The sequence below is a fragment of the Microbacterium sp. LMX7-1.2 genome (assembly GCF_040675935.1).
Lineage (GTDB): Bacteria > Actinomycetota > Actinomycetes > Actinomycetales > Microbacteriaceae > Microbacterium.
Genome location: NZ_JBEGIL010000001.1, coordinates 2,235,842 through 2,342,680, shown reverse-complemented (window position 1 = coordinate 2,342,680; position 106,839 = coordinate 2,235,842). Strand labels below are relative to the sequence as shown.

Here is a 106,839-nt window from a genome sequence, read left to right as displayed (position 1 = left end):
GGCATCAGCTCGACTGCCGGGGCAGGAAGACCTCGTCGAACGCGTCATCGACGGCCTTCCGGATCTCCTCGTACGGAGTTGCGACTCCGCTCTGAGAGAGCGCGCGCGCGACCGTGTCTCGCAGCTCGTTCACGGACTGCTCGACTGCGTTGGTGACGGCAGCCGTCTGACGCGCCTCGCTTTCGCGGAGCTTCTGCTCGAAGGCTTCGATGTCGGCGGACTTGGACGGATCAAGCGTCTTGATCGCCTCGAGGATCGCGGACTGGTTGTTGGCGATGGCCTGGAAGCCGTTCCAGTTGGTGCCGGGGAACCGACTCACCGCGTCGATCTGCGCCCGGGTTTCGCCGCGCAGCACGTTGATGATCGCCGCCGGGGTGTAGTAGGCCGACGCGGTGGGACCGCCTACGACCAGCGCCTCGTACATCTGGCGCTGCTGGTCATCGGTGAGAGACATGAGAAAACCGTCCTTCGGGGTAGATGCGCCGCCGCTGACGGCCGCGAGGTGTGTGGAGAGGAAGGGCACAGGGTCGACCTGGACGCCGTTGACGACGATCTCGAGGTGGTGGTGGACGCCCGACACGTTGCCGGTCTTGCCCATCGCGCCAAGATCCTGCCCTTCCGCGACGTCCTGGCCGACACGGACGGTCGGCGATCCGGTCACCATGTGCATGGATCTGCTGAGGAATCCGTCGTGCTGGATCCAGACCTGGACACCGCCACCCGCCCAGCCGGGCGGCGTGCCGACGACGACCACACGACCGGCCGCGACCGCGTGGATGCGGGAGTACCCGACAAAGTCGGTCCCTCGATGGAAGGTCGATGCGCCCGCGACAGGCGCGCGACGCGGGCCGAAGTGGCTGGTGATGGGAGGGAGCGTTTTCGTTCCGTTCGGTGAGAGCATCAGTTCTCCTCCTAGAGCGTGGCGAGCTTGGTCATGCTCAGCGCGCCGGAGCCCGCCGACTGTCCGCCCGTCTGCTTTTGAATGTCAACGATGAATCCCTCGGTGCCATCTGCGCGGAAGAGCGCCGTGCAAGCCATCCAGGGATCAGCGCTGATCGACGAGCCGCTCCGGGCGAGCAGGCCGGTCGCGGTGGTCGTACCCCGAATCTGCACGAACGTGGTGCCGGTGACGACGCCTCCGGGGTGAGCCTTCACGTGAAGGAGGTAGATACCCGCCTCTGGCGTGAGCTGCCCATTCGCCCCGTTGTAGGTGTAGGTGAAGGCGGGTTCGGTGTCCTTCGCGGTGTCCTCGGTGGGCACCTGGAAGAACGGCGTGCCATCCGTCATGCCGCCTCGCGCGAGCCCGAACGTGCGGAAGGAGACTTCCCGCTTCCACGATCCCGTCGTCTTCGTGCCTCGGTAGATGACCGGGCACCCGCGTGTGACGTCGAACCCGGCCAGCCCGTCCCGTCGATACGCGTAGTTCTCGAGGTAGGTCGTGGTTCCGACGATGCGGTTGCCCACCTCGGCGGCGTACTTTCCCACCTCGGTGGGGTCCACGCCCGTGTCGGGCGCCCCGATGTCCGTGAAGATCGGGCGCCCCGTCACAGAGTCGCGTTCGTCTACAGCCATTTTGTTACCTCGTCCCTGAGAGGCGCAGAGCGCCTGAGTATGCGTCGAGCGCGGTTCCGCGCCAGATGTTGTCGCCGCCGCCTGGAGCCGTCACGCCGATCCCGCGCCCTCCCGCGGCCACGTACTGACCGAAGGCAAGGGGAAGCCGCACCCATCCGGATCTGCCCCCTCGAGGGAGCGGAGTCAGGTCGGTGATGGTCGGCGCTCCCCCGGGGATCGCGGGGTGCGCGTGGACCCCGATGGAGCAGTTCCCGACCTCCTGCAGCAACGGCAGATAGATGTCGATGGCGGCGAGGTTCGCAGCACCGATGCCTTCCGGCACTCGGTTCTCGTAGACCCAGATGCCGCGGTTGTTGTTCGACGCTCGGGGGTCGTTGCTCCACCACGACGTTTGATAGCGACCGCTGTTCGCTGCGCGCACGACCACCTCGAAGGGGGTCGTGCCGCCGCCGCCGCCACCGGGTGATGTCGGGGTGTCGATACCGGTCACCTTGCCCTGGATGATGCCGGTCGCCCAGTTGATCTCGACCTGATCGTTGATCGCTGGGGTGTAGCCCGCTCGGTAGAACAGCGAGTAAGTCTCTCCGTCTACGGAGACGGTCGCGCGTGGGTTGCCGGTCGCGGTGATCCGCCCGAGGGGCGACAGTGGGCGCACCGGCCCGGAGACGGCCGGCGAGCCGTTCACCCAGTCGATGCGCACCGCCATGCCCACCACGGGCGGGTAGAACCCGACACACGGGATGGTCACGGTCGACGTGCCGATGTTCACCACGGCCATGCGGCCTTCCATGCGGACGAACACGCCCGTCTCCGTTCGCGCCGACGTGAGCTGCGCTGCCCGCAGGGCGACGTCTTCAGCGTCGGTCACGTCAGCTCCCGGTGAACCCGAAGGGTGATGTTCATGTACGCCGAATCGGACATCGACACCCGGCGGAGGCGTCCGACCAGGGGGCGCTTCCAGCCCTCGAGCTTGATCACGTCGCCGATCTCAACCAGAGGGTTGAGGTGGCACTGGATCTGCACGTCGTAGACCTGTGAGCCCGTCGACAGGTCGAGGATCGACTGGACCGCGGTGCGGGCCTGATCCTCGGTCTTCACCAGATCGTTGCTGTAGTAGGTCGTGTTGGGCTTGTAGTCACCCGTCACCGAGAGGTCGCCGCTCTTGACCTCGGCGACGACCCGGATCGGGTTCCCGTTCGCGTCCTCGAACGCGCCGACCACTTCGTTGTAGACCTCGTCCGTGTCGATCTCGTCGGCGACGTCGAGCACCGTTCCGAGTTCGCCCAGGCGGAGCGTGGCAACGGGCTCACCGACCGTGTCGGGGATGACCACCCACGCGCCGCGGCTGTTCACCACGGCCGAGCCACCCAGAATGCGCCCGATCTCGAGCACGGCGTCAAGGCGGCTTCCTCGGCGCGCCTCCCAGGTCTTCAGCGCAGGAATCGCCACGTCTGCCACGCCGTTTTGCTCCACAGGCATGCCCGTCAGTCGCCGGATCTCCGCGAACGCTGATGCGCCCGCCGCGGACTGCTCCGGAGCGCGGAAGCCCCAGCGCCGCGTGTCCTCGTCCAGCGACTCGAATCGCATGGCGACCCGGGAGGCGGACACAACTTCCTTGCCGCGAAACTCCACCGTTGAGTCGGATGTCGAGGGGACGCCGGTCGCACGGAACATTCCGAGAGACACTGACTCCTCGAAGTCGCCATCGCGGATGGTGAGCACGGGCTCAACTCGAGCGCGGAAGGGCGACAGCAGCCCTTTGGTGCCCACAGGCGATAGTGACTCGCCGTGCACGGACTCGTGCACAAGGACACCGGACCCCGACGAGCACACCTTGGCCCCGAGGTCCGACTCCAGTTGCCACGACTCGAAGCTCTCGCCCTCGAGCACACGCTCAGTGCCGTTGTAGACGTTCACCTTCAGTTCGCGCTCGAAGGTGCTGCTTAGAGTGGAGATCAGCTCCTGGCTTCCCTGTCTCATGCGGCCTCCCTCACCCAGCAGCACCTGCCAGGTCGTAGCGTCGATTGATGTCAGCTCTCGTCAGTCCGCCCGCGTTCAGCGCGGCACGCGTTGCGAAGAACGCGTTGAGGTCCGCTCGGGTGAGCAAGGGGACGAACAGGCCCGGGATCGGAGGCGCGACCTCGTCGCCCTCGATCTGATGCGAGATCTCGTTTCCCCCAAGCCGGCGATCGATCTCGATCTCGGGAGCAGAGAGCGCGGAGAGGTACAGCGGCTGCGGCACGCGCATGGCGCTCTCCTCGGAGCCCAACCGGATGCACAGCACCGGCGGCTTGCCGCGATCCCCACACATCGCCTGCACCGCATCCGCGTCGGCGTCGCTCGTGGTGCGCACGTCAAGCTGCAGCCCGACGATGCCCTGGCGGGGCTCGGAGAGCAGCACGCCGACTCTGCGCCCCTTCGGCCGCGACACGACGCCTGGCGTTGGCCGGACGATGCGCGGCGCCGACTCGGGGCCGAACTCGACCTTGATCGCGCCCTGCGGATCCAGCGGATTGTGCATCCACGACTTCCGCGAGGGCACGGTGGCGCTCGCTGTCGGTGTGAAGCCGAGCTGCTGACCGGCGGCATCGAACTGCATTGCCCGGTAGGACACGGGGCGATTGAACGGTGCTTCGAAGTCAATCCGCGAGAGCGTGCCTCCGGTGGGCGCGTTGACCGCACCTCGCAGCTCGCGCTCGATCCCATCCGAGAGCTGATAGACGGTCACGGTCGCCGTGCCCGCATCGAAAGAGGGGAAGAACACCTCCACGCGCGGGCACGGCTCTTCGTCGGTGTATACCGTGAGAACCGGAGCACTCATCAGATCCTCCGTCCGCTACGGGTCACGCGAGAGCGCGAGTCGTCGTACATGCTGATTCGCCCGTCCACGAGTCGCGCGAGCCCGTCGCCGCCGATCTCCAGCAGGCCGGTGATCGAAGCGCCCTCGATCGACAGCGGCGCCTGCTGCGGCTGAGTAAACCCGAGGCGGTTTCCCGCTTCGACCCAGACGCCGTAGTTCTCGTTTCGCTTGTCGGGCTTCGGTGAGATGTACGCCTCCCACGGGAGCGACTTCTCGGCGAACTTGTGGATCTCGGCCCCACCCCGGTAGATCCCGGAGTCGAGGTTCGACGCGATGCCGCCTCCAGCAAACGCGCGATAGCTGTAGAGGCCACCGGATTCGTTCGCCGAGACGGTGACGCTGCCGACCTTGAACGACTGGTTGCCGTCCACGTCCACATGCACCTTCACGCGCTTGCCGTTGTTCAGCGTGATGAACTGGTCGATTTTCGACTGAGCGGTGGCCGTGTCGAGCAGCACCGCGACTTCCTTCTCCGAAGGCATCTGGAAGAGCTGATCGGCGAGAGCGACGACCTGATCTCGGTTGTAGCCAGCACCCACGGCCGAGTCGATGAACGCCTGCTTTTGTGCGGCGAGGGTGTCGAGGTACTTCCTCGTCGACTCCTCAGCACTCATCGTCTTCTGGTCTTGCTCGAACTGCGCCGCGGCGGCGTCCTGAGCCGCGCGGGCCACGTCCGCCATCGCGGCGGCGTTCGCCGACCCTGCCACTGTGGCCTGATCCAACGATGTGCCGTTGTCCTCGGCTTGCTTCGCGAGGCCGTCGAGCGCCTCCAGCCACCGGGCATTCGCTGTGACGGCGTCCTGGGCTACGCCGTTCGCCTCATTGATCTTGTCGATGAGGGTCGTCAGCCCGTCCGCGAGCTCGTCGACCGCGCCGGACTGCTCGAGATACGCATCTGCTGCGGTCTGCGACGCATCGGCCGATGTCTCGTCGGCCGTCGCCTTCTGGTCAGCGAGTCGGATCGCTTCCTCGATGCTGGCGTTCTCGCCCTTCACCGCGTTGACGATGCTGTTGATGCGGCTCTCGGCCATCGTCGCGTCTCCGACGCCCCAGCCGTACTTGTCCATGAGGGACTGCGAATCCGAAGACTCGATCTCCTTCTGCAGCGCCTGCAGCTCGCGGAGTGCCGCCGCATTCCCGACCGCAGCATCCGTGACCGTTTCGAGCGCCACACCGAGCTTCTCGGCGGAGTCGTAAACCGAATCGCCGCCGAGATCGAACATCCCCCACAGCTTCTGGTTCGCAGAGAGGGCTTCCTTCGCCATCTCTCGCGTTGCGGCGGTTACCTTGTGCGAGCCCTCCGACAGCGTGTCGGCGTACGCCTCAGCCCGCGCCTGCGCCTCTGCTTGGGCGGATGCAACGGCACCCACCACGGCAATCAAAGCCGTTAGCGCCACAACCACGCCGCCGCCGATGAGTGCGAAGCCCTTCATCGACCACTGCAGGGTGTCGAAAGCCACCTTGAACTCAGCGAGCTTCGGCACTGCCAGGAACGCGGCACCGCCCGTCAGGGCGAGCGCGCCGGCCGCGAGGGTGAGCACACCGATGAGCCCCTGCACTGGGTCGGGAAGTTCGCCAACCCAGGATGCGAGGTTTCCGACCGCCTCCGCCGTAGCGCCCACGACCGGGAGGAAGACCTGTCCAAAATCGATCGCTGCGTCTCGCACGGCGTTGCCAGCGATCGCGATCTTGGATTCGACAGTCTCGTACCGCTTCGCCGCTTCCGCGGCCAGGGCGGTGTTCTCATCGAAAGCCTGGTTTCCATCCGCCATCGCCTGGGAGAACTGGTCCGCCGCAGCGGAGGAGCGGAGCAGCGCGTCGCGCATCCGTACCTCGGTGATGCCGAGATCGGCGAGAATGCCGATAGTCGACTTCCCCTGCGATTCCGCGTTGGCGAGCCCCTTCACGAACAGAGCGAGAGCTGCAGCCGGGTCAGCCTTCCACTTGGCGGCGAACTCCTGGGCCGATACTCCCGCGGTCTGCGAGAACATCTCGAGACGTTCGCCGCCCTCTTCTACCGAAGCGGCGATGTCGATCATGACCTTGGACATGGCCGATCCGCCGGCCTCCGCCTCGATGCCGACCGACGAAAGCGCGGTGGCGAGTCCGAGCACGTCACCTTCGCTCAGCCCGATCTGCTTTCCGGCGCCAGCGAGGCGCATCGACATCTCGAGGATCTCGGATTCCGTGGTCGCGTAGTTGTTGCCGAGCCCGACGAGGGCGGATCCGAGGTTGTCGACCTGATCCTGAGAGGTGCCCATGATGTTGGTGAAGCGGGCGAGCGCGGTCGCCGCGTCGTTGGCTGAGAGGTTCGTCGTCTCGCCGAGATCGATCATCGTCCGCGTGAAGGCAACTACGTTCGGTGTTTCGATGCCGAGCTGGCCCGCAGCTTCCGCGACGGCCGCGATCTCGTCGTGCGATGCTGGCAGCACGGACGTCAGCCCGCGCAGCCCTTCCTCCACGCGCGACAGTTCCTCGGGCGTGCCATCGACGGTCTTCGTGACGCCAGCCCACGCGGACTGCCAGTCCATCGCCGCCTTGACGGACAGCGCCGTCACGGCAGTGAGTGCGGCCCCCGTGAGGACAAGTCCCTGGCCTACACGTTCGAAAGCCTGCCTCTTCTGCTCGAGCTTCTCCTGCTCGGTGCCGACCGTGCGAGTGGCGCGCGCCGCGGCCAGCATGCCCTGCTCATAGTCGGAAACCTGCGCGAGCAGCTTGACCTTGATGACGCGTTCACCCACGCGGCCACCCCCAATGCTGGACGGCCGCTACACTCAGCGGCATGCGTACGAAATTGATCGCGCTCGTCGGCGCAGTTCTGCTGCTCGCCGGCTGCGCGCCGTCCCCCGATGCCGCGTTCATCGCGGCACTGAAGGACAAGGCTCCGAGCGTCCTGGAGAGCGGGTCCGAAGAGCAGGCGATCGAGTTGGCGCACCTGCTCTGCGAGAACATGGACGGCGGCGCGAGCGGTTACGACCAGGCCGACACGATGGTGGAAGCCGGATTTGATCTCGGCGAGTCCGGCACCTTCGTCATCGCCGCCGTCGACAACTACTGCCCGCAGCACGACGACAAGGTCCGCTAGACCTTCTTCAGCCGCCAGCGCAGCACGTCCATGACGGCATCCGGCCAGTCGCTCTTGTACTTCTCCTGAGCGTCGTGCAGCGCCTTCGCGGCGAAATCGGTCAGCGGCTCTTCCGCCTGGAACGCGTAGGCGTTCTTGGGATCGAGAGCTTCCGACATCCGGAAGCCGTGTGAGCCGCGGGGCTCGTTCTCGAGTCGTCGAGATGCGAGCAGTCGCGCCACCTCGCGGCGCGTGAATCGGGGCTCGGTGACCGACACGGACAGCACTTTGCCGTCCGCGTCGACCGTCACCGTTCTCGGCGACCAGCCGTGCAGCTCACGGATGGTGACGCCGAGTTCCCGGGCTAGGAGTGCCTCCTCCTCAGCGAGCCCGGTTAGGCTTTTCCCGCCTCCTCCACCAGCCTCTCCGGAGCGCGCTCGTGCGCATCCCAGATGGCGCTGGCGACATCCTTCCGGCCCGTGGAGGTGAGCGCGGTCCACACCTCCGGCCACTTCGAGAAGGTCTTGCCCTCGCCGTCAGTCCGGAGCATGTCGTCGATCTTGTCGCCGCTGACGAGTGCGACATGCGGATACGCAGCGATCACTGCGTCGATGTTGTAGCCGACGTTCAGATCGCGCCGCACGTTCGGCCGCGGCGGATGCAGCAGCGTCAGATCCTGCCAGTCCTCGCCCCTCATCGGCACGAACCGCACGCCGACCTGGCGGCGCGCGAGCGTCACGGGCACCAGCTCCGGCTCGGCGTCGTCGATCAGTCGGTTCGCCTCGGCGACCAGTTCATCCAGAAAGCTCATGTCCACTCCTCACCTGTCCTCACCGAGAGAGAAGCCGGGGCAGGGCCGGTGAGGGAGCCCTGCCCCGGTGGACATCACGCCGCGATTGCGACGTCTCGCTGCACCGGTCCGGTGATGAAGAGCTTCTGCACCTTCTGCAGCTCGGTGTTCGCGGTCGGGGCGACCTTGCGCTGGACACCGGCTCGGATCGGGAGGACGTCGACCTTCTGCGACGCCGCAGGGGCCGTCTCGTTCGGGACGCCGAGGCGGTGAACGATGTAGCCGAGCACGCCCTCCGTGAGCGACGTCTCCGCGGGCGACCCGAGCACGTACTGCACCTCGAGGGTGTCGGAGATGGTGCCGGGCAGCTCCAGGAGCTGCTTCAGCGTGTAGCGACCGGAGTTGATCACGTTCTCGGTCGTGGCGTGACGGAACCCGTCCGGCACAAGCGAGTACGTCAGCGCCTTCACGGTGCCAGCCGTCAGCTCGGCGGCGGTGGGGGCCGAGGGGTCCGCGATCGTCTGAACGAACAGGACGAGGCCGCGTCCATCGGACGCCTGGCCTGCGGGAACTTCTTCGAGCATGTTTCCTCCAGGATTGCCCCGTGCGGGGCGTCGGTCCCGGACAGCGCCCGGGCATGAAAAAGCCCCCGATTTGGCGGGGGCTGGGTCTACTTCTTCGTGCGCCGGGACGCTGAGCGCTTCGGCGGGGGCGAATCCTTCGGCGGATCCTCTGTCGCCGTCACATAGCGCGCTGGGCGCGCCTCATCGACGGGCGTCGGGTCCACAACCTCGTAGATGTCGGGGTACGCGTGGAGTTCGGCCTCCGCCACGTCGAATTCGTGCAGCGCGCCTTCGGCGGCTCGCACTCGGATGAATGCCATGTCACGCTCCCTGGTTCGATCGATAGGTGAAGTCGACATCGATGTACGGCAGGGGCGGACTTACCGTCTTATCCGGCGTCACGTCGCCCACCTCGTCGACCTTGAGCGGTTCGCACGACCTTCCGGGGACGGATGGCGTCCAGCCCGAGAGCTGGCCGATCACGGCATCCGCGACCTTGCGACACGCGTTCGCGTCCACGCCGACGCACCGAGCGACGACGCGGAGCGTCTGCCCCTCTTCCGGGCGGCGTGGGGCGGTGTAGCGCTTGTCGCCGACGTCGTCGGCGCCCAGGTCGTGCATAACCACGTAGGAAGCTCGGACAATCGTTCCGTCAGCGTTGAGTGGCGCGATCTCGTCATGGGCGACGAGATTCGGGCGCTCGCGCACCCGGGCGATCACCCTCGCGAAGTGCTCTGCGCGGTTCATGCCGAACCTCGCAATAGTGCAGACGCGGCGCCTCCGATGCTGTCGAGCTTCCCCTCGGCAAGAGACTGGCTCAGGGCGATCTCGATCCCCTTGTCCAGCTCCTCCTCCGCGAACGTTTCAGCTCGACGTCGCGAGCGGTCCGGCTTCGCGCCCACAGGCGTGCTCTCCGGGTCGTCGAAGATACCGGCAGAAGGCACGAGCCCGCCGCGCCCCGTCTTGCCGCCGTACCGCGCCAGATCCGGCCCGATCTCCGCTTCGATGACGCCTTGCCCGAACGCCCCGTACTCTTTCACGGTGTAGTCGATCGTGGAGGTGTATTGCGAGCCCAACGGGTTGCCCTTCGCGAGCTTGCGCCACTCCGCTTTCGTCCGGATTCCGGTCTGCTGCACTGCCTGTGCAGCCTTGTGCGGCATGATCTCCGAGGCAGCCGTCAGGTCACGCGCCAGCACGTCGAACTCGTCGATATCGCTCATTGCGTCTCCTCGATCACGAACCGGCGGGACGACGGGTTGGAGCGGAATCGCCGAGCGCCGATCGTGAACAGCGCGCCCACCATGTCGGGATCCGTGTCGGACGACAGGATCTCGACGCGGTCGCCGCGCCCCACGCTCGCCGAGCCGGCGATCGGCAGCTTGATCTTTCCGACCTGTTCGACGAAATGCTGATCTCCGGCGATGGCTTCCCGAGGCTCTACGGATCCGAAGTTCAGTCCGCACCTGCCCTCGTAGGAGGTGGCCGCGATGTCAGGGCCGTACTGCAGCAGCTCCTCGTCCCACTCTCCTCGCACGACGTCGGTAGCGCTTGTGATGCGGCACCGGTCGCGCATGTCAGCCTCAGCGGCCCGCTGCGCCCTGTTGAGGGCCGAACGCGAGATCGGCATCAGCCACCGCCGAAGCTGACGTTGTAGACGCCAGACAGGAACGCGGTCGTGCCACTCTCGGCTCCGGCGAGGAGGCGTCCGCGCTCCATCTCGCTGATGTAGAGCTGTCCGCTCGACACGGCCTGGTCGACCGTCTCCTGGTAGGTGTCCTCGCCGAGCTGACGGCGGGCATCCGGGTTCCGCAGAACCCGGATGACCATCGCCACCATGACGCGCGCCACCGACTCCTTGCGGAGCCGGGACGGGTCTTCATCGGCCAGCGCCATGCGGCGGACGACGCCGGGGATCTCATCCTGGATGATCCCCCAGGCGTCGTCCAGCCACTGGGTCGCGGCCGATCGCTCTTTCAGCTCTGCCGTCTCGACGAGTGGACGCTCGAACGCGCTCTCGAGCCGCTCGATGTCGGCTACTGGATTCGTCATGCGTCCCCCCTCGGGCTACTTGGCTTCGAGCGCCTCGACGGCCTCGATAAGCGCCTTGCGGCTGACCTTCTCGAGATCGAATCCGTGATCCGGCTTGATCTTGGTCAGGTACTCGAACCAGACGGCCTTCGAGCCCTGCACGGGGTGCGGGCGCTCTCCGGCATCGACGATGTTTCCGGCAGGCGGGGCTTCGGACTCGTCGACCTCGTCCTCTTCGCCCTCCAGCTCGTGGTCGTCAGGCTCGTGTCCATCAGGCTCGTGGCCTTCCAGCTTGTCGCCCCCCGGCTCGTCGCCATCAGGCCCGTGGCCCTCCGGCTCGGGCTGCGAGGCGTCGTGCTCGCCGGTCGGCGCGACGTGTCCCTCAGCTGGACGCGACGCCTCGTCGGGCTCGCTCGCTCGCAGCGGCTTGACCTTGTACCCACGCCGCTTGAAGAACTGGAATGCGGCCGAGTCGGTATCGACCTCGGCTCGCCCCTCGGAGAAGGTGACGCCAGCGATTCGCCGGCTCACCTTCCCGGGGGCTCGAACGATGACCTTGGTCATCAGGCCACCTTGACGCGGAACGCGCCAGCCGACTTCGTGGCCTTGATCGCGAGCCCGACCGGACCCATCTCGACCTCACCCGTCTTCACGGCACCCGAGGTGCTGAAGTCGGGGAGCCACTGCTGCAGCAGATCGCTGCCTGCGACGGAGGCGCCGTGGACGCCGTCGATGCCGAAGCGCACGCCGTAGAGCGAGGTGACACCGGTTGCGGCATCCGTCTCGATCACGTCGTCGTTCGATCCCGACTTCTTGCCGAGGTCCACGAACGGGATATCGCGGAAGGTCGAGACGACCTGTCCCCAGTCGTCCTTCGTGGTGTTGTAGAAGCCGATCAGGTCGGCGATGTACTCGAGCGCGGCCACGCCATCGGCGTTGCCGTAGATGACGTCGCAGCCGTCCATCGTGCGCAGCCACGCGGTGATCGCGCGCTTCGCTCCGAGGGCACCGGTCTTGTCGGTGATGTTGGAGAAGTCGTGCGGGGTCGTGCCCGTCGCGAAGCTCTCCGTGCTGGTTCCGGTCACGGCCGCGTCGATGCCGTCGAATCCGGGGCTGGCCTGATCGAACGGCGCTTCCACGCCGTTGATGAACTCGTCGACGAACCGCGCGACGCTCGACTTGATGAGCTGGTTCTGCTGGAACACGATCTCGTTCGTCTGCGCGTTGCCGAGGTTCGCCAGGACGCGGTCGACCTTGTAGGTGCCGCCGAGGGGCGACAGCGGGACGGTGAAGCGCTCGCGCTTCGCCTCGGTCGCGGTGTACTCCTGGTTCTGCGACCGGAACGCGGCTCCGCGCTCGGTCTTCACGCGGGTGTAGCCGTAGACGAGCGTCGCTCCGCCCGTGCCCGGGGACACGGTGTCATCGAAGGTGATCCGGTTGAGCACCTGGGCGCTCTGCTTGCGGAACTCGTCGATGATGTGGAAGTCGATGTCGTCCTGGGTGTTGACCTGGGCGTCTGCAAGGGTGATGGGCATGTGGTTTCCTCCGCTTACTTCTTGTTGACTGCGGCAGAGACGGCGTCAGCCAGGCTCTTGGCGCGGGTGGTCGGGACGGCGGCGCCGCCTCCGGTGATTCCGGCATCCTGAGCGGATGCCGTGGACGGTGCGCGCATCGCGATCACGGCAGCGACCTGCGCAGCGAGCACCTCATCCGTTGCGCCAGTGAGCAGCACGCGCTCGGCCTTGGTAATGCCGTGCTCGTTGGCGTAGCGGAGCTGAAGCGTTTCCGCGGCCTGTCCGTTGAGGGTCGCGAGGTTGGCGCGAAGCTCTCGCAGCTCCGCTTCCACGTCAGCGGGCACTGCCGGGACCGGGGGTGCAGCGGGAGCCGCGGGCGGGGCCGGAGGTGCCGCCGGGGCGGCAGGGGCAGCGGGCTCAGCGGGCGCGGGAGCCGCGGGCGCTGCCGGGGCGGCAGGGGCGGCAGGGGCGGCGGGTGCCGGGGTAGCGGGCGCTGCCGGGGCGGCAGGCGCGGCGGGCGGCGCGCTGCTTCCCGTGGCCTCGGGGCCGTTGAACATCAGAAACGGCGGCAGGCGAGTGAACATGGGCGTACTCCTTTGGTTTGACATGCGCCGTGTGGCGATGGTTTGGAAGTCAGAGGGTTCGGAGCGCCTCGGCGAGAGCGAGCCGACCGCCATTCGTCGCGGCGTAGCGCTGCTCCAACCGCCGCCAGATCCGCTCGTGGATGACGTCGGCGCGATCGTCGCTCAGTCCGAGCGCGTCCGCGAGGCTGGCGAGCTGCGCGCCTTCCGGGCGTGTGGTGTCGATCGCCGCGAGTTGGCGCTGCAGGGATGCCTCGAGCAGCTCGAGTCGTTCGGGGGTCAGCGGCAGGCCGCGAGAGTTCGCGGAGACATCCGCGCTATTGGGGCCGATCGATCGCGGAACGAATCCGTTTCGGCGGGCGTACTGCAGCCGGTAGGTCGCGTCGAATAGGCGCTGCTCGGCGGCGGTCATTGTGGCGCGGTCGAGCGGGTCGCGTTCCCCGGTGGCGCGGGCCTGCAGCACGCGGTCGCGTCGGCTACCGGCGACCACTGGCCTCGAGATCGGGGCGGCGAACTGCTCTGCCTGCTGGCGGATCTGCTGCTCGCCGACGATGTAGCCGTTCGAGCGCATCAGCTCGATCGCCTTCGTTCGGTTCGTCCCAGCCTCGGCGTATATGTCGTCGAGGGTCATCTTCGACGGCGTTCCGAACTTCCGCGCCGAACGGTCCGAGGTGAGCCCGCGAGTCTTGACGTTCGAAACTCGATAGATGTCGGCACCGTCGCGGATCGCCCGTGCGCTGCTCTTGCCCCACGCCGCGTCCTGCTCAGCCTCGCTCATGGCGTTGAACGCGGCGTACGGATCCGTCGTCAGGTCGCCCGCCATGTTCTCGGCTGCGGGGATGTGGCGGCAGTCGCAGAGCGGGTGCCGCTGAAATCCCTTGTTCCAGCGATACCAGCGGCCGGCGAGGATGATGCAGCGATGACAGCTCGGCGCATTCAGCATGCGTACGTATCCCGCGATGCCTGCGGACGTCAGTCCGGCCTGCACAGCGTTGCGGTCCGAGTCGGCGAGCAGCGATGGAATGGCCGTGTCGAGGAAGCGCCTCCCCTGCAGGAGAGCCGCGCTCGGAGCGAAGCCCGCGGCGACAGCCTGCTTGGAACGGATGACCGCGGTGCGCAGGACATTACCGACTGGTGCACCCCATCTGTTCGTTCCGGCGAACGCCGCCGCCGAGACGGATTCGAGGCGGCTGGCGTCCTGGCCGGTTTCGGCGAGGACTTGGGGCAGGTAGTCGATGCCGCCTCGAGCGGCCTGGTACTGCGCAGCCGTGACGGTCGCTGTCAGCGACTCACCTACGCGGTTCCAGCCCGAATCGAAGTCGGTTCCTACCTGCCCCCAGAGCGCTCTACTCGAGCGGATCGTCTCCGCCGCGATCTCCTGCTGCGAGCTGTAGTGCTCGACCGCTGCTGTTGGGAGCATCGGGGATGCCTCCCTTCACGAGACTGCGGAGATCCTGATCCAGCTCTTCTTCCGCCATCTGCATCCAGCGGTCGACCTTTGGCGCGTTCGCACCCGGGATCATCTCCCAGGCCGCGGCGCGCGGGAATCCGCTGGTGATGAGCTTCTGGATGCCATCGACGATCTGCGCGAAGCTCTTCACTTCGGTGTCGGCGTAGAGCATCTCCATGTCCGGATGCGGCTCGTCCCGGCCGGATGCGCGCGCAGCCAGGGTGAACAGCTCCACCATGCCTTCGTTCGCGTATCGCTTCAGCTCGCCCTGCAGGCTGGTGAGCGTGGACTCGGCTCCGGAGATTGCGTCGCCGGAGAGGTTCGCCATCCTGCTGAGCAGGTACTGCGGCGGCACCTGAGACGTCGCGAAGAACTGCGTCAGGAACTCGGTCAGCATCGTGACGTAGTTCGCCAGATTCGACTCCGGCATGTCGAAGACCTTCGTATCGTTCCCGTTGAACACGAGGAGACGATCGACGGCAGCGCGTCCGAAGTCGTTCAGCACCGGCACCTTGCGGCCGTCCGACGTGAGGTAGATCGATCCGTCCGCATTGCGCTTGTAGACGATCTGTCCGCCCTCGTCGCGCATGACGGGATCGAACCCGGTCACCACGCGCTGGCGGAACGCCGAGAACTGCATCGCCAGCAGCATGTTGAAGCGAATCGTGTTGATCGCATTCTGCTGCGGGATGAGCGGGTCGACAGGCGAGAAGATCTCGCCGTTCGCGTTCGGGCGGTAATCGAATGTGACGAATGGCACCTGCTTCATCTGGTGCGTGCCGTCCTTGCCGGTCGGCTCCCAACCCTCGCCGTTGCGCTCGAGCTGGAACCAGCTCTCGTCGTCGTAGACGTACGCGAGCCACTCACTGGCGCGGACCCCGGTCGGGACGATGAGCCCGTTCGGAGTCTTCGCTCGCTCGACGATCTTCACCGCGTACTCCGTGCGGAAGGGGTCTTCCGGGTCGGGGTGCAGGTAGACGTTCCGGACGGACTGTGGGCGGACGATCGGGCGCATGTGGTTGCGGATGTTCGGCCACACGGAGGCGATACCGCGACCGTGGGTCATCATCGACTCGTAGATGATCGTCTGGCGGGCTTCGAGGGCGTTGCTCGCCCAGACGTCGCGCCAGAGCCCGCGGTCGAAGTCCTGACCGTTCCCTGTCCGCAGCCCTTCGCACCGGAGGCGCTGGATCGGGGCGTAGACGGGCAGCGGCATCCAGTTGGCGATCGACTGCTCGCGCAGCGAGGCATGTTCGTCGCCGATGCCTTCGGGCGCCCAGGGCTTGTCCTGCTCGCCGCGCACGTACAGCTCGCGGCGCTTCATCTGCTTCGCGAGCTTCGATGAGCCGTTGAGTTCGGCCCACCCTACGGAGGCGCGGGCCTTCGCTGTGCTCAGATCCATGCGTCTCCCATCATGAGAAGGAATACATCGCCGTGCTGATCCCCTTGCTGGCGGGCTGAGCGCCCTCCGAGCGGGTGAACGCGAAGACAGCGAGCGTCATCGCGACCAGCGGTGAGATGTCGGTGGTGTCGCGGCGGTGCCAGAGCCATTCGCCGGCCTCGCCGGGAGTGCGCTTCTTACCCGCCTCGACTGCGTCGTTGAGGTAGACATCGTCGAGGTGGACGAACAGCCGTGGCGCGTCGGGGTCGTGCCTGCCGTGGTCGTCGACCGGCCCCATGATCAGCTCTTCGAAGAGCATGCAAGCCTGCACGTGCTCGGAGTAGCTGATCTTCGAGATGTCGATACTCTCGGCCTCGAAGCGCGGCACGAGCTTGCCCGCGCTGCCCTTCGGGTCCAGCACTACGTCGACCGGTCCCCATCGCTGGATGATGCCCTTGACGTAGTCGACGACCCATCCGGTTCCCGCGCCGCGCTTGATGACCTCACCCTGGAGCTTCGGTCCCGCCTGCCAGCGCCCGCCCTTCTTGATCGCCTGTCGCCCGACGAGGGCCACAGACGAGAGGGAGCCATCGAAGTTGACATCGATCGCGACAGCGACCGCGCCGCGGCGTAGGCGCCCGGGGACGCCGCCCCACATCATCGAGTCCTCGTCGGCGAGAGACGCCCAACGCTCGGCGTCGATGACGCGCGTTCCGGCAGACTCGTCGAGGATGCCCAGATGCTCGCGGCCGAACTTCGCATCGTTCGGGGTCGCAGCTCGCAGCTTCGCAAGCTTCGGGATGGTCACGCGGCCCGACTCGGTGGCGGGATTCGCGCCGCGCCACACCTCCGGGTCGTCGAAGTTCGCCTTGGGATCTGCGCTGTACTCGCGATATGCAAGACTCGGATCCTTCGGGCGGTCGTCCTCTCGGCGACCGCGCGCCATGATGCGGCGGAGCACGGCGGATCCGTCGAGCGCGGCCGAACTGGTGTAGACGATGAGCGGGTTCGCCACGGCCGTAAGCGTCGCCATAATCGCAGCGAGCGTCTCCTCCGGCAGATCGTAGGCTTCGTCGAGGATGATCAGGTCGGCGGTGAACCCGCGGCCCGAGCCCTTCGATCTCGCGAGGAAGCGGAGCCGGGCTCCGGACTCGAGTTCGATGCCCTCTTCGCCGTTCGCGGTGCGGATGCCGACGACACGCGAACCGCGGCGCTTGACCAGCGCGTACAGCTCGGGCGTGCCCTCCACCACGGTCTTGATGCGGAGGAATGCCTCCTGCGAGGTCTTGAACTCGTGCGCGGTGTGGATGACGAGGTTCGCATCGAAGAGGACGATGAACGCCAGCTCGATGCAGGCGAGCACGTCGCCCTTGCCGTTCTGGCGGGGCACGATGAGCGCGAACTCGAACGCCGCCCACTGGCCGTCTGCCGCGTAGGCGAGCGCATCCCGAATGGATTCCTTCTGCCATTCGTCGAGGAGGCGACCAGACAGCTCCCACAGCTCGATCGCTGCGTCGCCGGCCGTGCCGCTACTTCGCGGAACGCTTCGAACTCGAGGCGGGACGACCTTGCTTCGCGAAGGCTTCCTTGATGTTCGCGACATTCGAAGGCACCTCCCCCGCAGCCGGTTCGCTCTTCGCTCCCTCGAACGGGGCGAGAAGCTGGCGCAGCGCTGCGGCGTGCATCCGGGCTTCCTTCATGGGATCGTTGATCAGCACCTCAACCACGCCGTCATCCGTACGCGGGAGCTTGATCCGGAACCATGCATCTTCGTCGCCGTTGACCAGCTCATTCAGCTTCTCGAGCCGATCACTGATCCGGCATGCTTCGACGAGGTTTTGCACCTCGATCTCAGACAGCTTTCGGCCGGTCGCGATTGATTTGTACAGCCGGAGGCCGCGGGCTCCGAGGCCGTGTGGATTCGCTCGGGAGATCGCCATTCCGACCCCCTTTGAAAGATTTCCGGTGAGATGCGGGGAGAGAAAAGTCGACTCCCCGGCGGTCCTGGCTGAGAGGGGCGAAGGGGATGACCCCCACCCCGCTCAGTCAGCCGACCGATCATGCCTCCCAGGGCATGCGTTCACCATCGACGTGAGGTGCGTGACCTCACGCGTGAACCATCACCGAAGGAGCTGTTGCACCCAAGGTGCGTGAGTCTCAACCTCGAGCGGATGGCTACCGTGTCCGGTGTGGGGTGTGGGTCTAGGTGGTGCACCGAAGCGGACATCGGATTGACCTTGCCCTTGCTGTCTTTGTACGGCAGGGACTTGTCCACCCACCGCTTGCAGATGTGGCAGTGCGTCTCCTCTGCGATGACCCGCTCTCGCACCGCCCGCCACGCTGGCCCTGATCGGACACCAGCCATCAGCTCTCGGGCTGCTCGGCTGCAGCAGCGATGCGCGCCTGGATCTCCTCAGCGCGCTTCAGCCACTTGGCCCTGCCCTCCCGCATGCCGTCTATCCGGCGGGCGAGGTCGCGCCCCCTCACGGTACGGGCACGCCTCTTGACCCCCATACCCTCCCACTCCCTGATCTGCTCATCGAACTGGGCGATCAGCAGCAGGGCCGTGGTGAGCTGAGCCGAGAGTGGCCTCTCCTCGGTCCCGTTCACACCGACCTCCCGAACGCTCGGGCCACGATGCGCTGCGCGCCAGGCTCCGGGAGCGCGGGAGGTATCTCACGCGACGGTGCGCCGAGAAGGATCAGCACTGATCCGATCAGCAGCAGGATCAGCGCGCCCCTCATGAGCGCACCACCCTGCCGCCGCGAGATGCGAGCACGCCCTGCACGTCCTCGCGAAAGCGCCTCAAGGCGTCGGTGCTCACCCCATCCCCGTCGTAGAGCACGCGGTCGGCGTCATTGTCGATGAATACGACATCGGCCGACTGCCCGCGCATGCGGGAGCCGCGGGGTGTAGCGAAGCCGATGCGGCCACCACTCGGCAAGCGGACGCACTCAGCGCCGTTCGCCACTCGGATCTGCGCACCGAAGGCGTATGTCTCGTTCGGCTGGCGGAAGGACTCGACGGCATTCCGCATGGCGCGATGGTCAGGCACGACGATGAGGATCCGCTCCCCGACCATCGCGCTCATCAGCATGGCTGTTGCTGCGTACTCGTTCATGGTTGCCCCCATAACGACGACAGCCCGGCACTCTGGCCGGGCTGTCGTTCTCGTGTGATGTCAGAAGCGGTGGACGCCGGGACGACCTCCGTAGAGGAAGTCCTCCCAGATTCGACTCGGCAGCACGCGCGGGTTCGAGATGATCCCGCCCGTCGCGATACGCGGCTGGGGCTGCAGGTGCTCCTGCAGCACGCGCAGCTCCTCGTCGTCGAGCGGCACGAACACCTCGATGCCCGGCTGCTCGCCCTGCTCGTGCACGAACGCCCACGACTTCGCGCCCTTCAGCGGGAGTCGGCCGGCGCCTAGGTGGTCGAGGTGCTCGCGGCGCTCCTTGAGCTGCTGCTCCTCGCGCTTGCGCTGCGCCTCCCGGCGATTGTGCTCCTGGCGAGCGCGGTCCTCGTGGCGCAGACGTGCCAGCTCGGCACCCTGCCGGGCGTTGCTCATCTCCAGCGTGCGCTGCTCCCGCTTGAGCCGCGCGATCTCGTTCCCCAGTTCCTGCTTCGATGCCATCTTGGTTGCCCCTTCTGTTGGTGATGGTGGTTCAGTCCACGAACAGGTGCACCAGATCGTCGGCGTCGAGCACGACCACTCGATCCACCGTCGAATCCGGCACCTCGCCGCCGTAGAAGTCCTCGAGCGCACGCCTCTTCGCGTCACGTCCGACAGGGATGTGCTGCACTGCGACTCCCCTCAAAAGAGCGGGGGCACTTCTATACCGCGCCCCAGGCTCGCGGTGGTCCGGATATTCGCCCGTCCGTGCGGTGTATCGAGAGAGCGACGGGACTCGAACCCGCTCATCCGGCGTGGAAGGCCGGTGCTCCGCCTGTTGAGCTTCGCTCCCGTATCGTGGTGTCTCGCGCCACGAACTCGCGCCCCGCATTGTCGCTGCGTCCGGGGTTGCAGTCCGACCTCAGCCGGATGCCGCCTGAGTGCATATGTGCTGGATATGCACTCAGGCGGAATACTCAGAGCACGGTGAGGCTCTGGAGATCGAACCCGTCTCCGGTGATGTCGAAGACGAGAAGACCGGCGTTCGAATCGTCACCTTGGACGTTCCGGAACCAGTCCGAGCCGTTGTCCAGCGTCGGAGCCTGAAGCCACCACTTGGCGCGGCCCGTGCGGACGTTGCGTCCCGTGGGCTGCGCGGCGAAGTGGTGATAGTGGCCAGTGATCAGCACGTCCGCCTCGGCGACCGGCTGGCCCCCGTGCGTCTGCTTCGCCCACCAGTCGATCGCGCGGCCCGGCGTGAACTGGTTGCCGTGCACGAGGCCGAGCACCGTCCCGCCCACATCGAGGGCCATCGACTCGTCGTAGTCCCGCGGGAAGTTCCAGTGCGCGTTGAGCCCCGCCGCCTGAGCGAGCTTCGCCACCTGACGGTGAACGTGCAGGCCGAGATCGTCGGACGGGCGTCCCAGGTTTTGCTTGCCCGCGCGCCACGCCGTGTGGTTGCTCGGGACCGCCATCACCTCGACCGGGCCGTATCGCTGCATGAGCTTCACGAACTCGAACAGCTCTGTCGCGGCGAGATCCATCTGCTGCGCCAGGCTGAGATCGTTCGTGAACATCGGGTTGCCGCCGGACTCGAAGCCTTCGAAGAGGTCGCCCGCCTCGGCGAGCACCAGGCGCACCGGGCGGCGAGCCCGCAGCCGCTTCTCGAGCCGAGCGCGAGTGTCGGCCATCCGCTCGACGAGATCCGGGGTTCCGCCGCGCGAGCCGGTCTTACCCGCCTGGACATCCGAGAGCACCACGACCATCGTTCGATCGTTCTCGGCGGGAAGCAGGGGCCGGCGAGGCTTCAGGGCGGCAGCGGCGTAGAGCGCCGGGAGGTCGATCGCGTCGCTCTTGCGCCGGAACATCGCCCGGTACGAGTAGAGCTGCACGACGTCGCGCTGCCCGCCCTCGAGGCGCTTCGACTGCTGCCAGGTGGATGCCCGCACCGTGTCGCCGATGATCTCGAACGACTCAGGGTCAAGCTGGAACTTCTCGAAGACGTGAGTCCAGTCCGTCAACGGCTCCGTTGCACGGATGCCGTCGAACGTGCCACCATCCGGCTTGCCGTCTGCGCCGTAGTGGATGTCAGCGCTCTCGCGCGCTTCGTCCTGCGTTGCGGGCGGCTCCTCGAGCTGGTCGGCCAGGCTCATGCATCACCCCGCAGCTTGCGCTTCCGCCAGTCGCGGAACGCGCCCTCGCTGATGATCAGTCCGTTCTCGGCCACGACATCGACGAGCGCCGTCGTCTGCCATGCCGGGTTCCGCACCGCAGCGTCAAAGGCCTTCCGCTCGTCGTCTGCGAGCGCATCGCGCCAGACGTCGATGCGGCTACGGTAGCCAGTCCGCGCGGGGGCGGGCGGCGTCTTCAGTGCATCCTGCAGCGCCATGTCGGCACCTCCTTGAAATGACCCCGCCAGCCCATGCGCCAGTCGGTCGCGAGATCGCGTCGCCGGTTTCGGGCGGCACCCCGGCACGCTGACTCGCAGTCCGTGCTCATGAGCGCCGCGCTACTCGCGGTCGGTCCGATTCATTGCGCGCCTATAGTGAGGACGAGCGGCGGCGGGGAAGATGAGTGCGGCGGGGCCGGGGGCAACGACCCCGCCGGGCGCAACAGAAATGGCCCGGAGATCCGATGATCAATCCGAGCCATTTATCGCGCTAGCGCAAGCGTATCACACTTCGTGGACACATTTGACACTTTTCTGAATCAGCGGCTCCCGAGCGGCTCGACCGGGGCCGGGTAGAAGATCCAGGCGGTGAAACCGGACTGCTGCTGACGCGCGTTGAGGTGAATCGCTCGGCGAGAGACATCGAGGTACGTGCCCGTCATCCGCTCGAACTCCGGCTCCGCATTCACGAGCGCGGGCTCGGCCGGAACCCACTGCAGCTCGCCCTGATCGCTCAGCTCGTCGAGCAGCCGCATCGCGGGAGACACCTCGAGCGAGTAGACCTTGCCATCACTCTCAGGCTCTCCGAGGCCAGCGGCCTCAGCTTCCTTCAGAATCTCGTCACCGTACATGCGCTTCCTTCCTTGGTCGGCCGCGTCGCGACCGCATCCTCTTGTCCGCTTCGAGGAGGTCCGTCTCGCGAATCCGCCCGAGCGTGAATGTGATCTCGCCGCGCTCCTCCCATCTGCGGAGCGTCCTCTCGCTCTTTCCGATGCGAGTCGCGGCGCCGGTACGGTCGAAGATCGCCACCTACGCCGCGGCCTCCACGATCGCGTCGAGCTTGTCGGGCCGAAAGCCTGACCACGAGACTTCCTCGCTGGCGCCCGGCGGTGTGAACACGACGACAGGTGCCGCGAGGTGACCTAGCGCCTTCGCCGCGTCCAGGTTCGCTGGCTCAGTGAGATCCTTTGTGTCGAATTCGATCCCGCGCTCCCCCAGGTAGCGCTCGGTCGCGTCACACTGGACACAACCGGGTTTGCGGTAGACGGTAACCGTCACGCATTCTCCCTCTGCGCCGTCAGGCGCGTGATCTCGTCGCCGATGTACCAGCGAGCCTTCTCCAGATCCTCGATCTGCTTCGCCAGTGCGTTCTTGTCCGGGTCCGCCTTCAGGCCAGCCCGCCAGAGATACTTGATCGCGTTGCCGATGTTGAAGGTCCGATGCCGCGTGATCTCGATGCACTCCACGCCGGACGGGTCCGAGGTGTAGTGCGGCGGATGGTTGACGACGTCCACTTCTCCCTCGCCCGGCATCAGCAGGGCGGTTCCGCGCGACGACGATCGATCGCCTCGACCCACTGCGTGGCGACGGCCGCGACCTGCAGCAGCTCGGTGCGCAGCTTGTCCAGGTCGGACTCGTCGAACGCCTCGGCCACCTCTTCGAGCAGGATCTCCCGCCAGGTCACCACGCCAGCCGCTGCCGACGCGTCCGTGGCGAGCTTCGCCCACTCGGCGAAGTCCTCCGCGTACCAGAGCGGCACCACCTCGGTGCCGGTGCCGGTTCCATCGGGGTGATTCTGCTCGCCCCACTTCTCATCCTGTCGGCGGCGCTCTGCCGCAACCTCTTCGAGCACGCTCATGCCGTCTCCTTCTCTTCTTCTCCGGCGAACGCGCGCCATGCACGCATCACACCGCCCGACCCCGCGAAGAGGTCGGTGAACTCGTCTTGTGGCTCCGCCCCGAGGAGATCGAACATCCACCGGCAGAACACCGCCGGTTTCGCTCCCACCACCCGATCCGGATCCGTCGACCGGACACCCGGTCGATACGTGAGCACGTCTACCCGTCGCGAGGATCCCCGCGACACGTCGTGCTCGCCGGCCCGCGCGACGCGTCGTGCCACGCCGGCCGAGGACGACGCGTCGCCGAGGTCCTCCACGACACGTCCATCAGCTGGACGCGACAGCTCGAGCCGTTCACCTGGAGGACGCGACACCTTCTCCCCCGCCGCGGTGGAACGCGATGCATCCCGCCGCCCGCCGAAGTAGATCACCGGCTCCCACGCATTCAGCGGTCCGGCGCTCCGCGTCGGGCGCTCCCCGCGGTTCCAGACCGCGACGCGCGCCCCCGGCGGGCACAGCGCCAGCACCTCCTGCAGAGCCCGCGCCGAGGTGGACAGCGCCCACCCGTCGTAGCCGTCGAGCTGCTCGATCAGACGCCTGTGGTCGACCTCGCCCGCGTAGTCCGGGTGCTTGCCGTAGTACCGCTTCGACAACCCGGGATAGGGCGGGTCGGCGTAGGCGAGCCGCAAGACGTCGTTCCCGACGTCCGGCGCGACACCTACGCCGCTGCGGAAGCGGTGCCGAGCCTGCCTGCACCGCTTCGAGCAGCACACCGCGTCACGGCGTGCCCGCTCGGGGATCGGGCCGCGACACCATGCGCACGCCTTCATGCCGCCTGCCCCTCCCTCCGACTGAACGCGCTGGCCCAGAAGCCGTCGTCATCGCTCGGCGCCTCCCACGCGCACTTCTGGCAGGCGTAGCTCGTCTCCTCCCCCGGAAGCTCCGGAGGCGTGACCTTCACGGCCCGCAGACCGCACGACGGACACGGCTGCGCGGCCCACCAAGGGTCTTCCCGAAGTGACCAGCGCTCGAAGATGGTCCGCAGGGTCCACCCGTCCGTATGCTCCGGTCGGCCGATCACGGCATCCGCGAATGGCACGATCTCGGGCCGCTCCGACAGGGCAGAGAGCCCTGTCAGGATTCCCGTCGTCAGGTCATCGGCGAAGTCGTGGAGCACGAACGCTCCGGCTGCGACCGGCACCTGCATCCGACCTACCGGCATCCGGCCCTCGACCACCTCGCGCGTCGCCCACAGCAGCGTCACGATGAAGTCGGCGGCGTCCAGCAGCTCCACCGGTACGGGCGGCGGCGCGTGCGTGCGCCCGCTGCCCCCGGCGGTGCTCGCCTTGGCCGCATAGTCCGTGCCCTTCAGTGGATCTGTCAGCGAGCGGAGGTGCGCCAGCATGTCCGGCGTCGCCTGAAGCAGCGCACGAACCCGACCGAAGCAGCGTCCGCAGATCAGCGAGTCGCCGACCGCTTCCCGCGGCACACACCCGCGGCACTGCCCGCCCTCAGTCCCGAAGGACGGGCAGGCCGCGAAGTGTTCACCGCGCCGTTTGCACCCTCGGGCGCACGGGACGCCGCTCAAAAGGGCGTGTCGTCCATCCGGCTCCAGTCGCCCGGAGTCGCCCAGGCGTCATCGGTCGACTGCTGCTGCGCCGGCTGCTGCTGTTGCTGCTGCTGGCGCGGCGGCTCGAGCACGAGCGCCACCTGCGGGAACTCGATCTCGAGGTTCACGCCCGAGCGTCCGTCCTTCTCCCACGTCCGCAGCGAAGGGATGCCCTTCACCGTCACGGGCGTGCTCTTCTTCATTCGGTCGGCGTAGTGAAGCGCGGCATCATCCCAGAGGGTGAACTGCGCCCAGACGGTCGGCGCCGCATCCTGGTAGTCGCCCGTCTGCGGGTTCCGCTTCCGGCGCGTGTAGGGCATCGTCAGCGCGAGCACCGCGCGACCATCGCGGGTCCGCCGCAAGTCCCCATCCTTCGAGAGATACCCAGTCATCTCGATCAGTGCCTGCTGTCTCATGTCGTCCTTTCGGGCGCGATACGATCACGCCATGTCAGTTGCTGCGTCACGCACTAATCCCGGCCAAGAGGAAGCGATCATCGAATGCCCCCGCTGCCGGGTGCGCGCGCAACAGGTGTGGGGCGACCTGACCGTCTATCGCCCCAAAGTCGGATCGGAAAAGTTCTTCGACGAGGCCGCGAAGGACTTCCGCAGCGAGCGATGGATCGACGGATCCGTTCATGACGTCTCCGGCAAGTGGCGGACTGCTCACTGCCAGGGATGCGACCAGAAGACCCTTTGGCGGGATGGCGTGAATGTCTACCCGATCACCTCAGTAGCCCCCGCACCGCATCCCCGCATGGACAGCGACGTCAAGGCGCTGTTCGAAGAGGCTGGACGCGTCCTGCCGATATCGCGGCGGGCGGGAGCTGCATTGGTCCGCGCGGCCCTTGAGAAGCAAGTTCGCCTGCTGGATTCGGACCCGCCGCGCGGAACACGCCTAGACGATCACATTGCGCGCCTCTCCAGCCGTGTCAGCACGCCGCTCGCGGAGCTGCTCGACGTGATCCGCCACGTCGGGAATGCGTCGCTGCACGGAGCGGAGGGGGACGATCTCGTGGTGATGTACCTCAGCGACGACGAGGCCGCCGATGAGATCGCGGAGATGCTTTTCGACGCGATCAACGATCTCGTCGATGAGCTAGTTGCGCGGCCGGAGAAGACGTCCGCTCTCTGGGATAAGTTGCCCTCGGGCGTCAAACAGACGATCGAACGCAAGCGGCAGGGTCAGTCTCAGTAGCGGGCAAAGGCGCGTCGCCTGTCACAACCCAGGCTCCCATCCACGGGCGAGATCATCCATCCGCTGGTAGTGGCCGCGCCACGCCAGCGAGACATCGCCAGTCGTGCCGTGGCGGTTCTTGGCGACGATCACTCCGACCTCGCCTCTCGTCTCCTCATCCCGATCGTCGCGCCACAGCAGCAGCACCACGTCGGCGTCTTGCTCGAGGTCGCCTGACTCGCGGAGATCCGCGATCGACGGGCGCTTGTCCATGCGCTCCTCGCTCTTGCGGTTGAGCTGCGAGAGCACGATCACCGGGATGTGGAACTCCTTCGCGATGAGCTTCATGGCCCGCGAGAACTCGCCGACCACCTGCTGTCGCGACTTCAACGGATCCGAGCCCTGCAGCAACTGCACGTAGTCGACGACCAGGCACCCGATCTCCTGCTGGCGCGACAGCGACCGCACGAACCCTCGGATCGTCGCGACCGTCGCCGCAGCGTTGTCGTCGACCGCCATCGAGAGCTTCATGATCGACTCGCGGGCCAACTGCACGCGCGGCCAGTCGTCGTCTTCCAGCACGTTGTTCACCAGCCGCTCGAGGCGCACCTCACCCTCAGCGGCGATCAGCCGCTTCTGCAGCTCGGGCTCGGACATCTCGAGCGACACGAACGCTGCCACCGATCCGGTGCGCGCGACGTCGACCGCGAGGTTGAGCCCGAAGGCCGTCTTGCCGGTCGCCGGCCGTGCGCCCACGATGTAGACGGCGCCTGGGCGAAGCCCGCCGATCAGCGCGTTGATGTCTCGCCAGCGCGTCGGCACCATCTCCGGCGCCTCGGCGAGCGATGCAATCAGCGAGTCGATCGTCGCGCCGACCAGATGAGCGTCGGAGGCTGACGGAGACAGCACCGAGTCGATCGCCGCCCGGGCCTGCTCGATGCACTCCTCGGGAGGCGTGGACGCGTCCTCAGCGATCTTCAGCACGGCATCCGCTGCCGCGCCAAGCCGACGCCGCTGCGCCGCTTCCGCCACCATCTCGGCGTAGTACCCGGCGTTCGCCGCCGTGGGCACGAGCGATGTCAGCTCGTGCAGGTAGGCGTGCCCCTGGTGGATGGTCGCGCGCATCTCGCGCAGCTCGTCTCCGACGAGCACGGGATCAGGCAGGGCGTTGCGCACCGCGATACGCCGGATGGCCTCCGCGATCAGCTCATGCCCCGTGTCGTAGAAGTCCCGAGGCGCAGCGATGTCGAGGACGTCCCACGCGCGCTTCCCATCCAGCATCGCCGCGCCGAGCGCCGACTGCTCGGCATCCCGGTCCCAGATCACGCGACGATCCCCCGTCGTTCGATCCGCTCCAACCACTCCTTATCGCCCTTCTTCTGTTCGTACTCAGCCGCGGTCACGCCGTGCTCACGCAGCCAGCGCTCCTTCGGGCTCTCGTCCCGAGGTGTGGCAGCGGTCCCGGGCTTCCAGCCCTTCTCGACGTTCCGCTTGTGCGTCTCCCGCACCCAGCGCCGCCAGACCGCCGTCCAGTCCTTCATCCGCTGCCCGCGGCCCTGATACCAGTCGATGAGCTGCGCCAGCTCGTGCTCGAAGTTGACCGAGGGACACACGGCCCGCAGCCGCTCCAGCTCGTCGGCGGGCGGCGTCCAGTCGCTCGGGATGCTCGTTGCGCCCTCGATCCGCGGCTTCCGCTTCGATGGTGACCGCACGGCCTTCACGCCGATGTGCTCGAACGCCAATTCGTGGCCCTCCGAGGTGCTCCGGAGTGCGAGCAGACGCGGCACGCGGACACCCTCGGGCACAGTGAGCACGACCTCGGCTCCATCGAGCGAGTACGTGTGCGCCGATCGACTCACGCCTCCTCCTCGAAGACAACCCGGCGAGCTTCCGCCATCTGCTCGTCATCCCACTTCTTGCGCCTTAGCCGGCGAACCCCGCACGGCCTGCAGGGGTCGTCCGTTCCGTCTGGATGGGCAGGGCAGAAGGGATCGGGCGGGCCTGACTCGCGATCGGTTCGGGCATGACCTCTCTCGTCTCCCCACGCTCTCTCGCTCTCTCGCTCTCTCTCCCTCTCCCCCGCCACGAATCGATCGCGATCCGTTCGCGAGTCGTTCGCGAGGGGCGGCGGCGGGAATCGGGAGTCGGCCGGACGGTCCACCTTCGGCCAGTCCGTTACTGAGAAGAACGTGTCGCCTCCGGCGCCGTAGACGGCAATCGCTCCGGCGTCGTCCAGCATCAGCAGATGCTCGTCGATCGTCGACTCGGTCATGCTCTCGTCGAGTGGGTAGAGGCGTGCCAGCATCAGGCGCTGGTTGACCTTCTCCCGGCCGTGATCGTCCGCGTACAGCCGCAGCCCGATCTCGGTCAGTCGGACCGCTGGCGGCAGGCTCAGCAGCTCGTCGCGGCTGAAGCCCTCCGGCGTCACGACCCTTCGGCGCGTCATCGCCATATAGGTGCTCCCATCGGGCAATGCCCCGGTAGATCGTCTTCAGTGCGCGCATGACCTCGTCGGCCGCGACGCGGAAGCATTCGGTGAAGCCGCGCCCTCGCGGCAGGATGTGCTCGGATTCGCGGTCGCGAGAGAAGGCGCGATCGAACGTCGCATCCAGCTCGGCGAGCGCAGCGCGCTCGTCCATCGGGTTTCGATCGCGCATCATCAACACGACCCGGCCGCCCGTCGCCACCAGCTCTCGCCAGCGCCTGTCCTGCCGAGCCCGGCCCACCTTCAGGACGCCATGCTGCGGCCAGAAGACGGCATAGAGCGTTGTCGTGGTTCGCACCGCAGCACCTCCAGAGTCGTCCATTTGCTTTCGTGATAAAATTGATATAGGATTCGCGCCCACCGAGCGCGGACCTACGAGCAAGTTGGATGAACCATGACCCACAACCCCGAAGACTGGAACTCGAAGAACGTCGTAGACGGGATCAACGCGTATCGCGGGCGACGTAACGGCGGACTTCGAGTCACCGATGACATCTCCGATGTCGACTTCCAGATCAACACCAACAACGCGCTGCGGTTTCTCGCCGGGTACATCGCGAATGCCCTCGACCGGATCGAGGAACTCGAGGCACGGATCGCTGCGCTCGAGCCTGCTGCGGATGAGTCGGAGATCGGCGCATAGCGTCAGTGGGGCCGCTGCAACCACAGCGGCCCCTCCGCATGCTCACGCCGCAAGTGCCAGCCCGTTGAGGAATTCGGCGACCGCCCAGCCCAGGTCACGAGCTGCGGGCGGCGTGACGGCGTTACCGGCCTGCTTCACCTTGTCTCGCTTCGAGCCCAGAAGGGCGTAGTCCCGCGCGAACCCCATGCCCGCCTGGATCTCGTGCGGCTCCAGCATTCGGAATCCGGCGTCGTCCACGTCGAGGCTGATCGGCGCGGGCGGCTCGATGAGCGACTGGTGCCCGGCGGTCGTGAGCGCGCGCAGCGTCTCGGTGACCGGTGTCGACATCTCGGCACCCGAGCCTCGGCCGTTATTGTTGCGCATGACGAGCGCGTGATGGTTACCCTCGGCGCTCACCGTGTCGATCGGATGCGATGCTGGCTTCGCCACTCCGTGGTTCCGGAGAGGCACCACGAGCCCTTCGCGATCGACCGTCGTCGCGGCACCCATCGGCTGCGACGTCGGACGGGCCACGCCAGTGCTGTAGTACGGGACAAGGATCCCCGTCTCGTTACGCGTCGACTGCGTGCGCAACGGATCCGACGACGGCGACGCAACCTTGCCTTCGCGCCCTTCGACGGGCACCAGCAGACTCGCGTGGTTCCCGCCCGCCACGATCGACGGCAGCACCTCGGTGACCGGTCGCGACCGCGCCTCGTCATTGCCGCTGAGGTTGTTCACGATCAGCGCATGGTTCGCACCATCTGCGACGACGGTTGGCAGCGCGTCCTCGAGCGTCTGCGTACGCTCGCGCTCGCGGAACTGCGCCAGGAACGGCGGCGGCACAGCGAGGCCGTGCTCTGCAGACCCGGTCTGAGTGGGCATCGGAGTGTCGATCTCCGACACTCGCAGGTAGTTCGACCCCGTGTTGACACCGTCGTACGTGTTCCCCGCCGCCTTCGCGACGATCGGAGCCCAGTGCCTCTCGATGCCGCGACGGATCCGCTCGCGCGTCTTCTCGGCGAGGGGCTTCTCTCGGTCCCCGATGCGCGGGGCGGGCAGCGACCAGTCGATGATCGACGCGGCCGGGAGCCACCCAGGCTCCACCACCTGCCAGCACTTCGGGCAGCGGTAGAGGTACTGCGCGCGGTAGCGCCCCCACGGTTCCTTTTTCTTGAAGGCACGGACGGCACGAATCTCGCCGTGCTCGAGGCAGAGCGCGAGCGGCTGCGTCCAGCGGCCGAGGCGCGGGGCAGGGTTCTTCTTCGATGCGACATCCGCGCGCCAGAAGACGATATACATCCGATCGCGCGACTGCGGAGCCGGGAGGCCCGACTGCTGCGCGTGCATGCTGTTCAGCCACACGATCTCGTGCCGGTAGCCGAGCAGCTCCATCGCCTGCAGCCAAGCCGGGAACATCACCCAGCGCGCGGCGTCCACCACGTTCTCGATGATGATCGCGCGGTACTGATGCACCTCGGCGAACCGCGGCACGTCCCACATGGTCGCTCGGCTGCGGTTCGCGGCTTCGTCGACCATCGGCGCGGTGCCGTCCATCTCGAACAGCGCCTCGTTCATCGCGCGCTGACGCTTCACGCCCTTCGCGATTGAGTGATTGGTGCACTCCGGCGACGCCCAAAGCACGTCCGTGCGCGGGAAGTATCGGGGATCCACCTGCGAGATGTCGGCCTGCGAGTGGTCCGTCGCCGGATGGTTGATCTGGTGCGACTCGATCGCAAGCGCCCAGTGGTTCGCCGCGATCACGACCCGGTAGCCGGCCTCGACGAGCCCGGAAGACGACCCGCCCGCGCCACAGAACAGGTCCGTGACGGTGAGCCCGTTCCACGCGACCTCGGGATGCTTGTATCCGACCGTCACTGCTTCACCTCTGCCCCTTCGATCGGCTGCTGCACGCCGTGCACGTCCTTGAACTTGATGCGGTCCACCCACGAGTAGCCCGACGCAACCGAGACGGTCGTCTTGTTCACTCGAACGACCTTGCGCCACTGGTAGCCGTCGTGAACGAACCCGGCACCCTCGATGTCTTCACGGGTGAAGCGGCGTCGACTCGCTTCGCGCTCGGCGTGCTCCGCTCGAGCTGCGGCGAGCCCGGCGCGGCGCTCAGCCTTGACCGCTGCCACAGCGGCATCGATCTCCCGCTCCGTGGCCGCTGCGCGTCGGCGATACGCCTGCACACCTCCGCCGCGGCGCGAGCTCACGCTGCCCACCTCGACGGGATGTGGTTGTCGTGCGCGAACCGGTTCCACTCGCCGATGTCCATGCGGTTGAACAGGCCGGAGCGCTCGTGGTCCCGCGCCAGCTTCTGCAGGTTCGCGTACGGGACGCCGAGCATCTGAGCTGCGAGCAGCGGGTGCGTGCCGTTGTCGATCAGGAACTCGTACTCGTCGAGTGTCTCCGCGCCGCCCATCGGCTCGTCGCCGCGGCGCTTGATGCGCTCTGTGTCGAGATGGATCAGGTTGCTCTTCGTCTTGATGGTCGCCATTGCCCCTGGCCCCTTCAGATCGGTGGGGCCACCTCCTCGGCGGTCCCGTCGTCATGGAGTCGAACCCAGCCGTAGAGGACGTGGAGGATCGGCCACGTCAGCGGGTTCGCGTGGCGCGGGACGATGAACCCGAGCCGCGTCGCCTCGGCTGGGTGCGCATGCGCCCAGCCGTGGCATCCGGTCGTCCCCGATCCGCAGAGCAGGACGCCGTTCGAAACTTCGTCACCGCCCCCTCGGGAGCGGAGCTTGCGGTGGTGACGGGATCCGTTGTTCCATATCTCCACTCCGCACCGAGCGCACCCCTGCATCTCGCGTCCGTCGATCAGACGGTTTCGCTCGGAAAGGGCACGCCCGGTCAGTCGAATTGCCTTGGTCAGCGCAGCAGCATGTTCTGTTGGATGAGCGCTCGCGCCGAGGTCGCTTCGAAGAGGATCGGCAGCTTCGCCTCCCGCGGTGCGTGCACGCGCACTGGTTCGCCGTGGTTGAGCATCAACGCGAGATCACCCACGAACGACGGATTGAGCGCGTACACCGGGATAAAGGACTCGCCGTCGCCGCTGGGCTCCGGATAGAGCCGCTCAACCGGCGGAAAGTTCCCCTTCAGCGCATCCAGCTCGTACGAGAATGCCGATCCGGACTCGGGCTCGACGATCCGGGCGGTGAGGTGTGTGCCGTTGTCGTCCACCTTCCAGGCGATCTCCAGCAGACGTTCGTGGCTGACCTTCTTGCCCTTGTGGTCCGTCTTCAGGATCCAGTCGACCATCGCTCGAGGCATGAGGAAGCTGCCGAGCCTCTTCGGCCCGGTGTAGTTCAGCGATGCCTCGTGGACGCGGTATCGGTCGGTCGCGTCGACCACGATCGATTCGTGCGTGATCCTCCAGCGCACCGCGGTGAGTACCGGTGCGACGTCATCCTTCGAGGCTGCGGCAAGCGCGAACTTCAGCGCCCATGCTGCCGCAGCACGCGGGATGGTCACCTTCTCGGTCCTCGCCATCAGGCCACCCCACTCAGGATGCGCGTCCGCTCCCGCTTCGACTCGCCGGGGCGCGTAGCGAGCTTCGCCAGCTTGTCGAACGCGGGCAGTGCATCGTGCGCGGCCTGCCGCTGCTCAGCCTCGGCGCGCTTGACGTCCTTCGTCTTCACAGCTTCTCCTTCTCGGCCCGCTCGCGCAGCAGCGCGAGGAAGATGGGCACTTCGTCGTGGTAGATGACCTGTTCGAACCGCGGGATCGCAATGTCGAGCGGCGTCATCCCGAACGGGGCGAGTGCGCAGCACAGCGCCTCATAGGCGGCTTCCGTGGCCCGCTCGATTGCGCGCTGAACGGGCGGTGCGACGGGCACGGTGATGAACTCCTCGCGGATGACCAGCGGCATCCGGCCGAGCATCACCGAGTCGACGACCTTCACGGCGACGCCGCTCGATGCGACGACGAACGTCATGCGGTCCTCCGATGCTGAATGGCGGTCATGCCCTGGATCCCTTTGTTCGTGTTCATGAGCCCGTAGTGCTTCGCCTTCAGCGCGGCCACGATGCTCTCGATGTGGTGGCAGACCGCCTTCTTTGCCAGCCAATCGGCCAGCTCCGACTCGGCGTCCAGCTCTGCGAGCGCGCGGGCTACCGTGACGCTCTTCTGCTCGCGTCCGTGCTTCGACAGCGCGGCGTTCTTGCGGCGCGAGTGCGTCACCTCGGCGTCGTAGCGCTCCTCGTTCGCGTGGAGCAGCAGATCCGCCAGCTCGAAGCCGAGCATCTCGATCTGCCGCAGCGCGGCGTCGATCTCAGCGGGCGTCTCCACCGGAAGATCCCGCATGCGCTCGGCGCGAGCGCGGAGGCGCGGCCAGTCCTCAGAGACGGGCCGCACCTCCACCACTTCGCCGGTCTGCGGGACGAGCGTCACCGCTTACCCCTGCGGCGCCGGTTGCCCTGCCCCTGCGGGCGCGGCGTTTCCGGCTTGCGCTTCGGCATGTCAGCCGGCGACGGTCCCACGGGCTGCGGCTTCGGCGCGGTGGCGAGTTCGATCTGCCGCTCCGTGAATGCCGCCTGCAGCCCCTCGACCGAGAGCAACGCCTCGGCCTCGCGCGCCTCGTCGTAGAGCGCCTTCAGTGTCACGGCATCCGCCGCTGCCACCTCGGCGAGCCATGCTCGGGGCGGATCCCACGTCGTGATGACGTCAGGCTGCGCCCGTCCGATCCGCTGCACCTCGACGGTACGCGGCGGGCCGAGCAGCGGAGCGAGCACGTCGGCGAACACGACTCTGTAGGCGTGGCGTTCGACCTCGGCCCCGAAGATGCTCATCGGCTTCTCGGAGCGTTCGATCGACCACGCTGCGTCTTCGCCGTCGCTCGCCTCGCGCTCTGCCCACGAGATCACGACGACGCGCGGTGACTGACCGCGACGGGTGATGACGACGCGGCCGAGGGCGGGCGGTTCACTGTGCCCGAACCAGTAGGGCGTCCACCGCTCCCCATCTTCGGAGAACTCCGGCCCCTCTATGCCCTCGAGATCACCGGATGCCAGGACCGTGGCCCGCGCGACCGCGACCGGGATTGACTGATAGGCGTCCTGCTCGCTCACGCAGCCTCCCTCGAGATCGTGACCGCGGAGCGCGCGGCGTCTCGCGGGGCGATTCCCGCCAGGATCGCGTCGGTGAATTTCTTCGTCGACACGGCGAGACGCACGACGACCGTACGCTCCCGACGCCGCTCCACCTGGAACGCAAAGCGGTCCGTGAACTCATGCGCGGGCATCGAGTGCAGCGTGTCCGGGTCGTGGCGGTAGCGGAACTGCACCGTCTTCTTGTTGCGGCGCGAGTCCGAGAACACCTCCCCGATGCTGTCGGTGCCATGCGGACGGAACAGATCGCCGCGCTTCAGCGTGAGACGCTTCGCCGGGCGGTTCACGACCGGATGCTGGCGGAAGATCGTCGGCTCGAGACGCTCGAACTTGTGAGGGGAATGGCTCACTGGTCTTCTCCCATCATGATGTCGAACTCGGGGATCACGTTCTGCGGCTTCAGGACGATGCGCGTGTGGTACTCGCTGACGTCGATCGGCTTCTCCTGCGTGATCGCGACCGAGTCCTGATCGCCGAGCAGCAGGAAGTGCTTCCGGTACTCGTCCGGCCCCTGCTTGCAGGTGATCTCGAGCGCGCCCGGGAGGAAGGACTCGGCCGACTCCATCGAGCAGCGGCCCTCCGCGAAGAAGATCCGTTCGCCCGTAATCCCGTTCACCGCGATGATCGTCCGCTGCACCTCGAACGCCTCGGCGGCGGTCGAGAGGTTCCGGCTGGCCTGGTCGGCATCCGACGAGCAACCCGCGAGGGCTGCGGCGGCGACGAGCACGGCGCCCGTCGCTGCGATGATCCTGTGCTTCAGCTTCACGCTGCACTCTCCTTCGGGTAGGCGGCGAGCGCCTTCTGGATGCGCGACTGGCCGCGGCGCGCGGTACGGGCGGCGCGTGCCTGCGCCTGCTGCATGCGGCGGCGAGCGGCGCGGTTCGGCCGTGCGACCTCGGTCACCTTGTCGACGTGTTCTGCGATGCCGATCACGCGGCGTCCTCCTTCGGTGGGGCGATGGTGAGCGAGCTGCGCACCTTCGGCTTGCGGTACTCGGTTTGTGCGTCCTTCAACAAACGCTCCGCCTCGGCGATCACCGCGGCGGCGTCCGCATCGGCAGCGAGGAATGCCGCCTTGTCGAACTCGTCGCCGTCCGTCACGCTGTAGCGCAGCGAGCCGCGCTCCGAGGTGATGTTCTGGGGCTTGCCCTCGTTCTCGTCGAGCCAGGCGCGCACGACCTTGTCGGCCTCCTTGCCGCGCCAGACGGCCTCGATCGCCTCGAGCACCTCGAGGGGCGTTCCGTCGTCGTCCGTGTCCGGGCGCCCGGCGTCGATCCACGCCAGATAGGCGTTCGCGCCGTCGATGAGGCGCTGCAGCTCGTCGGGGTCGTCCTGGATCTCGACGATGTTCGGCTCGAGCGTGAGCGGCTGGCCGTTCTCGTCGACTTGCCACCAGACGACGACGGCATAGCCGGCGTCCATCACGTACTTCTGCCAGAGCGCGTCACGGATGATCTTCTTCGGAAGCCCTCGGGACCAGTCCTCGACCGTCGTCTTGATCTCGGCGATAGACCACTCGCCCTCATCCTCCAGGGCACAGTCCGGGGTCGCGGCGTGCATTGGCGTCAGCTCGTGAGCGAAGAGGATGCCGCACGGCGGGATGCCGAGGTGCGCCTGCACCCACTGCTGCACGACGGGCTCGAGGCGGTGGCCGCGCTTCGTCGCGGCGTTGCCGCCGAACGACCCGCCCGTCTCGGCGTCCAGCCGCTTGAACGTCGCGATGCCCGCGCCGACGAGCTGCGTCGCCCGAGTCTTGGTCACGCGACGATCGCGCTCCCGATGCCAGTTCTTCTCGTCAGACGAGCTGACTAGTGCGATCGGCACTCTGGCCCACCACCTTCCGTCTTGCGTGCGCCTCGACGACTGCCCAGGCGATGATGAGGATGAGGCCGACCCACACGACGGCCTCGAAGTTGAAGGCACCGGGCTTGGCGTACTCGACCAAGCTCCCGATGAAGAACACCGCCGTCAGTGCGAGCAACAGAGCTTTCATGTCGCGCGCTCCTCTCCGAGCCACACCCTCATGCCCGCCTCTCGGGTCAGGTTCGGGTGATGCTTCAGCCACTCGGCAAGTCGGCCCGCGGCTTTCGCCAGCTCGGCACCCTGGTAGCCGTGAGTGACAAGGAACTCTGCGGCCTCGGCGTGCTCCGACGTGTCGACGACCTCCACAGCGGAAGGGAGCGCGGCGACGGGAGCGGATGGCCCCGGCTTACGCGGACCGCCAGCGTCGGCGATCAGCTTGTCCGCCAGCAGCTCGGCGATCTCCGTCTGCTTCGCTTCGGAGAGCTTGTCCGCGATGAGGGCGAACGCTCTCGTGCGGTCAAGGATGGACGCGCTCATGCGGCGTCCTCGTCTCGGTAGCGCGGCACCTGCTGCATCAGTTGCTCGGTGCGTCGGCGGTGGTTGTCGGCGGCTTCGATGCGGTCGGTATGAGCGACCCACGCCTCCACCGTCATGCCCGCTCGAGCGGCGGCGCGGGCCGTGGCCTCGCGCATCGGGTCGGTACTGTGCGCCACCTTCGGCGCGAAAGTCGTCGTGGACACGGCCACGCCTCCTCTGCTCGTTGAATCGAATGGATGGAAACTCGAGGGGCCGGGAGTCCCCACGACTCCCGGCCCGTGCGCCCCAGCGCAAGCCGCGGAACTCCCCAGTCCGCAGCGACCCGGCGCTCCCCAGAAGCTCCGGTTGTGCCCCGAGCGGGAATCGAACCCGCCTGCAGCCGTCCGAGCGATGCTCGCCAGACGGTCGGAGCCCTGCCTGCCTACGACGCATCCGGGCCTCTACCCGTTGAACGTCGCGTGTAGCAGCGCATCCCAGCCGAGATCGGCCAATGAGGTAGATGCGCCCCCGTAGCAAAGTCGTGTTTCGCGTCGACTCGCATCGCTGCGAGCTACCGGCGCGGGACCACCACGGCCCCCATCGGATCGAACGTCACCCTGTCGATGAAGCCAGAGGAGGCGCGAGCGGTCCTGGGGACATCCCGCCTCGATGGGCTTGCATCCGGATTCGGTGTCTCTGATCCGGTTCCTGTGTGGAGTTGTCAGTGTGCGATGACGGCCGGTCCGCGCATCCCTCGGGATGTCGTCCGGGTCGTGCTCCCATCTCTGTCTGAGAGATGCCCCGCCCAAGTCGGGAGGATGGGAGCGTTAGGCTGCTGCGCCTTCCGATTCCATGAACCGGTCCAGCTCGGCCTCGGCGTATCGGATGGCCCGCCCGATGCGCTTGAACTTCGGACCTCGTGGGGGATCCATCGCCCGCCAGTTCGCGAGCGTCTTCACCGCGAAGCCGGTGTGCGCTGCCGCCTCGGCCGGCGTCCGCCACGCGCTCACGCCGCCACCGCTTCGGGATTGAACGCCCGAGCGATTGCCGCCATGACGCGTCCGACGTACGCTTCCGCCGGGATCAGCGCGCCGCACTCGACCTTCGAGAGATATGCCGGAGCGGTGTCGGCCATCCTCGCTACATCGCTGAGGGTGAGGCCCGCCGCCTTGCGAAGCGTGCGAAGCGCCTCACCTGTGTGCCCCTTGGTTGCTGCCATGTTCAGAAAGGTACGTCGTTTCTGAACATGGGTCAAGCCGACACGTCCAGAAAAATGAGCCTCATGTCAAGATTCAGGGCCATATTGACCTAGGAATCCCTACATTGCTACGCTCATCCCATGTCAAGAAAAAAGTCTCTGCTGGACACGCGAGAAGGCCGCGCGGAACTCGCTGCGCGCGTCAAGGACGCCCGGACGGCGCTCGATCTGCGACAGGAAGACCTGGCGGCGGAGGCGCGCGTGTCGCGCACCACGCTGATCGACATTGAGGCGGGGAAGCTCATCCCGCAGTCGGGCACTCTGCAGCGAATCCTTGACGTGCTCGGAATCGACGCTGAGCCCAACGAAGACTTCGACCGCGACACGCGCATGTGGATGGGAATGGTCGGAGGCATGCTGCAGGCGCTGCCCCCGGAGCGTCGCGACCGCGCGGGGCAGGCTGCGGTGAACGCCGTCGCTCAAGAACTCACCGGGAAGTCGAATGTCCTTGGCCTCACGGAAGATGACGTGCATGTGACTCCGGAGGGTCCGCGCGCGGGATACGCGCTCGCTGCGAAGCGCGGGCGCAAGAAGGCCGACGAGCCACACGCTGAATGAGGGGGAACGCGCTTGCTCGAACTGATCCGGTTCGCTGCCGCACAGGGGATTGAGATCCACGTGGCACATCTCGATGAGGGTGTGCTCGGATACTGGTCCCCCGAAGAGGGGCGGATCTACTACGACTGGATGCTGACACCCAATGAGGCGCGCAGCACGGTCGGCCACGAGCTGGGCCACTTCCACCACGGGCACCACTGCGACAGCTCACGCAATGAGTACCAGGCCGACTACTACGCGGCCTGCCTGCTCATCGACCCGGACGAGTACGCCAGGGTCGCAGCGTTCAATCCCGAACAGCACTACATCGCCGACGAGCTGTCCGTCACCGTCGAGCTGATCCAGTTCTTCGAGCAGCACTGCCTCACCAGCCTGCAGGGCGTCACCTACGTGCGCCCCCGCCACGGCCGCGCGCAAGCCGCTCTCCGCCGCTTCACACATCGAGGACTCGTCTATGGCTAGGCCACCCCTCCCGATCCAGACTCACGGGGAGATCCGAACGCAGCAGCTCAGCAAAGGGCGCTGGGAGGCGAAGACGCGCTATCGCGACTTCGACGGCACCACGCGGCAGATGCGCCGCGTCGGCGCGACCGCGACCGCAGCCAAGAACGCCGTGAAGGAAGCCGTCCGCGACCGCCTGAGCACGAATGGTGACGACGCGCTCACCGCCGACAGCCGTCTTCGCGACCTCGCCGATGCCTGGTGGTCCGAGTACAAGGCCAGCAAGGACGTGCCCGCCGGGACGCTCAACCGCTACCGCTACGTGCTCGAGAACCACATCAAGGCGGGCATCGGCGATCGGCGGCTACGCGAATGCGGCGTGCCGGCTCTCGACAAGTTCCTGAAGGTGAAGGCTGCAACGGTCGGGTATTCGACAGCGTCGATCGCGTCGGTTCTCCTCCGTGGCATGTTCGATCTGGCCGCGCGCCACGGTGCCCTCGATCGCAACCCCGTGCTGAGCGTCGCGGCCGTGCCGAAGCCGGGAGGGAAGCCGCGCGCCTTCACGCTCGAGGAGGTCGGCGAGCTGCGCAAGATCCTGCGGGAATGGGACGCCGGGATCGACAAGCGCGGCATGCCGCGCGTGAGCGACCTCGCCGACCCTGTCGATATGTTCCTCGGCACGGGATGGCGCCCTGGCGAGATCTTCGCGACCGAGTGGGAGTTCGTCGACCTGACGCAGACGCCTGCCCGAGCCCGGCTCGGGGCGACGATGGCGAAGGACGCGAGCGGGCGCTGGCGGATCCAGCGGCACAGGAAGAACCACAAGGAGATCAACGCGCCGCTGCCGCCGTTCGTCTCGCGGATGCTGCTGCGACGCCGCGTGAACTCCGTCTCGCCCCTCGTCTTCCCCTCGTCCACCCTGACGCCGAGGATCCCCGACAACTTCCGCACCCAATGGCACAACGCGCTGAAGGGCACCGAGTTCGAAGGCCGCGTGCCCAAGGAGTTCCGCTCCACCGTCGCCACCTACCTGCGCGACCACGTCGGCATCGAGGCGGCGCAGCACCAGCTCAACCACGCGCACATCAGTACGACGGAGGACCGCTACGCCGTCGAGGTCACCTACCTGCCCGACCACACCGACGTGCTCGAGCAGTTCGACGTGCTCGCAGACTGAAAGCGTTGCGTTTACGGTGCGTTTGGGCTTTTGCCACCCGACCTGTAGGCTGGCGATACTCGTCTAGCCGCGGAATTACGCGGAAGTTCGAGCACGGGGCTGTAGTTCAATGGTAGAACTTCTGCTTCCCAAGCAGACAGCGCGGGTTCGATTCCCGTCAGCCCCTCCACATGTGACTTTCGCAGCTGATCCGGACACCGGTTCCACTCCTCGACGGGAGCGGTTCATAGCGCCACCGAGATGAGGAGCGACGCGAAGACGGCGATGATCGCGGTCGAGTACGCGAACGCGAGCACCGAGTGGAGGATCACCAGCCTCCGGATGCCCCGCTGCGTCAGCTGCACGTCGGAGGACGAGAACGTCGTCGACAGCTGGACCGCGAGGTAGACGAAATCGATGAAAGCACGAGCATCCGAACCGGGGAAGATCATTGAGTCCTCGTTGGCCCAACGGCGCATGTACTCCACCGCCATGATCGCGACCATCAGAACCCAGCTGCCGCCGACGCCGACGACGCAGATGAGGACCATCCACAGGTTCCGGCTGCTGTCTCCGACGGTGAGAAGGACGACGGAGACGACGCCGATGATGAGAACGGTGCCGGCCCACGATGTCGGGCTCGAGAGAAGAAGCCACCGTGTCAGCGAGTTGCGTTCGTCGGTGCGGACGAGCTGCGCACGAAGGGCGTCCCCTTCGAGATCTCGGAAGCTCACCCACGTCAGGATGAGGAACGCGGGACCGTACAGACCGAACAGCAGAGTGATGAAGAGGGAACTGAATGCGGCTCCCCCGTCGAGAACACCCGTGCTCTCGCCCACACCGAGCGCGATGGCGGCGAGGGCTCCCGCGATGACAGACGCGAGCGCGTGCCGGATCGCTTCACGTGATAACGCTTTCCAGACTCTGTTCATGCATCGACCCTAGCGAGAGCGTTCTGCGCAGCATCCTCCACCCCGCGTCGCTCCGGGAGGAGGATGCTGCGCATCGTTCGCGTCAGACGAGTCTCCTCCTGCGCAGGACGACGAGACCTCCGCCCAGGCCGAGCAGGAGCACGGCCGCCAGGACGAACGGGAGCGGGTCGGCGCCCGTCGACGCGAGGCCGCCGGCCCGCACGACGAACGAGGCGCTCACCGAGCCCGCCGCCGCACCGGTCAGCGTCACGGTATGCGTGCCTGCCGCAGTGTCGGACGGGATGGTCCACACGAAGCGCACGGTCCCGTCCGCGTCGGCGGTCTGCGCACCGAGGTCGAGCGGCTCGGAGCGCATCACACCCGTGACGCGCTCGCCCGGCTCGAAACCGGTGCCGGTGACGGTCTGCACCTGACCGGGCGCGCGCTCGGCATGGCCGAACGTGACCGCGACCTGTGCCGGTGCGTCCGTGCCCGGGTCTGCACCCGGATCTGTACCGGGGTCCATCCCCGGGTCTGTACCGGGATCGGTACCGGGACCCGTTCCCGGATCGAGACAGGCCGCATACGCCTCAGGCGTCGGCGAGAAGCGGAACCAGTCGAAGGTCGCCGGGAGCTCCGCGGCGGCCGTGGACCCCCGGAACGCGAACGGCCCGACGTGCGTGTACCGTGCGACGCCCGGTGATGCCTCGAGCCGAACCCGGTTCCCGAACGCTTCGAACGCCACCCCGTCGTACGACACCGACGCCTCGATCTCGCGGCCGTCGCTGGTCAGACGTAGCCACACCTCGGCGACCTCGGTGCGCTGCTGGCTGGTGAAGACCGGCCCGCCCGCGCCCACGAGTTCCACCACGCGCCCCGGCGTGGCCTTGCCGAGGTCGAACTTCAGGTAGGTCGTGTCGTTCGCGTAGAGCAGCAATCCGGCCTGCTGGAAGTTCTGCGTCGGGGTCAGACCGACCTTCGTCGTCACCTGCCAGGACCCTGCGGGAAGCTCCTGCTGCAGCAGCGGGGCTGCAGAGACCCCTCCGGTGTACGTCGGCACGATCAACGCTCCGTCCGAGACGGAGTGGCGTGCGGCATCCGCTCGCACCGTGCGGTCCCACTGGTCACTCAGCGCGCCCGCGAACTCGTCCGATCCCGGAGCCGCACACGTGTCGAAGACCGCGTTCGCGGCATCTTCGGCGAATCCGCCGAACGGCGGTTCGATGACCGTCTCCGCTCCGGCCTTCGCCCACGCGATCGTCCCGCCCAGGCGGTCGCCCGACTCGTAGAACAGATACGTCTCGCCACCGTCCGTGACGATCTCCGGAGAGGCGACCCGGCCCGTGTCGGTCCCGAGCCCGCTCGACTGGTGCAGCACGATCGGCACCTCCCCGACGTCCCGGAGGGTCGGATCGATCGTGCGGGCGTAGGACTTGCCGCTCGACGCGTGGTACAGCACGTAGAGCTGGCCATCGTGCTCCCAGAGGTTCGGGCCCGAGACGTTCGCCCCCTCCTCCTCGCCCGGCGCGACGACGGGCACCGGGTCGACGACCCACGTGCGGCCGTCGACGGACTCCGCGAGGCGGATGCGGCGGATGCCGGTCAGCCCGCCCCCGACCGGGGTGTCGTCGTTGGCCATGTAGAACATGGCGAAGTTGTAGGGCGAGTCGGGGTCCGGGTGATCGAAGACCCGGGCGTAGGAGGTCTCGGTGATGCGCCGCGTGCCCGGCACGTCGCCCATGGCGTTCGTGACCGCGACGTCGCCGTAGGTGAAGGTGATCCCGTCGTCGCTCGTCGCGAAGCGCGTAACCGAGTTGTTGCCGTGGAAGTAGAGGAACATCGTGCCCTCGACGGCGTTCCAGACCGCGTCGGGGCTCGACACGTGCGGCACGGGTCCGTAGTGCGGCGGCCAGTCGTTCGTGATCACGGGACCTGCGGCGTACTCGGTCCACGGACCCTCGAGGCTGTCGGCGTACATCAGAACGATCCCGCCGGGATCGTCATGCGGCGCCAGGTAGAGGTACCACTCGCCGAGCGGGTTGGCGAAGTGCTCCCCGGCGTGGAAGACGCTGGGGAAGATGTACTCGTCTGTGGGGTTGTAGATCATGTCGAACTTGTCGGTGATGATCCCCTGGTAGCCGAAGACCGGCCAGTCGGCGGGCGGGGGCGCCACCTCCGCGGCGACGCCGGGCCCCGATCCGACGGGAGCCGCCTGGGCGGGGAGGGCGCCTCCCGCCGCCATGACCGCGGCGACGGCGACGGCGGCGAGTGAGAGTGCGCGTCGCTGCGCACGTCGGGCTGTCGTTCTCATTGCTTCTCCTTCGTTGGATGCGTCGATGGATCTTTCGATGGATGCGCTGGCGAGGGCGCGACGAACAGCGCTCGCTCGGAACCGGGCGAGATGCGGGTGAGGGCGCTCCGGGTCAGCCCTTCAGTCCGGTGTGGGCGAGTCCCTGCACGAACTGCTTCTGCGCGAAGAGGAACACGACCAGCACCGGCACCACCGTGAGGGTCGTGGCGGCGAGCTGCACGTTCCACATCGGCCCGCCGTAGGCGTCGACGTACTGCGTCAGCGCCTGCGGCAGCGTGAACATGTCCTTGCTCGACAGGTACACGATCGGTTCGAGGTACAGGTTCCAGGACTTCAGGAACGTGAAGATCGCGACGGCGGCGAGCGCGGGACGCGCCAGCGGGAAGGCTATGCGCCAGAAGATGCCCCAGCGACCGAGCCCGTCCATGCGTCCGGCTTCCTCCAGCTCGGTCGGGAGCCCGAGGAAGAACTGGCGCATGATGAACACCGCGAGCACCGCGGGCGCTCCGAGCACGGGGATCACGATCAGCGGCCAGTGGGTGTTGATCAGGCCGAGCGAGTTCACGAAGCGGAACAGCGGGACGATCGTCACCTCGCTCGGCACGAGCAGCCCCACCAACACCACCAGGAAGAGCGCGTTCGCGCCGGGGAAGCGGATGCGGGCGAACGCGTACCCGGCCATGGCGGCGACGAGCATCGTCCCCACGGTGACGAGCGCCGCGATGTAGAGGCTGTTCCAGTACTGCTGCGCGAACGGCTGCAGGCGGAACACCTCCCCGTAGGCGTCCGCGGACGGGTTCGCCGGCCACAGCGTCGGGACCTTCTGCAGGATCTCGCTCATCGGCTTGAAGCTGCTCGTGATCATCCACAGCGTCGGGAAGACGAAGGGGATGCTGAGCACGGCCATCAGCGCGATGAGGCCTCCCGCGAACCAGCGGCGCCGGCGGGTGGCCGCGCCAGGTCGCTCACGGCGCTCCGCGGACCCGGTCGTGACGGCACGGGTGCTGAGGGACTCCGGCCGGTCGATGACGTCAGTTCTCATTGAAGACCCACCTCTTCCTGGTCTGCCATTGCACGAGCGTCAGCACGAGCACGATGAGGAACATCAGCACCGCGATGGCGCTCGCGTAGCCGAAGTCGTTGAAGCGGAACGCCTGCTGGTACAGGTAGTAGACGAGCACGGTCGTGGAGTTGCCCGGGCCGCCGCCGGTGAGCACCGCGATCTGCGCGAACACCTCGAGCGAGCCGACGATCGTGAGGATCATCACGAGCAGGATGGTCGGGCTGATCATCGGCAGCGTGATCGCGCGGAAGCGCCGCCAGGCGCCGGCGCCGTCGATGCGGGCCGCCTCGCCGATCTCCTCGGGCACGCCCTGGAGCGCGGCGAGGAACAGGATCATGTTGAGCCCGACGTTCTTGAACACCTGCACCACGATCACGGCGAGCATCGCGGTGACGTCGTTGCGGAGCCAGTTCGGACCCTGGATGCCGACGGTGGCGAGGAAGCCGTTGATGCCGCCGTCCGCCTGCAGCAGGAAGCTCCAGACGATGGTCCAGGCGACGAGCGAGACGACGACCGGCGAGAAGAAGAACGTGCGGAACGTCGTCGTGCCGGGGAGCTTCTGGTTGAGCAGCACGGCGAGGAAGAGCGCGAGCGTGACGTTGAGCACGACCAGCCCGATCGAGAACCACAGGCTCGCGAGCAGCGAGTCGCGGAGTCCGGGGTCGGAGAGCATCCGCTCGTAGTTGTCGGCGCCGGCGAACACGAAGGTGTTGGCGAGCACGTTCCATTCGTGCAGCGAGAACCACAGCACGGCGACGAGCGGCACGAGGACGAAGGCGACCGAGCCGAGCACCACGGGGGCGACCATCGTGTAGCCGACGATCCAGTCCTGCCGCGTCGCCGCGGAGCGGCGGGGGCGCACGGGACGCCCCTTCCGCTCCGCGGTGTCGGCCGCCGCGAGGACGGCGGAGGATGTCATGCGGTCAGCCCTCCAGGAGCGGAGCGATCGTCTCGCAGGTGCTGCCGAGCACGGACTCCACGTCGGCGTCCGCGGTCCACAGGGCGTCGAGCTGCGCACGCACCGTGTCCTGGATCTTGGCGAAGTTCGGGTGCGCGGGCTTCGTGACGGCATCCTGGATCCCGTCGACGACCACGGCCTGCAGCTGCTCCTCGCTGAGGCGCGGGTTGCCCGCGGCGAGGGTCTCGGCATTCAGCAGGGACTCCCGGGGCGGCGGGAAGTACGCCGCGAGCTTCTCGGCGTTCTCGGGTGCCGTGAAGTAGGCGAGGAAGTCGGCGGCGACGCTGGGGTTCTCCGCGTTCGCGAACACCCCGATGCCTGCCTGGCCGATCACGTTCTGGCGACCCTCGGGTCCGTCGGGCAGCGGGACGACGTCCCAGCCGAAGGAGTCGTCGAGTGCGGATGCACGACTGATCTGCGTGATCGTCATGGCAGCGTCCCCGGCGAAGAAGTCGGCGGTGACGCCCGGTTCGGGCATCGCCCCGTCGACGAAGATCGCGTCGTGGATCCATGTCATGGCATCGACCATCTCGGGATCCGTGAGCGTGCAGCTGGTGCCGTCCTCGCTCCACGGCGAGGCTCCGAACGACGACCAGATCGTGGCGAGGTTCTCCCACACCTTGTAGTCGAAGTCGCGTACGACGAGACCCTGCTTCCCCGACGTCGCGGCCGAGGCGGCCGAGATGTCGCGCGCCGCGTCGAACGTCCAGTCTCCCGAGGCGACGAGGTCGGCCGGGTTCGGCTGTCCGGCGGCGGCGATCTGGTCGGTGTTCACGAACACGGCGAACGGGCTGTTCGAGAACGGATACGCGAAGAGCTCGTCGTCCTGCTGCCACAGGGCGAGCGAGGAGTCGAGCAGGTCGTCGTACTCGTAGCCCTGGTGATCCTGCAGCGTTCCGGTGATGTCGTAGAGCGCTCCCGAGGAGACGAACTCCGGGGCGTAGCTCTCCAGGATCCAGCCGAGATCGGGGGCGTTGCCTCCCGCGAGCTGCGTGGTGAGCGTCGTCGTGTAGTCGTCGAACGGGATCGGCTCGAACGTGACCTTCGAGACCAGGTCCGGGTTCTCGGCCACGTACTCGTCGGCGATCTCCTGGAAGAGGCCGAGCTGTGTCTCGTCGGCGGTCCAGACCGTCATGCGGAGCTCGACGGGCTCGTCGGGAGTGGCGGTGCCCTCGGGGCTCCCGCTGCATCCGGCGAGCACGAGGGCGACGGCGGCGATGCCGGCCCCGGCCGTCAGCGGCAGACGCCGACGACGCGATGCGGATGTGCTCATGGTGGTCTTCTCCTTGCTGTGCTGTGATTCGGGTGGGCTGTGCGGTGATTCGGGTGGGTAGTCGATGGTCGTCTCAGTAGGCATGCACGCGCCCCTCGGGCCAGTGCAGCTCGACGCCCGCAGCCTCGAGCTCGCGCTGGTAGTCGGAGCGGATGCCGGCGTCGGCGTGCACCTCGCGCGGGGTCGCACCGGTCGCTGCGCAGTAGGCGGCGAGGTGGCCGGCGGCTTCGCCGACGTTCCACTCCACGGGGTGCAGCCGGTAGCAGCCGTTGGTGATGTGCGTCGTGCCGATGTTCTTGTTCGCGGCGAGCAGGTTGGCGGTGCGCTGCGGGATGAGCGCGCCGAGCGGGATCTCGAACGGCGTGGAGGCCACGTCGATGTAGGTGTCGCCGCCCGTGGAGGGGTGCAGGTCGATGCGGTACATGCCGACGCCGACCGACTCCTCGTACCTGGTCGCACCCGCCTCGCCGCGCACGTCGTAGGAGACGTCGTTCTCGGTGACGGTGGTGAGCGCCCGGATGCGCCGGGACTCGCGGTGATACGGGGCCTGGGCGAGCCCGTCGTCCGAGCCCATCACGTCGGGCCGCAGCCGCAGCCCGGGGTACCCGGTGCCGCCGTCGGCGCGCGGCGCCTCGGTCTGCATCCAGTACATCATCGAGAGCGACAGCTGCCGCGCTCGCCGGTAGTGCTCCAGCTCCTCGTCGCGCGGGATGTCGAGCACCGGGGCGAGGAAGTAGTCGATGCTGGGCCAGTTCACGAGGCAGATGTCGCTCTCGTAGAAGCCGCGCTCGAACTGGTCTCGCGCGGCGATGCGCCGGAACGTCCACAGGTTCGCGTCGCCGGCGTTGCGCGACTGGTCGGCGTCGACCTCGGCGACGTCGTCGCCCGGATTCGGGTCGAACGCGCGCGTGCCCATCTCGAGCGTGCGCGGGTTCGGCGCCTCCCACGACAGCATCCGGCTGCCCTGCCAGGCCTCCGGCAGGTAGTCGCGCCAGAACTCGTAGTCGGTCGGGCGCTCGATCGTGTGGTCGCCGTCGACGTGCTCGATCGCAAAGCACACGCTCAGGGCCTGCACGTTCTCGGGCTGCGCCTCGTCCGGCGCGCTGGGCTCGCCCGTCTCGGCCCGCGACTCGAAGCCCGTGACGTACGCGGTGCCTGTCAGCGGCAGCAGCTCGCCGGTCTCGGTGGCGTCGAGCACGTAACCCGCGCTGACCGCGACGGTCTCCCCGTCGACCTCGGACTGCAGGGTGACGCGGGTGATGCGGTCGCAGTCGACGTCGGCCGCGATCGGGCGCACGCGCTCCAGGAGGCGGATGCGGCCCGTCGACCGGTGCGGCGCGAGCATCTCCTCCAGCACGCCGACCGCGATGCGCGGCTCGTGGCACAGCTTCGACACCCAGCCCGCGCCGGGGTTGAGGTCGGCGCGGCTGCTCGCGGCATCCGTCAGCGGGTAGCGGCGGCGGTAGACCTCGCGGATGCCGTCGCGCAGCTGCCGGTAGCGGGCGGTGATGCCGAACTCCTCCACCCAGGGGTGCTCGTCCGGCGGCACCGCCTGCGAGGTGAGCTGGCCGCCGATCCACGGGTACTCCTCGGTGAGGATCACGTGGGCACCCCGGTCGGCGGCGGCCAGGGCGGCGGCCACGCCGCCGAGTCCGGCGCCCACCACGAGGATGTCGGTGGTCAGTTCTCGCGTTGTCACGAAGGGTTCCTTTCGAAGGGGCGGGTGAGGGCCGGCGCGAGGGCGAGCGTGTCGCCGTCGACGTCCGGGCAGTCGATGAGCTGGTGGTAGTCGGCGTCGGTCAGCTGCAACGCCGTCGACGATCGGGCGGAGGAGCGACGCGGGGGCTCGGCATCCTGGTGCACGATGCGCGAGAGCAGGACGAGCGCGCGGGCGCCCATCTCCTCGCGCGGCACGGAGAATCCCGACCAGCGGCGTCCTCGACGCAGCGGCAGGTGTGGCTGACCCAGCAGCACGATCGAGATGTCCCGGGGCACGGCGAGTCCCCGCGCCTCGATCGCCTCCGCGATCTCGTCGGGGTCGTTCTCCGGAGCGAGGAGGAGGGCGGTGATGCCGCGCTCGACGACCTCGCCGACGCCGCGTGCGGGCTCGCGCAGGTCGAGGAAGCGCGGCGCGAGCCCCTTGGCCGTCATCGCGTCGCGATAGCCGTCGACGCGATCGCGCGTGGACTGGTCGTCGCCGCGCAGGCCCGCGTAGGCGATCTGGGTGTGGCCGAGAGCGACCAGCCGGTCGATCTGACGGGCGGTGGCCGTGACGTAGTCGGCGCCGACATACGGCAGCAGGTGCTTGTCGGTCTCGCGCTTGCCGATGAACACGAAGGGGTAGTTCGTGTCGAGCAGATGCTGCAGCTCCTCGCGGTCCTCCTGTTGACCGAGCAGCAGGCATCCGTCGGCGATGCCGAGCCGCTGCCATCCGTCGCCCGCCAGCCGGCGCCGGCCGTCGACCACCCGCGCCGAGGTGAACAGCAGCATGTCGACGCCGAGCTGCTCGGCCGCCTCCTCGATGCCGTTCAGGAAGGCGCCGTAGAAGTCGCGGCCTCCGCGAGGGAAGGTCTTCTCGTAGGTGAAGACGCCGAGCAGCTGGTTCTTGCCGCCGGCGAGACGCTGAGCCACCGGATTGGCCGAGTACCCCGTGATGCGGAGCGCCTCCTGCACGCGGTTGCGCGTGGCCTCCGAGATGCGGACGCCCTTCGGCGTGTGCCCGCTCAGGACGATGCTGACGGTCGCCTGGCTGACGCCGGCGAGAGCGGCGACGTCGGCCTGCGTCGAGCGGTGATGAGGCATCGATCCTCCTTGATCGCCTGCGGGGTGCTTCCCTCACTCTGGCGACCGAGGACCGGGATGGTCAACGTGATAATACGCATTATTAGCGGATGTCCCGAGATCTGGTGCGTCGACGACCTGATCCGCGGCACGCGCGTCGCCCGCGGCGGGCGAGACCGTCCGCTAGCACCTGCGAGCGCTCACACGCAACCACCGGGCGCCACGACCCTCTCCGTGCCACGCTCGACCCATGGACGCCCTCATGAGTGCCTCGCCTGCGGGTGAGGATGCGGAGCGGCTCGCCGAGCGCGGGATGCTGATCGATGCCGCCGCCGGGAGCCGCGAGGCGTTCGCGCACCTGTACGACCTCACGTCGGCTGGGGTGCTCGGGCTCATCCTCTCCAGAGTCGGAGATCGTCGTTCCGCGGAGGACCTGCTGCTCGAGACCTACGTCCGGGCGTGGCAGCGGGCCTGCGACTTCGCGGCGTATCACGGAGCGGCCCGCGCCTGGATCTGCGCGCTCGCACTCCAGGTCATCGTCGAGCGCTCAGACGGCGCCGCACAGGAGCCCGCCGCGTAGAAGCCGTCCGAGGGCTCAGTCGTCGAGCGCCCCCGCGGGGTCCGCGGTCACTTGACGCTGCGGAACAGGTAGACGAGCGCCCGCGCGAAGCGCCGGATCCAGCCCTCGCCGTCAGCGGCGCGCAGGTCCGGGTCGATGTGGGCCGCGTCGCCCGTGCCGTCCGCGGCGGTCGTCATGACACGGCCCCCGACGACACGGCGATGTGCTCGCGCGCGATCGCCCGACCGACCTCGCGCAGCAGCGGGACGGCATTCGCCATGCTGCGCTCCTTCTCGGGTTCGAGGGTGCTCAGCGCATAGACCTGCGCGAATCCCGCATCCGCCGCCTGAGCCTCCGACAGCGCGGCACGCCCGCAGGCCGCGACGGTCGGCACACCCGCCTCCGCGGCGAGCGCCGCCACTCCGAGCGGCGTCTTGCCGCCGAGGCTCTGCGCGTCGAGGCTGCCTTCTCCCGTGATGACGAGGTCGGCCCCGGCGATCCGCTCGGCCAGTCCGGTGAGCCGCAGCACGACCTCGACGCCGCGCTCGCGCCGGGCGCCGAGCACCGCGAGTGCCGCATAGCCGACTCCCCCGGCGGCGCCCGCGCCTTCCGCGTCCACAGACGGGATGACGCCGGGCGCCTGCTCGATCAGCTCGGCGAAGCGCGCGAGTCCCCGTTCGAGCACGATCACGTCGTCGTCGGACGCGCCCTTCTGCGGGGCGAACACGACTGCGGCGCCGCGTTCCCCGAGCAGCGGGTTGTCGACGTCGCTCGCCAACACGAACGAGGTCTCGTCGAGTCGCGGGTCGAGTCCTGCGAGATCGACCGAGGCGAGACCGGCGAGGGCGGCACCCCCCGGAGTCGCCTCGCCGGTCTCCGTCTGCAGGGAGGCACCGAGTGCGTGCAGCATCCCGGCCCCTCCGTCGGTGCAGGCGCTGCCGCCGACGCCGAGCACGATGTCCCGGCATCCGCGATCCAGCGCCGCGAGGATCAGCTCTCCCGTGCCGCGGCTCGTCGCGGTGAGCGCGGCCTTCTCGCCGCGCGGCAGCACATCGAGTCCGCTCGCGGCGGCCATCTCGATGATCGCCTCGGCACCGCGCACAGCGAACCGCGCGACCACCGGCTCACCCGTCGGTCCGGTGACCGTCGCGTCGACGGGAGAGAAACCGGCGGCGAGGGCAGCATCGATGGTGCCCTCACCGCCGTCCGCCACCGGTACGGCCTCGACGACCGCATCCGGGAGGACGTCGTGGATGCCGTCGGCGAGCGCCGCGGCCACCTCCGGCCCCGTGGCGGAGCCCTTGAACTTGTCGGAGGCGATCACGATACGCACGGCCGGACTCAATCCAGCAGCGCGTACACGGCCTCGGGGGCGTCGGCGGGCGACGTCGCGAGGTCCTCGAACTCGTTCATGGTGTCGAGGTCGGCGCCCATCGCGATGTTCGTGACCCGCTCGAGGATCACCTCGACGACGACCGGCACCTGGAACTCGGCCTTCAGCCGCTCGGCCTCCGCGAAGCCCGCGGCGAGGTCCTCGGGACGCTCGACCCGGATCGCCTTGCAGCCGAGACCCTCGGCGACCTTGACGTGGTCGACGCCGTATCCCGTGGCGACGCTCGACGAGTCCTCCGGGGTGTTCACGTTGTCGAACGCGAGCGACACCTCGAAGTCCATCTCGAACGCCCGCTGCGACTGGCGGATGAGGCCGAGGTAGCTGTTGTTGACGACGACGTGGATGTACGGCAGCTTGTGCTGCGCACCGACCGCGAGCTCCTCGATCATGAACTGGAAGTCGTAGTCGCCGCTGAGCGCCACGACCTGCTCATCGGGCTTGCCGCGCACCACACCGAGAGCTGCCGGGAGGGTCCAGCCGAGGGGTCCGGCCTGACCCGCGTTGATCCACTGGCGGGGTCCGTACACGTGCAGCATCTGCGCACCGGCGATCTGCGAGAGGCCGATCGTGGTGACGTAGGTGGTGTCGTGGCCGAAGGCCGACAGCATCTCCTGGTACACGCGGTGCGGCTTCATCGGCACCTGGTCGAAGTTCGTCTTGCGGTGCAGGCGCGCCTTGCGGTCGCGGCACTCCTGCGCCCAGCCGTTGTAGTCGGGCAGCTCGGCGACGCGGTCGCGGGCGGCGTCGAGCAGGGCGTCGAGGAACGCCCCGGCATCCGACACGACCCCGTAGTCGGGCGCGAACACGCGGCCGATCTGCGTGGGCTCGATGTCGACGTGCACGAACGTGCGCCCCTTGCGGTACGTGTCGAGACCGCCGGTGTGGCGGTTCGCCCACCGGTTGCCGATGCCGAGCACGAAGTCGCTCTCGAGGAAGCTCGCGTTGCCGTAGCGCTGCGAGGTCTGGATGCCGACGAGTCCGGCCGCGAGCGGGTGGTCGTCGCCGATCGCGCCCCAGCCCATCAGGGTCGGGAACACGGGCACGCCCAGCGTCTCGGCGAGTTCGACGAGCTTCGCGGATGCTCCGGAGTTCACGATCCCGCCGCCGGCGATGATCGCCGGGTGGGCTGCGGCGGTGAGCATGTCGAGCACCTTCTCGGCCTGCGCGCGGGTTGCCGCGGGCTTCGCGACGGGCAGCGGCTCGTACGTGTCGATGTCGAACTCGATCTCGGTGACCTGCACGTCGAAGGGCAGGTCGATGAGGGCCGGTCCGGGGCGACCGGAGCGCATGATCTGGAACGCGGTCTGGAACGCGCCGGGGATCTGGCCCGCCTCCAGCACGGTCTTCGCGAACTTCGCGACCGGCTTCGCGATCGACGCGATGTCGACGGCCTGGAAGTCCTCCTTGTCGAGCTTTGCGACCGGCGCCTGACCGGTGATGCAGAGCATCGGGATGCTGTCGGCGATCGCCGCGTACAGGCCGGTGATCATGTCGGTGCCGGCGGGGCCGGAGGTGCCGATGCAGATGCCGATGCGGCCGTCGCCGGTGCGGCTGTAGCCGTCGGCCATGTGCGAGGCGCCTTCGACGTGGCGGGCGAGGGTGTGGCGGATGCCGCCGTGCTGGCGCATCGCGGAGTACAGCGGGTTGATGGCGGCCCCGGGAAGGCCGAACGCCTCGGTGGCGCCCTCCTTCTCCAGGATCAGGACGATGGCGTCTACTGCGCGCATGCGTGTCATGGAAGTGTCCTTCGTTCGGCGACCGGGATCAGCGGCCGGAGAGTTCGGTGGTGAGCTTGAAGAGGCCCGAGTGGTCGAGGCCGCCGTCGCCGCGGGCGACGAGGGCGTTCACGAGCTGGGCGACGGCCGCGCCGAGGGGGACGGTGACCCCCACGGACCGCGCGGCCGCGGCGACGATGCCCAGATCCTTGTTGTGGAGGGCGAGACGGAATCCGGGGGCGAAGTCGCGGTCGAGCATCTTCTGCCCCTTCTGGTCGAGCACCTTGGAGCCGGCGAGGCCGCCGCCGAGCACCCGCAGCGCCGCGTCGGTGTCGACGCCGAACGCCTCGAGGAACGTGACGGCCTCGGCGAGCGCCTGGATGTTGACGGCGACGATGAGCTGGTTCGCGGCCTTGACGGTCTGGCCGGCGCCCGCGGGGCCGACGTGCACGATGGTCTTGCCGATCGCGTTCAGCACGGGCTTGGCGGCGGCGAAGTGCTCCTCGGAGCCGCCGACCATGATCGACAGCACGCCGTCGATCGCCCCCTGCTCGCCGCCCGAGACCGGGGCGTCGACCGCGCCGAGGCCGGCCGCGACGGCCTCCTCCGCGAGCGTCTTGGCGACGTCCGGACGGATGGACGAGTTGTCGATCCAGAGCGCGCCCTTCTTCGCGTTCGCGAAGACACCGCCCTCGCCGCGCACGACGTCTTCGACGTCCGGGGAGTCGGGCACCATCGTGAGGATGACGTCTGCATCCTTCACGGCGTCGGCGATGCTCTCGGCTCCGGAGCCTCCTGCCGCGACGAGCTTCTCGATCGGCTCGGGGCTGCGGTTGAACCCGGTGACCTCGTACCCCGCCGAGACGAGGTTGGTGGCCATGGGGAGGCCCATGATGCCGAGTCCGATGATGGCGATGCTGGTCATGTCGTGCTCCTTCGCGGAAGTGCTGTGCAGTGTCGGGGGTGCCGGGCGGCTCAGCGGCCGAGCCAGGCGAACGCCTCGGCCTGGGGTGTCTTGTACTCGAGGCCGACGGGCCCGGCGTAGCCGCCGGTGCGGGCCGCGTCGATCCAGGACGTGAGCGGCAGCTCGCCGCTGCCCGGCTCTCCGCGCCCAGGGGCGTCGGCGATCTGCACATGCCCGAACTCGGCCGCGTGCTCGGCGATCACCGCGGCGACGTCGTCGCCGTTGACGGCCAGGTGGTAGAAGTCGGCGAGCAGGCGCACGTTGTCGACGCCGTGCTCGTCGCGGACTCGGCGGATGATCGCGAGCGCGTCGTCCGCGGTCTTCAGCGGATAGGCGTCGATGCCCGAGACGGGCTCGAGCAGCACGATGCCGCCGATCTTCGCGACGGCCGCACCGGCGTACGCGAGGTTCTGCACCGCGAGGTCGTCCTGCGCCTGCGGGTCGACGCCGTCGAGGCGGTTGCCGTACAGGGCGTTGAAGGCCTTCGTGCCCAGGCGCTCGCCGATCGAGACGACGACGTCGACGTTGGCACGGAACTCGTCCTCGCGGCCCACCCAGGAGACGAGGCCGCGGTCGCCGGCGGGCATGTCGCCCGCGAAGAAGTTGAGGCCGGTGAGCTGCACGCCGGCGTCCTGGATCGCGGCGACGAAGGCGTCGACGTCCTCCGTCGTGGGCACGGCCTCGGAGAAAGGCCACCAGAACTCGACGCCGTCGAAGCCGGCATCCGCGACGGCCGCCGGGCGCTCCAGCAGGGGCAGCTCGGTGAGAAGGATCGAGGCGTTGACGGTGTAGCTCATGAGATCATCCTTGATTTCGAATCGTGGAAGAAGAATTCCTTGTAATGAAAAGAGTACGCTGGGTGGTCGAGACTGTCAACGCCTCGAACGCGAGAAGGCGCCACCCGCCCGGGGTGACGCCTCCTCGACCGGTCGGGACCGCTCAGGTGAGACGGATCTGCCGGTTCATGTCCTTGTACAGCAGGTAGCGGAACGGCTCAGGACCACCCGCGTAGCAGGCCTGCGGACAGAACGCGCGCAGCAGCATGTAGTCGCCCGCCTCGACCTCGACCCAGTCGTCGTTCAGGCGGTACACGCCCTTGCCCTGCAGCACGAACAGGCCGTGCTCCATGACATGCGTCTCAGCGAACGGGATCGACCCGCCGGGCTGGAACGTGACGATGTTGACCTGCATGTCGTGCGCCAGGTCGCTCGCGTCCGAGAAGCGCGTGGTCGCCCACACGTCGTCGGTGTCGGGCATCGAGACGGGCTCCACCTCCTGGTCGCTCGTCACGAAGGATGCCGGGGCGTCGACGCCCTCGAGCCATTCGTACGCCTTGCGGATCCAGTGGAAGCTCGTGACCTCGTCGCCCTCGTTCGCGAGAGACCAGACGGCGCCCGGCGCGAGGAACGCGTAGCCGCCCTCCTCCAGCACGTGCGTCTCACCCTCCAGCGTGAGGGTGAGGCGCCCGGTCGTGACGAAGACCACGCCCTCCACTCCGGCCTCCACCTCCGGCCGTGCGGCACCGCCGCCGGGGGCGATCTCCACGATCAGCTGCGAGAACGTCGTCGCCGAGCTCGGCGTCGGCCGGGCGATGATCCACGCGCGGGTGTCGGTGAACCCGGGCAGGCTGCTCGTGACGATGTCGCGCAGCACCCCCTTCGGGATGAACGTGTACGCGAGCTTCACGACCGCGCGGTCGGTGAGCAGGTCGGTCTGCGGCGGCAGTCCGCCGCTCGGGGTGTAGTACGACATCAGGCCTCCTGGGTCTGGAGTTTCGGGTGGGCGAGGCGCAGGAGGTCGCGGGGCGTCGCGCCGACGGCATCCGTCACCTCCGCCTCGGTGAGCGCGCCGCATTCGAGTCCGCGCACGACGAAGCGGGCGAGGGCCCTGGCGGTCGCGGGCTCGTCCATGATCGCGGCATCCGCGCCGTGCAGATAGGCGTCCAGCCGGCGCGCGGCGGCGGCGAAGCCCTCGCGGTAGAACGCGTAGGTCGCCAGGTACCGGGTCGGCAGCTGCGCCGCGTGCAGATCCCAGCCCTGGTAGTAGCCCCGCTCGAGCGAGCGCCGAACGAGCCGGGCGTGCAGCCGCCAGGCATCGAGAGCATGGTCGGGATCGCCGACCGGGATGACGTTGGTCGAGCCGTCGGACAGGCGCACGCCCGTCTCGGCGACCGCGACCTGCATGACCTGCTTGGCGTGATCGGCCGCGGGATGCTCCATCGACTGGTAGGCGGCGGAGATCTGCAGCGAGGCGCTGTAGTCGTAGGTGCCGTAGTGCAGCGCCGAGATCCGACCGGGTGCGCGGTGCAGCAGCGTCGCGACGGGCACCGAGCCGTCGGCGGCGACGATCAGCTGCGGCGTCTCCATCTGCACCTCGAACCGGAGGCGGCCGGGAGCCAGCCCGAGCCGCTGCTCGAAGGTCTCGCACAGCGCCACCATGGCGTCGACCTGCGCGACCGTCGTCACCTTGGGCAGCGTCAGCACGAGACCGTCCGGCAGCTCGCCGTGCGCCGCGAGCGTGGTGAGGAACAGGTCCAGGGTGCGGATGCCGCGACGCCGGGTCGGCGCCTCGAAGCACTTGAACCGGATGCCGATGAACGGCGGCGCCGTGCCGGTGGCGACGGCTTCGGCGACGCGCTGCGCCGCGAGCACGGCATCCGCGTCCTCCTCCTCGTCGGGCCGTGCGCCGTAGCCGTCCTCGAAGTCGAGGCGCAGATCCTCGACCGGCTCCGCCGCGAGCTTCGCCTCGACGAGGGGCGCGAGGTCGGCGGCGAGATCCCCGAGCCCGACCGCCTCGGCGAGCGCGGCGACGCCACCGGCGCCGGCCGCGACAGCCGCGGCATCCGCACCCAGCCGGGCGGCGAGATCCGGGGTGAACCGGTCGGCCGGCACGTACAGCGTGTGCACCGGCTGGCGGCTGCCGTCGTCGCCCGGGTACGCGGTCGCGAGCAGTTCGTCGGTCGCGGCCAGGCGCTCGTCGATGTCGGCGAGATCGCTCTCGTTCAGCGTGTTCTCGGCCGGCATCAGTCGACCAGCTCGTACGCGGGCGTGGTGAGGAAGTCGACGTACTCGTCGTCCAGGCACAGGTCGCGCACCAGGCGCGCCGCGGGCTCGTAGAACTTCGCGAACGATCCCGGGGCGACCTCGCCGCGGAGGCGTTCGACCTCCTCGGCGAGCACCGACTCGACGAGTTCCGGCGTCACCGTGCGGCCGGTGTCCGACAGCACGGTGCGGTTGCGCACCTGCTGCCACACCTGCGAGCGCGAGATCTCGGCCGTCGCGGCATCCTCCATGAGGTTGTGGATCGCCACGGCGCCGTTGCCGGACAGCCAGACCGCGGTGTACGCGATCGCGACGTAGAGGTTGGTGCGGAGCCCCGCCTCGGTCGCCGACCCCTCGGCGGAGAGGATGTCGAGCAGCTGGTCGGCCGTGACCGAGACGTCGTCGCGCAGCCGGTCGAGCTGGTTCGGCTTGTCGCCGAGGACCGCGTCGAAGACCTCCTGGCACACCGGTACGAGGTCGGGGTGCGCGACCCACGAGCCGTCGAAGCCGTCGTCGGCCTCGCGGGTCTTGTCGGCGCGCACCTTGGCGATCGCGGCCTCCGTGACCTCGGGGTCGTTGCGGTTAGGGATGAAGGCGGCCATGCCGCCCATCGCGAACGCTCCGCGCCGGTGGCACGTGCTCACGAGCAGCTCGGTGTACGCGCGCATGAACGGCGCGGTCATGGCGACGCTCGCACGGTCGGGAAGGACGAAGTCCTCCCCCGCGTCGCGGAAGTACTTGATGATGCTGAACAGGTAGTCCCAGCGACCGGCGTTGAGACCGGAGGCGTGGTCGCGCAGCTCGTAGAGCATCTCGTCCATCTCGAAGGCCGCGGGGATCGTCTCGATGAGCATGGTCGCGCGGACGGTGCCGTGCGGGATGCCGAGCTCCTGCTGCGCGAACGTGAACACGTCGTTCCACAGACGGGCCTCGAGATGGCTCTCCATCTTGGGCAGGTAGTAGAACGGGCCCTGTCCGGACTCCGCGAGCACGGCCGCGTTGTGGAAGAAGTGGAGGCCGAAGTCGACGAGCGCGCCGATCGCCGGCGCCCCGTCGACCTCAATGTGCCGCTCTGCCATGTGCCATCCGCGCGGACGGACGACCACGACCGCGAGCGGGGCGTCGTCGCGCAGACGGTACTCCTTGCCGCCGGAGGCGCTGAACGACAGCGTGCCGCGCGCCGCGCCGAACAGGTTGACCTGCGCGTCGATGACGTTGAACCAGTTCGGGGCCGCGGCGTCTTCGAGGTCGGCGAGCCAGACCTTCGCGCCGGAGTTGAGCGCGTTGATCGCCATCTTCGCGGGCGTGGCGGGGCCCGTGATCTCGACGCGGCGGTCGCGGAGGGCCTCGGGCGCCTCGGCGACCTTCCAGTCGCCCGCGCGCACTTCGGTGGTCTCGGGGCGGAAGTCGAGCCGTCCCGCGGCGGATGCGGTGGCCCGGTGCTCGACGCGGGCGGCGAGCAGCTCGTCGCGGGTGGAGCGGAAGCGCTCGTGCAGCTTCGCGAGGAAGTCGAGTGCCTCGGGCGTCAGGATCTCCGCGGCACGGGAGACGGTGGAGGGGGTGGTGACGTTGGCGGACACGGTGGTCACTCCTTGCTGCTGGCGGTGGTCTCTGCGACGCGGACGATCGCCTCGGCGACCGCGCCGGCCACCAGAGGATCGAACACGCTGGGGATGATGAAGCTCGCGTTGAGCTCGTCCTCGCTCACCCGCGACGCGATGGCCTCGGCAGCTGCGACCAGCATAGGCGCGGTGATGTCGGAGACGCCCGCGTCGAGCAGTCCGCGGAACACACCGGGGAACGCGAGGACGTTGTTGATCTGGTTGGGGAAGTCGCTGCGCCCGGTCGCGACCACGGCCGCGTGCTGCGCCGCGACGATCGGGTCGACCTCGGGGGTCGGGTTCGCCATCGCGAAGACGATCGCCTGATCGGCCATGGTCGCGATGTCGGCGCCGTCGAGGATGTTCGGGGCGCTCACGCCGATGAAGACGTCCGCGCCGACCAGCACCTCCTTGAGCGTGCCGGTCACGCCGCGCGGGTTCGTGGTGGCGGCGAGCTCGCGGCGGTGGGCGTCGGTGTACTCGGCATCCGCGTGGATCGCGCCGTCGCGACCGCAGGCCACGATGTCGCGCGCACCCTCGGCGAGGAGGAGCTGCACGATCGCATTGCCCGCGGCGCCGACGCCCGAGACGACGATGCGGACGTCCTCGATGGTCTTGCCGACCACGCGCAGGGCGTTGTGGAGCGCGGCGAGCGTCACGATCGCGGTGCCGTGCTGGTCATCGTGGAACACGGGGATGTCGAGCTCCTCGCGCAGCCGCGCCTCGATCTCGAAGCAGCGGGGCGCGGCGATGTCCTCGAGGTTGACGCCGCCATAGACCGGGGCGATGGCCTTGACGATCGAGACGATCTCGTCGGTGTCGGTGGTGTCGAGGCACACGGGCCAGGCGTCGACGTCGGCGAACTGCTTGAACAGCGCGGCCTTGCCCTCCATGACCGGCAGCGCGGCCTCGGGGCCGATGTCGCCGAGGCCGAGCACGGCGGTGCCGTCGGTCACGACCGCGATCGTGTTGCGCTTGACGGTGAGCTTGCGCGCCTTGCTCTTGTCCTCGGCGATCGCGAGGCACACGCGGGCCACTCCGGGGGTGTACGCGCGGGAGAGGTCGTCGCGGTTGCGGAGAGGCACGCGCGGCACGACCTCGAGCTTGCCGCCGAGGTGCATCAGGAAGGTGCGGTCGCTCAGGGCGCGGACCTCGACGCCATCCAGGGCGTCCACCGCGTCGCGGACGACGTCGGCGTGCTCGGCATCCGCGGTGTTGCAGGTGAGGTCGACGACGATCGAGGCCGGGTGCGACTCTACGACGTCGAGCGCCGTGACCGCGGCGCCGGCGGCGGCGGCCGCAGCGGCCAGCTCGCTCGTGACGCGGTGGTTCGAGGGGGCGTCGATCCGCAGGGTGATCGAGTTGCCGGGTCCGGGGTTCGCCATTGTTCCTCCGTTATTTCGTATCGTGGAGTCTATTATCTACTTTATGGAAAGATAGCGCAAGCGTGCCGGACACGACGTCGCAGATTATCGACAGCGACCTCTCGCATGATGGAATGATCGCGACCGAGGAGGGTTCCCCATGGCCGAGAGCAAGACCCCGAAGAGCAGCGCCGGCGGCGTGCAGTCCGTGGAGCGGGTGTTCGAGCTCCTCGAACTCGTGACCGACGCGGGCGGCGATGTCACGCTAAGCGAGCTGGCCGCATCGACCGACCTCCCGCTCCCCACGATCCACCGTCTGCTGCGCACGCTCGTCGCCCTCGGCTACGCGCGACAACTGCCCAACCGGCGCTACGCCCTCGGTCCGCGGCTCATCCGCATCGGCGAAGGCGCATCCCGGCAGTTCGGCGCCCTGGCGCGCCCCCAGCTCAAGCGCCTGGTCGACGAACTCGGCGAGAGCGCCAACATGGCCGTGCTCGACGGCGACATGGTCGTCTACGTCGCCCAGGTGCCCTCGCTGCACTCCATGCGGATGTTCACCGAGGTCGGCCGCCGCGCGCACCTTCACGACACCGGCGTCGGCAAGGCGATCCTCGCCCAGCTGCCCGACGAGACCGTGCGCGGCATCGTCAGCCGGGCAGGCATGCCGACGCCGACCGAGCACAGCATCGGCAACGTCGACGCCCTGCTCGCCGAGCTCGACGTGATCCGCGAGCGCGGCTACGCGATCGACGACCAGGAGCAGGAGATCGGCGTCCGCTGCTTCTCGATGGCGGTCCCCGGAGCCCCGACCCCGACCGCGGTGTCGGTCTCCGGTCCGGTGTCGCGCGTCGACGAGGCCTTCGGCACCCGCGCGGTGCCGCTGCTGCGCACCGCGGCCGCGGCCATCCGCGACGAGCTCGACGCGTAGCCGCGGCATCCTGGCGCGCCGCGCTGCGGCATCCCTCGCCCCTCCGGCATCCGTGCCCTCTATCGTTGCGAAGGAGTTCTCACGATCTGCAGGAGGAATCCTGAGGAACCCTCCTGCAGATCGTGAGATCTCCTGCAGAGCGGATGCAGCCTGCCCGGCGTCTGGGCTGCGCGTCTGCGCAGACCCGGGCGCCGTCACCCTCGCATGCTCGTCGGCTCGGCGAGGGTGGAATGCCGGAGTGCTTCCTGCAAGGATCGGACGAATGATCGAAGACCCGAGAGAGATGTGGGACCGAGAGGCAGAGACGTTCGATCAGGCCGCCGATCATGGTCTCCGAGATCCGGTTGTCCGCCGTGCGTGGGCCGATCTGCTACTCCCGTTGATCGGGAAGCCCGGCCGCCGCGTTGCAGACCTGGGGTGCGGCACAGGAACTCTGTCCACTCTTCTCGCGATAGAGGGGCAGCACCTCGTGCACGGAGTGGACTTTTCGACGGAGATGATCCGACGGGCGCGCGAGAAGGCAGCCAAGGTCGTACCGCGCCCGTCCTTCTCGGTGGCGGACGCTTCGGAGCCGCCGTTGCCTGAAGCTTCATTCGACATCGTTCTCTGTCGCCACGTCCTATGGGCTATGCCCGACCCCTCCGCGGCGCTGCAGAGATGGATCGCGTTGCTGGCTCCGGGCGGCGCGCTCGTCCTCGTTGAAGGCCTGTGGAGCAATGGTGTGGGCCTGAAGTCCTCCGACTGTGCTCGACTCGTCGGGAGTTTTCGGGCCGACGTTCAACTGCAGATACTGGACGACGACGTGTACTGGGGTGGCCGAACCGATGACGAGCGATACCTGATTCTCAGCGCGAGCTGAGTGCCCGGCATCCGGCCGCAAGCTCTCGAAGTCCTCAGACCCGCCTGGCATCCACCTGGCCTTCGCACCCACGCCCGCGCATGTTGCGAAGGAATTCTCACGTTCTGCAGGAGGGTTCTCGAGGAACCCTCCTGCAGATCGTGAGATCTCCTGCGGAGCGGATGCAGCCGATCGGATGCCGTTACTCGGCGTCCGACCCGCTCGCGCCGGCGTTCACGTCGTCGAGCCGGTACCTCTCGGCGGCCTGGGCTGGCACGGACGCATCGACCACACCGCGCGCGGCGAGCAGCTGCAGCGCCCGCACCGTGATCGACGGTCCGTCGATCTTGAAGAAGCGCCGCGCGGCGGCACGCGTGTCCGAGAAGCCGAAGCCGTCGGCCCCGAGCGTCGCCCAGTCGTTCGGCACGAACTGGCGGATCTGGTCGGGCAGGTCCTTGGCATAGTCGCTCACCGCGACGATCGGCCCCGCGGCCTCCGCGAGTTGCGAGACCAGGAACGGCGTCCGGGCTCCGCGCCCGAGGAACTCGTCCTCCTCCGCGGCGACCGCGTCACGGCGCAGCTCGGTCCACGAGGTGACCGACCACACGTCGGCGGTCACACCCCAGTCGTCGCGCAGCAGCGCCTGCGCCTCCAGCGCCCACATGACGCCGATGCCCGAGGCGAGCAGATGGGTCTGCGGGGAGTCGACCGCCGCGATGCGGTGGATGCCGCCGAGGATGCCGTCGACGTCGACTCCCTCGGGCTCCTTGGGCTGCACGATCGGCTCGTTGTAGACCATGAGGTTGTAGATGTGGTCGCGGTCGGTGGAGTCGGGGCCGTACATCCGCTCGATGCCTGCGCGCATGATGTGCCCGATCTCGTAGCCGAAGGCCGGGTCGTACGTGACAACCGCGGGGTTGGTCGCGGCGAGCAGCGGCGAGTGCCCGTCGGCGTGCTGCAGCCCCTCGCCGGTGAGCGTCGTACGTCCGGCCGTGGCGGAGATGAGGAACCCGCGGGTCATCTGATCGGCCGCCGCCCAGAGCGAGTCGCCAGTGCGCTGGAAGCCGAACATCGAGTAGAAGACGTACACCGGCACGAGCGGCACGCCGTGCGTGGCGTACGCGGTACCCGCCGCCGTGAAGGCTGCGATGGACCCGGCCTCGTTGATGCCGACGTGCAGGATCTGCCCCGACTCGCTCTCCTTGTACGACAGCACGATGTCACGGTCGACGGCCAGGTAGTTCTGCCCGTTGGGGTTGTAGATCTTCGCCGTGGGGAAGAACGCGTCCATGCCGAAGGTGCGTGCCTCGTCGGGGATGATCGGCACGATCCGCTTGCCGAACGCGGGATCGCGCATGAGGTCCTTGAGCACGCGCACGAACGCCATGGTCGTCGCCGCCTGCTGGGTGCCCGAGCCGCGCGCCGCGACCTCATAGGCCTTCGCGGCCGGCAGCTCGATCGCCTCGTGCGCGGGACGCCGCTCGGGCAGATAGCCGCCCAACGCCCGCCGGCGCTCCTGCAGGTAGCGGATCTCCTCCGAGTCCGCCCCCGGGTGGTAGTACGGCGGCAGATACGGATCGGCCTCGAGCTGCTCGTCCGTGACGGGCACGCCGAGGTGATCGCGGAAGTCCTTGAGGTCCTGCAGCGTGAGCTTCTTCATCTGGTGGGTCGCGTTGCGCGCCTCGAAGCGCTGCCCGAGACCGTAGCCCTTGACCGTCTTAACGAGGATCACGGTGGGCTTGCCGTTGCGCGCGAGCGACTGCTGATACGCCGCGAACACCTTGCGGTAGTCGTGGCCGCCGCGCTTCAGCCCCCAGATCTCGTCGTCGGCGAGCCCGTCGACGAGCGCGCGCGTGCGCGGATCGCGCCCGAAGAAGTTCTCCCGGATGAACCCTCCGGACTCCGCCTTGTACGTCTGGAAGTCGCCGTCGACGGTCGTGTTCATGATGTCGACCAGCGCGCCGTCCTGATCCCGCTCGAGCAGGTCGTCCCACTCGCGCCCCCAGATCACCTTGATGACGTTCCATCCCGCTCCGCGGAAGAAGCCCTCGAGCTCCTGGATGATCTTGCCGTTGCCGCGCACCGGGCCGTCGAGGCGCTGCAGGTTGCAGTTGACGACGAAGGTGAGGTTGTCGAGGCCGTCGTTCGCCGCGAGCTGCAGCAGGCCGCGCGACTCGGGCTCGTCCATCTCACCGTCGCCGAGGAAGGCCCACACGTGCTGGTCGGAGGTGTCCTTGAGCCCGCGGTCGTGCAGATAGCGGTTGGACTGCGCCTGGTAGATCGCGTTCATGGGGCCGATGCCCATCGACACGGTCGGGAACTCCCAGAACTCCGGCATGAGACGCGGATGCGGGTACGACGACAGCGCGTGACCCTCGCGGGACTTCTCCTGGCGGAACCCGTCGAGGTCCTCCTCGGACAGCCGCCCCTCGAGGAACGCCCGCGCGTACATGCCGGGTGAGGCGTGCCCCTGGAAGTAGATCTGGTCGCCGCCGCCCGGGTGGTGCTTGCCGCGGAAGAAGTGGTTGAAGCCGACCTCGTAGAGCGTCGCCGCTCCCGCGTACGTCGAGATGTGCCCGCCGACGCCGATGCCCGGGCGCTGCGCACGGTGCACCATGACGGCCGCGTTCCACCGCATCCATGCGCGGTAGCGTCGCTCGAGCTTCTCGTCGCCCGGGTACTCCGGTTCGTCGGCCGCGGCGATCGTGTTGACGTAGTCGGTGGTCGCGAGGGGCTCCTGACGGATGCCGGCGCGGTCGACCAGGGTGCGGACGATGTGCTCGCCGCGCTCGGGCCCTCGGTGCCCGATGAGGGCGTCGAGGGATTCCAGCCACTCGGACGTCTCCTCGGGGTCGAGGTCGACGGGCTGGTCGGCGAGCGAGGCTGTGGTCGCCGCGGTGGCGGCGGCACGATTGTCGATCACGGTTGTCTCTTTCTTGTTAGATGGAGGGCACCGCCGCCGACGTTCGGGCGGCGACGACGAAGGGGCGGGAATGGGCGACGCGCGGATCGCAGTGGTGACGGGAGCAGGATCGGGGATCGGCCGGGCGGTGACGCGGGCACTGCTCGACGACGGATTCCTGGTCGCGCTGGCGGGGCGTCGCGAGGATGCGCTGCGGGAGACCGCGTCCGAGCATCCGCACGCGCTCGTGGTGCCGACCGACGTGACCGTGCCCGCCGAGGTCGATGCGCTGTTCGCACGGGTCGTGGAGACCTGGGGGCGCGTCGACGTGCTGTTCAACAACGCGGGGGCCTTCGGCCCGACAGCCTCTGCCGCGGACATCGACGTCGCGGACTGGGAGCGCACGATGGCGGTCAACGTCACGGGCGCGATGCTGTGCGCCGGCGCCGCGATGCGCGCGATGATCGCACAGCAGCCGAGCGGCGGGCGGATCATCAACAACGGATCGATCTCGGCGCAGGTCCCCCGCCCGAGCTCGGTCGCCTACGCGGTGAGCAAGCACGCCGTGACGGGCCTGACGCGCGCGATCGACCTCGACGGACGTCCGCACGGGATCACGTGCGGGCAGATCGACATCGGCAACGCCCGCACCGAGATCATGACCGACATCGGCGTCGGCTCCGGCGCGTTGCAGGCGGACGGCACGCGACGGGTGGAGCCCACGTTCGATGTCGCGGATGCGGCCAGAGCGGTGCTGTTGATGGCGCGGTTGCCAGCGGAGGCGAACATCGCGAACCTCACGGTCACGGCATCGGGGATGCCGTACGGAGGGCGCGGCTGAGGGAACGAGTCCACCGGGCATCGCAGACCTCCTCGTGACGGGCGCAGCGTCGGGTGCGCAGGGTTCGGGGCGGGCTCGGTGCGTCAGTGGACGAGCCCGCCCCACGGAACGGCAGGCTTCCGGGCCACCGTACCTCTGATTCCGCATAACGGAATAATACTTTCACTAGACGTAACCAGTCTGCGGAGCGGCGCAAGGCTTTGTCAAGCCTCACGCCGCGCGCGCTACGCCTTCGTCGCCGGTTCGTCGACCACCGCGACGGCGTGCCCGTCGGCATCCACCAGTCGTCCCTGCTCATAGCGGTCGCCCTCGCGGAGCACGCGGATCACATCCGTGCGCACCGCCCGCACCGGGCTCGCCGCGAACACCGAGGGGTTCTCGGGGATGCCCTTGCTGAAGTGGTTGAACACGAGGTTCAGGGTGATCGCCATGATCGCCGCCGAGCTGATGCCCGAGCCGAAGATGACCTGGAACCAGGTCGGGAAGGCCGAGTAGATGTCGTGGTTCACCTCGGGGAGCACGCCGAACGACAGGGATGCCGCGACGATGATGAGGTTCATGTTGCCGTCGTACTTCACCTTGGCGAGAGTGCGGATGCCGGAGGCCGTCACGGTGCCGAACAGCACGAGACCCGCGCCGCCGAGCACCGCGGTCGGCACCGCCGCCACGACGCGCCCCAGCACCGGCAGCAGCCCGAGGATGATCAGGATGACGCCGCCCGCGGCCACCGCATAGCGGCTCTTGATCTTCGTGACCGCCACCAGGCCGACGTTCTGCGCGAAGGCGCTCTGCGTGAACGAGTTGAAGATCGGCGAGATCGCGCTCGAGACCATGTCGGCGCGCAGGCCGGCGGCGATCCGCTTGCGGTCGACCTTCGAGCCGGTGATCTCGGCGACCGCGATGATGTCGGCCGTGGTCTCGGTGAGGATCACCAGCACGACGATCGTCATGGAGATGATGGCCGCGACGTCGAACACGGGCGGGCCGAACGCGAAGGGCATCGGGAAGGCGAAGATCGGCCCCTCGAAGACGCGGGAGAAGTCCGCACGGCCGATCAGGGCGGCGAACACCGTGCCGACCACCATGGCGATGAGGATCGAGAGGCGCGAGATCGTCGAGTTGCCGAGCTTGCTGAGCAGCATGATCACCAGGAGCGTGAAGCCCGCGATGCCGACGAACACCGGGTCGGCGTAGTCCGGCGCCTCGGGGTTGGACCCCGTGATCCAGCGCGCCGCCACGGGGACGAGCGAGAGTCCGATCATCGTGATCACGGTGCCGGTGACCACAGGGGGGAAGAACCGCACGATCTGCGCGAAGAACGGAGCGATCACCAGGCCGATGAGCGAGGCGACGATCACCGCCCCGAACACCGCGGGGAGGCCGCTGCCCTGATTGACGATCGCGAGCATGGTCGCGACGCCCGCGAAGGACACGCCCTGCACGAGCGGCAGCTGCGAGCCGAAGAACGGGATGCCGAGCGTCTGGAGGAGCGTCGCGAGTCCGCCCATGAACAGGCAGGCGGCGACGAGCACCCCCACCTCGGTCGGGGTGAGGCCGGCGGCTGCGCCGATGATGAGCGGCGGGGCGATGATCCCGCCATACATGGTCAGGACGTGCTGGAGCCCGAACGTGAAGGCGGTGCCGACGCCGAGGCGCTCGTCCTCGGGCCTGGTCGACACGGCCGTGCTCCGGGTCTTGCGGGTGGTCTTGGTACGTGCAGCGGACATCTGATGGACCTCCTCGTCCGGGGTCGCCGACGGCGGTCGCCGACGACGCAGTGCTGTGCGTGCAGAGATGTCAGGGAGGGATGGGGAAGGTGCGGGGCGGGCACGATGGGGGCCGAGCCCGCCCCGCGGTCTGGGGCCGGTCAGCAGAAGCCGGCGATGCCGTTCCACGCCGGGTTCTCGGCATCCGCTCCCTCGCGGAGGAACGACGCCTCGATCAGCCCGTACGGCCGGTCGGCGGCGTAGAACACCTCGTTCGGGTTCTCCAACCCGAACGGCGACAGGTCGACGACGAAGTGGTGCTTGTTCGGCGTGGAGAAGCGGATCTCATCGATCTCGGGATGCGCATCGAGCACGGCCTGCGCCATGTCGTGCAGCGTGTTCTGCAACGCGTGCGAGTAGTTCGCGGTGAACGCCTCCAGCAGGAGGCGGCGGACGTCGGCGAACACGGCGGTGAAGTCGATGTCGGTGCGGTTGTACAGCCAGCGCGCCGTGACCGAGGTCGCGAGGATGCGGTCAGTGGTCTCGGCGAGCGTCGTGTACTTGTCCTTCGGGTAGCCGACGAAGCCGCTCTCGGTGGACTTCAGCACCACGAGGTCCTGCAGCCCCGCGATCACGGCGGTCGTGTCGCCGTCGATCGTCACGACCGCCGTGCGCGTCTCCGTGCCTCCGCGCACGAAGGAGTGGTCGTGTCCTCGGCCGTCGGCGACGATGCGCTCCCAGCTGTACTGCTCGGCCTCCCAGCGCCCGCCGGTGACCCAGTCGAACTCGGACGTGAAGTGCGCTCCCAGTCGCAGCAGGAACTCCTCGGGGCTTCCGATGCCGTCCTTCGCGAACGCGAACACGGTGTTCTTCTGGGTGTCGGTCGCGACGACGTTGGCGTTGTCGCCCTCGACGTGCGCGGCGGTGAAGTCGCCCGTGAGCTGCGAGGTGACGTTGAGGTCCTCGATCTCGTGGCGGGCGGTGTCGCGGGTGACGCGCACCACGCGGACCTCGGCCTTGCCGTACTGGTTCTTTCCCAGGACGATGTTGCTCATTTCAGTACTCAGCTTCCTCGGTAAGTGGAATAGGCGAACGGACTGAGCAGGAGGGGCACGTGGTAGTGCTCCTGCCCGGCGTCGACCAGGAAGGTCAGCACCACCTCCGGGAAGAAGGAGTCCGTGTCGATGCCGGCGAAGTAGGCCGCCGTGTCGAACCGGAGGCGGTACGCACCGCTCTCCAGCCGCGCGGGGCCGAGCTCTTTCACCCGCCCGTCAGCATCGGTGAGGCCCGAACCGATCCCGACCCATCCGTCGCCGACTCGGGCCTCGAGTTCGACGGCGACGCCGGGCGCCGGGCGCCCGATCGATGTGTCCAGGATGTGGGTGGTCACGTGGGAGACGCTCATGGGCGTGCTCCTTCCTTGTCTTCGTGCTCGATGGCGCCCTCGAGGCGCAGCGCGGCGATCTCCCGCAGCTGCTGGTCGACGACCGCGAGCTCCTCGTCGAGGTCGTTGCCGAGGCGCTGGTGCAGCAGGGCGAGGATGGCGTCGGCCGTGCGACCGGCGGCGCGCACGAGGAAGACGCGGTCGAACCGGCGCTCATAGGCGCGGTTTCCCTCGGCGAGGGCGGCGGCGGCCGAGGCGTCGACCCCGGACTGCTCCCGACGGGCGAGCGCGGCTGATGCGTCGTCGCCCGTCGGGCGTTCGCCGATGCGCGGATGATGCGCGAGAGCGGCGTCGATCTCGGCCTCGGTCAGCGGCTGCGCGGCTGAGAGCACGGCCGCGCGCAGCGCGTCCACCGAGGGATACGGTCTGGCGTCGACGATCTCGTCGGACCAGCGGGGGACATCCAGTGCAGTCCTCACGACGTCGACAGCGACCTCGCGAGTGCAGGAGTTGAACTCCTCGAGCAACATCTTCGATCCTTGAAGACATGCTGGCATCCGGCGCGTAAGGCTATACGGATCCTCGCACTGCGAGGCACTGACTTCCGTATGCCGGAACTGTTATTTCAGCATGCGTAAGAAGTCTGCGCGATGCGTCCGGTGGTTGTCAAGCGTAATTCACCGATCGATTCCGAGCGACTCCCGAAGACGGGCGACGTGACCCTGTGGGACGACGTCGTACTCCGCGTCACGGACGCGTCCCTCGCCGTCGATGACGAACGTCGAACGACGCACGCCCTCGATCCGCACGCCGCCGACATCCTTGAGGCCCCACGCGCCGTACGCACGGGCGACCTCGCCGTCAGCATCCGACAGCAGAGGGAACGTCAGCCCCTCCGCCTCAGCGAACGCCTGCAGCGCCTCCACGGGGTCGGGTGAGACGCCCAGCACGTCGAAGCCAGCGGCCGCGAGCGACGACAGGCTGTCGCGGAAGTCGCAGGCCTCGGTCGTGCAACCGGGAGTGGACGCTCGCGGATAGAAGTACACGACGACCCCGCGGCCGCGGCGATCGGCGAGGGAGACCCGATGCCCGTCGGCGTCGGGGAGGTCGATGGCGGGCGCGAGGTCGCCCGGGGTCAGATGTGCGTTCACGGAGTTCTCCTGTCGGTCGGTCATACGGAAAGGGGGTCGGGTCAGCGGGCCGTGACCGTGACCTGGAAGGCCTCGGCGAGGTGCATGATCTTGCGCGCCCGCCCGAGACGCGGCAGGTCGCTGCCGTCGCGCACGATGCGCCCGCGGGCGTCGAAGTCGGCGAGGAAGGAGTGCGCCCAGTCGACATCCGTTCGCGTCGGGCTGATCACCTCGTTGACGACGGGAGCCTGGTCGGCCGACAGGCACAGCTTGCCCGTCATGCCCATCGACACCGTGATCGCGGACTGCTCCCGCAGCACCGGATGGCTCGTGCCCACGGTCGGTCCGTCGATCGGGCCGGGCAGGTCGCCGCATCGACTGGAGACGACCAGGCGCGCGCGGGGATACGCCATCGCCTCGCGGTCGGCCGACATCCCGGTGTCCCGTCGGAAGTCCCCGCTGCCGAAGGCGAGGCGGAAGGCTCCTTCCGCGCGCGCGATCTCGGTCGCGCTCTCGATGCCGACCGCGGACTCGACCAGAGCGACCACGGGAGCGCGTCCGCCCAGGCGGTGGAACGTGTCGGTGACCTGTGCGCCCGCCTCCGTCTTGGCGAGCATGACCCCGCGCAGACCGGGCGCTGCGCGCAGCACCTCGAGGTCGGCGCTCCAGTGCTCGCTCGTGACGTCGTTCACGCGCACCCAGGCCTCTCCGCCGGAGTGCAGCCAGCGTGCGACGTCCTCACGCGCCTCGTCCTTGCGGCTCGCGTCCACCGCGTCCTCGATGTCGAGCACGACGGCATCCGCCGAGGAAGATGCCGCCTCGTCGAAGGTGTCGGGGCGGGTGGCCGCGACGAGGAGCCAGGATCGCGCGAGGTCGGGCGACACGGAGCGGACCGGGCTGAGCGTTGATGAAGTCATACTTTTTCCATTCTATGGAAGTCAGATTCTGTAGTTCGAAAAGTCTAAACCTGCGGCGCGAAAGCCCGCCACGGCGGAGAATCAGACCGGGCGCACCGAGATTCCGGTTGACACGCAATCTCTGACGTGCTGTGATCTCTACAGGTGAAATCCATATTTCACATCATGAAATCTTTTTGAGATGCTTCCCGACGGCGTCGTCGGGGAATGGGGTTCAGATGTCCACCGAAGAATTCGTCCATGTTCCGAGCCGCGCATCCGAAGGCCTCGAGGGCCCTGCACCCTCCGGGGTGTTCGCCGTGCAGAAGGGGCTGAGTCCGCGTCTGTACAACAGCGACCTCGCCCCCACGACGAGGGAGGGACGGCACTGGAGCGCGTACAGCATCTTCGCCCTCTGGGCGAACGACGTGCACAGCCTCGGCAACTACGTCTGGGCGATCGGTCTCTTCTCGCTCGGCATGAGCGGCGGTGCCATCCTCGGCTCCCTCGCCTTCGGCGCACTCTTCCTGTTCCTCCTCCTGACGCTCTCGGGCTTCATGGGAGAGAAGACCGGCGTGCCGTTCCCCGTCATGAGCCGCATCACCTTCGGCATCCACGGAGCCCAGATCCCCGCCCTGCTGCGCGGCGGCGTCGCGATCGCGTGGTTCGGCATCCAGACCTACCTCGCCTCGCAGGTGCTGCAGGTCGTCATCATCGCCCTCGCCCCCGGTGCGACCGCGCTGCAGCAGGGCTCGTTCCTGGGCCTGTCGGCGCTGGGATGGATCACCTTCCTCGCCCTGTGGGTCGTGCAGTCGGTCATCGTCAGCTACGGCATGGAGATGATCCGCAAGTACGAGGCGTTCGCCGGCCCGGTGATCCTCACCACCTTCGTCTCCCTCGCCGTGTGGGTGCTCGTGCAGGCCGACTTCCAGATCTCCTGGACCAACGACACCCCGCTCGAGGGCGGCGAGCTGTGGCTGCACATGCTCGGAGGCGCTTCCGCCTGGGTCGCGATCTACGGCACCTTCGTGCTGAACTTCTGCGACTTCACCCGCGGTGCACGCTCGAAGAAGTCGATCGTGAAGGGCAACTTCTGGGGCATCCCGATCAACATGCTCTTCTTCGGCCTGGTCGTGGTCGTGCTCGCCGGCGGGTCCTTCACGATCAACGGCGTCGCGATCGGCTCGCCCGCCGACGTGGTCGCCGCCACCCCTAACACCCTCCTGCTCGTGCTCGCCTCCCTCGCACTCATCGTGCTCACGATCGCGGTAAACCTCATGGCGAACTTCGTCGCGCCGACCTACGCGCTCACAAACCTGTTCCCGAAGCACCTGAACTTCCGCAGGGCCGCGCTGATCTCCGCGGTGATCGGGCTCGTCATCCTGCCGTGGAACATGTACAACTCCCCCATCGTGATCGGCATCTTCCTGAACGGCCTCGGCGCACTGCTCGGTCCGCTGTTCGGCATCATCATGGTCGACTACTGGCTCGTGAAGAAGCAGCGCATCAACGTCCCCGATCTCTACTCCGAGCACCACAACGGCGAGTACCACTACACCCGCGGCTTCAACCCACGGGCCATCTTCGCCCTCGTCATCGCCGGAGCGATCGCCCTGCTGCTGACGTTCGTCCCCGCGTTCCAGGTGGTGAGCCAGTTCTCCTGGTTCCTCGCCGCGGGACTCGGAGCCCTGACGTACAGCCTGCTCGCCGACCGCAGCGGCCCCTTCCACGATGTCGACGGCGCCGAGATCGCCGTCACGCCCACCCACTGAACGGAGACGACATGCGCATCCTCGTCGCCAACGTCAACACCACCGAGAGCATGACCGAGGGGATCGCCGCGGCCGCCCGCGCCGTCGCCTCCCCCGGCACCGAGATCGTCGGCATCACGCCCGCCTTCGGAGCCGAATCGTGCGAGGGCAACTTCGAGAGCTACCTCGCAGCGATCGCCGTGATGGACGCGATCACCCGCTACGAGGGCGAGTACGACGCCGTCATCCAGGCGGGCTACGGCGAGCACGGCCGCGAAGGCCTGCAGGAGCTCCTCACCGTGCCGGTCGTCGACATCACCGAGGCCGCCGCCTCGACCGCGATGCACCTCGGGCGCTCGTACTCGGTCGTCACGACACTCGACCGCACCGTGCCCCTCATCGAGGATCGGCTGATCCTCGGCGGGCTGCACGACCGGTGCGCCTCCGTCCGCTCCTCGGGGCTCGGCGTGCTCGAGCTCGAGTCCGACCCTGAGCGCGCGATCAAGGCGATCGTCGCCGAGGCGCAGATCGCCGTCGAGCAGGACCGGGCGGAGGTCATCGTGCTCGGATGCGGCGGCATGGCCGAGCTCAAGGATCGTGTCGTCGAGCGCTGCGGCGTCCCCGTGGTCGACGGGGTGCAGGCGGCCGTCGCGGTCGCCGAGGGCCTGGTGAACCTCGGACTGACCACGTCGAAGGTCCGCACCTACGCGCCGCCGCGCCCGAAGCGCGTCACCGGCTTCCCCTCGCTCGCCCGCTGAGCGCAGAATCCATACAGAGAAAGACCGCCGGCTCCCGACCGGCAGAAGGGAGTGCGCCATGTCGCACGATTCCGTCGAGCACGAGGCCGGAACGGTGTCGCTCGATCCGACAGGAGAGCGCTACGACCTCGTCATCCGCGGCGAGCGCGTCCTGACCACGGCCGGCATCCGCCCCCGCGAGGTCGGCGTCCGCGACGGCGTGATCGTCGCGATGCAGCCCCTCGGCAACAACCTCGACGGCGACGAGGTGATCGACCTCGCCGCCGACGAGACGCTCATCCCCGGACTCGTCGACACGCACGTGCACGTCAACGAGCCCGGCCGCACCGAATGGGAGGGCTTCGCCTCGGCGACCCGCGCCGCCGCTGCCGGAGGCGTCACGACGATCGTCGATATGCCGCTCAACAGCATCCCGCCCACGATCAGCGTCGAGGCGCTGAACATCAAGCGCGAGGCCGCGCAGGGGCAGACCCACGTCGACGTCGGCTTCTGGGGCGGTGCGGTGCCGGGCAACACGGCCGACCTGCGTCCGCTGCACGACGCCGGGGTGTTCGGCTTCAAGTGCTTCCTGCTGCACTCGGGCGTCGACGAGTTCCCGCCCCTCGACGCCGACGAGATGGAGGTCGACATGCGCGAGCTGACGACGTTCGACTCCGTCATGATCGTGCACGCCGAGGACTCCCGCGCGATCGACCGGGCGCCTCAGCCCGACGGCGACGACTATGGCAAGTTCCTCGCCTCCCGCCCGCGCGGCGCCGAGAACCTCGCGATCGCCGAGGTGATCGAGCGTGCCCGGTGGACGGGGTCGCGCGCCCACATCCTGCACCTGTCGTCGTCGGATGCGCTGCCCATGCTCCGCTCCGCCAAGCAGGACGGGCTGAAGCTCACGGTCGAGACGTGCCCGCACTACCTGACCCTCACCGCCGAGGAGATCCCGCTGGGCGCGACGCAGTTCAAGTGCTGCCCGCCGATCCGCGAGGCCGGCAACCGGGAGCTGCTGTGGGAGGGGCTGGAGGACGGCACGATCGACTTCATCGTGTCGGACCACTCCCCCTCGACGCTCGACCTCAAGGACCTCGAGAACGGCGACTTCGCGGTGGCGTGGGGCGGCGTAGCATCGCTGCAGCTCGGCCTCTCGCTGATCTGGACCGAGGCGCGGCAGCGCGGTCTCGCCCTCGAGACGGTCGTGTCGTGGATGAGCGACCGTCCGGCGCAGTTCGCCGGACTCACCGGCAAGGGTCGCATCGCGCCCGGCTACGACGCCGACTTCTCGGTGTTCGCCGCCGACGACGCCTACGTCGTCGACGTGAACAAGCTGCACCACAAGAACCCGCTCACGCCGTACCACGGCAAGGCTCTCGCCGGCGTGGTGCGCCGCACCTACCTGCACGGCGAGGTCATCGACAGCGAGACCCCGCGGGGTCGTCTGCTGCGCCGCGGCATGACCGACTGAGGCACCGGTCGGTCGCTCCGCTTCAGCCCGGGATCCGGTCAACCGCTCCGAATCCGGATGCCGCCGCGTGCGGCATCCGGATCTCGGGTGGTTGACCGGATCTGAGGCGTGCTCCCTGCCAGGGCTCGCGCGCGGCATCCGGAATACTGATCACATCCGATCCCCGATCGGCTCCGAACACGTGTCGAGGGTCAGTTTCGCGCGCCCTCGGTTGACACCGCTCTCATGACCGACAAGGAGCCGCGATGATCGAGACGACGACCCCGCCGCTGGCCGCGCTCGACGGCTATCGCAACGTCACCGACCTCCTGGTCGCGCGAGAGAGCGCCGCCCCCGATCACGTCGCCTTCGAGGTGGAGGATGCCGGAACCTGGCGTCCCGTCACGACCCGCGCCTTCGCCGACGAGGTGCGCGCGCTCGCCAAGGGCTTCATCGCCCGCGGCGTGCAGGTGGGAGACCCGATCGCGATCATGGCGCCGACGCGCTATGAGTGGGCGGTCGCCGACCTCGCCGCGTGGTTCGCGGGAGCCGTCGTCGTGCCGATCTACGAGACGTCCTCCCCGTCGCAGGTCGACGCGATCGTGGCGGACGCGGGCGTGCGTCTCGCGATCGGCGGCACCACCGAGCACGCCGCTCTCCTCCAGGACGCCTTCGCGCATGCCGCCGGCGACGCACTCGGCGTATGGACCATGGATGCCGCGGCACCCGGCTCCCTCGCCGACCTGGTCGCTCAGGGCGCCGAGGTCTCGGACGACGAGCTCGAGGCCCGCAGGGCATCTGCCACCCAGGACGATCCCGCGACCATCGTCTACACCTCCGGCACGACCGGCGAACCGAAGGGCGTGGTGCTCACGCACCGCAATTTCCTCGGCCAGGTGCTGAACATCGCCGCCGCGTACCGCGACATCGTGCGGGAGGACGGCAACACCGTGATCTTCCTGCCGCTCGCGCACGTGCTGGCGCGCGGGCTGCAGCTGATCTGCCTCGCGAGCGGCATGCGGATCGCGCACCTGGCGGACCCGTCGACCGTCGTCGCGACCCTCGACACCCTGCGTCCCACCTTCCTCGTCGTGGTGCCCCGGGTACTCCAGAAGATCCAGGCCGCAGCCGCCGAGAAGGCCGCGGACAAGGGACTCACCCGGGTGTGGGAACACGCCGTGTCGACCGCGATCGCCTGGGGACGCCGGGCGGAGCGGATCGAGCGTGACGGCCGCGCCCCGAAGGACTTCGGCCTGGCCCTGCGTCACCGCTTCTTCGACGCGCTCTTCTACCGACGTCTGCGCGCGGTCATGGGCGGACGCGTCGGATACATCCTGTCGGGCGGCGCAGCGCTCGACGCCGATGTGTCCCTGTTCTTCCGCGGCATGGGCGTCCCCGTGATCGAGGGCTACGGTCTCACCGAGACGACAGCGCCGCTGACCGGCAACCTGCCCGGACGCATCACCTCCGGTACGGTCGGACCTCCCCTGCCTGGACTCACCGTGCGCATCGGCGAGGGCGGCGAGGTGCTCGCGCGCGGCGTCGGGGTGTTCCGCGGCTACCGCGACCCTGCGCACGACGCGGCCGCGTTCGTCGACGGGTTCTTCCGCACGGGCGACCTCGGACGCCTCGACGACCGCGGCAACCTGATCCTCGAGGGCCGGGTCAAGGACGTGATCGTGACGTCGAACGGCAAGACGATCGTGCCCACGCGGTGGGAGAGCGCGGTCGAGGCCGATCCGCTCGTCTCGCACGCCGTGATGGTGGGCGAGGGAAAGCCGTACCTCTCGGCTCTTCTCGTGCTGGATCCCGAGCAGGCGGCCTCGGTGTCGGGCGCGGGCTCGTCGTCCGCCGGCGGGACCGACATCCACGAGGTCGACGACCCCGCGCTCCGGGAGCACCTCCAGCGCGTCGTCGATGCCGCCAATGCACTTGTGGCCCGCAGCGAGCAGGTGCGGCGCTTCACCGTGATCCTCGCCGATCTCGAGGACCGCGGGCTGGTGACCCCGACCATGAAGCTGAAGCGGAGCGTGGTGCTGGACCGCGCCTCCGACGCCGTCGCCGCCCTGTACGCCTGATCCCCACTCCTGAGTCCCCGAGAATCGAGAAGAGCACCATGTCGTCTCCCGCCCCCACGAAGCCTCGTTCGTCGCGCACCACGGTCGTCGCGATCGTGGTCGCCCTCGTCATCGGCGCGCTCGTCGCGCTCGCGGGCAGTCAGGGCGGCGCGACGCTCGGCGGCATCCCGCTGTTCACGCTCGCGGTCGCCGCCGCTTTCGCGATCCAGGTGCTCGCCTTCATCCCCGCGGCGATCTTCCGCACCGAGCGGTTCTTCGACCTCACCGGCAGTCTCACGTTCATCGTGATCTCCGTGGCGCTCGTCCTGCTCGCCCCGCACGCCGGCACCCTCAGCTGGGTCCTCGCCGCGATGGTGGTCGTGTGGGCCGCCCGCCTCGGGACGTTCCTGGCGCGACGCGTGCACCGGGCGGGTTCCGACGGACGCTTCGACGAGATCAAGGCATCGCCGCTGCGCTTCCTGCAGACATGGGTGATCCAGGGCGCCTGGGTATCGCTCACCGCGGCGGCGGCATGGATCGCGATCGGTGCGGATGCCGAGGAGCGGGCGCCGCTCGGATGGCTGAGTATCGTCGGCGTGGTCGTGTGGGCCGTGGGCCTGGTGATCGAGATCGTCGCCGACGCGCAGAAGTCCCGATTCCGTGCGGACCCCCGCAACAAGGACGAGTTCATCCGCACCGGGCTGTGGTCGCGTTCACGGCATCCCAACTACTTCGGCGAGATCGTCGTCTGGGTCGGGGTCTTCGTCACGGCGGCCCCCACGCTCGTCGGGTGGCAGTGGATCGCCGTGCTGTCGCCCCTGTTCGTGATCCTGCTGCTCACGCGGGTGAGCGGCATCCCGCTGCTCGAGGCGCGCGCCGAGAAGAAGTGGGGCGACCGTGCGGACTACGCCGCCTACCGCGACAGCACGCCCGTGCTCATCCCGCGCCTCACGGCGCCGGCGGCGAAGACGACCACGGCCTGACGGCCAGGCCTGTGATTCCCCTCGGCGTCGCAGACCCCGCCGACATGCCGACTAGGCCATCAGATCATTCAGGCTGCGCAGCACCGGGTGTGTGCCGAGCACGGAGGGCTCGAGCGGTTCCGCGGACGCCACGGTCAGCACGGTCGTGCGCCCGGGGATGACGTCGACGTCCGCGTCGTCCGCCCAGGCCGCCGGGTCGAGGCGATCGGGGAACAGGCACACGCCGCGCACGAACGTGTCGGCGATGAGCTCCACGTCCTGACGACCGTCGACCCACGGGCCGATCACGACGCCGAGGTCGGTCGCCTGCAGCGCGAGGTCCTTGTCCTCGGCGAACACGTGCGAGAACGCGCGTGCTCCGTCGATCTCGACGCTCACGAGCTCCGCCGCCGCATCTCCGGGATGGGCGATCTCTGCGGCGAGCGCGACCGTGACCCGGTCGAGCGCCGGCACGGTGACGGACACGGCCTGCTCGGCGAGCATCCCGCCGTCGAAGCCGAGCCGGCGCAGCGCCCCCTCGGCCGTCCACGGCTCACGCGAGTCGTTCACGAGCACGAGCGCGAGGCCGTCGTCGGCGGGCTGCACGGTCGCGAGACGCTCGGCGTTCGCGCGGCGCAGTCCGTGCCACAGCGGCTTGCGGCGTCCGTCGCCGTCGACCGCGGCCCATGACGTCACGGGCCAGCAGTCGTTGATCTGCCACACGATCGTGCCCATGCAGTGCCCCCGCTGCGAGCGGTACCACTCGGTGCCGAACACGATCGCGCGCGACTGATTGAGCTGCGTCAGGTAGTGCCAGTCCTCCATCGACTGCGGCTCGGGCAGATGCGGGGCCATGCCGCGTGCGAGCTTGCCGTTGCCGTCCTCGGCCTTCTGGTGCAGCAGCATCCCGGGAGAGTCCGGCGTGAGCGGCACGTCGTGGATCGACCGGGTCAGCGTCGACCACGTCGGCGGGCCCTGGAAGCCGAACTCCGACACGAAACGCGGCCGGTACTCGCCGTACACGGTGTAGTCGACGCGGTTCCAGACGTCCCAGATGTGCATGTTGCCGCGGGCGGGGTCGTTCGCGTGGAACTCCATCGATCCCGAGAACGGGCTCCCCGGCCAGTACGGGGTGGTCGGATCGAGTTCGGCGACGATCTCAGGCAGCACCTCGGTGTAATAGCCGAGGCCCCAAGTGCGCCCCTCGAGCTGGGACTGCCAGTTCCAGTCGAACCAGCCCCAGATGTTCTCGTTGCAGCCGTTCCACAGCACGAGGCTCGCGTGCGTCGATAGGCGCAGCACGTTGTCGCGCGCCTCCGCGATCACCTCGGAGCGGATCGGCTCCTCCTCCGGGTAGGCGGCGCATGCGAACAGAAAGTCCTGCCAGGTCAGCACGCCCAGCTCGTCGCAGATGTCGTAGAACTCGTCGCGCTCGTAGATGCCGCCGCCCCAGACGCGCAGCAGGTTCAGGTTCGCGCCGATCGACTGCTCGATGCGGTCGCGGTAGCGCTCCGGGGTGATCCGCGAGGGGAAGCAGTCGTCAGGGATCCAGTTCGCACCGCGGATGAACAGCGGGATGCCGTTGATGACGAACGTGAACGCAGACCCCTCGGCGTCCTCCCTCGTGTCGAGCTCCACCGTGCGGAAGCCGATCCGGCGGGTCCACTCGTCGCGCATCTCGGCGCCGTCGTGCAGCTCCACGGTCAGGTCGTGCAGCGGCTGCGCGCCCATCCCCCGCGGCCACCACACCGCGACGTCGGGTACGCGCACCTCGGCCGCGACGGGGCCGTCGCCCGACACCGGGATCTCGACGCGCTGCCCCGCGACGTCCACGACGAGCGTGCGGTCGGCCCCGGCATCCGTCCCCGATGTCTCGAGCAGCGCCGTGACGCGCGCGACCCCGGTGTCGCCGTCGAGAGTGACGGCGGTGCGCACCTCGGCGAGGCGGGCTCCGGACCAGGACTCCAGGCGCGCCCCTTTCCAGATGCCGGCGGTGACGAGCTGGGGACCCCAGTCCCAGCCGAAGTTCGCCGCCATCTTGCGGATGAAGCCGAACGGCGTCGGATACGCGTTGGGGAGATCGCCGAGCTCGGCCCCGACGCCCTCGGCGTGGTCCCAGGCCGAGGCGAAGCGCACCTCGAGCGCGTTCTCGCCCGTCGTGAGTTGCGAGGTCACGTCGAAGCGGTACGTGCGGTGCTGGTTGAACGTGCGGCCGATCTCGACCCCGTTCAGCGTGATGATCGCGACCGTGTCGAGGCCGTCGAACACGAGGTCGGTGCGCTCCTCGGCACTGCCCTGCCAGTCGATCGTCGTGCGGTACGCCCACTCGGTCCGGCCGATCCACTCGTCCCCCAGCTCGTTGAGGTCGAGATAAGGGTCGTCGATGAGCCCTGCCGCGAGGAGATCGGTGTGCACGGTGCCGGGCACGGTCGCGGGGATCGATAGCTGCCGCGCGCGCTGCGGCATCGGCAGATTCTGGGGCCGGGGTTACCGACGGCGTGCGCATGCGTTAACCCGGCCGGATGGCGAGGGGGCGGAGCGAACGTACCTCCTGTTGCTTCAACATGCGATGGTGGGGACCCCTCCCCCAATGCTGTCAGTACGACGACCCAGCCTCATGACTACGTGTACCTAGAGCGCGACCCCGGCCGACAACGAAGACGGCTGGAAATGCGGGCGGGGCACGTACGGTAACCCGTACGAACCCCACTGGGCGAGAAACAGGGCGCGCGGACCAGCAAGGTCGCTCTTAGACAGTCGCCGGGACGTCGCTACTCCGTCCTATCACCAGGCAGGCGCCTGGGGATTTAATGCGTCGTCTACCTTCGACCCGGATAGACGGAGACTCAAGGCTGCGAGCCGTAGGATCGTACTGCGATACGTCTGCTCGCGTACGCCACTACGAGTCCGACGTGGCGGTCGTGAGCGCCGACCATGAGGAGCGTCGGGATCGAGCGGGGCGCAGAGGCGGCGAGGTCGGACGTACGCGTCGTGTACGATAATTGCGCAGCACGAACCCCCAACACGCGCCACTCGTCATGCGGTGCGGCTCCACTCGTCGTCAGTCCCGCGGTACACCTGGTGACGTAGTCCCGCGATCGAACGGTTCGATCCGGGTCTACCGGTCGCCTCTCCTCGAGTGGCACTCGTGCGCTGCTCACCGCTGTCCGGTCGCAGGCGGCCGCGCGTCGCGCTCGGCTGAGCAGATGGACTACTCACGTCTCTGATCAGGAACCGGCCCAGTACTGAACTCCAGTCGTGATCGATCGGGGCCTACTTCCACGACACCGGCCGAATGACGTCCCCGGTCGCCTCGTGACCAAATTGGGCCGCACCCAGACCCGGCCGGGCTGGCGCCCCACGCAACGATCGCTGCCTGGTCGGGTTCTTCCGCACCGCGCGTCTACCGAGCCCAGTCGATCGCGGCGGACACCCTCCTCCGCAGCTTACGACGCGAGTACCTCACATGGATCCCGCTACGAGCCAGTCTCCGGCCGATCCGGCGATGCCCGGCTTGCTCCACGGATGAGCCCCTGGCGCGAACGCCGGCTCGTCTGCAGCCGCTTCCTTCGAACCCCCACGCGCGCGTAATGGTACCGCCCTTCTAGTGGCGTACCACCGGCCCGCTCGCCAATGCACCAATGGACGACGAGCCCTACGCGCCTCGCCCACTCAACGACCGGAAGAGCCCTCAGCACTTCGGCGTGCTATCATCACCTCCGCCGGGGATCGAATGACGGCCTTCCTGCCACGCAAGCACGTAATCGGAACGTCGATGCCGACTGGCGGCCTAGTGCCGACGATGGGCTGCCGCACCGACCCGACGGACCGACTACCCGCTCCGCGCCCTGACGAATGCGCTCACGTATTTCTGTATGCATTCGGTCTCGTGTAAGTAGGCGAGTAGTTTATCCCCACTGGAGCTCTCAGGCTTCGCCTCACCGCGTACCGGTTGTGATCAGAGGCACTTCCTGTTCTCCCCACGGAACCGCGTCCCTGCGCGACATCTACGACACAGCGAACCTCGCAGGGCTGGCGGACCAGCCGGTGCGGTTGGCGATCCGACGCATGATCGCCGGAGGCGAGGTCGTGCAGACGGGTCGCGGCCGCGCGGGCGCCCTCGAGCTGACCCGCGCAGGACGGCGACGACTGGAACGCGATCGACAGAGCCTGCTGCTCGTCGCCGCGCAGGACGCCGGCGATGCCCCGTGGGACGGCCGGTGGCGGATGATCGCCGTGACCGCCCCGGAGCGCGAGCGCGCCGTCCGCGACACCCTGCGCCGCGACCTCCAGGAGCTCGGCGCCGTCGCCGTCTCGACAGGCCTGTACGTGAGCCCTCACGACCTGATCGCCACGCTCTCCGACGACGTGCGTCCGTACCTGACGTGCGCGACGACCGACGACCTCGACGTCCGGGGGATCACGGAGCCCCGGGCCCTCGCCGAGGCGCTATGGCCGAGCAGCCCCGTCCTCGCGGCGTACTCCCTCCTCGACGACGCCCTCCGCCGAGACTCCTCAGCCGCTGGAGAGCCGGCGGAGGTGCGGATGCTCCTGCTCGCCGAGGCCCTCGAGCGCGCGATCCGAGACGACCCGCTCCTTCCGGACGAGCTGCGCGGGGAGCCCTGGCCCCCCTCCGCCAGCCGTGCCGCGTGGGCTGCTCGATGGGATGCCCTGTCCGAGCAGGGACGGAGTCCGCTGTACCGAGGATGGGCCCATCCGGCGGCATATCGGTCCTCACGCTCTTGAGCCCTACACTGGCTCCCGTTCGCGCTCGGAAGGTCGCTCATGTTCTCTCCCATCGTTCTCGCCCACTGGCTCCCCGACGCCGGCAGCGCTCCGGCGGATGACGGCGTCGTGGTAGCAATCGATCCCGCGCTCCCCGCGACCAGGGCGGTGTCGCTGCTGCGCACCGAGGGCGGATCAACGATCCTCTCGCTGTCCCCGGAGCGCGCCGGAGAATTCGACCTGGCCGCGGGCACACGACTCGACGACGAGGAGCTGTCGGCCCTTCTCCAACGGCACGGGATCACGCTGAATGATCCGGACCATCTCTTCTACCTGCCGCACGCGGACCACGCCGGGCTCCGAGCCGAGCGCGTCGCTCCGGAGACGCGGCCGCTCTCGACCGCCGACGCCGTACGGTTCGCCGATTTCGGGGCGGACGCGCCCGAGGACGAACTCGACGAGGCGTTCGTCGAGTTGGACCATTGGCTCGTATACGGGACGTTCGTCGAAGACAGACTGGTCTGCGCGGCGAGCATGTACCCCTGGAGCGGAACCCGATTCGCCGATCTCGGGGTGATCACGCTGCCGGAGTTCCGCGGCCGATCCCTGGCCCGCAGGACGGTCCGGGCGATAGGCGCCGCGGCCCTCGAGCGCGGCTACGAGCCGCAGTACCGATGCCAGATCGACAACGTTGCCTCCGTCGCGCTCGCACGCGCCGCGGGCTTCGCTCGCTTCGGCACCTGGGAAGTCGCCGTCGAGGGCACGCCACTCGAGGACTTCTGAGGATCGCGCCGCGGCCGCTCGCGTCCTTGATCCGGTGCGGAGTCAGAAACGCGCCTGGAACGCGTCGAGCAGTGTCCTGCCCGCGCCGCGAACGGTCAACCCCCTCTGCGGATGCCCCCGGCGGACGTACGGTCGCCAGACCATCCACGAGACAGAGGAGAGTCCATGAGCGATCCGTCCAACACCCAGGGGACTCCGGGAGTCGACGAGGAGGCCGACACGGCCTCCGGTGGCGCTCCGGAGCAGCCTGACGAGTCATCCGACCAGGACGACGACGTGCAGAAGACACTCGACGACCAGACGACGGACGACGAGGGCGCGCCGCTCGAGAATCCGTCCGGCGGCTGACCGTGCCCCGCTGGCTCGCCTGGGTGCTCGTCGGCAGCGCCGCCACCGCGGGGCTGATCGCCGGCGTGCGCCTCGGGCGCCGCACCTGACTCAGCCCGCGTACATCTCCCCCACCGGTACCGGCACGTCGAGCACGTTGCCCGGCTGCGCGAGGGGGCACGCCCATGCCGGGTCGTACGCGCACGAGGGGTTGTAGGCGAAGTTGAAGTCGAGCACGAGCGTGCCCTTCTCGGCATCCGCTCCGAGGTCTGCGCCCTTGATCGTGTCGATCAGGTAGCGTCCGCCGCCATAGGTGCCGCCCGCCCGACCGGCGAGCGCATCGCGGACGGGGATGAAGAGTCCGCCTCCGTAGGACATCAGGCGCCATACGTCGAGCGACCCGGCATCCGGAACCTCGACACGGCCGATCCTCTCGAACGGCACGACTCCATCCGTACCCGTGGCGAACTCGAACCCTCCGGGCTCGGCATCGAGGATCGGCAGCTCGAACCGCCAGGCGGGATCATAGGACGCGATCGGCAGCCCCTCGAACAGGACACGGTCCTCGGGGAGCAGGGCGGTCGCCGGATGCCGGAGCAGGAGCTCATCGCGTTCGATGCGCCACAGCTCATGCGCCTCCTCCGGGCTGTCGGCCCGACGGATCTCGGCGTACAGGGCGAAGATCCTCCGCCGCCAGTCGACGACCTCGACGGCGGTGCGTGCACTCGTGCCAGTCATGCCCCTCAGGCTACGCGAGCCCCGACGACGTAGGTTGGAGGCATGACCTCCCCCGTCGCGCGCACCGTGCTCGTCACCGGAGCGAACGCGGGCATCGGGTATTGGTGCGCCGAGCAGCTCGCGGCGGGAGGCGCTCGGGTGCTGCTCGGATGCCGCTCGCCCGAACGGGCCGCCGTCGCGGCGTCGTCGATCCGCGCGCACGCGCCGGAGGCGGAGATCGACGTGCTCCCGCTGGACCTCGGAGACCTCGGCGCCGTCGCCCGGGCTGCGGCCGCCGTGGACGAGCGGATCGACGCCGTGATCTGCAACGCCGGAGTCAAGGCGGCGACCCGCGAGGCGCGCACCGCCGACGGCCTCGACCTCATGGTCGGGACCAACGCGCTGGGTCACTTCGCACTGCTCGCCGGACTCGCCTCCGTGCTCTCGGAAGACGCCCGGGTCGTCGCGGTCGGGTCGATCGCGCATCGCTTCGCGCGTCTCGACCGGGCCATGCTCGACGCCCCGTGGGCGGGCTCGTCGCTGCGCCAGTACGGGCGCTCGAAGGCCGCGCTCATGGCCCTCACGTTCGAGCTCGACCGCCGGTGGCGCGGCACGGCGCGGTCCGCGCTGTGCGCGCATCCGGGGTACGCGGTCGATCCCCTGACCCCGCAGCGCGACGGACTCGCCGAGGTCTCCCGCCTCGTCCGGAATCTCGCGGCGCCGACGCGCGTGCTCGTTCAGGGAAAGGATGCCGGGGCGCTGCCCGTCGTGCACGCCGCGATATCCGCCGAGGCCACGGGCGGCGACTACTGGGGTCCGAGTGGGCTGCTCGAGTTCCGCGGCGGTCCTGCGCGGGTGCGGGCCTCCGACCAGGTGCGCTCGCCCCGGCTCGGGGCTGCGCTGTGGACGGCCGCCTAACGCGTCACCGGGGTGCACTTCGACGCCTGAGGGCCGTCACATGTCGGCCAGCGCCGGGATCTCGTCGATCGTGCGGTAGACGGGGAGCCCCCGCTCGCGAGCGATCTCGACGTCCTTATCGGCTCCGGTCGAGTCGCCCGGAAGTCGGAGGACCGCGTCGCAGTGCTGAAGGAGGCGGTGCGCCGTCTCGTACATGACGTCGCCCTCCGCAGTCTCCTCGGGCGCCATCCCTCGCAGGATCGGCAGCGCGACCCACTCGCCGATCATCGGGACGTGTCCCAGGCGGTGGATGGGGGCGGCGGCCTGCTCGAGCCGTGCGAGATTCGCGGCGATGAGGTCGGGATCGCCGCCGGTTCCAGAACGGTAGGGGCCGGCGATCAGGATCAGGAGTGGTGTGCTCATGCCGGAGACTGTAGCGTTAACCGTGCATAAACGTGAAACTTCGTGAAGGAACAAGATGCTCGGTGCGCAGCGCAAGGCCCATCTGCAGGAGATCCTGCGACGTGACGGTCGCATCGTCGCGAAAGACGTCGCCCGCGCGCTCGGGGTTTCGGAGGACTCGATCCGCCGGGACCTGCGCGAACTGGCGCATGCCGGCGAACTCGTGCGCGTCTACGGCGGAGCGCTGCCCGTGGCACCCGCCGACCGGCCCGTCGATGCCAGGGCCTCGCTCGCCACGGAATCGAAGGCGCGCGTCGCACAGCGGGCCGTCGAGCTCATCCCGCCAGGATCGACCGTGATCCTCGACGCCGGCACCACCACGCTCGCGATGGCCGCCCTGCTGCCTCGTCGCGCGGATCTGACCGTGATCACCCCGAGCCCCGCCGTGGCGATCGCCGTCGCTCAGCAGTCCGAGGCGCGCATCGTGATGATCGGAGGGGAACTCTCCCGCCACTCGATGGTCGCCGGCGGATCGCTCGCTATGGAGGCCGTGCAGCACCTGGCCGCCGACCTGTTCTTCCTCGGCGTCACGGGGATCGACCCGCGCGCAGGCCTCACGACCGGTGAGCTCGACGATGCCGTGACGAAGCGCGCGCTCGCGGCCCGCAGCTCCCGCGTCCTGGTGCTGGGCAGCGAGGAGAAGATCGGGGTCGCCTCGCGCTTCCCCGTGCTCGACCTCGACGCCGTGCACGGGGTCGTCGCCGATCCGCTCGATCGCAATCCCGTCCTCGCCGAGCTCCCGGGGACGTCGGGAGCGACGTTCAGCTGACCGTGGCCGCGACGACCGCCGGGGTCATGGCCGCCATCATCGCCGCGGCCATCGCCGTGTTGAGCGCGGCCGCCACGGCATCCCCCACGACCGCGCCGGACGCGTCGGTCGAACCGGAGACGAGTTCCTCGATGCGCGCCTTCAGGTCCTTCGCCGAGGCGCCAGCGCACTCCTCGCGGAGGATCGCGTGCGCGGCTCCCAGATTCTGCAGGATGCTCAGCAGCGACAGGTCCGCACGGGTCGCCTCCCGCGTGCCGGCGATCACCTCGGCAAGGCGCGCGCGGAGCACGAGTTCCGGCGCGGGATCGGACTCCGGGGTGCGTGCCGATCCCCAGCCGAAGAAGCCGCGCTCCCCGCGGATCAGCACTCCCTGCACCACGAGCGACTCCACGACGACGTCGAGCGGGTCGAGCTTAGGTCGCATGATGAGCGACTGCAGGCGCTTGCCGCGCATGTGCACGATGCGATCGAGCGTCGAGTCCAGCACGGGATGACCGGTGGGTTCGGTCGACGCGATCTCGACGATCGGATGCCGTTCCTCCGTGAGGCGGATGCGTCCGCGCAGGGCGAGGTCGGTGAGGACGGCGGCTACCTCGCCGTACAGGCGGTTGACGCTCACCGAGGGCTCGACGCGGCCGTCCGGACGGAGGAGGAGCATGTGGAGCTCTTCGACGATCAGCATGCTTTCACGTTACGTCGACCGGCCGACGCCCGGCATCCACCGTGGGGATGATTCCGGGGATCCTCCCGCGGGACGAGTGACGCCGCACCTTCCGGAGAGGGTGCGGCGTCGCAGGATTCCGGTGTCGGATGCGGGGCTCAGGCGCCGATCTTCTTGGCGTCGTCGGTGTTCAGCACGCGGAACAGCAGGGCGGCGATGACCGCGCCCGTGACGGGGGCGACGATGTAGAGCCAGAGCGAGGCCCAGTCGAAGTAGCCGCCGACCGAGAGCCCGAGCGCGACGGCCGGGTTGAAGCCGCCGCCGGAGATCGAGCCGACCGTCGCCGCGCCGACGAACACGGTGCCGCCGATCGCGAGACCGTAGAACGAGTTGCCGTCGGTGTCCTTCGAGGTCGCGGTGTTGAGCACGACCCAGACGAGGATGAGCGTGAACAGCGCCTCGACGAAGAAGGCCGGTCCGATCTCGACGACCTTGGCCTCGGCGCCGGCCGGCCAGACGGCGAAGCTCGTGAGGGCCGCGAGCGCCCCGCCGACGAACTGCGCGACGAGGTAGGCGATGAAGTCGGTGACGGTGAGGCCGCCGCGCAGGAAGACGCCGACCGAGACCGCCGGGTTGAGGTGCGCACCCGAGATGTGTCCCGTCGAGTAGACCAGCACGGCGAGAGTGAAGCCGATCGCGAGGGGCGTCAGCGGGCTCTCGCTGTTCACCGCGGCGATGATGGCGAGGACGAAGAGGAAGGTCGCGATCGCCTCGGCGAGCGCCTTGCGTGCAGTTCCGGTCATGTGCGTGCCCTTTTCTGGAGTCGGTAGGGCGAGTCGCATCGTCGGCTCTGCATGCCGTCGACGCACCCCCCTGTGCGACACCGAATATATCGATATTCCGGGCAGCGGCCCGACATGAATCGCAACAATCCTGTGAAGAACCTGAACGCACGGTCGGAGCGCTCCCATCGCGCTCGACGGCGGCCGCCGTCACTGTCAACCCCGTCGATCCGACCGCTGCGTCTACCTACGGTGGCACCATGACGACCCACGCAGAAGGCGATCGACGCGACGACCCGACGGACGACATGACGTTCGACGAGAAGCGGCACGACCAGCTCACCACCGCCCCGAAGGCCACAGAAGCCGACGCCGCGCCGCGCATCGCGGTGACCGAGCACGACGGCAATACCCGGATCGACATCGCCCCGGATGCCGCCGTGCGCCCCGGACCGGGGCCGGGCGTCGAGCTCGACGACGACGGGCAGCCCGTCTGAGCCGTCCGACGTGGAGCGGGGCTACAACCAGCCCCTGCGCTTGAACACCAGATACAGGGCGAAACCCATTCCGAGCATCAGGGCGATCGCCATCGGATAGCCCAGGACCCAGTGCAATTCGGGCATGTGATCGAAGTTCATGCCGTAGACCGTTCCCACCAGGGTGGGCGTGAAGAGGATCGCCGCCCAGCCGGAGATGCGCTTGACTTCGTCGTTCTGACGGATGCTCAGCTCGGTCATCCGCGTCATCTCCTCGTTCTGCCGGCGGGCGTGTCGGAACCTCGCAGCAGTGCGTCCAGCATCCCGCTCAGCGGCTGCGTCGCCCGCTGGAAGTCGATGACCTCGCGGCCCAGCTCGTAGATGCGCTGGGTCGCGTCGACGCCCTCTTCGAACAGCTGGTTCTCGATCTCGTCGATGTCGTTCTCGAGGCCCTCCAGCACCGGGGCGTACTCGTCGACGACCTCGTCGAGGATCGCGTAGAGAACGGCCTCCGGCCCCCGCGCCAGCAACTCCCGGTCGCCCTCGAGGCGACGGCGGACCCGGCCCAGGTCCGGCGATTCGGCGTGCCGGATGGTGACGACGAAGTCGGGGCCGACCAGCAGGTGGATCTCGCCGAACTCGACCTCCTCGGTCTCATCGCGGTACCGGGCAGACCGGAGCACGAGGAAGAGCACGTCGCCGTAGCGCTCCAGCTTCGAGCGCTGGTGACCCGAGAGCGCGTCCTCGACCACGAGCTCGTGGATGCCGAACTCCTCGGCGACCGCGCGGATCTCATCCTCGCTCGGGCGATACAGTCCGATCCATCCCATGCCGCCTCGAGCGTGCATGACCTCGAAGGTCTCGCTCAGCGACGCCGGGTTCTCGGTGCGGACGCCGTCGACGTAGATCGCGTTGTCGATGATCGCCATGTGCGCGTCCCGGGCCGGTCGATCCGCGTCCGGATCAGCCCTCTACCGGGGCTACGCAGGGCAGGGCGTTGTCGATGATCGCCTGGTGCCACTGCTCCGCCGTGAACGGCAGCCCGAACTCGGGAGCCGTCTGACCGGAGGCCGCGGGCGCCTTCGAGGCGATGGCCGCGAGCTCCCACGCGAGGTAGGCCGCGAACGTGCCGCCGGCGGTCGAGTCGTTCAGCGACACGGCGACCGTGAAGCCCGTGGTCGGATCGGAGTACGCCGCGGTGGCGTACCCGGGAGTCCATCCGTACTGGCCCACGAGCGAGCCGACGAGGCTGGCCCCGCCGGTCGCCTGCTGCCAGGACGGCGCCCCGTCGTAGGCGGGGAGCGGCGCACCGAAGCGGTTCGGCTCCTCCTTCGTGCGCAGCGCCTGAGCGGCCTCCGCCTGCACGTAGCGTCCGAGATCCTCGATCGTGGAGACCACGCCCGAGTCTGTGAAGCCGCTGCTGGACGACAGCGTCGTGATGTCCACCGGGGCCGCACACGTGTATCCGCCCTCGACGGCCGGCAGGTAGTGGCCCTCCATGACCGGACCGGTCGACGGCGCAGCGGCCGCGGCCCGCGGAAGCGAGGTCGACGGCAGCCCGAGAGGCTGCGCGACGTACTGCGAGATCAGCTCGGCTGCCGTGAGGCCGGAGGCGCGCTCCAGAGCGAGCCCGAGCAGCAGGTAACCGGCGTCGGAGTCGCGGTACTGGGTGTGCGCGGGGGTGCGCGCCGTGCCGAGACCGAACGAGGCGAGTTCGAGCGGGGCCCACACGCGCTCCGGCGTGTTCAGCCACGCGGACTTCGCGATCGCTTCGGAGGATCCGACGCCGCTCGTGCCGTTGCACAGGTCGAGGAGCGTGACGTCCTGGAGGTCCGGGACGCCCGACACGTAGTCGGGCACCGGGGCATCGAGCTCGAGGATGCCGTCGTCGGCGAGGCCGTACAGCACATCGCAGGTCATGAGGCGCGTCACGTCCCCGACGCGGAACGCCATGTCGGTCGTGATCTCGTCCTCCGACCTCGGCGTCTGCGTCCCGACGCCCGAGACCCAGCTGCCGCTCCACGGCACCCAGACACCCACGACCGCACCGGAGGCACCCGAGGCCGTGAGCGCATTCGTCACGGCATCCTGCATCGCCGCGACCGTGTCGTCGGGCAGAGCGCCGTCCGCCTGGGCGGGCGGTTCGTAGCTGAAAGACGGCTCCGAGGTGCACCCGGTGAGGGCGAGTCCGAGCACGGCGACGCCGGCCGCCGCTGCGCGGAACCTGCGTGACGAGAGAAGCTGCATGGAAGGGACCCCCGGAAGACGTGTCTCCCGAGTCTAGAACGCCCTTCCTGAAAGCGCGCATCCGGCCGCACCGTAGGGTGATGTTCATGCCCCACTCCTTCGATGCCGACGTCGTCTCCGCGGTCCTGCGCCACATGAACGGCGACCACACCGACGACAACCTCCTGATCGCGCGCGCCTTCTCCGACGACGACGCAGCCGACATCACCGGGGCGACCATGACCGGCTTCGACGGCGACGGCGGCACCTGGAGCGTGAGGCGCGGCGGGACGGCATCCGAGCTGCGGGTGCCGTGGCCCGGAGGCCCGATCGATGACCGCCCCTCCGTGCGTCGTCAGGTGGTCGCGCTCTACGACCTCGCTTGCGAGCGCCTCGGCATCGAGCCGCGCCCGCACGACTGAGCAGCGCCGCGCGGCAGTCGAACCCCGACCGCGAGTCGGATCGTCACGAGGGTTTCGCGGGAACTTAGGCAACCCTTACACTGGGGTCATGTCCGAGATCCTCTCCTTCTCCGCCGCCCTCCGCGAGCGTTCCTCCGGTTCGCACTCGCGCAGCGAGGGCGCGGGTTTCATGTCCGATCTGCTCAAGGGTGAGGGTTCGCGAGAGGACTACATCGCGCTGGTCGCCCAGCACTACTTCATCTACGAGGCCCTCGAGGGCGCCGGCGACCGGATGCGCAACGACCCCGTCGCCTCCGTCTTCCTCAGCGACAAGCTCACGCGGCTGCCCGCGCTCGAGGCCGACCTCGAGTTCCTGCTCGGGGCGGACTGGCGGGAGCAGATCGTCCCGCTGCCGACCACCCGCGCCTACGTCTCGCGCATCCGTCACGTCGGGGCGACCTGGGCGGGAGGGTTCGTCGCGCACCACTACACGCGCTACCTCGGCGACCTCTCCGGCGGGATCTTCATCGGGCGTGTCATGGCACGCCGCTTCGGCTTCGAGACCAACGGCATCGGCTTCTACCTGTTCGACGACATCGCCGACCCGAACGCGTTCAAGGACGTGTACCGCGAGCAGCTCGACGCCGCCCCCTGGGACGACGCCGAGCGCGAGCGCGTGATCGACGAGGTGCTCCTCGCGTACCGCTTCAACACCGAGCTGTTCGAGGACCTCGACCGGGCGCGCGCCGCGGCCTGAGGCGAGCGCCTCAGACCGTCCCGACCTCGGGGGTCGTGCGCGCGAGCCACGCCTCGCGCATGAAGCGCCTCACATCCTCGTCGACGCGGATGTCGCTGGGGCGCAGCGCGCGCGAGAGGTACAGCCCGTCGAGCGATGTGAGCCGCGACAGCGCGACGTAGGTCTGTCCGGGCGCGAACGCCCCGGAGCCGAGGTCGATGACCGCACGGTCATAGGTCTTGCCCTGGGACTTGTGGATCGTCACGGCCCAGGCGAGACGCAGCGGGAACTGCGTGAACTCGGCGATCACATCGCGGGAGAGCTTCTTGGTCGACGGCTCGTACGAGTAGCGGAACCTCTCCCACACGGCCGGCTCGACGTCGACCTCCTCACCGTCGATCTCGACCCGCACCGTCTCGCCGAGGATCCGCACGACCGTGCCGATCGTGCCGTTGACCCACCGTGGCGGCTCCCCCGACATCGCCGTGTCGTTGCGCAGGAACATGACCTGCGCGCCGATCTTGAGCTTCAGCTCGGTCTCGGCGGGCAGTGACGCCTCGCCGCGACCGAACTCCCCGTTGATCTCGGCTCTCGCGGTCTGCTCCTTGCCGGGCAGCGCCGCGAGGTGGCGGCTGTTGATGCCGTTCACGATGTCGTTGCGCGTCGCGAGCGTGATCATCGGCACCTCCCCCGGCTCAGGATCCGGCGGCGTGCGAGCGCCCTGCGCGTTCAACACCCCGGCGATCTCCGCGGTGACCCGTCCGTAGCGCACCGCGTTCAGCATGGCCTTGAAGCCGTCGTCGGACTGCCGGTGGATCTGCACGAGCTCACGGACGTGCAGTTCAGCCTTCGTGTCGACCGCGAACAGCCCGCCGTCGTCGTCCGGGTTCTCTCCCCCGGACGATCCGGCCCACACCTTGGCGTCGAAGAACCAGAACGAGCGGTAGTGGTCCTTGACGTAGCGCAGCTCGTCCCCGCGCGGCGGCACGGGAGCGAGCTGATACGGGTCGCCGAACATCACGACCTGCACGCCCCCGAACGGGATGCCGCGCTTGCCGCGCGCCTGACGGAGAGACCGGTCGATCGCATCCATGAGGTCCGCGTTCACCATCGAGATCTCATCGATCACGAGGGTCTCGATCGCGTTGAGGATGCGGCGGGTGTTGTCGTTCTGGTCGATGTCGGAGTCGCCGATCAGACCGATCGGCAGCCGGAACAGCGAGTGGATGGTCTGGCCCTCGACGTTGAGCGCCGCGACGCCCGTCGGTGCGCAGATCGCGATCTGCTTCTTGGTGTTCCAGGAGAAGTGCTGCAGCAGCGTGGACTTGCCCGTACCGGCGCGGCCCGTGATGAAGACGTGCTCGCTGGTGTCCTCGATCAGACGGAACAGCTCCTGCTGCTCCTCGGACAGGGCGGGAAGGGACACGACGCTCTCAGACGGGACGAAGACGGACGGTCACGGCGGGCGTGACGGGCGCGTGACGACGCAGCTCGCGCGCCCTCCCATGCTACGGGTCGACGGCGGCACGGCATCCGGTGGACACGGTCGTCGCACGCCGTCACGCGCACGGCGTCGTCCCAGGCCGTCCTCCTAGACTGACCGCATGCAGCAGGTCGAGACGAGTGCGCCCCGACGCAGGCGACTCGTCGGAGACCTCGCCATGCTCGCGGTGGTCGGGCTGCTCCTCGTCGCCTCCCTCGCCGCCGGAGGGGCGACGCTGTACCGGGAGTTCTACGGGCCGTCGGCCTTCGTGACCCGCTACCTCGACCTGCTGGCCGACGGGCGTGCCGCCGATGCGCTGCGCGTGCCGGGCGTCGCGATCGACCGCGAGACGCTGCAGGATGCGGGACTGGGCGCGACCGCATCCGAGGCGATGCTGCGCCGCGCCGCCCTCGGATCGCTCGCCGACGTCGAGGTGGTGTCGGAGGTGCACGACGGCGACCACTACGCCGTCACCGTGTCGTACAGCGCGGGCGGTCACGCCGGCACGACCACGTTCTCGGTCGCCCAGGACGGCTGGGCAGGCGTCACCCCCAACTGGCGCTTCACGACGAGCCCGCTCGCCGTGGTGGACCTGACCCTGCTCGGCGCCGATCGGTTCTCGCTCAACGGCTTCGAGGTCGACCGTCGGCAGATCTCCGTGGCGGGCGCGGACGCGTCGCCCACCGATCCCCTACCGCTGCTCGTCTTCACGCCGGGGCTGTACTCGGTGACCGTCGACACCGCGATCTCGAAGTCCACGGGCATCGGGGTGCTCGCCGACACCCCGCTCGCGACCACGCCCGTCGAGGTCCAGACCGAGCCCACCGAGGAGTTCGTCGCGGTCGTGCAGGAGCGCGTCGAGGAGTTCCTCACCGCGTGCACGACGCAGGAGGTCCTGCAGCCCACGGCGTGCCCCTTCGGGATCGAGGTGTCGAACCGCATCGACTCGCTGCCGCAGTGGTCGATCGCGACGCAGCCGCAGGTCACGGTCGTGCCGGACGACGGCCAGTGGCGCATCCCTCCGACGGATGCCGTGGCGCACGTCGAGGTCGACATCCGGTCGCTGTTCGACGGCAAGGTCCAGGAGATCTCCGAAGATGTCCCGTTCACCGTGGACGGCACGATCCTGCTGCTGCCGGACGGGTCGGTGTCGATCCGCGTCGGCTCGCCGGGCGAGACGCCGCAGGACTGACGGGCGGGCTCAGCGCGCAGCGCGCTCGGCCTCGCGCCGATCGCGCTCGGCGAGGGCCGCGAGCTGCGCGTTGTACTCCTCCAGCTCGGCGTCCCCCGTGCGATCGGCATGCCGGTCCCGGCGCTTCTGCAGGCGGGTGTCGCTGCGGCTCCACTGGATCGCGACCGTGATCGCCAGGATGAGGGTCGGGATCTCGCCGATCGACCACGCGACGCCACCGCCGATGTACTGGTCCTCCATGGGCGTGGGGCCCCACTCGCGCCCCATCGAGCCGAACCAGTCGGCGACCATGAGCCCCTCCTGCATCATCATCGCCACCCCGAAGAACGCGTGCATCGCCATCACGGCGATCAACGTGATGAGACGGCCCGGATACGGCAGGCGGTACGGCACGGGGTCGGCGCCGACGAGGCTCATGACGAACAGGTAGCCCGAGATCAGGAAGTGCGCGACCATCCACTCGTGGCCGAGGTGCTCGTACATCGACCAGCGCACGAGGTCGGTGAAGTAGAACGCCCACAGCGACACGATGAAGATCGCCGCCGCCACGAACGGGTGCGTCACGACCTTGGCGAACGGCGAGTGCACAGCCCACATGATCCATTCGCGACCGCCGCGCGTGCCGTCGTCGCGCTTGTGGATCGCGCGGAGCGCGAGCGTGACCGGGGCACCCGACACCAGCAGCAGCGGGATCGCCATCGACAGCATCATGTGCCCGAGCATGTGCACGCTGAAGAGGTACTCCTGGTACGCGTTGATCGGGCCGCAGGTGACCCACACGAGCATGAGCAGGCCCAGCACCCAGAACACGGTGCGGTGGATCGGCCAGCGGTCCCCGCGCCGCGCGAGGCGCACGACGCCCGCGATGTAGAGGAACAATCCGAACCCGGCGGCCACGAGCCACAGGATGTCGATGTCCCAGGCCGTGAACCAGCGGTCGATCGTGAACTCGGGAGGCAGCGGGGAGCGCGTGAGGTTCTCCGCCGGCGTCTGCACGAACGCGGCCTCCTCGCCGGTCGGCGGAGGCGTGCGGGCCAGGGCGGCGGCCGCGCCGGAGGCGAGGCCCATCAGCGCGATCTCGCCGAGCACGAGCATCCAGAACCATCGTGCGGCAGCGGGACCGTTCAGCCTGGGGATCAGCCGGAGGCGGTACCAGGCACCGAACAGGCCCATGCCGACGAGCAGCACGACCTTGGCGATGAGGATGCCGCCGTACGGCGTCATGAGCTGCGAGATGTCGCCGAGCGCCACCACCGAGCGCGCCACACCGGAGACCGCCACCACGGCGAACGCGGCGATCGCGAGGCTCGAGTACCGGGAGACGAGAGCCGCCGTGCCGATGCCCGAGCGGTCGCGGAGGATCACGACGAGCAGCAGGCCGCCCAGCCATACCGCGGCGCCGATCGTGTGCAGCAGGATCGAGTTCACGGCGACGTTGTGGCCCGAGAGCTCGCCGGAGTGCCCCTGCGTGGCGAGCGGGAGGAAGGATGCTGCCGCGAGGACCGCCGTGATGAGCGTCGGGGTCCACGTGCGCCACGCGAACACGAGCACCGTGATGACCGCGCCCATGATCGTGGTGATGAGCCAGGACTGTCCGAGCGGGACCTGCAGAAGGAAACGTCCGAGCTGCGTGCCGAACTCCCGCTCGGCGCTGAGCTGCGGGTTGAACGCGGCCATGAACGTCAGGAACGCGCTGATGCCCGCGGACACCGTGAAGACCGCCGCCCCGACCGAGGCCGTGTTCAGTGCGACCTCGAAGGGCTTGTCCTCGGCCTTGAGAGCGAACAGGGCCAGCACGAGCGATCCGAGCATGGCCGCGGCGGCGATGTTCATCACGAGCTTGACCACGGGGATCGCCCAGCGCACGAACGGTCCGGGGTCCTGCAGCAGCAGCGGCGCGGCACCGCCCCCGAGCGCGAGCGCGACGATGACGGCGACGAGACCGGCTCCGAGCAGGATGCCGATCCCGACTGCGCGATAGGCAGGGCTCGTCGGGGTCGACACGGCACGGGAGGTCACCCCTCAAGCCTAAGCCGCGCGTGCCGGGAGAACGCACGGAGGCCGCCCCCGACGGATCGGGGGCGGCCTCCGGTGAGGTGCGGTCTTACTTGACGGCAGCCTTGAGCTTGGAACCAGCGGTCACCTTGACGCGCTTGCCGGCCGGGATCTTGATCTCGGCGCCGGTCTGCGGGTTGCGGCCCGTGCGGGCGGCCGTGGCGACCTGCTCGAACGAGATCCAGCCCGGGATCGAGACCTTGCTGCCCTTGGCAACGGCGTCGGAGACCGAGGAGAACAGCGCGTCGAGAACGCCCGAGACGGTGGCCTGGCTCTGGCCCGTGGCGGAAGCGATGCTCGCGACGAGCTCGGTCTTGGTGATGGACTTGTCAGCCATGTCATCCTCCAGCGACGGATTCGTCGCATCGTTGTCGTTCGGGAGGCGGATGCCGCCCGTTGGTCGAGTGACCGCCTCGAATGTACCAACCACGACCCACATTTCCGCGTCATTTCGCGGGTTTTGGGCTTTTCTGTGGCGTGTCGTGGTGCAGATGTGACGAAAGTGACGTGTGAGAGGGGGTCTTGACGGGGCCGCGTGGAGGCTTCCGGGGTCGTGACGCAGACTTTCGAGGGTGAGCCCGGGGATGCAGAAGGGGCGAGGATCCGAAGATCCTCGCCCCTTCCGGCTGTTGCTGTGGCTTACCAGCTCGACTTGGTCACGCCGGGCAGCTCGCCGCGGTGCGCCATGTCACGGAAGCGGACACGCGAGATGCCGAACTTCGTGAGGACACCGCGGGGGCGGCCGTCGATGACGTCGCGCGAACGCACGCGAGCCGGCGACGCGTTGCGCGGCAGCTTCTGCAGGCCGACGCGAGCGGCCTCGCGGGCCTCGTCGGTGGCGTTCGGGTCGACCAGGGTCTTCTTCAGCTCGGCGCGACGCTCGGCGTAACGCTCGACGATGACCTTGCGCTGCTCGTTGCGAGCGATCTTGCTCTTCTTAGCCATTGATCAACGCTCCTCTCGGAATTCGACGTGCTGACGGATGACCGGGTCGTACTTCTTCAGCACGAGGCGGTCGGGGGTGTTGCGGCGGTTCTTCTTCGTCACGTACGTGTAACCCGTACCTGCCGTCGAACGCAGCTTGATGATCGGACGGACGTCCTGTGCCTTCTTGGCCATTAGAGCTTCACACCCTTCGCCTGGAGGTCCTTGACCACGTTCTCGATGCCGCGGGCGTCGATCACCTTGATGCCCTTGGCGGACACGTTGAGCGTGATCTTACGACCGAGCGACGGGACGAAATAGGTCTTCTTCTGCACGTTCGGGTCGAAGCGGCGCTTCGTCCGGCGGTGCGAGTGCGAGACGTTGTGACCGAAGCCGGGAACTGCTCCGGTCACCTGGCACACTGCTGCCATGATGTGACTCCTTCTCTACCGTGGGGCCGGACGGCCCCACCCAAGATCCCTTGTCTGCGCGCAACCCCGATCCGCCGATTCCTCGGCGAGAAAGAAGGGAAGCACACGAACTGCGCACAGGAGTGTGCGCAGACGGAGACGAGTGTAGCACGGTCAGCGAGGCGAGACCGACGCCGCCTGAGCGCCCCTCCCCCAGCGGAACGGCGAGACCGTCGGGTCGTCGGGGATCCAGAAGCGCCAGGGGAAGGCATCCGTCCCGGCGACGCCGGCCACGCCGACCCGCGGGCCCGACGCGACCTCGGGAACCGGCTCATCGCGCAGCCACAGCTCGGTCGTCGCGCCCTCGAGCTCGACGCCCGTGATCGCGTCGATGCCGTCGTGGAGCGGATGCCGCAGCCCCGACGCCTGCCCGAACCGTCCGGGGCCGCGCGCGAGGTCGCGCACGACCCGCCCCGTGAGCGGTGCGGTCACGCCGCGGCGCACAGCCGCGGCCTCCGCTCCGCGCACGACCTCCCCGGCGCGCAGGAGTATCCCGCCCGCCTGGCCCGCGGGGCCGCTCACGACGTTCACGCACGAGTGGATGCCGTGGCTGAGGTACACGTAGAGGTGCCCCGGCTCACCCCACATGGTGGCGTTCCGGGCCGTGCGGCCCATGCGCGCATGCGAACCCGGATCCGGCTCCGGTCCCGTCCCCTGGCCGTGGTACGCCTCGACCTCGGTGAGACGCAGCCGCACGGCCGACCCGGCCACGCGCGTGCGCAGCTCCGCGCCGAGCAGCAGCGGCGCGACCTCGACCGGGAGACCCGCGAGCTCGGCGCGGGTCGCGCGGTGCAGCCCCTCCGATCCCATGCCGCTCAGAACTGCGGTGCCGTCTGGCACCACGACGCGTCGAACCCGGTGAGAGCGACCATCTCGTCCCCCGTGCGGAGGTCGATCAGATGCGTCTCCATGTTCTCGGGCAGCGGCAGGAGCATCCGGTCGTAGGGGTTGTTCGTCATGTCGGGCGAGATCACGACCGCCGCGTACTGGCCGCTGGGCGAGGCGCACGCCTGCAGGATCGAATCCGCGGGGCCGACCTCGACGAGCGGCGTCGCGGTGCCCTCGTCGTCGACCGTGATGATGGCCTGACCCTGCGGCAACCCGGTCGCATCGCGTGCGACCACGTGCCGCAGCGTCCCGCCCGGGTACGGCGTGATCGTCATGGCGGAGCCGTAGTCGGGGGTCGAGGCTGCGAGCGGCTGCTCCGACCCGTCCGCGAGGTTCAGCTCGACGACCGAGCCGTCGAGTCGCTCGACGATCGCCGTGTAGGTGCCGCGCGAGATGCCCTGGATGGTCGTCGCGAGCCCGAGGGACTGCACACCGGCATCCGTCGAGCGGTCGACGAGCGACAGGGCGCCGTCGAAGTCGATGAAGAGCACGGCGGCGCTGTCGGGCACGAACTGCCAGACGAAGATGTTCGCCTCCGTGCCGCCCACCTCGGTCACGACGGGTTCGTCGTCGCCGCTGAGCGACTGCGTGACGAGCACGCTCGCGCGGCCCTCGGTGTCGCTGAGCTCCTTGTCGGAGTAGCTGTAGCCGACGAACCCGCCGCGTTCGGAGACCTGGATCGCACCGACGTACCCGTCTCCGGGGAGCGGCAGGTCGCGCTGATCGGTGCCGTCGCGCTTCATCACGATCAGCCGCGAGCTGTCGTCCTCCTCGACGGACACCACGAGCTGCGTGGAGGTCGCGCGGAAGTCGTTGATCCTGCCGGCCGAGAACACCGCCACGGCCTTCTCGCCGGTGAGGTCGGTGCGGAAGATCTTGTCGTCACCGTCGGCGTCGCGGCGGAGCAGGAAGATGCTCGACTGCGGGGTCGTGAAGCTCGTCTCGAGGGTCGTCGACGGACCGCCGCCCGCGCCGGTCGCGCCGGCGACCTTGACGGTGTACTCCGTGTCGTCGTCGAGAGGGACGGTGAAGCGGATGCCGACGCCGCGACCCGCCGCATCGAGCGTGAACGGCACCGCGGGCTCGACCGACACCTGCGACTCGTTGATCGCGGCGAGCGACTGGTTCGCCGTGAGGATCACCCGGCTGCCCGACGACTCGATCGCGTGCGCCGGATCGACCTGCACCTCGGTGATGCGCGGGCCCTGCGTGAGGCTGACGACCCCGAGGCCCGCCCCCACCAGGACGAGGATGCCGAGCACGGCGCCGATCGCGAGGAGGAAGGGCCGGTCGCGCGGGGGCTTCGGGACGGCGGTCGTCGAACGAGCCGCAGGCTCCTCCCCGGTCGTTGAGCGAGCCGCAGGCGAGACGAAACGCGCTTCATCCCGCGGAACATCGGCCTCCGGCGTCCGCGATCCGGGCTCGAACGGCACCTGACGCGTTTCGTCTCGGTCGGCTCCGCCGTCCTCGCTCAACGACCGGGAGGCGGCCTCGGCGGCAGCGGCCTCGGCGGCGGCAGCGGCCTCGGCGGCGGCAGCGGCCTCCCGCGCGGCGCGCATCTCGGCCCGCGTGCGGGGGACGGCAGGCGCCTCGGGGCGCTCGTCGTCAGTACTCATACGGGTCCCCGGGCTCGTCGATCTCCTTCACGCTGGTCGGCTCGACGTGCAGCCTGCCGTCGGCATCCGCCTTCACCGTGCCCTCGACCTGCACCCACTGGCCGGTCGAGAACTCGCCCGCGTCGATCGTCACCGGAAGCGTGGCGGTCTGCGCATCGATCACGCAGTGCGTGATGACGAGACGCGTGAGGTTGACGCCGTCCGACCCGGCGGGCGTCACGAATCCGGTGAGCGACACCGTCTTGCCGTCGTAGGCGGCCGTGTTGGTCGCGGTCGCGAACACGCTCGCCCAGTCGCCCACGCCGAACGTCGCGGTGTCGGCGACGCCGAGCGTGACGTCGTCGGCCCCCACGAACAGTGCGGTCTGCTCGCCCGCCCGCGACATCGCGAGCTCCACCGAGAGCGAGGCGGGCGGCAGCACGAGCGCCGCGATCACGACGCCCGACGCCACGACGCCGCCGGCCACGGTGCCGGCGACGGCCAGCACGCGCCGTGGGGAGGCGGGCGCGGCATCCGCACCCTCCGTCCCGTGATCGTGAGCGTCGCCGTGACCGTGGTCGTGTCCGTGATCCTCCTCGTCGCCGAGCGGGAGCGCGAACGACCAGATCGCGCCGGCCAGCGTCACCACGGCCGCGGCGCACGCGAACCACACGGATTCGGGGCTGATGTAGAGCGTGAGGCGACCGGTCAGGCCGAGGCCGAGCGTGACCACCGAGACGACCGAGGCGAGGCCGACGCCGAGCCAGCGGGTCACGAGGGCGCGGCGACGCGTGACGCGCGCGACGGAGACGGAATCAGACAAGGACGTTCACCCCGATCCCGATGGCGAAGGCCGCGAACACGACCACCCCGACGATGCCGATGAGCGTGCGGGTCGTGAAGGTCGTGCGCATCAGCGCGAGCATCTTGACGTCGACGAGCGGACCGACGAGCAGGAACGCCACGATCGCCCCCGACGAGAACGTCGACGCGAAGGACAGTGCGAAGAACGCGTCGACGTTCGAGCAGATCGCGACGGTCATCGCGAGCGCCATCATCGCGACGATCGACAGCACCGGGTTCGAGCCGATCTCGAGTAGAACGTCGCGCGGGACGAGCACCTGCACGGCTCCCGCGAGCGCCGAGCCGATCACCAGCGCCGGCATGACCGCGCGGAGCTCGACGAGGAACTGCGTGAGGCTGCGACGCACCGGGGTTCCGGGCTCGTGGGTCACGCGATCGCACGTGTCGATGAACTTCCGCGTCAGCAGCGCGTCGGGGTTCGGGTGCAGGCTGTAGATCCAGCCGATCACGTTGGCGATCAGGTAGCCGCCGATGAGACGGGCGACGAGGATGCCGTCGTCGAAGCCGAACGCGGCATGCGTCGTGAGGATCACGATCGGGTTCACGATGGGCGCCGCGATGAGGAAGGTCAGCGCCTCGGCGGGCGCGAGCCCGCGCATCATGAGGCCGCGCGCGAAGGGCACGTTGCCGCATTCGCACACGGGGATCAGCATCCCGAGCAGCGACAGCACGGCCCGCCGGGCCCACGCGCGCTTCGGCAGCCAACGGTGGATCACATCGGACGGCAGCCACACCTGGACCACGATCGACAGCAGCACCCCGAGGATCACGAACGGCAGCGCCTCGATCAGTACGCTCATCGCGAGCGTCAGCCCGTCCTGCGCACGGTCGGGCAGGGCGGCCTGGTACAGCGAGGGCAGGAACCCGTCGACGAGGAACAGCGCCGCGACGATCGCCGCCCCGAGACCGACCCCGATCCACGGCGATCGCGGCGGTCTGACGGGCCTGTGCGAGTGGGCCGGCCGGGTCGCGGTCTGCGAGGTCACGCCGTCGCAGCCCGTTCCGCGTCGCGCTTGTTGGTGCACGGGGCGCAGAGCCCGAAGATGTCGACGACGTGCGCGGCGTCCGTGAACCCGTGCAGCGCGGCGGTGCGGTGGGCCCACTGCTCGACGTCGGTCGCCTCGATCTCGACCGTGAGACCGCAGTTGCGGCAGATCAGGTGATGGTGGTGGCCCTGGGTGGTGCAGGCGCGATAGAGCGCCTCACCCTCGGGACTCTGCAGCGAGTCGGCGTCACCCGAGGCTGCGAGACCGGCGAGCGCGCGGTACACGGTCGCGAGACCGATGCCCGTGTTGTCGTCGCGCAACGAGGCGTGCAGGCTCTGGGCGCTGACGAATCCGCGCGCGTCGGCGAGCGCTTCGCGCACTCGTTCGCGCTGCCAGGTGTTCCGCTGAGCCATACCCACGATTCTAGGCGCGTCGGGCTTGTCGGGGGCTGGGAGCGAGCTCCGCCCCCCGAGGCGCTACGCCCGCACCCGCCGCACCCCGCCGCGCACGCGCTGCACGATCCAGCAGACGACGTAGATCGTGAACGACAGGGTCGTGATGTACGGGCTGACCGGAAGGGTTCCGGCGAGCGCGAGCAGGATGCCGCCCACCGCCGACACGAATCCGAACAGAGCCGCGAGCAGCGGCACGGCGACCGGTCCGGCGGTCACGCGCATCGCGGCGGCAGCCGGCGTCACGAGCAGCGCCATGACGAGCAGGGCGCCGATGATGTGCACGCTGACCGCCACGATGAGGCCCAGCAGCACCATGAACAGCAGGCTCACGGCGCGCGTCGGCACGCCGCGGGCAGCCGCGGACTCCGGATCGAGCGAGTCGAAGCGCAGCGGGTTCCACATGAGCAGCAGGCCCAGCAGGACGACGATGCTGATGCCGAGCAGCCAGCCGAGGTCGGGGCTCGACACCGAGACGATCTGTCCCGTGAGCAGGCTGAAGCGGTTGGCGCTGCGCCCCTCGTAGAGCGACAGGAACAGGATGCCGAGGCCGAGACCGAATGGCATGAGCACGCCCACGATCGAGTTGCGATCGCGCGCCTTCGACCCCAGGATGCCGATGAGCATCGCCGCGACGAGCGCTCCGCCGAGCGAGCCCGCGACGACGCTGCCGCCGAACAGCAGAGCGGCCGCCGCGCCGGCGAACGACAGCTCGCTCACGCCGTGCACCGCGAACGCGAGGTCGCGCTGCATCACGAAGACGCCGATGAGGCCGCCGACGATGCCGAGCACGGCGCCCGCGACGATGGAGTTGGCGAGGAGCGTGACGAGGTCGCCGTAGTCCTGGAACGAGAAGACGTCGCTCCAATCGACCGCGGAGACGATGCCGGTCACGGCGGTCATGCGGCGCCCTCGTGGTCGTGATCATGATGCGGCTCGGCATCGGGCACGCCGACGACCACGAGCCGGTCGCCGGCACGGAGCACGAAGACGGGCGTGCCGTACAGCTCGGTGAGCACGCGCGTCTGCAGCACCTCCTCCGGTGTGCCGAGCACGAAGCGGCCACCGGCGATGTAGAGGATGCGGTCGACACGACCGAGGATCGGATTGATGTCGTGCGTGACGAACAGCACCGCGGCGTCGCGCTCGCGCCTCTGGCGGTCGATGATGTCGGTCACGGCGACCTGGTTCGCGAGGTCGAGATTAGACAGGGGTTCGTCGCACAGCAGCAGCACGGGCTCGTCGGCGAGAGCCTGCCCCACCCGCAGTCGCTGCTGCTCGCCGCCCGACAGCAGACCGACCCGGCGGTCCGCGAAGTGCGCGGCGCCGACGGACTCGAGAAGTCGATCCACCTTGGCGCGGTCGCCGCGGTGCGGCACCGGGAACCCGAAGCGACTGCCCTGCACACCCAGCGCGACGAGGTCGCGTGCCCTCATGCTCGTGTCGGGGGCGAGGGCGCGCTGCTGCGGCACGTAGCCGATGCGACGATTGCCCTTGCGGACCGCTCCACCGGCGACCCGGATCTCGCCCGAGGACAGGGGCTGCAGACCCAGGATGCTGCGCAGCAGCGTGGTCTTGCCCGAGCCGGAAGGGCCGAGCACGGCGAGGAACTCCCCCGGCTCGACGGTCAGGTCGAGACCGGACCACAGTTCGCGGTCACCGCGCTGCAAGGCGGCGCCGCGCACCTCCAGGACGGGGGTGCGCGGCGCGGTGCCTGCGTTCGTGTCGGCGGCGCCGCTCACGACTCGAGCGCGTCGGCGAGGCTCTGGATCGCGTCACTCATCCACTCAGAGTACGACGATCCGTCGGGGAGCAGCTCCGTGAAGGCGACGACCGGGATGCCGGCGTCCTTCGCGGCATCCTCCACTCGCTGCGTCTCCGCTCCGCCGGTCTGCGCGTTCGTGAGCACGGCCTTGACGTCGCCGGCCGAGATCACGTCGAGCGTGGCGAGCAGGGTCGCGGGCGCGACGTCCGTCCCCTCCTCGACCGACTCCGCGAAGCCCTCGGGGGTCACGTCGGTGAGGCCGGCGGCCTCCGCGAGGTAGCCGGGCACGGGCTCGGTGATGATGACGTTCGCACCGCCTGCGGCGGTCTTGATGTTCTCGAGGTCGGCCTCGGCGCCCTGCAGGTCGGCGACGATCGCGTCGGCGTTGGCGGTGAAGTCGGCCTTGCCCTCGGGGTCGAGCTCGCCGAGCTCCTCGGCGATGGCCTCGACGACGTGGATCATGGTGTGCGGGTCGAACCACACGTGCTCGTTGAAGCCCTCGATGTGGTCATGCCCCTCGTGGCCGTCCTCGCCCTCCGCATGGTCGTGGTCGTGGGCCTCCTCGGTGGCCTCGGCATCCGGCGCAGCGGTCTCCTCCGCGTGGTCGCCCTCGTCGTCGGCGTGCTCGTGACCCTCGTTGCCCGGGTAGTCGTGCGAGTACTCGACGGCGGTGACGACGTGCGGGTCGTCGGCGTCCTGCAGCAGGGTGTCGATGAACGCGTCGTAGCCCCCGCCGTTCTCGATCACGAGGTCGGCCTTCTGCACCGTGAGGCGGTCGCGGGCCGTGGCCTCGTAGGAGTGCGGGTCCTGGGTGACCGAGGTGATGATCGACTGGACGTCGATGCGGTCGCCGCCGATCTGCTGAGCGAGCGAGCCGTAGACGTTGGTGCTCGCGACGACCGTGATGCCGTCGTCGCCGCCCTCCCCCGCCGCGGGGGTGGAGGAGCATCCGGCGAGCGTCAGGGCGGCGACGGATGCGATGGCGAGGGCGAGCACGGGCTTCTTCATGCCCTCACTCTACGCGCTAATGATAACCGTTATCAAATCAAAACTAGACCTGCTCACCCACCCCGGGGGCCGACACGCCAGATCGCGGCCGGATCCGCCGAAACGGTCCGACATCTGGCGTGTCGGCCCCCGAAGCGGAACGCGACGAAGCGTGTCAGGCCACGAGCCCCGCGGGCGCGATCCACACCGTTGAATCCGCAGGCACGGCTCCGTCGAGGACTGCGCCGAGCACCACATCGCCCGCGTCCTCCCCCAAGTCGAACGGCTCAGATCCGAAGTTCGTCACGATCTGCCAGCCGTTCGGTCGAGCGAAGCGCAGCACGTCGGCGCGGCCGGTCTCGATCCACTCGAGGCTCTCCTCGGTCTGCAGCAGGTGCCGCAGACGCAGCGCCTCCCGGTACAGCGTCAGCGTCGACGAGGGGTCGCCATCCTCGGCATCCACCGCGTACTCGGCGAACCACGCCGGCTGCGGCAGGTGGGCCTCGCCCGCGCCGAAGCCGAACGAGGGGCCGGATGCGGTCCACGGCAGCGGCACGCGGCATCCGTCGCGCCCGAGCCCGTCGAAGTCGGCGCCGCGGAAGAACGACGGGTCCTGGCGCTGCTCGGGGCCGATCTCGGCGACCTCCTGCAGCCCGAGCTCCTCGCCCTGGTACAGGTAGGTGCTGCCGGGCAGGCCGAGCAGCAGCAGCGTCGCGGCGTGGGCCCGGTGCAGGCCGAGCTCGCGGTCGAGCTGGTCGGCCGGGCCCCCGTCGCGCACCCACTCGACGCCCTGCTTCACGCCCTCGCGTCCGGCGAGCGGCGCGAGGCCGTATCGCGTGGCGTGGCGGGTCACGTCGTGGTTCGACAGCACCCAGGTCGTCGACGACCCCGTAGCGCGCGCCTGGGCGAGGTTGTCGGTGATGATCGTCCGGAAGGAGGGAGCGTCGAAGTCCGCCACGAGCAGGTCGAAGTTGAACGCTTGCCCCAGCCCCTCGGCCGAGGCGTAGCGGGCACGGCGCTCGGGCGTCGACACCCAGGCCTCTGCGACGGCCGTGCGAGGCGGATCGTACTCGTTGAACACGCGGCGCCACTCGGCGTACACCTCGTGCACGTCGTCACGGTCGTGCAGCGGGTGGTTTCCGTCGTGCGGCAGCGCATCGAGCTCGGCGCGACTCGGCAGCGGCTCACTCAGGTCCTTCGTGAGCATGTGCGCGACATCGATGCGGAAGCCGTCGACACCGCGATCCGACCAGAAGCGCAGGGTCTTCAGGAAGTCCTCACGCACCTCGGGGTGGTCCCAGTTGAGGTCGGGCTGCTCGGGCGCGAAGCTGTGCAGGTACCACTGGCCGTCCTCGACGCGCTCCCACGCGGATCCGCCGAACGCGGCGCTCCAGTCGGTCGGCGGCTCCGCGCCATCCGGTCCTGCGCCCTCCCGGAAGATGTACCGCTCGCGCGCCGCCGAGCCGCGGCCCGCGGCGAGCGCCTCCTGGAACCACTCGTGCAGGTCGGACGAGTGGTTCGGCACGATGTCGACCACGACGCGGATGCCGCGGGCGTGCAGCGCCGCGACCATGTCGTCGAAGTCGTCGAGGGTCCCGAGCCGCGGGTCGACGTTCCGGTAGTCGGCGACGTCGTACCCGCCGTCGGCGAGCGCCGAGGGGTAGAACGGGCTCAGCCACACCGCATCGATGCCGAGCTCGGCGAGGTAGTCGGCTCGCGAGACGATGCCGGGGATGTCGCCCAGGCCGTCGCCGTTCGCATCCGCGAAGCTGCGGGGGTAGATCTGGTAGACGGCCGCCTGACGCCACCAGGCGGCGGCATCCGACGTGTGGTCGTTGCGGGTCTCGGTGAGAGTCGCATCGGTCATAGCGGGGTGGTGCTCCTTCTTCTTGTTGCGGTCGTTCGGGGAGTGGTCGTGCGGTTCTCGGCGCGTTTCGTCTCGTCGCTGCGCTCCTCGCTCAACGACCGGGACTCAGAGGTCGTTGAGCGAGCGAAGCGAGACGAAACGCGCCGCATCCTCGATCAGCCCTTGACGGCGC

General features: G+C 68.7%; 124 protein-coding genes, 2 tRNA genes and 1 pseudogene (2 of these 127 only partly in view). 25 read left to right on the top strand and 102 right to left on the bottom strand.

Features of this window, described 5'->3' with window-relative positions; translation table 11 throughout:
* The 7 genes in view from MRBLMX7_RS11520 to MRBLMX7_RS11490 are tightly spaced (at most 11 nt apart) and all read right to left on the bottom strand, a layout consistent with a single transcriptional unit that may run on beyond the window.
* A protein-coding gene (locus MRBLMX7_RS11520) for a hypothetical protein (protein WP_363368628.1) crosses the window boundary here: on the bottom strand, window positions 1-5 show its start. The gene continues 442 nt to the left of window position 1, outside the view; the window shows 5 of its 447 coding nt (coding positions 1-5); it begins with the start codon at window positions 3-5; its stop codon lies beyond the left edge, outside the window.
* A complete protein-coding gene (locus MRBLMX7_RS11515) occupies window positions 5-901 on the bottom strand; it encodes a M23 family metallopeptidase (RefSeq protein WP_363368626.1) in 897 nt (298 codons plus the stop codon). The genes MRBLMX7_RS11520 and MRBLMX7_RS11515 overlap by 1 nt, the downstream gene beginning before the upstream one ends.
* An 11-nt stretch (window positions 902-912) precedes the next feature.
* The gene (locus MRBLMX7_RS11510) at window positions 913-1,572 is read right to left on the bottom strand and encodes a hypothetical protein (protein WP_363368624.1); all 660 of its coding nucleotides are present in this window, start codon (window positions 1,570-1,572) and stop codon (window positions 913-915) included.
* 4 nt (window positions 1,573-1,576) lie between these two features.
* On the bottom strand, window positions 1,577-2,440 hold the full coding sequence (locus tag MRBLMX7_RS11505) for a hypothetical protein (protein WP_363368622.1): 864 nt from the start codon (window positions 2,438-2,440) through the stop codon (window positions 1,577-1,579).
* Window positions 2,437-3,552, bottom strand: a complete 1,116-nt coding sequence (locus MRBLMX7_RS11500; RefSeq protein WP_363368620.1) for a hypothetical protein — start codon at window positions 3,550-3,552, stop codon at window positions 2,437-2,439. Before MRBLMX7_RS11500 ends, MRBLMX7_RS11505 begins: the two co-directional genes overlap by 4 nt.
* A 10-nt stretch (window positions 3,553-3,562) precedes the next feature.
* Complete coding sequence (locus MRBLMX7_RS11495; RefSeq protein WP_363368618.1) at window positions 3,563-4,393, bottom strand: hypothetical protein; 831 nt, start codon at window positions 4,391-4,393, stop codon at window positions 3,563-3,565.
* Window positions 4,393-7,173 carry a phage tail tape measure protein gene (locus tag MRBLMX7_RS11490; protein ID WP_363368616.1) on the bottom strand — a complete coding sequence of 927 codons (2,781 nt, stop codon included), beginning with the start codon at window positions 7,171-7,173 and terminating at the stop codon, window positions 4,393-4,395. Before MRBLMX7_RS11490 ends, MRBLMX7_RS11495 begins: the two co-directional genes overlap by 1 nt.
* Window positions 7,174-7,214: 41 nt before the next feature.
* Between MRBLMX7_RS11490 and MRBLMX7_RS11485 the strand changes: the two genes are divergently transcribed.
* Window positions 7,215-7,517, top strand: a complete 303-nt coding sequence (locus MRBLMX7_RS11485; protein WP_363368614.1) for a DUF732 domain-containing protein — start codon at window positions 7,215-7,217, stop codon at window positions 7,515-7,517.
* Here MRBLMX7_RS11485 and MRBLMX7_RS11480 read toward each other — a convergent pair.
* From MRBLMX7_RS11480 to MRBLMX7_RS11340, 29 genes are all read right to left on the bottom strand, one after another.
* Window positions 7,514-7,807, bottom strand: coding sequence for a hypothetical protein (locus MRBLMX7_RS11480; RefSeq protein WP_363368612.1), 294 nt, complete (start codon window positions 7,805-7,807; stop codon window positions 7,514-7,516). The genes MRBLMX7_RS11485 and MRBLMX7_RS11480 overlap by 4 nt on opposite strands.
* 83 nt (window positions 7,808-7,890) lie before the next feature.
* The gene (locus MRBLMX7_RS11475; protein WP_363368610.1) at window positions 7,891-8,307 is read right to left on the bottom strand and encodes a hypothetical protein; all 417 of its coding nucleotides are present in this window, start codon (window positions 8,305-8,307) and stop codon (window positions 7,891-7,893) included.
* A gap of 74 nt (window positions 8,308-8,381) precedes the next feature.
* Complete coding sequence (locus MRBLMX7_RS11470; protein ID WP_363368607.1) at window positions 8,382-8,870, bottom strand: hypothetical protein; 489 nt, start codon at window positions 8,868-8,870, stop codon at window positions 8,382-8,384.
* 86 nt (window positions 8,871-8,956) lie between these two features.
* Entirely contained in the window at window positions 8,957-9,169 is a 213-nt protein-coding gene (locus tag MRBLMX7_RS11465) for a hypothetical protein (RefSeq protein WP_363368605.1), read from the bottom strand.
* 1 nt (window position 9,170) lies between these two features.
* Window positions 9,171-9,596, bottom strand: a complete 426-nt coding sequence (locus tag MRBLMX7_RS11460; protein ID WP_363368603.1) for a hypothetical protein — start codon at window positions 9,594-9,596, stop codon at window positions 9,171-9,173.
* Window positions 9,593-10,069, bottom strand: coding sequence for a hypothetical protein (locus MRBLMX7_RS11455; RefSeq protein WP_363368601.1), 477 nt, complete (start codon window positions 10,067-10,069; stop codon window positions 9,593-9,595). Before MRBLMX7_RS11455 ends, MRBLMX7_RS11460 begins: the two co-directional genes overlap by 4 nt.
* A complete protein-coding gene (locus tag MRBLMX7_RS11450; protein ID WP_363368599.1) occupies window positions 10,066-10,476 on the bottom strand; it encodes a DUF6093 family protein in 411 nt (136 codons plus the stop codon). Before MRBLMX7_RS11450 ends, MRBLMX7_RS11455 begins: the two co-directional genes overlap by 4 nt.
* The gene (locus MRBLMX7_RS11445) at window positions 10,476-10,898 is read right to left on the bottom strand and encodes a hypothetical protein (RefSeq protein WP_363368597.1); all 423 of its coding nucleotides are present in this window, start codon (window positions 10,896-10,898) and stop codon (window positions 10,476-10,478) included. Before MRBLMX7_RS11445 ends, MRBLMX7_RS11450 begins: the two co-directional genes overlap by 1 nt.
* 15 nt (window positions 10,899-10,913) lie before the next feature.
* The gene (locus MRBLMX7_RS11440; protein WP_363368595.1) at window positions 10,914-11,441 is read right to left on the bottom strand and encodes a hypothetical protein; all 528 of its coding nucleotides are present in this window, start codon (window positions 11,439-11,441) and stop codon (window positions 10,914-10,916) included.
* Window positions 11,441-12,412 carry a major capsid protein gene (locus MRBLMX7_RS11435; RefSeq protein ID WP_363368592.1) on the bottom strand — a complete coding sequence of 324 codons (972 nt, stop codon included), beginning with the start codon at window positions 12,410-12,412 and terminating at the stop codon, window positions 11,441-11,443. The genes MRBLMX7_RS11440 and MRBLMX7_RS11435 overlap by 1 nt, the downstream gene beginning before the upstream one ends.
* Before the next feature lie 14 nt (window positions 12,413-12,426).
* Window positions 12,427-12,975, bottom strand: a complete 549-nt coding sequence (locus MRBLMX7_RS11430; RefSeq protein ID WP_363368589.1) for a hypothetical protein — start codon at window positions 12,973-12,975, stop codon at window positions 12,427-12,429.
* A 49-nt stretch (window positions 12,976-13,024) separates the two neighbouring features.
* Window positions 13,025-14,392, bottom strand: coding sequence for a hypothetical protein (locus MRBLMX7_RS11425; RefSeq protein ID WP_363368587.1), 1,368 nt, complete (start codon window positions 14,390-14,392; stop codon window positions 13,025-13,027).
* Window positions 14,319-15,824 carry a phage portal protein gene (locus MRBLMX7_RS11420; protein ID WP_363368585.1) on the bottom strand — a complete coding sequence of 502 codons (1,506 nt, stop codon included), beginning with the start codon at window positions 15,822-15,824 and terminating at the stop codon, window positions 14,319-14,321. The genes MRBLMX7_RS11425 and MRBLMX7_RS11420 overlap by 74 nt, the downstream gene beginning before the upstream one ends.
* Window positions 15,825-15,834: 10 nt before the next feature.
* A complete protein-coding gene (locus MRBLMX7_RS11415; protein WP_363368583.1) occupies window positions 15,835-17,193 on the bottom strand; it encodes a hypothetical protein in 1,359 nt (452 codons plus the stop codon).
* A gap of 139 nt (window positions 17,194-17,332) precedes the next feature.
* On the bottom strand, window positions 17,333-17,743 hold the full coding sequence (locus MRBLMX7_RS11410) for a hypothetical protein (protein WP_363368581.1): 411 nt from the start codon (window positions 17,741-17,743) through the stop codon (window positions 17,333-17,335).
* A gap of 424 nt (window positions 17,744-18,167) precedes the next feature.
* Window positions 18,168-18,413, bottom strand: coding sequence for a hypothetical protein (locus MRBLMX7_RS11405; RefSeq protein WP_363368579.1), 246 nt, complete (start codon window positions 18,411-18,413; stop codon window positions 18,168-18,170).
* Between the two features lie 130 nt (window positions 18,414-18,543).
* A complete protein-coding gene (locus tag MRBLMX7_RS11400) occupies window positions 18,544-18,924 on the bottom strand; it encodes a hypothetical protein (RefSeq protein WP_363368577.1) in 381 nt (126 codons plus the stop codon).
* 60 nt (window positions 18,925-18,984) lie between these two features.
* Entirely contained in the window at window positions 18,985-19,434 is a 450-nt protein-coding gene (locus tag MRBLMX7_RS11395; protein WP_363368575.1) for a hypothetical protein, read from the bottom strand.
* Between the two features lie 31 nt (window positions 19,435-19,465).
* Window positions 19,466-19,603, bottom strand: a complete 138-nt coding sequence (locus MRBLMX7_RS11390; protein ID WP_363368573.1) for a hypothetical protein — start codon at window positions 19,601-19,603, stop codon at window positions 19,466-19,468.
* 90 nt (window positions 19,604-19,693) lie between these two features.
* Window positions 19,694-19,765 (bottom strand) — tRNA-Gly (locus tag MRBLMX7_RS11385).
* A gap of 124 nt (window positions 19,766-19,889) precedes the next feature.
* A complete protein-coding gene (locus MRBLMX7_RS11380; protein WP_363368571.1) occupies window positions 19,890-21,065 on the bottom strand; it encodes a hypothetical protein in 1,176 nt (391 codons plus the stop codon).
* Window positions 21,062-21,301 carry a hypothetical protein gene (locus MRBLMX7_RS11375; RefSeq protein WP_363368570.1) on the bottom strand — a complete coding sequence of 80 codons (240 nt, stop codon included), beginning with the start codon at window positions 21,299-21,301 and terminating at the stop codon, window positions 21,062-21,064. The genes MRBLMX7_RS11380 and MRBLMX7_RS11375 overlap by 4 nt, the downstream gene beginning before the upstream one ends.
* A 320-nt stretch (window positions 21,302-21,621) precedes the next feature.
* Window positions 21,622-21,933, bottom strand: coding sequence for a hypothetical protein (locus tag MRBLMX7_RS11370; RefSeq protein WP_363368568.1), 312 nt, complete (start codon window positions 21,931-21,933; stop codon window positions 21,622-21,624).
* A 178-nt stretch (window positions 21,934-22,111) separates the two neighbouring features.
* Window positions 22,112-22,360 (bottom strand): glutaredoxin domain-containing protein, encoded by a 249-nt coding sequence (locus MRBLMX7_RS11365; protein ID WP_363368566.1) that lies wholly within the window; start codon window positions 22,358-22,360, stop codon window positions 22,112-22,114.
* Complete coding sequence (locus MRBLMX7_RS11360; RefSeq protein WP_363368564.1) at window positions 22,357-22,596, bottom strand: DUF3310 domain-containing protein; 240 nt, start codon at window positions 22,594-22,596, stop codon at window positions 22,357-22,359. Before MRBLMX7_RS11360 ends, MRBLMX7_RS11365 begins: the two co-directional genes overlap by 4 nt.
* Before the next feature lie 17 nt (window positions 22,597-22,613).
* Window positions 22,614-22,940, bottom strand: coding sequence for a hypothetical protein (locus MRBLMX7_RS11355; protein WP_363368562.1), 327 nt, complete (start codon window positions 22,938-22,940; stop codon window positions 22,614-22,616).
* A complete protein-coding gene (locus MRBLMX7_RS11350) occupies window positions 22,937-23,611 on the bottom strand; it encodes a hypothetical protein (RefSeq protein WP_363368560.1) in 675 nt (224 codons plus the stop codon). The genes MRBLMX7_RS11355 and MRBLMX7_RS11350 overlap by 4 nt, the downstream gene beginning before the upstream one ends.
* A gap of 137 nt (window positions 23,612-23,748) precedes the next feature.
* Entirely contained in the window at window positions 23,749-24,327 is a 579-nt protein-coding gene (locus tag MRBLMX7_RS11345) for a hypothetical protein (protein WP_363368558.1), read from the bottom strand.
* A gap of 179 nt (window positions 24,328-24,506) precedes the next feature.
* Window positions 24,507-24,923: a single-stranded DNA-binding protein gene (locus tag MRBLMX7_RS11340; protein ID WP_363370903.1), complete on the bottom strand. Its 417-nt coding sequence runs from the start codon at window positions 24,921-24,923 to the stop codon at window positions 24,507-24,509.
* 55 nt (window positions 24,924-24,978) lie between these two features.
* Between MRBLMX7_RS11340 and MRBLMX7_RS11335 the strand changes: the two genes are divergently transcribed.
* The gene (locus MRBLMX7_RS11335; RefSeq protein ID WP_363368556.1) at window positions 24,979-25,728 is read left to right on the top strand and encodes a DUF4145 domain-containing protein; all 750 of its coding nucleotides are present in this window, start codon (window positions 24,979-24,981) and stop codon (window positions 25,726-25,728) included.
* 21 nt (window positions 25,729-25,749) lie between these two features.
* Here MRBLMX7_RS11335 and MRBLMX7_RS11330 read toward each other — a convergent pair whose 3' ends face one another.
* From MRBLMX7_RS11330 to MRBLMX7_RS11320, 3 genes are read right to left on the bottom strand one after another with little or no spacing between them, the layout of a single operon-like run.
* On the bottom strand, window positions 25,750-27,033 hold the full coding sequence (locus MRBLMX7_RS11330; protein ID WP_363368554.1) for a replicative DNA helicase: 1,284 nt from the start codon (window positions 27,031-27,033) through the stop codon (window positions 25,750-25,752).
* Window positions 27,030-27,566, bottom strand: coding sequence for a hypothetical protein (locus MRBLMX7_RS11325; RefSeq protein WP_363368553.1), 537 nt, complete (start codon window positions 27,564-27,566; stop codon window positions 27,030-27,032). The genes MRBLMX7_RS11330 and MRBLMX7_RS11325 overlap by 4 nt, the downstream gene beginning before the upstream one ends.
* On the bottom strand, window positions 27,563-28,159 hold the full coding sequence (locus MRBLMX7_RS11320) for a hypothetical protein (RefSeq protein ID WP_363368551.1): 597 nt from the start codon (window positions 28,157-28,159) through the stop codon (window positions 27,563-27,565). Before MRBLMX7_RS11320 ends, MRBLMX7_RS11325 begins: the two co-directional genes overlap by 4 nt.
* A 427-nt stretch (window positions 28,160-28,586) precedes the next feature.
* On the opposite strand from MRBLMX7_RS11320, the gene MRBLMX7_RS11315 reads away from it, so the two are divergent.
* A complete protein-coding gene (locus MRBLMX7_RS11315; RefSeq protein WP_363368549.1) occupies window positions 28,587-28,835 on the top strand; it encodes a hypothetical protein in 249 nt (82 codons plus the stop codon).
* 42 nt (window positions 28,836-28,877) lie between these two features.
* Here MRBLMX7_RS11315 and MRBLMX7_RS11310 read toward each other — a convergent pair whose 3' ends face one another.
* The 17 genes from MRBLMX7_RS11310 to MRBLMX7_RS11230 form a co-directional block, all read right to left on the bottom strand.
* Window positions 28,878-30,692, bottom strand: a complete 1,815-nt coding sequence (locus tag MRBLMX7_RS11310) for a DNA cytosine methyltransferase (RefSeq protein ID WP_363368547.1) — start codon at window positions 30,690-30,692, stop codon at window positions 28,878-28,880.
* Window positions 30,689-31,033 carry a hypothetical protein gene (locus MRBLMX7_RS11305; protein ID WP_363368545.1) on the bottom strand — a complete coding sequence of 115 codons (345 nt, stop codon included), beginning with the start codon at window positions 31,031-31,033 and terminating at the stop codon, window positions 30,689-30,691. Before MRBLMX7_RS11305 ends, MRBLMX7_RS11310 begins: the two co-directional genes overlap by 4 nt.
* Window positions 31,030-31,317 (bottom strand): hypothetical protein, encoded by a 288-nt coding sequence (locus tag MRBLMX7_RS11300; RefSeq protein ID WP_363368543.1) that lies wholly within the window; start codon window positions 31,315-31,317, stop codon window positions 31,030-31,032. Before MRBLMX7_RS11300 ends, MRBLMX7_RS11305 begins: the two co-directional genes overlap by 4 nt.
* Before the next feature lie 373 nt (window positions 31,318-31,690).
* Window positions 31,691-32,311 (bottom strand): hypothetical protein, encoded by a 621-nt coding sequence (locus MRBLMX7_RS11295; RefSeq protein ID WP_363368542.1) that lies wholly within the window; start codon window positions 32,309-32,311, stop codon window positions 31,691-31,693.
* Complete coding sequence (locus MRBLMX7_RS11290) at window positions 32,311-32,460, bottom strand: hypothetical protein (protein ID WP_363368540.1); 150 nt, start codon at window positions 32,458-32,460, stop codon at window positions 32,311-32,313. Before MRBLMX7_RS11290 ends, MRBLMX7_RS11295 begins: the two co-directional genes overlap by 1 nt.
* Window positions 32,457-32,756 carry a hypothetical protein gene (locus tag MRBLMX7_RS11285; RefSeq protein ID WP_363368539.1) on the bottom strand — a complete coding sequence of 100 codons (300 nt, stop codon included), beginning with the start codon at window positions 32,754-32,756 and terminating at the stop codon, window positions 32,457-32,459. Before MRBLMX7_RS11285 ends, MRBLMX7_RS11290 begins: the two co-directional genes overlap by 4 nt.
* On the bottom strand, window positions 32,753-33,211 hold the full coding sequence (locus tag MRBLMX7_RS11280; protein WP_363368537.1) for a hypothetical protein: 459 nt from the start codon (window positions 33,209-33,211) through the stop codon (window positions 32,753-32,755). The genes MRBLMX7_RS11285 and MRBLMX7_RS11280 overlap by 4 nt, the downstream gene beginning before the upstream one ends.
* Window positions 33,208-33,888, bottom strand: coding sequence for a hypothetical protein (locus MRBLMX7_RS11275; RefSeq protein WP_363368535.1), 681 nt, complete (start codon window positions 33,886-33,888; stop codon window positions 33,208-33,210). Before MRBLMX7_RS11275 ends, MRBLMX7_RS11280 begins: the two co-directional genes overlap by 4 nt.
* Entirely contained in the window at window positions 33,885-34,277 is a 393-nt protein-coding gene (locus tag MRBLMX7_RS11270) for a hypothetical protein (protein ID WP_363368533.1), read from the bottom strand. The genes MRBLMX7_RS11275 and MRBLMX7_RS11270 overlap by 4 nt, the downstream gene beginning before the upstream one ends.
* On the bottom strand, window positions 34,274-34,693 hold the full coding sequence (locus MRBLMX7_RS11265) for a hypothetical protein (protein WP_363368531.1): 420 nt from the start codon (window positions 34,691-34,693) through the stop codon (window positions 34,274-34,276). Before MRBLMX7_RS11265 ends, MRBLMX7_RS11270 begins: the two co-directional genes overlap by 4 nt.
* Window positions 34,690-34,860, bottom strand: a complete 171-nt coding sequence (locus tag MRBLMX7_RS11260) for a hypothetical protein (RefSeq protein ID WP_363368529.1) — start codon at window positions 34,858-34,860, stop codon at window positions 34,690-34,692. The genes MRBLMX7_RS11265 and MRBLMX7_RS11260 overlap by 4 nt, the downstream gene beginning before the upstream one ends.
* Window positions 34,857-35,687, bottom strand: a complete 831-nt coding sequence (locus MRBLMX7_RS11255; RefSeq protein ID WP_363368527.1) for a hypothetical protein — start codon at window positions 35,685-35,687, stop codon at window positions 34,857-34,859. Before MRBLMX7_RS11255 ends, MRBLMX7_RS11260 begins: the two co-directional genes overlap by 4 nt.
* Window positions 35,688-35,721: 34 nt before the next feature.
* Complete coding sequence (locus MRBLMX7_RS11250) at window positions 35,722-35,919, bottom strand: hypothetical protein (protein ID WP_363368525.1); 198 nt, start codon at window positions 35,917-35,919, stop codon at window positions 35,722-35,724.
* Window positions 35,916-36,266, bottom strand: coding sequence for a hypothetical protein (locus MRBLMX7_RS11245; protein WP_363368523.1), 351 nt, complete (start codon window positions 36,264-36,266; stop codon window positions 35,916-35,918). The genes MRBLMX7_RS11250 and MRBLMX7_RS11245 overlap by 4 nt, the downstream gene beginning before the upstream one ends.
* A complete protein-coding gene (locus MRBLMX7_RS11240) occupies window positions 36,263-36,469 on the bottom strand; it encodes a hypothetical protein (RefSeq protein WP_363368521.1) in 207 nt (68 codons plus the stop codon). Before MRBLMX7_RS11240 ends, MRBLMX7_RS11245 begins: the two co-directional genes overlap by 4 nt.
* Before the next feature lie 603 nt (window positions 36,470-37,072).
* A complete protein-coding gene (locus MRBLMX7_RS11235) occupies window positions 37,073-37,255 on the bottom strand; it encodes a helix-turn-helix domain-containing protein (RefSeq protein ID WP_363368519.1) in 183 nt (60 codons plus the stop codon).
* The gene (locus MRBLMX7_RS11230; protein WP_363368517.1) at window positions 37,252-37,464 is read right to left on the bottom strand and encodes a helix-turn-helix domain-containing protein; all 213 of its coding nucleotides are present in this window, start codon (window positions 37,462-37,464) and stop codon (window positions 37,252-37,254) included. The genes MRBLMX7_RS11235 and MRBLMX7_RS11230 overlap by 4 nt, the downstream gene beginning before the upstream one ends.
* 120 nt (window positions 37,465-37,584) lie before the next feature.
* Here MRBLMX7_RS11230 and MRBLMX7_RS11225 point away from each other — a divergent pair, with 120 nt between their 5' ends.
* From MRBLMX7_RS11225 to MRBLMX7_RS11210, 4 genes are all read left to right on the top strand, one after another.
* Window positions 37,585-38,061, top strand: coding sequence for a helix-turn-helix transcriptional regulator (locus tag MRBLMX7_RS11225; protein WP_363368515.1), 477 nt, complete (start codon window positions 37,585-37,587; stop codon window positions 38,059-38,061).
* A gap of 60 nt (window positions 38,062-38,121) precedes the next feature.
* Complete coding sequence (locus tag MRBLMX7_RS11220) at window positions 38,122-38,523, top strand: ImmA/IrrE family metallo-endopeptidase (RefSeq protein WP_363368514.1); 402 nt, start codon at window positions 38,122-38,124, stop codon at window positions 38,521-38,523.
* Window positions 38,516-39,679, top strand: coding sequence for a tyrosine-type recombinase/integrase (locus MRBLMX7_RS11215; protein WP_363368512.1), 1,164 nt, complete (start codon window positions 38,516-38,518; stop codon window positions 39,677-39,679). The genes MRBLMX7_RS11220 and MRBLMX7_RS11215 overlap by 8 nt, the downstream gene beginning before the upstream one ends.
* A 95-nt stretch (window positions 39,680-39,774) precedes the next feature.
* Window positions 39,775-39,848: transfer RNA gene (locus MRBLMX7_RS11210), tRNA-Gly, on the top strand.
* 55 nt (window positions 39,849-39,903) lie between these two features.
* On the opposite strand, the gene MRBLMX7_RS11205 is transcribed toward MRBLMX7_RS11210, so the two are convergent.
* The 7 genes from MRBLMX7_RS11205 to MRBLMX7_RS11175 all read right to left on the bottom strand — a co-directional run bounded on the left by MRBLMX7_RS11205 (window position 39,904) and on the right by MRBLMX7_RS11175 (window position 48,976).
* Complete coding sequence (locus tag MRBLMX7_RS11205) at window positions 39,904-40,590, bottom strand: DUF1345 domain-containing protein (protein ID WP_363368510.1); 687 nt, start codon at window positions 40,588-40,590, stop codon at window positions 39,904-39,906.
* A gap of 82 nt (window positions 40,591-40,672) precedes the next feature.
* On the bottom strand, window positions 40,673-42,880 hold the full coding sequence (locus MRBLMX7_RS11200; protein WP_363368508.1) for a DUF1349 domain-containing protein: 2,208 nt from the start codon (window positions 42,878-42,880) through the stop codon (window positions 40,673-40,675).
* A 112-nt stretch (window positions 42,881-42,992) separates the two neighbouring features.
* Window positions 42,993-43,922 (bottom strand): carbohydrate ABC transporter permease, encoded by a 930-nt coding sequence (locus tag MRBLMX7_RS11195; RefSeq protein WP_152926238.1) that lies wholly within the window; start codon window positions 43,920-43,922, stop codon window positions 42,993-42,995.
* Window positions 43,912-44,862, bottom strand: a complete 951-nt coding sequence (locus tag MRBLMX7_RS11190; protein ID WP_363368506.1) for a carbohydrate ABC transporter permease — start codon at window positions 44,860-44,862, stop codon at window positions 43,912-43,914. The genes MRBLMX7_RS11195 and MRBLMX7_RS11190 overlap by 11 nt, the downstream gene beginning before the upstream one ends.
* Before the next feature lie 4 nt (window positions 44,863-44,866).
* Window positions 44,867-46,174 (bottom strand): ABC transporter substrate-binding protein, encoded by a 1,308-nt coding sequence (locus MRBLMX7_RS11185; protein WP_363368504.1) that lies wholly within the window; start codon window positions 46,172-46,174, stop codon window positions 44,867-44,869.
* A gap of 73 nt (window positions 46,175-46,247) precedes the next feature.
* Window positions 46,248-47,873 (bottom strand): FAD-dependent oxidoreductase, encoded by a 1,626-nt coding sequence (locus tag MRBLMX7_RS11180; RefSeq protein WP_363368502.1) that lies wholly within the window; start codon window positions 47,871-47,873, stop codon window positions 46,248-46,250.
* Window positions 47,870-48,976, bottom strand: coding sequence for a LacI family DNA-binding transcriptional regulator (locus tag MRBLMX7_RS11175; RefSeq protein ID WP_363368500.1), 1,107 nt, complete (start codon window positions 48,974-48,976; stop codon window positions 47,870-47,872). Before MRBLMX7_RS11175 ends, MRBLMX7_RS11180 begins: the two co-directional genes overlap by 4 nt.
* A gap of 229 nt (window positions 48,977-49,205) precedes the next feature.
* On the opposite strand from MRBLMX7_RS11175, the gene MRBLMX7_RS11170 reads away from it, so the two are divergent.
* Window positions 49,206-49,535, top strand: coding sequence for a sigma factor (locus MRBLMX7_RS11170; protein WP_363368498.1), 330 nt, complete (start codon window positions 49,206-49,208; stop codon window positions 49,533-49,535).
* A gap of 47 nt (window positions 49,536-49,582) precedes the next feature.
* Here the strand turns inward: MRBLMX7_RS11170 and MRBLMX7_RS11165 are convergent, their stop codons facing one another.
* The 9 genes from MRBLMX7_RS11165 to MRBLMX7_RS11125 all read right to left on the bottom strand — a co-directional run bounded on the left by MRBLMX7_RS11165 (window position 49,583) and on the right by MRBLMX7_RS11125 (window position 59,613).
* Window positions 49,583-49,711, bottom strand: a complete 129-nt coding sequence (locus MRBLMX7_RS11165; protein WP_363368496.1) for a hypothetical protein — start codon at window positions 49,709-49,711, stop codon at window positions 49,583-49,585.
* Window positions 49,708-50,847, bottom strand: a complete 1,140-nt coding sequence (locus MRBLMX7_RS11160) for a glycerate kinase (RefSeq protein WP_363368494.1) — start codon at window positions 50,845-50,847, stop codon at window positions 49,708-49,710. Before MRBLMX7_RS11160 ends, MRBLMX7_RS11165 begins: the two co-directional genes overlap by 4 nt.
* 8 nt (window positions 50,848-50,855) lie before the next feature.
* Window positions 50,856-52,643 carry a glyoxylate carboligase gene (gene gcl, locus MRBLMX7_RS11155; RefSeq protein WP_363368492.1) on the bottom strand — a complete coding sequence of 596 codons (1,788 nt, stop codon included), beginning with the start codon at window positions 52,641-52,643 and terminating at the stop codon, window positions 50,856-50,858.
* Between the two features lie 28 nt (window positions 52,644-52,671).
* On the bottom strand, window positions 52,672-53,577 hold the full coding sequence (locus tag MRBLMX7_RS11150) for a 2-hydroxy-3-oxopropionate reductase (protein ID WP_363370900.1): 906 nt from the start codon (window positions 53,575-53,577) through the stop codon (window positions 52,672-52,674).
* A gap of 20 nt (window positions 53,578-53,597) precedes the next feature.
* Window positions 53,598-54,383, bottom strand: coding sequence for a hydroxypyruvate isomerase family protein (locus MRBLMX7_RS11145; protein ID WP_363368490.1), 786 nt, complete (start codon window positions 54,381-54,383; stop codon window positions 53,598-53,600).
* 142 nt (window positions 54,384-54,525) lie between these two features.
* Complete coding sequence (locus tag MRBLMX7_RS11140) at window positions 54,526-55,341, bottom strand: bifunctional allantoicase/(S)-ureidoglycine aminohydrolase (RefSeq protein ID WP_363370897.1); 816 nt, start codon at window positions 55,339-55,341, stop codon at window positions 54,526-54,528.
* Window positions 55,338-56,609 carry a DUF6986 family protein gene (locus MRBLMX7_RS11135; protein ID WP_363368489.1) on the bottom strand — a complete coding sequence of 424 codons (1,272 nt, stop codon included), beginning with the start codon at window positions 56,607-56,609 and terminating at the stop codon, window positions 55,338-55,340. Before MRBLMX7_RS11135 ends, MRBLMX7_RS11140 begins: the two co-directional genes overlap by 4 nt.
* Entirely contained in the window at window positions 56,609-58,207 is a 1,599-nt protein-coding gene (aceB, locus tag MRBLMX7_RS11130; protein ID WP_363370895.1) for a malate synthase A, read from the bottom strand. Before aceB ends, MRBLMX7_RS11135 begins: the two co-directional genes overlap by 1 nt.
* Before the next feature lie 5 nt (window positions 58,208-58,212).
* Window positions 58,213-59,613: an NAD-dependent malic enzyme gene (locus MRBLMX7_RS11125; protein ID WP_363368487.1), complete on the bottom strand. Its 1,401-nt coding sequence runs from the start codon at window positions 59,611-59,613 to the stop codon at window positions 58,213-58,215.
* 139 nt (window positions 59,614-59,752) lie between these two features.
* On the opposite strand from MRBLMX7_RS11125, the gene MRBLMX7_RS11120 reads away from it, so the two are divergent.
* Entirely contained in the window at window positions 59,753-60,520 is a 768-nt protein-coding gene (locus tag MRBLMX7_RS11120) for an IclR family transcriptional regulator (RefSeq protein ID WP_363368485.1), read from the top strand.
* A 262-nt stretch (window positions 60,521-60,782) separates the two neighbouring features.
* Complete coding sequence (locus MRBLMX7_RS11115; protein ID WP_363368482.1) at window positions 60,783-61,379, top strand: class I SAM-dependent methyltransferase; 597 nt, start codon at window positions 60,783-60,785, stop codon at window positions 61,377-61,379.
* A 181-nt stretch (window positions 61,380-61,560) separates the two neighbouring features.
* Here the strand turns inward: MRBLMX7_RS11115 and aceE are convergent, their stop codons facing one another.
* Entirely contained in the window at window positions 61,561-64,278 is a 2,718-nt protein-coding gene (aceE, locus tag MRBLMX7_RS11110; RefSeq protein WP_363370892.1) for a pyruvate dehydrogenase (acetyl-transferring), homodimeric type, read from the bottom strand.
* 73 nt (window positions 64,279-64,351) lie between these two features.
* On the opposite strand from aceE, the gene MRBLMX7_RS11105 reads away from it, so the two are divergent.
* Window positions 64,352-65,101 carry an SDR family oxidoreductase gene (locus tag MRBLMX7_RS11105; protein WP_363368480.1) on the top strand — a complete coding sequence of 250 codons (750 nt, stop codon included), beginning with the start codon at window positions 64,352-64,354 and terminating at the stop codon, window positions 65,099-65,101.
* A 224-nt stretch (window positions 65,102-65,325) separates the two neighbouring features.
* Here MRBLMX7_RS11105 and MRBLMX7_RS11100 read toward each other — a convergent pair whose 3' ends face one another.
* The 6 genes from MRBLMX7_RS11100 to MRBLMX7_RS11075 form a co-directional block, all read right to left on the bottom strand.
* Entirely contained in the window at window positions 65,326-66,828 is a 1,503-nt protein-coding gene (locus MRBLMX7_RS11100; protein WP_363368477.1) for a nucleobase:cation symporter-2 family protein, read from the bottom strand.
* Window positions 66,829-66,968: 140 nt separating this feature from the next.
* The gene (gene pucL, locus MRBLMX7_RS11095; protein ID WP_363368475.1) at window positions 66,969-67,862 is read right to left on the bottom strand and encodes a factor-independent urate hydroxylase; all 894 of its coding nucleotides are present in this window, start codon (window positions 67,860-67,862) and stop codon (window positions 66,969-66,971) included.
* Between the two features lie 8 nt (window positions 67,863-67,870).
* Entirely contained in the window at window positions 67,871-68,212 is a 342-nt protein-coding gene (gene uraH, locus MRBLMX7_RS11090) for a hydroxyisourate hydrolase (protein WP_363368473.1), read from the bottom strand.
* The gene (gene uraD / locus MRBLMX7_RS11085; protein ID WP_363368471.1) at window positions 68,209-68,721 is read right to left on the bottom strand and encodes a 2-oxo-4-hydroxy-4-carboxy-5-ureidoimidazoline decarboxylase; all 513 of its coding nucleotides are present in this window, start codon (window positions 68,719-68,721) and stop codon (window positions 68,209-68,211) included. Before uraD ends, uraH begins: the two co-directional genes overlap by 4 nt.
* Window positions 68,722-68,868: 147 nt before the next feature.
* Window positions 68,869-69,366 (bottom strand): thioredoxin-dependent thiol peroxidase, encoded by a 498-nt coding sequence (gene bcp, locus MRBLMX7_RS11080; RefSeq protein ID WP_363368469.1) that lies wholly within the window; start codon window positions 69,364-69,366, stop codon window positions 68,869-68,871.
* Window positions 69,367-69,383: 17 nt separating this feature from the next.
* Entirely contained in the window at window positions 69,384-70,238 is an 855-nt protein-coding gene (locus tag MRBLMX7_RS11075; RefSeq protein ID WP_363368467.1) for an HpcH/HpaI aldolase/citrate lyase family protein, read from the bottom strand.
* Window positions 70,239-70,456: 218 nt separating this feature from the next.
* On the opposite strand from MRBLMX7_RS11075, the gene MRBLMX7_RS11070 reads away from it, so the two are divergent.
* The 5 genes from MRBLMX7_RS11070 to MRBLMX7_RS11050 all read left to right on the top strand — a co-directional run bounded on the left by MRBLMX7_RS11070 (window position 70,457) and on the right by MRBLMX7_RS11050 (window position 77,198).
* A complete protein-coding gene (locus MRBLMX7_RS11070; protein WP_363368465.1) occupies window positions 70,457-71,989 on the top strand; it encodes an NCS1 family nucleobase:cation symporter-1 in 1,533 nt (510 codons plus the stop codon).
* Between the two features lie 11 nt (window positions 71,990-72,000).
* Entirely contained in the window at window positions 72,001-72,726 is a 726-nt protein-coding gene (locus MRBLMX7_RS11065) for an aspartate/glutamate racemase family protein (protein ID WP_363368463.1), read from the top strand.
* A 58-nt stretch (window positions 72,727-72,784) separates the two neighbouring features.
* A complete protein-coding gene (gene allB / locus MRBLMX7_RS11060) occupies window positions 72,785-74,179 on the top strand; it encodes an allantoinase AllB (protein ID WP_050723937.1) in 1,395 nt (464 codons plus the stop codon).
* Window positions 74,180-74,424: 245 nt separating this feature from the next.
* Window positions 74,425-76,236: an AMP-dependent synthetase/ligase gene (locus MRBLMX7_RS11055; RefSeq protein WP_363368460.1), complete on the top strand. Its 1,812-nt coding sequence runs from the start codon at window positions 74,425-74,427 to the stop codon at window positions 76,234-76,236.
* Between the two features lie 38 nt (window positions 76,237-76,274).
* Entirely contained in the window at window positions 76,275-77,198 is a 924-nt protein-coding gene (locus MRBLMX7_RS11050; protein ID WP_363368458.1) for a DUF1295 domain-containing protein, read from the top strand.
* Window positions 77,199-77,249: 51 nt separating this feature from the next.
* Here MRBLMX7_RS11050 and MRBLMX7_RS11045 read toward each other — a convergent pair whose 3' ends face one another.
* Window positions 77,250-79,643: a glycoside hydrolase family 2 protein gene (locus MRBLMX7_RS11045; RefSeq protein ID WP_363368456.1), complete on the bottom strand. Its 2,394-nt coding sequence runs from the start codon at window positions 79,641-79,643 to the stop codon at window positions 77,250-77,252.
* Window positions 79,644-81,245: 1,602 nt separating this feature from the next.
* Here MRBLMX7_RS11045 and MRBLMX7_RS11040 point away from each other — a divergent pair.
* From MRBLMX7_RS11040 to MRBLMX7_RS11030, 3 genes are all read left to right on the top strand, one after another.
* Window positions 81,246-81,923, top strand: a complete 678-nt coding sequence (locus MRBLMX7_RS11040) for a PaaX family transcriptional regulator (protein ID WP_363368454.1) — start codon at window positions 81,246-81,248, stop codon at window positions 81,921-81,923.
* Between the two features lie 39 nt (window positions 81,924-81,962).
* Window positions 81,963-82,685 carry a GNAT family N-acetyltransferase gene (locus MRBLMX7_RS11035; RefSeq protein WP_363368452.1) on the top strand — a complete coding sequence of 241 codons (723 nt, stop codon included), beginning with the start codon at window positions 81,963-81,965 and terminating at the stop codon, window positions 82,683-82,685.
* 165 nt (window positions 82,686-82,850) lie between these two features.
* Entirely contained in the window at window positions 82,851-83,033 is a 183-nt protein-coding gene (locus MRBLMX7_RS11030; protein WP_363368450.1) for a hypothetical protein, read from the top strand.
* Window positions 83,034-83,123: 90 nt separating this feature from the next.
* Here the strand turns inward: MRBLMX7_RS11030 and MRBLMX7_RS11025 are convergent, their stop codons facing one another.
* Entirely contained in the window at window positions 83,124-83,750 is a 627-nt protein-coding gene (locus tag MRBLMX7_RS11025; protein ID WP_363368448.1) for a DUF1684 domain-containing protein, read from the bottom strand.
* Window positions 83,751-83,792: 42 nt separating this feature from the next.
* Here MRBLMX7_RS11025 and MRBLMX7_RS11020 point away from each other — a divergent pair, with 42 nt between their 5' ends.
* Window positions 83,793-84,647 (top strand): SDR family NAD(P)-dependent oxidoreductase, encoded by an 855-nt coding sequence (locus tag MRBLMX7_RS11020; protein ID WP_363368446.1) that lies wholly within the window; start codon window positions 83,793-83,795, stop codon window positions 84,645-84,647.
* A 36-nt stretch (window positions 84,648-84,683) separates the two neighbouring features.
* On the opposite strand, the gene MRBLMX7_RS11015 is transcribed toward MRBLMX7_RS11020, so the two are convergent.
* Entirely contained in the window at window positions 84,684-85,049 is a 366-nt protein-coding gene (locus MRBLMX7_RS11015; RefSeq protein ID WP_363368444.1) for a DUF4406 domain-containing protein, read from the bottom strand.
* A 55-nt stretch (window positions 85,050-85,104) separates the two neighbouring features.
* Between MRBLMX7_RS11015 and MRBLMX7_RS11010 the strand changes: the two genes are divergently transcribed.
* Entirely contained in the window at window positions 85,105-85,857 is a 753-nt protein-coding gene (locus MRBLMX7_RS11010; protein WP_363368442.1) for a DeoR/GlpR family DNA-binding transcription regulator, read from the top strand.
* Here MRBLMX7_RS11010 and MRBLMX7_RS11005 read toward each other — a convergent pair.
* Together MRBLMX7_RS11005 and MRBLMX7_RS11000 are read right to left on the bottom strand one after the other, a co-directional pair.
* Window positions 85,850-86,539, bottom strand: coding sequence for a GOLPH3/VPS74 family protein (locus MRBLMX7_RS11005; protein ID WP_363368440.1), 690 nt, complete (start codon window positions 86,537-86,539; stop codon window positions 85,850-85,852). The two genes, MRBLMX7_RS11010 and MRBLMX7_RS11005, sit on opposite strands and share 8 nt — an antisense overlap.
* A 137-nt stretch (window positions 86,540-86,676) precedes the next feature.
* A complete protein-coding gene (locus MRBLMX7_RS11000; protein WP_363368438.1) occupies window positions 86,677-87,321 on the bottom strand; it encodes an MIP/aquaporin family protein in 645 nt (214 codons plus the stop codon).
* 239 nt (window positions 87,322-87,560) lie between these two features.
* On the opposite strand from MRBLMX7_RS11000, the gene MRBLMX7_RS10995 reads away from it, so the two are divergent.
* Window positions 87,561-87,797 carry a multidrug transporter gene (locus tag MRBLMX7_RS10995; RefSeq protein WP_363368436.1) on the top strand — a complete coding sequence of 79 codons (237 nt, stop codon included), beginning with the start codon at window positions 87,561-87,563 and terminating at the stop codon, window positions 87,795-87,797.
* Window positions 87,798-87,818: 21 nt separating this feature from the next.
* Here the strand turns inward: MRBLMX7_RS10995 and MRBLMX7_RS10990 are convergent.
* Window positions 87,819-88,705 (bottom strand): annotated as a pseudogene (locus tag MRBLMX7_RS10990) (magnesium and cobalt transport protein CorA).
* A gap of 34 nt (window positions 88,706-88,739) precedes the next feature.
* Window positions 88,740-90,023 (bottom strand): serine hydrolase domain-containing protein, encoded by a 1,284-nt coding sequence (locus MRBLMX7_RS10985; RefSeq protein WP_363368434.1) that lies wholly within the window; start codon window positions 90,021-90,023, stop codon window positions 88,740-88,742.
* An 86-nt stretch (window positions 90,024-90,109) separates the two neighbouring features.
* Between MRBLMX7_RS10985 and MRBLMX7_RS10980 the strand changes: the two genes are divergently transcribed.
* Together MRBLMX7_RS10980 and MRBLMX7_RS10975 are read left to right on the top strand one after the other, a co-directional pair.
* The gene (locus MRBLMX7_RS10980) at window positions 90,110-90,424 is read left to right on the top strand and encodes a DUF2470 domain-containing protein (RefSeq protein WP_363368431.1); all 315 of its coding nucleotides are present in this window, start codon (window positions 90,110-90,112) and stop codon (window positions 90,422-90,424) included.
* A gap of 88 nt (window positions 90,425-90,512) precedes the next feature.
* Window positions 90,513-91,160: a heme oxygenase (biliverdin-producing) gene (locus tag MRBLMX7_RS10975; protein WP_050723981.1), complete on the top strand. Its 648-nt coding sequence runs from the start codon at window positions 90,513-90,515 to the stop codon at window positions 91,158-91,160.
* Between the two features lie 10 nt (window positions 91,161-91,170).
* Here the strand turns inward: MRBLMX7_RS10975 and MRBLMX7_RS10970 are convergent, their stop codons facing one another.
* Window positions 91,171-92,565, bottom strand: a complete 1,395-nt coding sequence (locus MRBLMX7_RS10970; protein WP_363368428.1) for an ATP-dependent DNA helicase — start codon at window positions 92,563-92,565, stop codon at window positions 91,171-91,173.
* A gap of 178 nt (window positions 92,566-92,743) precedes the next feature.
* Between MRBLMX7_RS10970 and MRBLMX7_RS10965 the strand changes: the two genes are divergently transcribed.
* Entirely contained in the window at window positions 92,744-93,814 is a 1,071-nt protein-coding gene (locus MRBLMX7_RS10965) for a hypothetical protein (protein ID WP_363368426.1), read from the top strand.
* Between the two features lie 9 nt (window positions 93,815-93,823).
* Here the strand turns inward: MRBLMX7_RS10965 and MRBLMX7_RS10960 are convergent, their stop codons facing one another.
* From MRBLMX7_RS10960 to MRBLMX7_RS10890, 15 genes are all read right to left on the bottom strand, one after another.
* The gene (locus MRBLMX7_RS10960; protein ID WP_363368424.1) at window positions 93,824-95,833 is read right to left on the bottom strand and encodes a cytochrome c oxidase assembly protein; all 2,010 of its coding nucleotides are present in this window, start codon (window positions 95,831-95,833) and stop codon (window positions 93,824-93,826) included.
* An 85-nt stretch (window positions 95,834-95,918) separates the two neighbouring features.
* The gene (locus MRBLMX7_RS10955) at window positions 95,919-96,206 is read right to left on the bottom strand and encodes an HU family DNA-binding protein (RefSeq protein ID WP_050724056.1); all 288 of its coding nucleotides are present in this window, start codon (window positions 96,204-96,206) and stop codon (window positions 95,919-95,921) included.
* Between the two features lie 302 nt (window positions 96,207-96,508).
* On the bottom strand, window positions 96,509-96,814 hold the full coding sequence (rpsN, locus tag MRBLMX7_RS10950; protein WP_017829734.1) for a 30S ribosomal protein S14: 306 nt from the start codon (window positions 96,812-96,814) through the stop codon (window positions 96,509-96,511).
* Between the two features lie 3 nt (window positions 96,815-96,817).
* Window positions 96,818-96,988 carry a 50S ribosomal protein L33 gene (gene rpmG / locus MRBLMX7_RS10945; RefSeq protein ID WP_017203558.1) on the bottom strand — a complete coding sequence of 57 codons (171 nt, stop codon included), beginning with the start codon at window positions 96,986-96,988 and terminating at the stop codon, window positions 96,818-96,820.
* Window positions 96,988-97,224: a 50S ribosomal protein L28 gene (gene rpmB, locus MRBLMX7_RS10940; protein ID WP_025102729.1), complete on the bottom strand. Its 237-nt coding sequence runs from the start codon at window positions 97,222-97,224 to the stop codon at window positions 96,988-96,990. Before rpmB ends, rpmG begins: the two co-directional genes overlap by 1 nt.
* A 153-nt stretch (window positions 97,225-97,377) precedes the next feature.
* Complete coding sequence (locus MRBLMX7_RS10935) at window positions 97,378-98,073, bottom strand: DNA-3-methyladenine glycosylase (protein WP_363370889.1); 696 nt, start codon at window positions 98,071-98,073, stop codon at window positions 97,378-97,380.
* Window positions 98,074-98,078: 5 nt separating this feature from the next.
* Window positions 98,079-99,767, bottom strand: coding sequence for a hypothetical protein (locus tag MRBLMX7_RS10930; RefSeq protein ID WP_363368421.1), 1,689 nt, complete (start codon window positions 99,765-99,767; stop codon window positions 98,079-98,081).
* Window positions 99,757-100,569, bottom strand: coding sequence for a TIGR03943 family putative permease subunit (locus MRBLMX7_RS10925; protein ID WP_363368419.1), 813 nt, complete (start codon window positions 100,567-100,569; stop codon window positions 99,757-99,759). The genes MRBLMX7_RS10930 and MRBLMX7_RS10925 overlap by 11 nt, the downstream gene beginning before the upstream one ends.
* Entirely contained in the window at window positions 100,562-101,596 is a 1,035-nt protein-coding gene (locus MRBLMX7_RS10920) for a permease (protein ID WP_363368418.1), read from the bottom strand. The genes MRBLMX7_RS10925 and MRBLMX7_RS10920 overlap by 8 nt, the downstream gene beginning before the upstream one ends.
* Window positions 101,593-102,009: a Fur family transcriptional regulator gene (locus MRBLMX7_RS10915; RefSeq protein WP_050723987.1), complete on the bottom strand. Its 417-nt coding sequence runs from the start codon at window positions 102,007-102,009 to the stop codon at window positions 101,593-101,595. Before MRBLMX7_RS10915 ends, MRBLMX7_RS10920 begins: the two co-directional genes overlap by 4 nt.
* Before the next feature lie 63 nt (window positions 102,010-102,072).
* Window positions 102,073-102,951, bottom strand: coding sequence for a metal ABC transporter permease (locus MRBLMX7_RS10910; protein WP_363368416.1), 879 nt, complete (start codon window positions 102,949-102,951; stop codon window positions 102,073-102,075).
* Complete coding sequence (locus tag MRBLMX7_RS10905; protein ID WP_363368414.1) at window positions 102,948-103,790, bottom strand: metal ABC transporter ATP-binding protein; 843 nt, start codon at window positions 103,788-103,790, stop codon at window positions 102,948-102,950. Before MRBLMX7_RS10905 ends, MRBLMX7_RS10910 begins: the two co-directional genes overlap by 4 nt.
* Window positions 103,787-104,821 carry a metal ABC transporter substrate-binding protein gene (locus tag MRBLMX7_RS10900; RefSeq protein ID WP_363368412.1) on the bottom strand — a complete coding sequence of 345 codons (1,035 nt, stop codon included), beginning with the start codon at window positions 104,819-104,821 and terminating at the stop codon, window positions 103,787-103,789. The genes MRBLMX7_RS10905 and MRBLMX7_RS10900 overlap by 4 nt, the downstream gene beginning before the upstream one ends.
* 154 nt (window positions 104,822-104,975) lie before the next feature.
* Entirely contained in the window at window positions 104,976-106,667 is a 1,692-nt protein-coding gene (locus tag MRBLMX7_RS10895) for a glycoside hydrolase family 13 protein (RefSeq protein ID WP_363368410.1), read from the bottom strand.
* A gap of 155 nt (window positions 106,668-106,822) precedes the next feature.
* Window positions 106,823-106,839, bottom strand: the end of a protein-coding gene (locus tag MRBLMX7_RS10890) for a carbohydrate ABC transporter permease (RefSeq protein WP_363368407.1). 862 nt of this gene lie beyond the right edge of the window; 17 of the gene's 879 nt are visible here — the last part of the coding sequence; its start codon lies off the right edge, out of view; the stop codon is at window positions 106,823-106,825.

What these genes read in the sequence shown, in the direction of transcription:
- MRBLMX7_RS11515 (WP_363368626.1), bottom strand. Translation starts at nt 901, where the DNA reads ATGCTCTCACCGAACGGAACGAAAACGCTCCCTCCCATCACCAGCCAC.
- MRBLMX7_RS11510 (WP_363368624.1), bottom strand. Translation starts at nt 1,572, where the DNA reads ATGGCTGTAGACGAACGCGACTCTGTGACGGGGCGCCCGATCTTCACG.
- MRBLMX7_RS11500 (WP_363368620.1), bottom strand. Translation starts at nt 3,552, where the DNA reads ATGAGACAGGGAAGCCAGGAGCTGATCTCCACTCTAAGCAGCACCTTC.
- MRBLMX7_RS11495 (WP_363368618.1), bottom strand. Translation starts at nt 4,393, where the DNA reads ATGAGTGCTCCGGTTCTCACGGTATACACCGACGAAGAGCCGTGCCCG.
- MRBLMX7_RS11485 (WP_363368614.1), top strand. Translation starts at nt 7,215, where the DNA reads ATGCGTACGAAATTGATCGCGCTCGTCGGCGCAGTTCTGCTGCTCGCC.
- MRBLMX7_RS11475 (WP_363368610.1), bottom strand. Translation starts at nt 8,307, where the DNA reads ATGAGCTTTCTGGATGAACTGGTCGCCGAGGCGAACCGACTGATCGAC.
- MRBLMX7_RS11470 (WP_363368607.1), bottom strand. Translation starts at nt 8,870, where the DNA reads ATGCTCGAAGAAGTTCCCGCAGGCCAGGCGTCCGATGGACGCGGCCTC.
- MRBLMX7_RS11465 (WP_363368605.1), bottom strand. Translation starts at nt 9,169, where the DNA reads ATGGCATTCATCCGAGTGCGAGCCGCCGAAGGCGCGCTGCACGAATTC.
- MRBLMX7_RS11460 (WP_363368603.1), bottom strand. Translation starts at nt 9,596, where the DNA reads ATGAACCGCGCAGAGCACTTCGCGAGGGTGATCGCCCGGGTGCGCGAG.
- MRBLMX7_RS11455 (WP_363368601.1), bottom strand. Translation starts at nt 10,069, where the DNA reads ATGAGCGATATCGACGAGTTCGACGTGCTGGCGCGTGACCTGACGGCT.
- MRBLMX7_RS11450 (WP_363368599.1), bottom strand. Translation starts at nt 10,476, where the DNA reads ATGCCGATCTCGCGTTCGGCCCTCAACAGGGCGCAGCGGGCCGCTGAG.
- MRBLMX7_RS11445 (WP_363368597.1), bottom strand. Translation starts at nt 10,898, where the DNA reads ATGACGAATCCAGTAGCCGACATCGAGCGGCTCGAGAGCGCGTTCGAG.
- MRBLMX7_RS11440 (WP_363368595.1), bottom strand. Translation starts at nt 11,441, where the DNA reads ATGACCAAGGTCATCGTTCGAGCCCCCGGGAAGGTGAGCCGGCGAATC.
- MRBLMX7_RS11435 (WP_363368592.1), bottom strand. Translation starts at nt 12,412, where the DNA reads ATGCCCATCACCCTTGCAGACGCCCAGGTCAACACCCAGGACGACATC.
- MRBLMX7_RS11430 (WP_363368589.1), bottom strand. Translation starts at nt 12,975, where the DNA reads ATGTTCACTCGCCTGCCGCCGTTTCTGATGTTCAACGGCCCCGAGGCC.
- MRBLMX7_RS11425 (WP_363368587.1), bottom strand. Translation starts at nt 14,392, where the DNA reads ATGCTCCCAACAGCAGCGGTCGAGCACTACAGCTCGCAGCAGGAGATC.
- MRBLMX7_RS11420 (WP_363368585.1), bottom strand. Translation starts at nt 15,824, where the DNA reads ATGGATCTGAGCACAGCGAAGGCCCGCGCCTCCGTAGGGTGGGCCGAA.
- MRBLMX7_RS11410 (WP_363368581.1), bottom strand. Translation starts at nt 17,743, where the DNA reads ATGGCGATCTCCCGAGCGAATCCACACGGCCTCGGAGCCCGCGGCCTC.
- MRBLMX7_RS11400 (WP_363368577.1), bottom strand. Translation starts at nt 18,924, where the DNA reads ATGAACGAGTACGCAGCAACAGCCATGCTGATGAGCGCGATGGTCGGG.
- MRBLMX7_RS11395 (WP_363368575.1), bottom strand. Translation starts at nt 19,434, where the DNA reads ATGGCATCGAAGCAGGAACTGGGGAACGAGATCGCGCGGCTCAAGCGG.
- MRBLMX7_RS11380 (WP_363368571.1), bottom strand. Translation starts at nt 21,065, where the DNA reads ATGAGCCTGGCCGACCAGCTCGAGGAGCCGCCCGCAACGCAGGACGAA.
- MRBLMX7_RS11375 (WP_363368570.1), bottom strand. Translation starts at nt 21,301, where the DNA reads ATGGCGCTGCAGGATGCACTGAAGACGCCGCCCGCCCCCGCGCGGACT.
- MRBLMX7_RS11370 (WP_363368568.1), bottom strand. Translation starts at nt 21,933, where the DNA reads ATGTACGGTGACGAGATTCTGAAGGAAGCTGAGGCCGCTGGCCTCGGA.
- MRBLMX7_RS11355 (WP_363368562.1), bottom strand. Translation starts at nt 22,940, where the DNA reads ATGAGCGTGCTCGAAGAGGTTGCGGCAGAGCGCCGCCGACAGGATGAG.
- MRBLMX7_RS11345 (WP_363368558.1), bottom strand. Translation starts at nt 24,327, where the DNA reads ATGCTGGCGCACCTCCGCTCGCTGACAGATCCACTGAAGGGCACGGAC.
- MRBLMX7_RS11340 (WP_363370903.1), bottom strand. Translation starts at nt 24,923, where the DNA reads ATGACTGGGTATCTCTCGAAGGATGGGGACTTGCGGCGGACCCGCGAT.
- MRBLMX7_RS11335 (WP_363368556.1), top strand. Translation starts at nt 24,979, where the DNA reads ATGTCAGTTGCTGCGTCACGCACTAATCCCGGCCAAGAGGAAGCGATC.
- MRBLMX7_RS11320 (WP_363368551.1), bottom strand. Translation starts at nt 28,159, where the DNA reads ATGGCGATGACGCGCCGAAGGGTCGTGACGCCGGAGGGCTTCAGCCGC.
- MRBLMX7_RS11315 (WP_363368549.1), top strand. Translation starts at nt 28,587, where the DNA reads ATGACCCACAACCCCGAAGACTGGAACTCGAAGAACGTCGTAGACGGG.
- MRBLMX7_RS11300 (WP_363368543.1), bottom strand. Translation starts at nt 31,317, where the DNA reads ATGGCGACCATCAAGACGAAGAGCAACCTGATCCATCTCGACACAGAG.
- MRBLMX7_RS11295 (WP_363368542.1), bottom strand. Translation starts at nt 32,311, where the DNA reads ATGGCGAGGACCGAGAAGGTGACCATCCCGCGTGCTGCGGCAGCATGG.
- MRBLMX7_RS11285 (WP_363368539.1), bottom strand. Translation starts at nt 32,756, where the DNA reads ATGACGTTCGTCGTCGCATCGAGCGGCGTCGCCGTGAAGGTCGTCGAC.
- MRBLMX7_RS11250 (WP_363368525.1), bottom strand. Translation starts at nt 35,919, where the DNA reads ATGAAAGCTCTGTTGCTCGCACTGACGGCGGTGTTCTTCATCGGGAGC.
- MRBLMX7_RS11245 (WP_363368523.1), bottom strand. Translation starts at nt 36,266, where the DNA reads ATGAGCGCGTCCATCCTTGACCGCACGAGAGCGTTCGCCCTCATCGCG.
- MRBLMX7_RS11230 (WP_363368517.1), bottom strand. Translation starts at nt 37,464, where the DNA reads ATGGCAGCAACCAAGGGGCACACAGGTGAGGCGCTTCGCACGCTTCGC.
- MRBLMX7_RS11225 (WP_363368515.1), top strand. Translation starts at nt 37,585, where the DNA reads ATGTCAAGAAAAAAGTCTCTGCTGGACACGCGAGAAGGCCGCGCGGAA.
- MRBLMX7_RS11215 (WP_363368512.1), top strand. Translation starts at nt 38,516, where the DNA reads ATGGCTAGGCCACCCCTCCCGATCCAGACTCACGGGGAGATCCGAACG.
- MRBLMX7_RS11205 (WP_363368510.1), bottom strand. Translation starts at nt 40,590, where the DNA reads ATGAACAGAGTCTGGAAAGCGTTATCACGTGAAGCGATCCGGCACGCG.
- MRBLMX7_RS11200 (WP_363368508.1), bottom strand. Translation starts at nt 42,880, where the DNA reads ATGAGAACGACAGCCCGACGTGCGCAGCGACGCGCACTCTCACTCGCC.
- MRBLMX7_RS11195 (WP_152926238.1), bottom strand. Translation starts at nt 43,922, where the DNA reads ATGAGAACTGACGTCATCGACCGGCCGGAGTCCCTCAGCACCCGTGCC.
- MRBLMX7_RS11190 (WP_363368506.1), bottom strand. Translation starts at nt 44,862, where the DNA reads ATGACATCCTCCGCCGTCCTCGCGGCGGCCGACACCGCGGAGCGGAAG.
- MRBLMX7_RS11185 (WP_363368504.1), bottom strand. Translation starts at nt 46,174, where the DNA reads ATGAGCACATCCGCATCGCGTCGTCGGCGTCTGCCGCTGACGGCCGGG.
- MRBLMX7_RS11175 (WP_363368500.1), bottom strand. Translation starts at nt 48,976, where the DNA reads ATGCCTCATCACCGCTCGACGCAGGCCGACGTCGCCGCTCTCGCCGGC.
- MRBLMX7_RS11170 (WP_363368498.1), top strand. Translation starts at nt 49,206, where the DNA reads ATGGACGCCCTCATGAGTGCCTCGCCTGCGGGTGAGGATGCGGAGCGG.
- MRBLMX7_RS11165 (WP_363368496.1), bottom strand. Translation starts at nt 49,711, where the DNA reads ATGACGACCGCCGCGGACGGCACGGGCGACGCGGCCCACATCGACCCG.
- gcl (WP_363368492.1), bottom strand. Translation starts at nt 52,643, where the DNA reads ATGACACGCATGCGCGCAGTAGACGCCATCGTCCTGATCCTGGAGAAG.
- MRBLMX7_RS11145 (WP_363368490.1), bottom strand. Translation starts at nt 54,383, where the DNA reads ATGAGCTACACCGTCAACGCCTCGATCCTTCTCACCGAGCTGCCCCTG.
- MRBLMX7_RS11135 (WP_363368489.1), bottom strand. Translation starts at nt 56,609, where the DNA reads ATGCCGGCCGAGAACACGCTGAACGAGAGCGATCTCGCCGACATCGAC.
- MRBLMX7_RS11125 (WP_363368487.1), bottom strand. Translation starts at nt 59,613, where the DNA reads ATGGCGAACCCCGGACCCGGCAACTCGATCACCCTGCGGATCGACGCC.
- MRBLMX7_RS11120 (WP_363368485.1), top strand. Translation starts at nt 59,753, where the DNA reads ATGGCCGAGAGCAAGACCCCGAAGAGCAGCGCCGGCGGCGTGCAGTCC.
- MRBLMX7_RS11115 (WP_363368482.1), top strand. Translation starts at nt 60,783, where the DNA reads ATGATCGAAGACCCGAGAGAGATGTGGGACCGAGAGGCAGAGACGTTC.
- MRBLMX7_RS11105 (WP_363368480.1), top strand. Translation starts at nt 64,352, where the DNA reads ATGGGCGACGCGCGGATCGCAGTGGTGACGGGAGCAGGATCGGGGATC.
- MRBLMX7_RS11100 (WP_363368477.1), bottom strand. Translation starts at nt 66,828, where the DNA reads ATGTCCGCTGCACGTACCAAGACCACCCGCAAGACCCGGAGCACGGCC.
- pucL (WP_363368475.1), bottom strand. Translation starts at nt 67,862, where the DNA reads ATGAGCAACATCGTCCTGGGAAAGAACCAGTACGGCAAGGCCGAGGTC.
- uraH (WP_363368473.1), bottom strand. Translation starts at nt 68,212, where the DNA reads ATGAGCGTCTCCCACGTGACCACCCACATCCTGGACACATCGATCGGG.
- uraD (WP_363368471.1), bottom strand. Translation starts at nt 68,721, where the DNA reads ATGTTGCTCGAGGAGTTCAACTCCTGCACTCGCGAGGTCGCTGTCGAC.
- bcp (WP_363368469.1), bottom strand. Translation starts at nt 69,366, where the DNA reads ATGACCGACCGACAGGAGAACTCCGTGAACGCACATCTGACCCCGGGC.
- MRBLMX7_RS11075 (WP_363368467.1), bottom strand. Translation starts at nt 70,238, where the DNA reads ATGACTTCATCAACGCTCAGCCCGGTCCGCTCCGTGTCGCCCGACCTC.
- MRBLMX7_RS11070 (WP_363368465.1), top strand. Translation starts at nt 70,457, where the DNA reads ATGTCCACCGAAGAATTCGTCCATGTTCCGAGCCGCGCATCCGAAGGC.
- MRBLMX7_RS11065 (WP_363368463.1), top strand. Translation starts at nt 72,001, where the DNA reads ATGCGCATCCTCGTCGCCAACGTCAACACCACCGAGAGCATGACCGAG.
- allB (WP_050723937.1), top strand. Translation starts at nt 72,785, where the DNA reads ATGTCGCACGATTCCGTCGAGCACGAGGCCGGAACGGTGTCGCTCGAT.
- MRBLMX7_RS11055 (WP_363368460.1), top strand. Translation starts at nt 74,425, where the DNA reads ATGATCGAGACGACGACCCCGCCGCTGGCCGCGCTCGACGGCTATCGC.
- MRBLMX7_RS11050 (WP_363368458.1), top strand. Translation starts at nt 76,275, where the DNA reads ATGTCGTCTCCCGCCCCCACGAAGCCTCGTTCGTCGCGCACCACGGTC.
- MRBLMX7_RS11045 (WP_363368456.1), bottom strand. Translation starts at nt 79,643, where the DNA reads ATGCCGCAGCGCGCGCGGCAGCTATCGATCCCCGCGACCGTGCCCGGC.
- MRBLMX7_RS11040 (WP_363368454.1), top strand. Translation starts at nt 81,246, where the DNA reads ATGATCGCCGGAGGCGAGGTCGTGCAGACGGGTCGCGGCCGCGCGGGC.
- MRBLMX7_RS11035 (WP_363368452.1), top strand. Translation starts at nt 81,963, where the DNA reads ATGTTCTCTCCCATCGTTCTCGCCCACTGGCTCCCCGACGCCGGCAGC.
- MRBLMX7_RS11030 (WP_363368450.1), top strand. Translation starts at nt 82,851, where the DNA reads ATGAGCGATCCGTCCAACACCCAGGGGACTCCGGGAGTCGACGAGGAG.
- MRBLMX7_RS11025 (WP_363368448.1), bottom strand. Translation starts at nt 83,750, where the DNA reads ATGACTGGCACGAGTGCACGCACCGCCGTCGAGGTCGTCGACTGGCGG.
- MRBLMX7_RS11020 (WP_363368446.1), top strand. Translation starts at nt 83,793, where the DNA reads ATGACCTCCCCCGTCGCGCGCACCGTGCTCGTCACCGGAGCGAACGCG.
- MRBLMX7_RS11015 (WP_363368444.1), bottom strand. Translation starts at nt 85,049, where the DNA reads ATGAGCACACCACTCCTGATCCTGATCGCCGGCCCCTACCGTTCTGGA.
- MRBLMX7_RS11010 (WP_363368442.1), top strand. Translation starts at nt 85,105, where the DNA reads ATGCTCGGTGCGCAGCGCAAGGCCCATCTGCAGGAGATCCTGCGACGT.
- MRBLMX7_RS11005 (WP_363368440.1), bottom strand. Translation starts at nt 86,539, where the DNA reads ATGCTGATCGTCGAAGAGCTCCACATGCTCCTCCTCCGTCCGGACGGC.
- MRBLMX7_RS11000 (WP_363368438.1), bottom strand. Translation starts at nt 87,321, where the DNA reads ATGACCGGAACTGCACGCAAGGCGCTCGCCGAGGCGATCGCGACCTTC.
- MRBLMX7_RS10995 (WP_363368436.1), top strand. Translation starts at nt 87,561, where the DNA reads ATGACGACCCACGCAGAAGGCGATCGACGCGACGACCCGACGGACGAC.
- MRBLMX7_RS10985 (WP_363368434.1), bottom strand. Translation starts at nt 90,023, where the DNA reads ATGCAGCTTCTCTCGTCACGCAGGTTCCGCGCAGCGGCGGCCGGCGTC.
- MRBLMX7_RS10980 (WP_363368431.1), top strand. Translation starts at nt 90,110, where the DNA reads ATGCCCCACTCCTTCGATGCCGACGTCGTCTCCGCGGTCCTGCGCCAC.
- MRBLMX7_RS10975 (WP_050723981.1), top strand. Translation starts at nt 90,513, where the DNA reads ATGTCCGAGATCCTCTCCTTCTCCGCCGCCCTCCGCGAGCGTTCCTCC.
- MRBLMX7_RS10965 (WP_363368426.1), top strand. Translation starts at nt 92,744, where the DNA reads ATGCAGCAGGTCGAGACGAGTGCGCCCCGACGCAGGCGACTCGTCGGA.
- MRBLMX7_RS10955 (WP_050724056.1), bottom strand. Translation starts at nt 96,206, where the DNA reads ATGGCTGACAAGTCCATCACCAAGACCGAGCTCGTCGCGAGCATCGCT.
- rpsN (WP_017829734.1), bottom strand. Translation starts at nt 96,814, where the DNA reads ATGGCTAAGAAGAGCAAGATCGCTCGCAACGAGCAGCGCAAGGTCATC.
- rpmG (WP_017203558.1), bottom strand. Translation starts at nt 96,988, where the DNA reads ATGGCCAAGAAGGCACAGGACGTCCGTCCGATCATCAAGCTGCGTTCG.
- rpmB (WP_025102729.1), bottom strand. Translation starts at nt 97,224, where the DNA reads ATGGCAGCAGTGTGCCAGGTGACCGGAGCAGTTCCCGGCTTCGGTCAC.
- MRBLMX7_RS10935 (WP_363370889.1), bottom strand. Translation starts at nt 98,073, where the DNA reads ATGGGATCGGAGGGGCTGCACCGCGCGACCCGCGCCGAGCTCGCGGGT.
- MRBLMX7_RS10930 (WP_363368421.1), bottom strand. Translation starts at nt 99,767, where the DNA reads ATGAGTACTGACGACGAGCGCCCCGAGGCGCCTGCCGTCCCCCGCACG.
- MRBLMX7_RS10915 (WP_050723987.1), bottom strand. Translation starts at nt 102,009, where the DNA reads ATGGCTCAGCGGAACACCTGGCAGCGCGAACGAGTGCGCGAAGCGCTC.
- MRBLMX7_RS10910 (WP_363368416.1), bottom strand. Translation starts at nt 102,951, where the DNA reads ATGACCGCCGTGACCGGCATCGTCTCCGCGGTCGATTGGAGCGACGTC.
- MRBLMX7_RS10900 (WP_363368412.1), bottom strand. Translation starts at nt 104,821, where the DNA reads ATGAAGAAGCCCGTGCTCGCCCTCGCCATCGCATCCGTCGCCGCCCTG.
- MRBLMX7_RS10895 (WP_363368410.1), bottom strand. Translation starts at nt 106,667, where the DNA reads ATGACCGATGCGACTCTCACCGAGACCCGCAACGACCACACGTCGGAT.